The organism is Streptomyces katrae, from assembly GCF_000717655.1.
GTDB lineage: Bacteria > Actinomycetota > Actinomycetes > Streptomycetales > Streptomycetaceae > Streptomyces > Streptomyces katrae_B.
In genome coordinates, this window is sequence record NZ_JNZY01000041.1 from 1 (window position 1) to 88,327 (window position 88,327).

Annotated in this window: 83 protein-coding genes, 1 tRNA gene and 6 pseudogenes; 55 read left to right on the forward strand and 35 right to left on the reverse strand. The window is 70.3% G+C overall.

From position 1 onward, the window contains the following. Positions 1-108: 108 nt before the first annotated feature. From IF09_RS0132630 to IF09_RS0132640, 3 genes are all read right to left on the reverse strand, one after another. A complete protein-coding gene (locus IF09_RS0132630) occupies positions 109-1,608 on the reverse strand; it encodes a UDP-N-acetylmuramoyl-L-alanyl-D-glutamate--2,6-diaminopimelate ligase (RefSeq protein ID WP_030301970.1) in 1,500 nt (499 codons plus the stop codon). Between the two features lie 244 nt (positions 1,609-1,852). Continuing rightward, positions 1,853-2,005: a hypothetical protein gene (locus IF09_RS46005; protein ID WP_158710118.1), complete on the reverse strand. Its 153-nt coding sequence runs from the start codon at positions 2,003-2,005 to the stop codon at positions 1,853-1,855. Between the two features lie 213 nt (positions 2,006-2,218). Next, positions 2,219-4,648, reverse strand: coding sequence for a molybdopterin oxidoreductase family protein (locus IF09_RS0132640; RefSeq protein WP_030301972.1), 2,430 nt, complete (start codon positions 4,646-4,648; stop codon positions 2,219-2,221). A 278-nt stretch (positions 4,649-4,926) separates the two neighbouring features. Between IF09_RS0132640 and IF09_RS47545 the strand changes: the two genes are divergently transcribed. The 3 genes and pseudogenes from IF09_RS47545 to IF09_RS0132650 all read left to right on the forward strand — a co-directional run bounded on the left by IF09_RS47545 (position 4,927) and on the right by IF09_RS0132650 (position 6,276). Beyond that, complete coding sequence (locus tag IF09_RS47545) at positions 4,927-5,337, forward strand: DUF5133 domain-containing protein (RefSeq protein ID WP_234321233.1); 411 nt, start codon at positions 4,927-4,929, stop codon at positions 5,335-5,337. Positions 5,338-5,374: 37 nt separating this feature from the next. After that, positions 5,375-5,619: pseudogene (locus IF09_RS47550) on the forward strand (aldehyde dehydrogenase); the annotation flags it as partial. Between the two features lie 297 nt (positions 5,620-5,916). Next, positions 5,917-6,276: a hypothetical protein gene (locus IF09_RS0132650; protein WP_234321234.1), complete on the forward strand. Its 360-nt coding sequence runs from the start codon at positions 5,917-5,919 to the stop codon at positions 6,274-6,276. Positions 6,277-6,402: 126 nt separating this feature from the next. On the opposite strand, the gene IF09_RS0132655 is transcribed toward IF09_RS0132650, so the two are convergent. From IF09_RS0132655 to IF09_RS0132675, 5 genes are all read right to left on the reverse strand, one after another. Then, entirely contained in the window at positions 6,403-8,109 is a 1,707-nt protein-coding gene (locus IF09_RS0132655) for a serine/threonine-protein kinase (RefSeq protein WP_051833282.1), read from the reverse strand. 345 nt (positions 8,110-8,454) lie between these two features. Further along, positions 8,455-9,144: an N-acetylmuramoyl-L-alanine amidase gene (locus tag IF09_RS0132660; RefSeq protein WP_037636654.1), complete on the reverse strand. Its 690-nt coding sequence runs from the start codon at positions 9,142-9,144 to the stop codon at positions 8,455-8,457. Positions 9,145-9,391: 247 nt separating this feature from the next. Next, positions 9,392-10,258 carry a xanthine dehydrogenase accessory protein XdhC gene (gene xdhC, locus IF09_RS0132665; RefSeq protein ID WP_051833284.1) on the reverse strand — a complete coding sequence of 289 codons (867 nt, stop codon included), beginning with the start codon at positions 10,256-10,258 and terminating at the stop codon, positions 9,392-9,394. A 1-nt stretch (position 10,259) separates the two neighbouring features. Continuing rightward, the gene (gene xdhB / locus IF09_RS0132670) at positions 10,260-12,659 is read right to left on the reverse strand and encodes a xanthine dehydrogenase molybdopterin binding subunit (protein WP_030301982.1); all 2,400 of its coding nucleotides are present in this window, start codon (positions 12,657-12,659) and stop codon (positions 10,260-10,262) included. Next, a complete protein-coding gene (locus IF09_RS0132675) occupies positions 12,656-14,131 on the reverse strand; it encodes a xanthine dehydrogenase small subunit (protein WP_030301984.1) in 1,476 nt (491 codons plus the stop codon). Before IF09_RS0132675 ends, xdhB begins: the two co-directional genes overlap by 4 nt. 526 nt (positions 14,132-14,657) lie before the next feature. Between IF09_RS0132675 and IF09_RS0132680 the strand changes: the two genes are divergently transcribed. From IF09_RS0132680 to IF09_RS0132690, 3 genes are all read left to right on the forward strand, one after another. Beyond that, positions 14,658-18,389 carry a S8 family peptidase gene (locus tag IF09_RS0132680; RefSeq protein WP_030301986.1) on the forward strand — a complete coding sequence of 1,244 codons (3,732 nt, stop codon included), beginning with the start codon at positions 14,658-14,660 and terminating at the stop codon, positions 18,387-18,389. Between the two features lie 137 nt (positions 18,390-18,526). Continuing rightward, positions 18,527-19,525: a helix-turn-helix domain-containing protein gene (locus IF09_RS0132685; protein ID WP_030301987.1), complete on the forward strand. Its 999-nt coding sequence runs from the start codon at positions 18,527-18,529 to the stop codon at positions 19,523-19,525. Between the two features lie 276 nt (positions 19,526-19,801). Beyond that, positions 19,802-22,282 (forward strand): SpoIIE family protein phosphatase, encoded by a 2,481-nt coding sequence (locus IF09_RS0132690; protein WP_051833286.1) that lies wholly within the window; start codon positions 19,802-19,804, stop codon positions 22,280-22,282. Between the two features lie 111 nt (positions 22,283-22,393). Here the strand turns inward: IF09_RS0132690 and IF09_RS0132695 are convergent, their stop codons facing one another. Together IF09_RS0132695 and IF09_RS0132700 are read right to left on the reverse strand one after the other, a co-directional pair. Further along, positions 22,394-23,143 (reverse strand): restriction endonuclease, encoded by a 750-nt coding sequence (locus IF09_RS0132695; protein ID WP_051833288.1) that lies wholly within the window; start codon positions 23,141-23,143, stop codon positions 22,394-22,396. A gap of 4 nt (positions 23,144-23,147) precedes the next feature. Then, the gene (locus tag IF09_RS0132700; protein WP_030301993.1) at positions 23,148-23,342 is read right to left on the reverse strand and encodes a hypothetical protein; all 195 of its coding nucleotides are present in this window, start codon (positions 23,340-23,342) and stop codon (positions 23,148-23,150) included. A gap of 183 nt (positions 23,343-23,525) precedes the next feature. Here IF09_RS0132700 and IF09_RS0132705 point away from each other — a divergent pair, with 183 nt between their 5' ends. Genes IF09_RS0132705 through IF09_RS0132715 form a run of 3 tightly spaced genes read left to right on the forward strand, consistent with a single transcriptional unit; the run spans position 23,526 to position 28,077 of the window. After that, a complete protein-coding gene (locus tag IF09_RS0132705) occupies positions 23,526-24,641 on the forward strand; it encodes a mechanosensitive ion channel family protein (protein WP_051833290.1) in 1,116 nt (371 codons plus the stop codon). Positions 24,642-24,694: 53 nt separating this feature from the next. Beyond that, positions 24,695-26,314, forward strand: a complete 1,620-nt coding sequence (locus IF09_RS0132710; RefSeq protein WP_051833291.1) for an FMN-binding glutamate synthase family protein — start codon at positions 24,695-24,697, stop codon at positions 26,312-26,314. Positions 26,315-26,349: 35 nt separating this feature from the next. Further along, the gene (locus IF09_RS0132715; RefSeq protein WP_030301998.1) at positions 26,350-28,077 is read left to right on the forward strand and encodes a thiamine pyrophosphate-dependent enzyme; all 1,728 of its coding nucleotides are present in this window, start codon (positions 26,350-26,352) and stop codon (positions 28,075-28,077) included. 67 nt (positions 28,078-28,144) lie between these two features. On the opposite strand, the gene IF09_RS0132720 is transcribed toward IF09_RS0132715, so the two are convergent. Next, the gene (locus IF09_RS0132720; protein WP_030302001.1) at positions 28,145-28,408 is read right to left on the reverse strand and encodes a hypothetical protein; all 264 of its coding nucleotides are present in this window, start codon (positions 28,406-28,408) and stop codon (positions 28,145-28,147) included. A gap of 437 nt (positions 28,409-28,845) precedes the next feature. Here IF09_RS0132720 and IF09_RS0132730 point away from each other — a divergent pair, with 437 nt between their 5' ends. The 4 genes from IF09_RS0132730 to IF09_RS0132745 all read left to right on the forward strand — a co-directional run bounded on the left by IF09_RS0132730 (position 28,846) and on the right by IF09_RS0132745 (position 33,761). After that, positions 28,846-29,427, forward strand: coding sequence for a ribosome-inactivating family protein (locus IF09_RS0132730; protein WP_234321235.1), 582 nt, complete (start codon positions 28,846-28,848; stop codon positions 29,425-29,427). A gap of 484 nt (positions 29,428-29,911) precedes the next feature. After that, positions 29,912-30,565: a 2Fe-2S iron-sulfur cluster-binding protein gene (locus IF09_RS0132735; RefSeq protein ID WP_030302006.1), complete on the forward strand. Its 654-nt coding sequence runs from the start codon at positions 29,912-29,914 to the stop codon at positions 30,563-30,565. Then, on the forward strand, positions 30,562-31,572 hold the full coding sequence (locus IF09_RS0132740) for an FAD binding domain-containing protein (RefSeq protein ID WP_030302008.1): 1,011 nt from the start codon (positions 30,562-30,564) through the stop codon (positions 31,570-31,572). Before IF09_RS0132735 ends, IF09_RS0132740 begins: the two co-directional genes overlap by 4 nt. Positions 31,573-31,601: 29 nt before the next feature. Then, positions 31,602-33,761 (forward strand): xanthine dehydrogenase family protein molybdopterin-binding subunit, encoded by a 2,160-nt coding sequence (locus tag IF09_RS0132745; RefSeq protein ID WP_051833293.1) that lies wholly within the window; start codon positions 31,602-31,604, stop codon positions 33,759-33,761. 70 nt (positions 33,762-33,831) lie between these two features. Here IF09_RS0132745 and IF09_RS0132750 read toward each other — a convergent pair whose 3' ends face one another. From IF09_RS0132750 to IF09_RS0132760, 3 genes are all read right to left on the reverse strand, one after another. After that, positions 33,832-34,290, reverse strand: a complete 459-nt coding sequence (locus IF09_RS0132750) for a hypothetical protein (protein ID WP_030302010.1) — start codon at positions 34,288-34,290, stop codon at positions 33,832-33,834. A gap of 92 nt (positions 34,291-34,382) precedes the next feature. Continuing rightward, positions 34,383-35,246, reverse strand: coding sequence for an alpha/beta fold hydrolase (locus tag IF09_RS0132755; protein WP_030302011.1), 864 nt, complete (start codon positions 35,244-35,246; stop codon positions 34,383-34,385). Positions 35,247-35,402: 156 nt separating this feature from the next. Then, a complete protein-coding gene (locus tag IF09_RS0132760; RefSeq protein ID WP_030302012.1) occupies positions 35,403-36,017 on the reverse strand; it encodes an O-methyltransferase in 615 nt (204 codons plus the stop codon). A 185-nt stretch (positions 36,018-36,202) separates the two neighbouring features. On the opposite strand from IF09_RS0132760, the gene IF09_RS0132765 reads away from it, so the two are divergent. Together IF09_RS0132765 and dmpI are read left to right on the forward strand one after the other, a co-directional pair. Then, positions 36,203-37,093, forward strand: a complete 891-nt coding sequence (locus IF09_RS0132765) for a LysR family transcriptional regulator (protein ID WP_051833295.1) — start codon at positions 36,203-36,205, stop codon at positions 37,091-37,093. A gap of 115 nt (positions 37,094-37,208) precedes the next feature. Next, positions 37,209-37,391, forward strand: a complete 183-nt coding sequence (gene dmpI / locus IF09_RS0132770) for a 4-oxalocrotonate tautomerase DmpI (RefSeq protein ID WP_030302014.1) — start codon at positions 37,209-37,211, stop codon at positions 37,389-37,391. Between the two features lie 200 nt (positions 37,392-37,591). On the opposite strand, the gene IF09_RS43770 is transcribed toward dmpI, so the two are convergent. Further along, positions 37,592-37,966, reverse strand: a complete 375-nt coding sequence (locus IF09_RS43770; protein WP_078613593.1) for an SMP-30/gluconolactonase/LRE family protein — start codon at positions 37,964-37,966, stop codon at positions 37,592-37,594. 137 nt (positions 37,967-38,103) lie between these two features. Here IF09_RS43770 and IF09_RS0132775 point away from each other — a divergent pair, with 137 nt between their 5' ends. Further along, the gene (locus IF09_RS0132775; protein ID WP_030302016.1) at positions 38,104-38,484 is read left to right on the forward strand and encodes a nuclear transport factor 2 family protein; all 381 of its coding nucleotides are present in this window, start codon (positions 38,104-38,106) and stop codon (positions 38,482-38,484) included. 331 nt (positions 38,485-38,815) lie between these two features. Here IF09_RS0132775 and IF09_RS0132780 read toward each other — a convergent pair whose 3' ends face one another. Continuing rightward, complete coding sequence (locus tag IF09_RS0132780) at positions 38,816-39,154, reverse strand: hypothetical protein (RefSeq protein WP_030302018.1); 339 nt, start codon at positions 39,152-39,154, stop codon at positions 38,816-38,818. A gap of 332 nt (positions 39,155-39,486) precedes the next feature. Here IF09_RS0132780 and IF09_RS0132785 point away from each other — a divergent pair, with 332 nt between their 5' ends. From IF09_RS0132785 to IF09_RS0132825, 9 genes and pseudogenes are all read left to right on the forward strand, one after another. Beyond that, complete coding sequence (locus tag IF09_RS0132785) at positions 39,487-39,792, forward strand: DUF6247 family protein (protein ID WP_030302020.1); 306 nt, start codon at positions 39,487-39,489, stop codon at positions 39,790-39,792. Beyond that, a complete protein-coding gene (locus IF09_RS0132790) occupies positions 39,789-40,049 on the forward strand; it encodes a hypothetical protein (protein WP_030302022.1) in 261 nt (86 codons plus the stop codon). Before IF09_RS0132785 ends, IF09_RS0132790 begins: the two co-directional genes overlap by 4 nt. A 513-nt stretch (positions 40,050-40,562) precedes the next feature. After that, positions 40,563-40,769: pseudogene (locus IF09_RS0132795) on the forward strand (AI-2E family transporter); the annotation flags it as partial. Positions 40,770-41,028: 259 nt separating this feature from the next. Then, complete coding sequence (locus IF09_RS47555; protein WP_030302026.1) at positions 41,029-41,349, forward strand: hypothetical protein; 321 nt, start codon at positions 41,029-41,031, stop codon at positions 41,347-41,349. Positions 41,350-41,422: 73 nt separating this feature from the next. Next, entirely contained in the window at positions 41,423-42,511 is a 1,089-nt protein-coding gene (locus IF09_RS0132805; RefSeq protein WP_078613594.1) for a serine hydrolase domain-containing protein, read from the forward strand. A 550-nt stretch (positions 42,512-43,061) separates the two neighbouring features. Further along, entirely contained in the window at positions 43,062-44,594 is a 1,533-nt protein-coding gene (locus IF09_RS0132810; RefSeq protein WP_037636660.1) for an APC family permease, read from the forward strand. 15 nt (positions 44,595-44,609) lie between these two features. After that, entirely contained in the window at positions 44,610-46,247 is a 1,638-nt protein-coding gene (locus IF09_RS0132815; RefSeq protein WP_030302031.1) for a flavin monoamine oxidase family protein, read from the forward strand. Positions 46,248-46,577: 330 nt separating this feature from the next. Continuing rightward, a complete protein-coding gene (locus IF09_RS0132820) occupies positions 46,578-46,808 on the forward strand; it encodes a DUF5133 domain-containing protein (RefSeq protein WP_030302032.1) in 231 nt (76 codons plus the stop codon). A 331-nt stretch (positions 46,809-47,139) separates the two neighbouring features. Further along, positions 47,140-48,420 (forward strand): peptide ligase PGM1-related protein, encoded by a 1,281-nt coding sequence (locus IF09_RS0132825; protein ID WP_030302034.1) that lies wholly within the window; start codon positions 47,140-47,142, stop codon positions 48,418-48,420. 92 nt (positions 48,421-48,512) lie between these two features. Here the strand turns inward: IF09_RS0132825 and IF09_RS0132830 are convergent, their stop codons facing one another. After that, positions 48,513-48,674 carry a hypothetical protein gene (locus IF09_RS0132830; RefSeq protein WP_030302035.1) on the reverse strand — a complete coding sequence of 54 codons (162 nt, stop codon included), beginning with the start codon at positions 48,672-48,674 and terminating at the stop codon, positions 48,513-48,515. 252 nt (positions 48,675-48,926) lie between these two features. On the opposite strand from IF09_RS0132830, the pseudogene IF09_RS48355 reads away from it, so the two are divergent. From IF09_RS48355 to IF09_RS0132840, 3 genes and pseudogenes are all read left to right on the forward strand, one after another. Then, a pseudogene (locus IF09_RS48355) lies at positions 48,927-49,145 on the forward strand (DUF3618 domain-containing protein); the annotation flags it as partial. A gap of 15 nt (positions 49,146-49,160) precedes the next feature. After that, positions 49,161-49,478, forward strand: a complete 318-nt coding sequence (locus IF09_RS43775; RefSeq protein ID WP_030302037.1) for a hypothetical protein — start codon at positions 49,161-49,163, stop codon at positions 49,476-49,478. A 353-nt stretch (positions 49,479-49,831) separates the two neighbouring features. Continuing rightward, complete coding sequence (locus IF09_RS0132840) at positions 49,832-51,298, forward strand: aminotransferase class I/II-fold pyridoxal phosphate-dependent enzyme (protein ID WP_030302038.1); 1,467 nt, start codon at positions 49,832-49,834, stop codon at positions 51,296-51,298. A gap of 214 nt (positions 51,299-51,512) precedes the next feature. Here IF09_RS0132840 and IF09_RS0132845 read toward each other — a convergent pair whose 3' ends face one another. From IF09_RS0132845 to IF09_RS0132860, 4 genes are all read right to left on the reverse strand, one after another. Next, the gene (locus IF09_RS0132845) at positions 51,513-52,706 is read right to left on the reverse strand and encodes an amidohydrolase (RefSeq protein ID WP_030302040.1); all 1,194 of its coding nucleotides are present in this window, start codon (positions 52,704-52,706) and stop codon (positions 51,513-51,515) included. Between the two features lie 210 nt (positions 52,707-52,916). Next, the gene (locus tag IF09_RS0132850) at positions 52,917-53,195 is read right to left on the reverse strand and encodes a GlsB/YeaQ/YmgE family stress response membrane protein (RefSeq protein WP_030302042.1); all 279 of its coding nucleotides are present in this window, start codon (positions 53,193-53,195) and stop codon (positions 52,917-52,919) included. 255 nt (positions 53,196-53,450) lie between these two features. Further along, positions 53,451-54,644, reverse strand: a complete 1,194-nt coding sequence (locus IF09_RS0132855) for a PP2C family protein-serine/threonine phosphatase (RefSeq protein WP_051833298.1) — start codon at positions 54,642-54,644, stop codon at positions 53,451-53,453. Beyond that, positions 54,641-56,248, reverse strand: a complete 1,608-nt coding sequence (locus IF09_RS0132860; RefSeq protein ID WP_030302045.1) for a sensor histidine kinase — start codon at positions 56,246-56,248, stop codon at positions 54,641-54,643. The genes IF09_RS0132855 and IF09_RS0132860 overlap by 4 nt, the downstream gene beginning before the upstream one ends. Positions 56,249-56,362: 114 nt before the next feature. Between IF09_RS0132860 and IF09_RS41025 the strand changes: the two genes are divergently transcribed. Next, the gene (locus tag IF09_RS41025; protein ID WP_030302047.1) at positions 56,363-57,136 is read left to right on the forward strand and encodes a response regulator; all 774 of its coding nucleotides are present in this window, start codon (positions 56,363-56,365) and stop codon (positions 57,134-57,136) included. 247 nt (positions 57,137-57,383) lie between these two features. On the opposite strand, the gene IF09_RS0132870 is transcribed toward IF09_RS41025, so the two are convergent. Continuing rightward, positions 57,384-57,797 (reverse strand): ATP-binding protein, encoded by a 414-nt coding sequence (locus tag IF09_RS0132870; protein WP_030302049.1) that lies wholly within the window; start codon positions 57,795-57,797, stop codon positions 57,384-57,386. Positions 57,798-58,083: 286 nt separating this feature from the next. Here IF09_RS0132870 and IF09_RS41030 point away from each other — a divergent pair, with 286 nt between their 5' ends. The 6 genes from IF09_RS41030 (at position 58,084) to IF09_RS0132910 (ending at position 62,903) form a co-directional block, all read left to right on the forward strand. After that, entirely contained in the window at positions 58,084-58,428 is a 345-nt protein-coding gene (locus IF09_RS41030; protein ID WP_051833301.1) for an STAS domain-containing protein, read from the forward strand. After that, positions 58,428-59,111: a response regulator gene (locus tag IF09_RS0132885; protein ID WP_051833302.1), complete on the forward strand. Its 684-nt coding sequence runs from the start codon at positions 58,428-58,430 to the stop codon at positions 59,109-59,111. Before IF09_RS41030 ends, IF09_RS0132885 begins: the two co-directional genes overlap by 1 nt. Next, positions 59,108-60,250 (forward strand): PAS domain-containing sensor histidine kinase, encoded by a 1,143-nt coding sequence (locus IF09_RS0132890; RefSeq protein WP_063607459.1) that lies wholly within the window; start codon positions 59,108-59,110, stop codon positions 60,248-60,250. The genes IF09_RS0132885 and IF09_RS0132890 overlap by 4 nt, the downstream gene beginning before the upstream one ends. Further along, on the forward strand, positions 60,247-60,681 hold the full coding sequence (locus IF09_RS0132895; RefSeq protein ID WP_051833304.1) for a response regulator: 435 nt from the start codon (positions 60,247-60,249) through the stop codon (positions 60,679-60,681). The genes IF09_RS0132890 and IF09_RS0132895 overlap by 4 nt, the downstream gene beginning before the upstream one ends. 1,124 nt (positions 60,682-61,805) lie before the next feature. Next, complete coding sequence (locus IF09_RS45135) at positions 61,806-62,210, forward strand: DUF5133 domain-containing protein (RefSeq protein WP_158710120.1); 405 nt, start codon at positions 61,806-61,808, stop codon at positions 62,208-62,210. A gap of 339 nt (positions 62,211-62,549) precedes the next feature. Continuing rightward, positions 62,550-62,903 (forward strand): hypothetical protein, encoded by a 354-nt coding sequence (locus tag IF09_RS0132910; RefSeq protein WP_030302056.1) that lies wholly within the window; start codon positions 62,550-62,552, stop codon positions 62,901-62,903. A 258-nt stretch (positions 62,904-63,161) separates the two neighbouring features. On the opposite strand, the gene IF09_RS0132915 is transcribed toward IF09_RS0132910, so the two are convergent. From IF09_RS0132915 to IF09_RS0132925, 3 genes are all read right to left on the reverse strand, one after another. Further along, a tRNA-Met gene (locus tag IF09_RS0132915) sits at positions 63,162-63,235 on the reverse strand. Positions 63,236-63,637: 402 nt separating this feature from the next. Then, positions 63,638-64,036 (reverse strand): STAS domain-containing protein, encoded by a 399-nt coding sequence (locus IF09_RS41040; RefSeq protein ID WP_051833307.1) that lies wholly within the window; start codon positions 64,034-64,036, stop codon positions 63,638-63,640. Positions 64,037-64,114: 78 nt separating this feature from the next. Beyond that, positions 64,115-64,783, reverse strand: coding sequence for a hypothetical protein (locus IF09_RS0132925; RefSeq protein ID WP_030302058.1), 669 nt, complete (start codon positions 64,781-64,783; stop codon positions 64,115-64,117). Positions 64,784-64,911: 128 nt separating this feature from the next. Between IF09_RS0132925 and IF09_RS0132930 the strand changes: the two genes are divergently transcribed. The 4 genes from IF09_RS0132930 (at position 64,912) to IF09_RS0132945 (ending at position 67,170) form a co-directional block, all read left to right on the forward strand. Continuing rightward, complete coding sequence (locus IF09_RS0132930; protein WP_030302059.1) at positions 64,912-65,346, forward strand: Hsp20/alpha crystallin family protein; 435 nt, start codon at positions 64,912-64,914, stop codon at positions 65,344-65,346. Between the two features lie 96 nt (positions 65,347-65,442). Next, the gene (locus IF09_RS0132935) at positions 65,443-65,838 is read left to right on the forward strand and encodes a DUF2267 domain-containing protein (protein WP_030302060.1); all 396 of its coding nucleotides are present in this window, start codon (positions 65,443-65,445) and stop codon (positions 65,836-65,838) included. Positions 65,839-65,896: 58 nt separating this feature from the next. Then, positions 65,897-66,337: a DUF2267 domain-containing protein gene (locus tag IF09_RS0132940; RefSeq protein WP_030302062.1), complete on the forward strand. Its 441-nt coding sequence runs from the start codon at positions 65,897-65,899 to the stop codon at positions 66,335-66,337. Between the two features lie 398 nt (positions 66,338-66,735). Further along, positions 66,736-67,170: an ester cyclase gene (locus IF09_RS0132945; protein ID WP_030302064.1), complete on the forward strand. Its 435-nt coding sequence runs from the start codon at positions 66,736-66,738 to the stop codon at positions 67,168-67,170. A gap of 222 nt (positions 67,171-67,392) precedes the next feature. Here IF09_RS0132945 and IF09_RS0132950 read toward each other — a convergent pair whose 3' ends face one another. Next, a complete protein-coding gene (locus tag IF09_RS0132950) occupies positions 67,393-67,998 on the reverse strand; it encodes a hypothetical protein (RefSeq protein WP_030302066.1) in 606 nt (201 codons plus the stop codon). A gap of 76 nt (positions 67,999-68,074) precedes the next feature. On the opposite strand from IF09_RS0132950, the gene IF09_RS0132955 reads away from it, so the two are divergent. Both IF09_RS0132955 and IF09_RS0132960 read left to right on the forward strand, forming a co-directional pair. Continuing rightward, positions 68,075-68,905, forward strand: a complete 831-nt coding sequence (locus IF09_RS0132955) for an alpha/beta fold hydrolase (protein ID WP_030302067.1) — start codon at positions 68,075-68,077, stop codon at positions 68,903-68,905. A 683-nt stretch (positions 68,906-69,588) separates the two neighbouring features. Then, a complete protein-coding gene (locus IF09_RS0132960; RefSeq protein ID WP_051833309.1) occupies positions 69,589-69,795 on the forward strand; it encodes a hypothetical protein in 207 nt (68 codons plus the stop codon). A 5-nt stretch (positions 69,796-69,800) separates the two neighbouring features. Here the strand turns inward: IF09_RS0132960 and IF09_RS46010 are convergent, their stop codons facing one another. Together IF09_RS46010 and IF09_RS0132970 are read right to left on the reverse strand one after the other, a co-directional pair. Continuing rightward, a complete protein-coding gene (locus IF09_RS46010; RefSeq protein ID WP_158710121.1) occupies positions 69,801-70,340 on the reverse strand; it encodes a heavy metal-binding domain-containing protein in 540 nt (179 codons plus the stop codon). Between the two features lie 642 nt (positions 70,341-70,982). Next, the gene (locus tag IF09_RS0132970) at positions 70,983-71,456 is read right to left on the reverse strand and encodes a hypothetical protein (RefSeq protein WP_418953090.1); all 474 of its coding nucleotides are present in this window, start codon (positions 71,454-71,456) and stop codon (positions 70,983-70,985) included. Between the two features lie 698 nt (positions 71,457-72,154). On the opposite strand from IF09_RS0132970, the gene IF09_RS0132975 reads away from it, so the two are divergent. From IF09_RS0132975 to IF09_RS0132990, 4 genes are all read left to right on the forward strand, one after another. After that, on the forward strand, positions 72,155-72,892 hold the full coding sequence (locus tag IF09_RS0132975; RefSeq protein WP_158710122.1) for a hypothetical protein: 738 nt from the start codon (positions 72,155-72,157) through the stop codon (positions 72,890-72,892). Positions 72,893-73,374: 482 nt separating this feature from the next. Then, entirely contained in the window at positions 73,375-74,058 is a 684-nt protein-coding gene (locus IF09_RS0132980) for a hypothetical protein (RefSeq protein WP_030302076.1), read from the forward strand. Positions 74,059-74,551: 493 nt separating this feature from the next. Beyond that, positions 74,552-74,755 carry a hypothetical protein gene (locus tag IF09_RS0132985; RefSeq protein ID WP_051833313.1) on the forward strand — a complete coding sequence of 68 codons (204 nt, stop codon included), beginning with the start codon at positions 74,552-74,554 and terminating at the stop codon, positions 74,753-74,755. 1,048 nt (positions 74,756-75,803) lie between these two features. Then, positions 75,804-76,433: an esterase/lipase family protein gene (locus tag IF09_RS0132990; protein ID WP_106975190.1), complete on the forward strand. Its 630-nt coding sequence runs from the start codon at positions 75,804-75,806 to the stop codon at positions 76,431-76,433. A 184-nt stretch (positions 76,434-76,617) separates the two neighbouring features. Here IF09_RS0132990 and IF09_RS0132995 read toward each other — a convergent pair whose 3' ends face one another. After that, entirely contained in the window at positions 76,618-76,812 is a 195-nt protein-coding gene (locus tag IF09_RS0132995) for a hypothetical protein (RefSeq protein WP_030302080.1), read from the reverse strand. Between the two features lie 199 nt (positions 76,813-77,011). Here IF09_RS0132995 and IF09_RS0133000 point away from each other — a divergent pair, with 199 nt between their 5' ends. Then, positions 77,012-77,287, forward strand: coding sequence for an isoamylase early set domain-containing protein (locus tag IF09_RS0133000; RefSeq protein WP_030302082.1), 276 nt, complete (start codon positions 77,012-77,014; stop codon positions 77,285-77,287). 380 nt (positions 77,288-77,667) lie between these two features. Next, the gene (locus IF09_RS0133005) at positions 77,668-77,844 is read left to right on the forward strand and encodes a hypothetical protein (protein ID WP_234321237.1); all 177 of its coding nucleotides are present in this window, start codon (positions 77,668-77,670) and stop codon (positions 77,842-77,844) included. 68 nt (positions 77,845-77,912) lie between these two features. On the opposite strand, the gene IF09_RS0133010 is transcribed toward IF09_RS0133005, so the two are convergent. From IF09_RS0133010 to IF09_RS42160, 3 genes and pseudogenes are all read right to left on the reverse strand, one after another. Next, positions 77,913-78,410 (reverse strand): GNAT family N-acetyltransferase, encoded by a 498-nt coding sequence (locus IF09_RS0133010; RefSeq protein ID WP_030302084.1) that lies wholly within the window; start codon positions 78,408-78,410, stop codon positions 77,913-77,915. A 240-nt stretch (positions 78,411-78,650) separates the two neighbouring features. Beyond that, positions 78,651-78,776 (reverse strand): annotated as a pseudogene (locus IF09_RS48360) (hypothetical protein); the annotation flags it as partial. A 176-nt stretch (positions 78,777-78,952) separates the two neighbouring features. After that, a complete protein-coding gene (locus IF09_RS42160) occupies positions 78,953-79,282 on the reverse strand; it encodes a hypothetical protein (RefSeq protein WP_051833317.1) in 330 nt (109 codons plus the stop codon). A gap of 1,374 nt (positions 79,283-80,656) precedes the next feature. Here IF09_RS42160 and IF09_RS0133020 point away from each other — a divergent pair. The 4 genes and pseudogenes from IF09_RS0133020 to IF09_RS47565 form a co-directional block, all read left to right on the forward strand. After that, positions 80,657-80,893: a hypothetical protein gene (locus IF09_RS0133020; protein WP_030302086.1), complete on the forward strand. Its 237-nt coding sequence runs from the start codon at positions 80,657-80,659 to the stop codon at positions 80,891-80,893. Continuing rightward, positions 80,883-81,140: a hypothetical protein gene (locus tag IF09_RS0133025; RefSeq protein WP_030302088.1), complete on the forward strand. Its 258-nt coding sequence runs from the start codon at positions 80,883-80,885 to the stop codon at positions 81,138-81,140. Before IF09_RS0133020 ends, IF09_RS0133025 begins: the two co-directional genes overlap by 11 nt. Before the next feature lie 11 nt (positions 81,141-81,151). Further along, positions 81,152-81,379, forward strand: a complete 228-nt coding sequence (locus IF09_RS0133030) for a hypothetical protein (protein WP_030302091.1) — start codon at positions 81,152-81,154, stop codon at positions 81,377-81,379. Positions 81,380-81,429: 50 nt separating this feature from the next. Further along, a pseudogene (locus tag IF09_RS47565) lies at positions 81,430-81,733 on the forward strand (transposase); the annotation flags it as partial. Between the two features lie 188 nt (positions 81,734-81,921). Here IF09_RS47565 and IF09_RS0133035 read toward each other — a convergent pair. Beyond that, positions 81,922-82,866 (reverse strand): LysR family transcriptional regulator, encoded by a 945-nt coding sequence (locus IF09_RS0133035; protein ID WP_030302093.1) that lies wholly within the window; start codon positions 82,864-82,866, stop codon positions 81,922-81,924. A gap of 119 nt (positions 82,867-82,985) precedes the next feature. On the opposite strand from IF09_RS0133035, the gene IF09_RS0133040 reads away from it, so the two are divergent. The 3 genes and pseudogenes from IF09_RS0133040 (at position 82,986) to IF09_RS0133055 (ending at position 85,490) form a co-directional block, all read left to right on the forward strand. Then, positions 82,986-83,798, forward strand: a complete 813-nt coding sequence (locus IF09_RS0133040) for an inositol monophosphatase family protein (protein WP_030302095.1) — start codon at positions 82,986-82,988, stop codon at positions 83,796-83,798. Positions 83,799-83,847: 49 nt separating this feature from the next. Beyond that, positions 83,848-84,483, forward strand: a pseudogene (locus IF09_RS0133045) (NADPH-dependent F420 reductase); the annotation flags it as partial. Positions 84,484-85,226: 743 nt separating this feature from the next. After that, a complete protein-coding gene (locus tag IF09_RS0133055; protein WP_030302101.1) occupies positions 85,227-85,490 on the forward strand; it encodes a GlsB/YeaQ/YmgE family stress response membrane protein in 264 nt (87 codons plus the stop codon). A 954-nt stretch (positions 85,491-86,444) separates the two neighbouring features. Here IF09_RS0133055 and IF09_RS0133060 read toward each other — a convergent pair. Continuing rightward, positions 86,445-87,278, reverse strand: coding sequence for an enoyl-CoA hydratase/isomerase family protein (locus IF09_RS0133060; protein WP_030302102.1), 834 nt, complete (start codon positions 87,276-87,278; stop codon positions 86,445-86,447). A gap of 121 nt (positions 87,279-87,399) precedes the next feature. Here IF09_RS0133060 and IF09_RS0133065 point away from each other — a divergent pair, with 121 nt between their 5' ends. Further along, the gene (locus tag IF09_RS0133065; RefSeq protein ID WP_030302104.1) at positions 87,400-87,789 is read left to right on the forward strand and encodes a winged helix-turn-helix transcriptional regulator; all 390 of its coding nucleotides are present in this window, start codon (positions 87,400-87,402) and stop codon (positions 87,787-87,789) included. 234 nt (positions 87,790-88,023) lie between these two features. Here IF09_RS0133065 and IF09_RS0133070 read toward each other — a convergent pair. Then, on the reverse strand, positions 88,024-88,327 hold a 304-nt coding region (locus tag IF09_RS0133070; protein ID WP_030302106.1), incomplete at its 5' end, for a hypothetical protein.

Consider the following 88,327-nt stretch of genomic DNA (forward strand, 5'->3'; position numbering starts at 1 on the left):
CGTCCACTTCCCACGGCTTCCGCCGAGCCACCCCACACCCCCAGATCAACGTCCTCAGGGACATCCAACCAGCCCGGAGATCATTTCGTTAGGGGTTGTTAAGGCCAGTCAGGAGGCGGGGTCGGCCCCGGCGAGGTCGCGTACGGTCGCCATGTCGCTGAAGGGAAGGAGTTCCTCGCCCACGATCTGGTGCGGTTCGCTGCCCTTTCCGGCGATCAGGACGATGTCGTCGGGCCGCGCGGCGGCGAGCGCCAGCCCGATGGCCCCGCGCCGGTCGGCGGAGCGTTCGTACGGGGTGCCGGTACCCGCGATGCCCGGGGCGATCTGGTCCAGGATCGCCTCGGGGTCCTCGGTGCGGGGATTGTCCGAGGTCAGGACGCAAAGGTCGGAGTGGGTTCCGGCGATCCGGCCCATCTCTGCCCGCTTGGTGGAGTCCCGGTCGCCGCCGCAGCCGAAGACGGTGATGACCCGGCCGCGTGCGAAGCCCCGGATGGCCGTGAGGACCTTGTCGAGGGAGTCGGGCGAGTGCGCGTAGTCCACGATCACCGACGTGCCGGCGGGGGTCACGAAGCGCTCGAACCGGCCCGGCACGGGCGGCATCTGCGCGAGGGCGGCGACCAGTCCGGCCAGGTCGTGCCCCAGGACCCGGCAGGCCGCCACGGCCGCCAGCGCATTGGACACGGAGAACCGCCCCGGGACCGGGACGGCCGCGGGGTACGCCCGGCCCGCATGGTGCAGGGTGAACCGAGTGCCGGAGGCGTCCGCGACCAGGTCCGCGCCGTGGAAGTCGGCCTCCGCGTCGAGTCCGTACGTGGTCACCGCGCCCGGCATCATCGCCCGGATCCCGGCTCCCACGGCGTCGTCCACGTTGACCACCGCGTGCCGGCAGAGCCCCTGGAACAACCGGAGTTTGGCGTCCGTGTAGCGGCCCATCGTGCCGTGGTCGTCCAGGTGGTCCTGGGTCAGGTTGGTGAAGACGCCGACGTCGACGAACGTGCGGTCCATCCGGTACGTCTGCAGCGCCATCGAGGTGGCCTCCAGCACCACGCTGCCCGTCGCCCGGTCGCGCATGCGGCCCAAGAGGTACTGGAGGTCGGGCGATTCCGGAGTGGTCAGCACCGAGGGCGGCATCGGGATCACCTCGTCGCCGATCCTGCTGCCCGCCGTTCCGATGACGCCCACGGAGGCGCCCTCGGAGATCCTCAGCAGCGACTCGACCATGTACGAGATGGAGGTCTTCCCGTTGGTCCCGGTGACCGCCACCACGTCCATGTGCCGTCCCGGCTCGCCGAAGTAGCGGGAGGAGGCGACGGCGGCGGCCTTGCGGGTGTCGGCCACTCTTACGAGGCACACCGCGGGCGGCAGCTCCCGCTGCGGGGGCGCGGCGGCGGCTCCCGCCGCGTCGACGAGCACGGCCACCGCCCCGCGCGCGAGCGCCGCGCCGATGGCGGCGGGACCGCCTCCGCGGTGGCCCGGTACGGCGATGAAGAGCGAGCCCGGCACGACCCGGTCGACGTCGAAGGTGGTGCCCGCGGTGATCCGCGTCGATGCGGCGTCACCCTGGATGACGTGGTGCTCGTGGCCGGTCAGTAGCCCGCTCAACTTCACGGTGGTCCCTTCGGGAGCGGCGGCGGCCCGGCGTGCGGCCCGCGCCTGGCGGCAGCCCGACGGATCGCCGGTACTGCGGTGGTGATGGGTGAGGGGCGAGGGGTCGCCCCGCGGGCGACGGGACCGGGAGGGTCGGGGCGCGGTGGTCCGGCCGGGAGGCCGGAGGTGGGGTGGGGCCGTCCCGGGAAGGGGTACGGGAGGGGCCCGGATGAGGTGGGGCGGCGGGGGACGGCGGCGGGAAGCGCTAGCCGTGGCCGTGCGGAGCACCGCGGCCGACCGTGGGGGCCTGGCCGTCGACGGCGGTCCGGGAGCTGACGCCCGTCCGGTCCGCACGGACCGCACGCGCGGCGGGAGCGGCCTGCGGCAGGCACTCCTCCGTGACGCGTGTGCGGTTCATGGGCCGAGTGTACGGGCGCCCGCGCACCCCGGGCGCCACGCCGGGGTGGGGAGCACCCGTTCGCCTGCCGCCTCGGCCCGGGGCGGCAGGCGTTCCGTCGATCAAATGAGCCCTTTGCCGGAAACCCTGGAAGCCAGGTCAGACCCTTCATGCGCCGATCGGGCGCAGCATCGAAGCGGTGGTGCGCGATGGGGAGAAGGCCGTGGCGGTGCCTCAGGGCGGCGGCACCCGGTGGCCGGGGGGAGCCGCCGGCGCCGAGGCAGTGGTCGTGGTGGGAGCCGGTGCGGGGCCGGAGAGGCGGGCGACGGACTTGAGGCAGGCGGCGCCGGCCTTGAACAAGGGCTGCTTGGAAGCCGGATCCCAGGTCGTGGGGGTGAGTTCGTTGGCCGCCCGGCGATGGCCGTCCGCCTCCGGAGCGTCCCAGTAGCCGTAATGGAACGGCAGGAAGACGACGCCTTCCCGGATGCCGGTGATGCGAGCCCTGGCCCGGACGGTCCCTCGCCGCGTGGACACCTCCGCAAGGTCCCCTTCGGTGATCCCGGCCGCCGCCGCGTCGGCCTGGGAGACTTCGATCCACATGTCGGGGGCCGCGGCGCGCAGTTCGGGTACGCGGCCGGTGCGGGTCCGGGTGTGGAACTGGTACAGCGTGCGGCCTGTGGTGAGCCACAGAGGGTAGTCGGCGTCGGGCTGTTCGGGTGGTGGGACGTAGGGGGCCGTGCGCAGGACCGCCTTGCCGTCGGGATTCAGGGCCCGGTAGACGTCCTCGTCGTACGGGGTGCCCGTGAGGAGGTCGCGGCCGTAGGTCTCGCAGTCTTCCGGTCTGCTGCGGAAGTCTCCTCGGGTGTAGAGGCGTTCGGTACCGTCGGGATGTCCGGCGTTGCAGGGCCATTGGATGCCGCCGCGTTCGCGCAGCAGGGCGTAGCTCAGGCCGCTGTAGTCGCAGGGACGACCACGGCTGCATTCCTTCCACGCCTCGAAGACCTCCTCGGGGCCGCGCCATGGGACGAGGGGTGCGTCCGAGGCGTCGCGCAGGTCCATGCGGCCCGCGAAGTCCAGGAAGACGTCGAGGTCGGGCCGGGCGTCGCCGGGTGGCTCGACCGCTTTGAGGGAGAGGTGCACGGTGCGGTCCGCGTTCGTGAAGGTGCCGGTCTTCTCACCCCAGCCGGCGGCCGGCAGCACCACGTCGGCGAGCGCGGTGGTCTCGGTCGGGAAGAGGTCCTGGACGATCAGGAAGAGGCGGTCCTGACCGAGGACGGAGCGGATGCGGTCGAGTTCGGGCAGCGAGACGGCCGGGTTGGTGCCGGAGACCCACAGCATGCGCAGGGAGCCTTCCTCGGCGAGGCGGACCATCTGCATGACGTGGGTGGGCGGGCCGTCGTGCGGGATGCGGTCGGGCGCGACGTTCCAGATCTTCGCCAGTTCCTCGACGTGCCGGGGGTTGGCCCAGTTCCTGAAGCCGGGCAGGTCGCCGTCCGCCCCGCATTCGCGGGTGTTCTGGGCGGTGGGCTGCCCGTTCATCTGCAGGACGCCGCAGCCGGGCCGTCCGAGCATGCCGCGGATCAGGTGCAGGTTGTTGACCTGGACGGCGGCCGCGGTGGCCTGGTGGGACTGGTAGAAGCCCTGCAGGACCGTGGAGAGCAGCCGTCCGGCCTGGCCGAGCAGGCGTGCGGCGGTACGGATCTGCTCGACGGGTATCCCGGTGGCTTCGGCGGCGGCCTCGGCCGGGAAGCCGGCCACCTGACGGGCGAGGTGGTCGAAACCGGTGACGTGCGCCTCGATGTACGCGGGGTCGGTCCAGCCGCCGGCGATCACCTCGTGCAGGAGACCGTTCATGAGGGCGAGATTGGTGCCGGGCCTCGGTTGGAGGTGGATGGTGGCGGCCTCGGACACCGGGCCCGGCCGGGGATCCACGCACAGCAGGACGGGCGGTTCGGGACCGGAGAGACGGTCCAGGATCCGGCTCCACAGCACGCCCTGGGTCTCGGCCATGTTGTGTCCGAAGAGGGCGATGGTGTCGGCGTGGTCGATGTCGCCGTACGAACCGGGTTGGCCGTCGCAGCCGAACGACTCCTTGAGGGCCTCGCCGGCGGTGGCTGTGCAGAGCCTGGTGTTCCCGTCGAGGTGCTTGGTGCCCAGACCGCCGCGGGCGATGACCGCCAGCGCGTAGTACTCCTCCAGGAACAGCTGGCCGCTTGTGTAGAAGCCGATCGAGGAGGGGCCGGGACCGTCGAGGAGCGCGCGGGTACGGTCGGTGATCCGTGCCATAGCGGTGTCCCAGTCGGTCTCCCGCTGGACGCCGTCCTCCCGGATCAGCGGCCGGGTCAGACGGTCCGGCGATGAGACGGCCTGCCAGCCGTAGAGGTCCTTGACGTCGAGACGGCCGCGGTTGACCCGGTCCCCGGCCACCCCGCGGACTCCGACGAGGCGGCCGTCCCTGACGGCGAGTTCCATGGCGTCGCCGTTCGAGTGGAGATTCGAGGCCGTGGGCACCCACCGGTCGACACGGGCATCGCCGTTGCCGTCGGTTCCTGCGGCGAGGTACGAGTCGATGCGTACGGGCCAGGGCTCGCCGGGACCGTAAGGGGTTCGGCTGCCCCACGGGTCGGTGATGCGGTCGGCAGTCGGCCGGGATTCCTTCGACATGGCCTGCGCCTGCCCCTTTCCGGCACGCCCATGCCGACAGGGGCGGGACGCAGGCGGGGTGCGTCCGTCCCGGTCATAAAGGGGCAGCACACCGTGCTTACAACCAGCAGAACCGTGGGAATACCTTCCATGCGTGCGTCTGTGCGCTCCTCTGCCTTGGATTGAAGGGGTCTCGTATGCCTCCGGTTGGAAGTCAGTCCCCGCCCCCGCCCCCCGCAGTCGACTCCTCCGGCGGCCCTCGTGTCGGTGATCCGACCGCGTGGGCGGTGGGGGTGCTGATGGCCGCGACGCCGTGCACGGCCCGTGACGCCCGGCGGATCCTCGAGGTCGCCGCTGACCTCGCCCGCACCACTCCCGACGCACTGGCGGCCGCCATGGTGGCCGGGGCCCTCGGCACCCCCGTTCCCGTGCACATCGAGCGGGCGGTGCGCCGCGCGATGGATGCGGGACGCAGCCCCGTGCCGAGTGAGGGGCGGGGGAGCGTGCTCACTCCGGCCCGGGCCAGGACCGAGGAGGTCCTGACGCGGCTGCGCGGCTGCCGGGCCCGCCTCGCTGCCGCGCCCGAAGACCCGGCGGCCCTGCGGGCCATGGACGACGCCGGCTACACCCTGTGCGTCCTCATGGGCAGAGCCACCGTGCACGAGGCCGTCCTGGCAGCGGAGGCGCGCCTGTTGTCGTCGGCCCCGTAGCGGCGACGGAGCGGCTCGCCCCGGGTTCACGAGCCATGAATGCGTCGGTTACCAGGCCCGCGACCCGCAGGGACAGGAGGACGCCCCCCTCACCATGAACGGTCTCATCGAGGCCGTCCGTTTCACCGGCAGGATCGGGGTCGTCGGGGCGTACATCCCCGAGGACCCCGGAGCCCTCGAGGTGCAGGGGGAACTCGCTGCCCAGGGCAAGATCCCGATCGACCGACCGGCAAGCTCTGGTCCACAGGACAGGTGGCCGGCACCGGTCAGGCCCCGGTCAAGGCCGGGGCCGCCCGCCCACAGAGGCGCGGCGGCGGCCGAGCCGGGTAAGCGTTCTGCTCTCTCCGCGCGCTTGCCTCGATGTGAGCTCCATATGGCCATCGACCCCCATTTGACATCCTTCGAACGGATGCCAGGGTGGTAGGTGCGGTCAATGTTGGGAGGCTCGGCATGGGATCCGGATCCGTTTTGTCGTGGCGTTCGGCAGCGCGGCAACTTCCGCTCAGGCTCACGGTCGGCACGTTCTTTCTGAACTCCGGGCTTTCGAAGCGCGGCGCGGACGAGGCCACCGCCGAGGGGATGCAACAGTTCGCTGCCGCCACGTACCCGTTCCTGGGCAAGCACGACGCCCAGAAGCTCGTCCGGCTGCTCTCCGCCGGCGAGCTCGCCATTGCCACCACGCTGCTCGTGCCGGTCATCCCTGCCGCCGTCGCCGGGCTCGCGCTGACCGCATTCTCCGTCGGCACCCTCGGGCTCTACCTGAAAACGCCAGGGATGCGGCAGGAAGGCAGCCTGCGCCCGACCGAGCAGGGAATCTCGCTGGCCAAGGACGTCTGGATGCTGGGCATCGGCGTCTCCCTCATCGCCGACGGCGTGAACGAACACCGGTCGGCGCACCCCGGACACGCCGGACCCCGCCGCTGCCGACGCGCCTCGTGACCCCCAACCCGTCCCGTCCACCACCACGTGATTTCACCCGTGGCATTTCACCCGTGGCCGGAAGCTGCCTGGCACGCCGCCGCCCTCGCGCGCCGTGGTGACCGGGCTCCTGACCGCGGCGGGAGGCTAACACGCGGGGGACGAGCCCTTCTGGCCGGTGAGGTCGCGGTTGTACAGCCACCCGGTGGTGTTCGTGCCGTCCACGCGCACGTACGTCCATTGGTTGCCGTACGAGTTGACGGCGTAGCAGTGGTACCAGAGCTTCGTGCCGTCCTTGACCAGGGCGCCGGCGGGGCAGTTCTGGTACGGCGCGGCCAGCAGGTGGTGGTCACCGGAAATGTAGCCGTAGGTGCCCGGCTTCGGGTCCTTGTGGGTCCAGCCGGCGCAGCCCGTCGGTACGGGGCCCGGGGCGGGCGAGGCCGACGTCGAGGGCTTCTTCGAGGCGGCGGCGGACGGCTTGGAGTGGGGCCCGGAGCTGGAGGGAGAGGGCCCCGGGGTGTCCGCGCCCGGCTGGCCGCCGGCCGCCGGGGAGTCGCTACCGGACGCGGGCGTCGGCGCCACCGCCCGCACGCCGCCGGCCTCGCCGCCCGTGGTCACGGCGTAGGTGACACCGCCGGCGGCGAGTACTGCGACGGCCGCCGCGGCGATCGCGAGACGGCTGCGGCGCCGCGCCCGGTCCGCGACCTCGGAGTTCTGGGTGGCGGTCGGCGGCTGGCCCGGCGGGGGGAATCCGCTGGGGGGAGCCGGGACATGGGGTTGCAGAAACGATACGGCGCCCACGCCGCCATCGCTCCCACCACCAACGACCGGCGGCGGCCCGAAGCCGACAGGCGGCCCCACGACGGACGGCGCCGTCGGGGTCGGCATCCCGGCGGCGGGGCCCGGCTGCGCGGGGTGCGCTCCGGCGGCGGGGCCCGGCTGCGCGGGCCGTGCTCCGGCCCCGCCCGCCGCCACCCGCTCCAGCATCGCGCGGGCCTGATCGGCGGTGGGCCGGCCCGCCGGATCCTTCGCCATCAGCGCCAGCAGCACCGGGGCGAGCGGCCCCGCCCGCCGGGGCTCGGGCAGCGGTTCGGCGACGATCGCGGCCAGAGTGGACCACACCGAGGTGCGGCGGAACGGAAAGACGCCCTCCACCGCCGCGTACAGGGTCATCCCGAGGGACCAGATGTCCGAGGCCGGGCCGGGCTCCCTGCCCTGCGCGCGCTCCGGCGGCAGGTAGTCGAGCGAGCCGACCAGCTGACCGCTGCGGGTCAGTTTCGCCATGGCCGCGTCGTCGGAGGCGTCCATGCTGGCGATGCCGAAGTCGGTGAGCACGACCCGGCCGCCCCGCTCGAGCAGCACGTTGCCCGGCTTCACGTCCCGGTGCAGGACGCCCGCCCGGTGCGCGGCGTCGAGCGCGTCCATCAGCTGGGCGCCGATCGCGGCGGCCTCGTACGGATCGAGCGCGCCGCGCTGCGCCACCACGTCGTCGAGCGAGGGTCCGTCGACGAGTTCCATGACGATGACCGGCAGACCCTGCTCTTGTGTCACGTCGTGGACGGTGACCACCCCGGTGTGCCGGATGCGCGCGGCTGCCTGCGCCTCGCGCTCCATCCGGGTGCGCAGGTCCGCCAGTTCGGCCTCGCTCGCGTCGGTGTAGGCCCGCAAGACCTTGACGGCGACCTCCCGGGCGAGCAGTTCGTCGACGGCCCGCGCGACGACCCCCATGCCGCCGCGGCCCACCACGGAGGTCACCCGGTAGCGCCCCCCGAGTACCTTGCCGACCAGGTCCCCGTCGTTCTCTCGCCCCTCTTGGCCCGCTGGCACCACATGCTCCGTTCCACGACCGGTCATCCGTCCCGATCGACGATCTGACGAGCCACAAGCGTAGATGCATGATCGGCGAGCAGGCCGCGCGGCCGGCGCCCGCGCCCCGGCTACGCCCGGGTTCGTGGGCAGATGCGTCTTCGCGTCTTCGCAGCCGGCGCTGCCGGGCCGTTCGGGCGGGGCGTAGAGGAGGTTCAGCGCGCCGGGCTCGAAGGCCTCGCGGGAGACCGGTTCGAGCGGGATCGAGGGCTCGCCCTCGTCAAAGGGGCGCACACCTTGCGCAGGACGATCAAGTGGCCCGAGCGGCGAGCACGTTGCGGCGGGGTCGCGTCGCCGGACGGTCGGCTTGGACCGTTGCCAACGCTGCGACGCCTACCGCGAGTACCTCACACGGACCGCGCCGAGTATCGCCCCCGTCTGGGCGGACCGGAGAGGGCCGGGGCATGCGTGGCCGCCCCAGTCCCGGCCGCCCATGCTGTGGATGCCGAACCCCTGGCCCAGCGGTGTGGAGGCGGGCTCGAGGGGCCACCCGTGCTGCACCATGCCCCAGGCGTAGATCCGGGCGAGAGCGTCCACCTGCTGCGCGGTGAGCGGCCGACTCGCGAATCCCGAGGTCTCCACCGAGAGCCACGACGGGTTCCCGGCGGCCTGCGCCCAGGCCCGGTCGTGCGCGGAGACGTACTGTTCGATCTCGCCGGACTGCGAGACCCAGAAATGTGAGGAACACTCCACTGCCGGGTCGCTGAAGCGATCGTGGAGCGAGTTCTCGCCCTCCTGCACATGCAGGACCAGCCCCCGCATCTCCCTGATCCCGCCCGGAGTGAAGTTCACCGCCAGCGGCTTGCGGGTGGCGTCCGGCATCCATGCCTGCCCCCGTTCGCGAGCCCTTTCGGCGGGTAACCCTGCCCCACCCTCGTCCTGCGTTTCCACTCGGCCGGGCGCGGGATCCCAGCCGACGTGGACGTCGACAACGACGCCGAGAGCGGTGGCGACGAGTCCGCCGCCGCAGGCCATGGCGGTGCGGCGCGACATCTGTCGCGGCTTGGGTTTGCGGTGGGTCACGCGAGCGGCTCCGTGCGAACAGGGCAGGGATCGGCGGTGCCGCCGCGGGGCCCGGGTGCGAACGCCGGTCGGGTCCGGTCCGGCAGGCCGGTTCGGCTCCCCGGCCCCGGCCCGCCGGGAACGGAGCATCGGTAGATCCATTGCTGGGCTGAACGTTTTCACCGGAATACTTGCCGACCATTGGTGTCGGAATGGGACCGGACGATGACCGTTTCGTGACGGCCCGGGTGTCCCGGTCCGTGCCGTCTCACGCGCCGCCGGCGACCGGAGCGTACGGCACCGCGGCAACGGGGTTCGGCACTGCCCGCCGGCTGTCCTGTTCGAAGGACCGGAGCAGGTCTGCCGCGACGCTCACCGCGATCGTGGCGGGTTCCTTGCCGGTGATGTCGGCGATGCCGATCGGGGTCTTGATCCGGTCGATGGTGGCGGCGTCGTGGCCGCCCTCGGTGGCCAGGCGTTGCCGGAACCGCGCCCATTTGGCGGACGAGCCGATCAATCCGATCGAGCCGAGACCGGCGGTGCGCAGGGCGGCGTCGCACAGCGCGGCGTCCTCGGCGTGATCGTGGGTCATGATCAGGACGTGGGTGCCGGGTGGTAGCTCCGTGAGCACCTCCTCCGGAAGCAGTGGGGTGTGGTGCACGTGGATCTGCGCCACCGCATCCGCGAGCACGCCGAGTCGTTCGTCGGTGAGCATGTCGGGGCGCGTGTCGATCAGGTGCAGGTCGAGGTGGTGGCGGGCCAGGATGCGTGCCAGTTCCAGTCCGACGTGCCCGACGCCGAAGACCGCCACCGCTTGGACCACCGGCAGCGGTTCGAGCAGTACGGTGACGGCTCCGCCGCAGCACTGCACGCCGTGCCGGCCGGTGACCTTGTCGTTGAGGGCGAATTCCATCAGCTCCGGCTCCGGAGCGGCCGTGCCGTTCAGCTCGCGCGCCCGATCGATGGCCACGGCCTCGATGTTGCCGCCGCCGATCGAACCCCAGGTCTCGGTCCGTCCCACGACGAGTTTGGCGCCGGCCCGGCGGGGGGCGTGGCCGCGCACGGTCGCGATGGTCACGAGCACGCCGGGTTCCCGGCGTGCCCGCAACCGCGCGACCGCGGCGACCCAGCTCATGTCAGGCATTGCTCAAAGCGCTTGCGTCGGCGGGGGCCTGGCTGTCGTCGGGGACGTGACCGTCGCGCCGCAGGCCCCCCTTGCGGGCTGCTTCGATCGCCCAGTACACCGCCTCCGGTGTCGCGGGGGAGGCGAGCTCCACGCTGACTCCGCAGGGCCCGAACTCCCCGGCCGCCTGCCGCAGGGCTTCCCGCACCGAGAAGGCCAGCATCAGCGGAGGCTCACCCACCGCCTTGGACCCGTACACCGCACCTTCCTCGGTGGCGTTCTCCAGCAGCCTGACGTTGAACTCCTCGGGCATCTCCGAGAAGCTCGGCAGCTTGTACGTGCTCGCGGCCTGGGTCAGCAGCCGACCGCGGTTCGGCCCGTCGCCGGCGTCCCACCGCAGGTCCTCGAGCGTGAGCCAGCCCGCGCCCTGAACGAAACCGCCCTCGACCTGACCGATGTCGATCATCGGGGAGAGGCTGTCGCCCACGTCGTGCACGATGTCCACCCGCCGGATCCGGTATGCGCCGGTGAACCCGTCCACCTCCACCTCGGTCGCGGCGGCGCCGTACGAGAAGTACTTGAACGGCGAGCCCTGGAACGTCTTCGCGTCCCAGTGCAGGCCCTCGGTCCGGTAGAAACCGGCCGCGGACAACTGGACCCGCTGGAGGTACGCGGTGCGCACCAGGTCGCCCCAGGCCAGTGCCTTGTCGTTGCCGAGGACGCGTGCGACGCCCTCGACGATGCGCACGTCCGAGGCGTTCGCACCCAGCTGGGTTCCGGCCACCTGCAGCAGCCGCCCGCGCAACTGCTCGCAGGCGTTCTTCACCGCCGCACCGTTGAGGTCCGCCCCGGAACTGGCGGCGGTTGCGGAGGTGTTGGGTACCTTGTCGGTACGCGTCGGGGCCAGCCGCACCTTGTGCAGCGGAATGCCCAGCGTGGTCGCGGCCACCTGCAGCATCTTGGTGTGCAGGCCCTGCCCCATCTCGGTGCCGCCGTGGTTGATCAGGACCGAGCCGTCCTTGTAGATCAGCACCAGCGCGCCGGCCTGGTTGAAGGCGGTGAGGTTGAACGAGATGCCGAACTTGATCCCGGTGATCGCGAGCGCCCGCTTGGTGTGCGGGTGCGCGGCGTTGAAGGCCGCGATCTCGCTCTTGCGATCGGCGATGCCGGCGTCGTTGCGGACCTGCTGCCAGACGGTGGAGATCCGTTCGGGGTGGAGGACCGGCTGTCCGTACGGCGTCGATTGACCCTGCCGGTAGAAGTTGCGTTCGCGCAACTCCATCGGATCCAGGCCGAGCAGCGGCGCGCACCGGCCCATGATGTCCTCGATCACCAGCATGCCCTGCGGTCCGCCGAAGCCGCGGAAGGCGGTGTTGGAGACCTTGTTGGTCTTGGCGATGCGACCGGCGACGCGCGCGTGGGGAATCCAGTAGGTGTTGTCGATGTGGCACAGCGCGCGGGCCACCACGGGCTCGGACAGGTCCAGGCTCCAGCCGCCGTCCGCTGTCAAGGTGGCGTCCAGGGCCTGGATGCGGCCCTCGGCGTCGAAGCCGATCTTCCACGTCGCGTGGAAGCCGTGGCGCTTGCCGGACATGGTCAGATCCTGGGTCCGGTTGAGCCGCACCCGAACCGGCCGACCGGTCAGCCTGGCGCCGAGCGCGGCGACGGCCGCGAAGCCGTGCGGCTGCATCTCCTTGCCGCCGAAGCCGCCACCCATCCGCAGGCACTGCACGGTCACCTCGTGGCTGTGCAGGCCGAGCACGTGCGCGACGATCTCCTGCGTCTCCGAGGGATGCTGGGTGCTGCTCTGGACGAACATCTGCCCGCCCTCGTCGACGTGCGCCAGCGCCGCGTGGGTCTCGAGATAGAAGTGTTCCTGATCGGAGAACTGGAATTCACCGGTGAACACGTGCGCGGAGTCGTCGAAGCCGGCGTCGACGTCGCCGGTCAGCATCAAGGGCCGGGCGCCGTGAAAACTGTTCGCCGCGATCGCTTCCTGCAACGTGATCACGGAGGGCAGTTCTTCGAGTTCCACCTCGACGGCCGCCGCACCGAGCCGGCCCGCCTCCAGGGTCTCGGCGAGCACCCAAGCGACGGCGTGGCCGTGGAACATGACCTCGTCGGGGAACAGCGGCTCGTCGTGCTTCATACCGGCGTCATTGACGCCGGGAACGTCGGCACCGGTCAGCACGCGGACCACACCGGGCACGGCGAGCGCGGGTTCGGTGCGCAGCGCGGTGATCCTGCCATGGGCCTTCATGACCTGGACCGGGTAGGCGTGCAGTACGTCCTTGGTGCGGTGGACCAGGTCGTCGGTGTAGAGCGCGGTACCGGTGACGTGCAGGTCGGCGCTCTCGTGGGGCATGGAAACGCCGACGACGGGCATTTCGGGTCGCTCGGACAAATGGCTCATGACGACACCGCCTCGGTGGTTTGCGCGTACAGCTTCAGCAGGCTCTGGCCGAGCATCGCGGAGCGGTATCCGGCGCTGGCGCGGTGATCGTCCATGGGCGTGCCCTGGGCCTGCAGCACCCGGGACGCGGCCTCGACGGTCTCCGCCGCCCACGGCTTGCCCTCCAGGGCCGCCTCGGTGGCGAGGGCGCGGATCGGGGTGGCGGCCACGCCACCCAGGCCGATGCGTGCCTTGCGCACGATCCCGTCCTCGATGTCGAGTGCGAAAGCGACCGCCACGCTGGAGATGTCGTCGAAGCGCCGTTTGGCGATCTTGTGGAAGGCCGCGACGGGCGACAGCGGCAGCGGGACGCGCACGGCGCGGATCAGCTCGCCGGGACGGCGCACGCTCTGCCGGTAGCCGGTGAAGTAGTCGGAGAGGGGGACCTCGCGCTCTCCGTCGGCATCGGCGAGTACGACCGATGCCTCCAGCGCGAGCAGTACCGGCGGGCTGTCACCGATGGGGGACCCGGTGCCCAGGTTGCCGCCTAGGGTCGCACTGTTGCGGATGAGCCGGGATGCGAACTGCGGGAACAGCTCTGCCAGCAGCGGCACGCTGCCGTCGAGGCGGCGTTCGATCTCCGTGAGCGTCTGCGCCGCCCCGATCTCGATGTGGTCGGATTCGACCCGCATCTCCCGCAGTTCGGGCAGACGGTCGACCGCGACCACACAATTCGCCCGGCGGGAACGGATGTTCACCTCCACACCCCAGTCGGTGCTTCCGGCGACGACCACCGCGTCGGTCCGCTCGCGCAGTAGCTGCAGCGCATCGGCCAGGGTGCTCGGCCGCAGGAACGCGCTCTCGCCCCGCGTGTATTCGGTGCAGACCGGCTCGGGAGGGGACTGCTCGCGACGCTGCGCCAGGGGGTCGTCCTCGGTGGGCGTACCGACGGCGAACGCGGCATCGCGAATCGGGCGGTAGCCGGTGCAGCGGCACAGGTTTCCGCTCAGCGCGTGCAGATCGAAACCGTTCGGACCGTGCTCGGTGCCGGTGCCGGTGCCGGTGCCGTCGGCCGAGTCCGCGTGCGCGCAGCGGTCGGGTCGGTAGTACTCGGAGGCCATGCTGCAGATGAATCCCGGGGTGCAGTAACCACATTGGGAACCGCCGCGGACGGCCATCTCCTCCTGCACAGGGTGCAACGCGGCCGGCATACCGGAGTCGCCGGCGGTGGCGAGACCTTCGGAGGTGATGACCTCCTGACCGTCGAGCGCCGCGACCGGGACCAGGCAGGCGTTGACCGCCACCCAGTCAGTGGGCTTGTTCACCCCGGGGCGGGCCACCAGGACTGAACAGGCGCCGCATTCGCCCTCGGCGCATCCCTCCTTCGTGCCGGTGAGGCCACGCTCGCGCAGGAAATCGAGCACTGTGGTGTGGGGTGCAGCCGGTGAAATCGGTGTTTCTTTCCCGTTGACCGTGATCCGCGCCGCTACCACGGCGCACTCGCATTTCGGCGCGCGGTCGATGTGACTGTCCAAGTCGCCATTTCAGGAGCTTTCTCTTCCGGTGGTCGCAGCTCGACAACCCCGAGCGCGACGAATCGGCACGCAACGACGTGCCGTGGATGGTGACAGAGAGGGAGGTGCCGGGGCCGCAATCAGGCACGCCGGGAAGGGGGCTGCTCAGCAGCCGTGTGCTACACGACCAGGAGCCCAGGCGATCTGGTGTGCGAGGCGAAGCAGTTCGGAGACGGTCGACATCCGGCTTCGCCTCCTTCCAGTAGCAGCTCGCGAGTCGGTGCGGTCGAAGTTACGTTGCCGCATGTTCATCGGTCAAGCGGATGTGGGTCGATTCCATGAAGAGAGGCCACTTCGTGTGGCGGATATTCGTACGCGAAACCAGTCGGACTTTGCGGCTTTCCACCACGATCGCGCGGTTCACGGCTGACAAGCATTCGCCATGGCGAGGACTTGCCGCCGTGACGCCTTCCCGACGGCAGTCACGGGTCGGTAGACCCGTGGCATGTACTCCCCCTCTCACACTTCCGCCTTCCGGCGCAGGCGCCGGCAGCTGATCTCGGCCGCCATCGCAGTGCCGCTGCTGGCGTCGGGGCTTGCGGTCCTGCAGGCGCCCGCACAAGCCGCTCCGAACAAGCCCACCGTTCCCGCCAAGTCCTCGGCGACCCACAAGGTCACCCTGGTCACCGGCGACGTCGTCACGGTCACCACCATGGCCGACGGCAAGCAGACCGCCGACGTCGACCGGCCCGACAGTGCCGTCGGCGGCGTGAAGGTCCAGCAGATCAAGGGAGACCTGTTCGTCATCCCGGACGAGGCGGCGCCGCTGCTGGGCACGGACAAGCTGGACCGACGGTTGTTCAACGTGACCGACCTGATCGAGATGGGCTACGACGACGCGAAGTCGGCCTCGGTGCCGCTGATCGCGGCGTACACCCAGCCGAATTCCCGCGCGGCCTCCGACCCGACGGCCCCCCGGGGCAGCAAGCTGACCCGCCAGCTCAAGAGCATCCGCGGTGCCGCGCTCACAACCGAGAAGCGGCAGGCCCGCACCTTCTGGAACGACGTCGCGCCGCAAGGCAGCACGGCGTTGGGTGCGGGCATGGCGAAGCTGTGGCTCGACGGTCGCGTGAAGGCGGACCTGAAGGAGAGCGTGCCGCTGATCGGCGCGCCCGAGGCCTGGGCGGCCGGGTACACCGGCAAAGGCGTCAAGGTCGCGGTGCTCGACACCGGTATCGATGTCAACCACCCCGACTTCGTCGGCCTGATCGACGGCACGGCGAGCTTCGTGCCGGGTGAGGCCGTCACCGACGTCAACGGGCACGGCTCGCATGTCGCCGGCACGATCGTCGGTTCGGGCGCCGCCTCCGGGGGCGAAAACAAGGGCGTCGCCCCCGGCGCCGACCTGTTCGTCGGCAAGGTGCTCGGCGGTGCGGAGGGATCCGGCCAGGACTCCTGGGTCATGGCCGGCATGCAGTGGGCCGCAGAGTCCGGTGCGGACGTCGTCAACATGAGCCTCGGTGACTCCTACCCGACGGACGGTAGCGACCCGATGTCGCAGACGGTGGACGCGCTGTCCGCGCAGTACGGCACGCTGTTCGTCATAGCCGCCGGCAACTCCGGCCCGGAGAGCATCTCCGCCCCCGGTGCCGCCGCCTCGGCGCTGACCGTGGCCGCCACGGACAAGCAGGACCGGCTCGCGTCGTTCTCCAGCACCGGCCCGCTGGCCTACTCCGGCGGCATGAAACCGGACATCGCAGCGCCCGGCGTGGACATCACGGCGGCCCGTTCACAGGAGATGACCGGCGGTGGCGAGGGCCTCTACCGCACCCTCAGCGGTACCTCGATGGCCACGCCGCACGTGGTCGGCGCGGCGGCGGTCCTGGCCCAGCAACACCCCGACTGGACCGGCGCGCAGCTCAAGGAACACCTGATGAGCACCGCGAAGGGCCTTGACGGCGCATACTCGCCGTATGAGGTCGGCAGCGGCCGTCTCGACGTGGCCGCTGCCGTGCGCACCCCGGTCCGCGGCACCGGATCCCTGTTCTTCGGCAACCACACATGGCCGCACGAGCCGAGCGACACTGCCGTCACCAAGGACCTGACCTTCACCAACACCGGTTCCGCCCCCGTCACGCTGAACCTCGCGCCGCCCGGCGGCGGCCCGTTCACGCTGGGAGCCACGAGGGTGACCGTCCCGGCGGGCGGCACCGCCGCCGTCCCGGTGACCGCTGACCCGAAAGCCGCCCCGGCCGGCCGGCACACCGGCTACGTGACGGCCACCGACGCCGCCACCGGGCGGCCGGTGACCCGCACGTCCGTGGCGTTGCTCAAGGAGGAGGAGCGCTACGACCTGAACATCAAGTTGGTCGGCCGTGACGGCAAGCCCGCCGCCGGCTGGGTCACGGTCAACCTGGCCGGCGACTTCTGGCCCTGGTCCCTCTACGTCGACGGCTCGACCACCATGCGCATGGCACCCGGCACGTACACCGCCGCGGGGTACCTCGACGTGGCGGGCGAGAAGCCGGATCGCTCGGGCCTGGCCGTGCTGGTCGACCCGGAGACCGTGCTCAAGGACCGTTCCGCCGACGTGGTGCTGGACGCGGGGAAGGCTCGTCTGCTGCAGACGGAGGCGCCGGAGCGCACTGAGGACCGACAGCGCAAGGTCGACTTCAACGTCCACTACAAGGGCCTCGACCCGTTCGCGGACTACCGCAGCGCGTACGTGCTGCCGCCGACGTACGACGACGTCTACGTCGCGCCGACGGAGCCGATGCAGCAGGGCGAGTTCATGCTGACCACCCGGTGGCGCAAGGGCGCGCCGCAGCTCGGCCTGAGCACGCCGGGCGGCCGGTTCCGGTTCGAGGCACTGGTGCAGGCGGGCAGCGCCCTGGGCACCGCCACGGACACGCTGGACGTCGTCTACGCGGGCAACGGCGCGGCAGCTGCATACAAGAAGGTCAAGGCCAAGGGCAAGGTCGTCGTCATCGACCGCAGCGACGGGGTCTCGCCCCAAGAGCGCACCGAGGCCGCGGTCGCGGCCGGTGCGAAGGCGCTGATCGTGGTCAACGACGGTGTCGGTGCTCTGATGGAGTACGTCGGCGAATCGGCCATCCCGGTCGCCTCCGTGCACCGTGACGAGGGCAACGTCCTCATCGCGACGGCCAAGGCCGGCATCCACAAGCTGACCGCCGAGCAGACCGAGTACACGCCGTTCGTCTACGACCTCACCCGGGAATACCCCGGCCAGGTGCCGGACCGGGCCCTGGTCTACAAGCCGACCAAGGGCGACCTCGCGCGGATCGACGCCCGCTACTACTCGGCGACGGACGGCCGGTCGGCGGAGGGCTACCGGTCCGACTTCACCCTCAGCCCGTCGGTCAACTTCCCCGAGCGCGAGTGGCACCCGGGCACCCGCACCGAGTGGGTGAGCCCAGGCCAGGTCTGGAGGGAGTTCCACGCGCAGGGCGTCGACACGGCCCTGCCGTGGGTGATGGTGTCGGGGGACAACACGTACGCCAAGGGCAGTACCACCCGGCTGGACTGGTTCGCACCGGCGACCCGGCCCGCCCAGAGCGAGTCCTTCGGCGTCTACAACTCCCGCTGGCAGAACCACATGACCTGGAACGTGCAGGCGTGGGCTTCAGCCAGCGACAACATGCGGCTGGGCGGTTTCCTGCAGTGGGGTGAGACGCCGACCCACCTGCAGGTCTTCCAGGGCGACAGGCTGATCCACGACAACCCGTCCAGTACGGACATGCAGTGGGTGGAGGTGCCGGCGGGCAACCTTCCCTACCGCGCCGTCCTCGACGCAGAGCGGCCCGGTGACCTCTTCCGGCTGTCGACGCGCACCCACACCGAGTGGACGTTCATGTCCGACACCGTCGACTCGGAATTCTTCGAGCCGTTCCCGGTACTGAACCTGGACTACGAGCTGGAGTCGGACCTGCGCGGCGACGTCAAGGCCGACGCAACCCGGCAGATCGCGCTCGAGCCGGTGTCGATGGGCCTCGGCACCGTGCCGGGCACCGTCACCACCGTGAAGCTGGACGTCTCGTACGACGACGGCGCCACCTGGCAGAAGGTGACCGTGGCCAAGGGCGCCGGCGGCCGCTGGACGGGTTCGTTCAGGACGCCCAAGAAGCCCGGTGGCTTCATCTCGGTCCGCGCGAGCGCCCAGACGGACAGCGGCTTCAGCGTCAAGAACGAGATCATCCGGGCGTACGGCCTGCGATGAACCGCCCTGTGGGGCCCCGGGGCGGCGACTCCCCGGGGCCCACCCTCTCGCACCCGTTCCCACCAGGGACTATTCAGGGTCTGCCGCCATGGCGCATACTCTCCCCGCTGCGGCAAGCGGAAGAGAGTCGGTCGCCGATGCTGGATGTTCTGGGCCTCGAACCCGACGACGAGCTCGTCTACCGGGCGCTGCTCGGACGGCCGAACTCCACCGCGATCCTGCTGTCCGACCAGCTCGTCCTGCCGCATGCCCACGTCGACAAGGCCTTGTCCCGTCTGGTCGGGTGGGGACTGGTGACGAGGTCGGCGGACGAACGGTTCACCGCCGCGCCGCCGGCCATGGCGCTCGGCGCTCTCATCAGCCAGCGCCGGGACGGGCTGCGTATGGCCGAGCATGCCCTGGTGACCTTCGCCGAGGAGCACCGAGCGGCGATGACCGGGAACAGCATCAACGACCTGATCGAGGTCGTCACGGGCGTCGACGCCATCCGCCATCGCTTCCTCCAGGTGCAGCAGGCAGCCCGGACGCAGGTCCGATCCTTCATCACCGCACCGTTCGTCGCCCTGCCGCCCGACGAGAACACGGCCGAACCCGTGGCCCTCGGCCGCGGTGTGCAGTTCCGGGCGGTACTCGACCGGGCCGTGCTGGCAGAACCGGGCATCATCGACGACGCGATCGATTCACTGGGCAAGGGTGTGCGGCTCCGTGTTGCCGACCGGCTGCCGATGAAACTCGTGCTGGCCGACGCCGACCTCGGCCTCGTCCCCCTCGCGGTCACACCGGACGGGGAGCCCGGCGCCGTGCTGCTGCACCGCAGCGGCCTGCTGGACGCGCTGGACGCCCTGTTCGAGACGGTATGGCGCACCGCCCACCCGCTCGCACTGTCGGCCACGCGCGGAGAATCCGAAGCCACCGTCGAAGTCGGCCCGCACGGCCCGACCGAGCTCGACCGCAGGATCCTCGCGCTGCTCCTGGCCGGCCTGACGGACCTGACGGCCGCGGCACAACTCGGTCTGTCACCGCGCACGCTGCACCGGCGCCTGCGTCATCTCATGGACATGGCCGGAGTCCGGAGCCGGATGCAGCTCGGTGCCCACGCGGTCCGAAACGGCTGGGCGGAGCCCCCGCAAACGTGACCGGCACACGAGGGCATGGCCCGACGGGCGCACCGGCGAACCTCGCGGGAGCCGTCCAGGCCGACGCGGTCGCCGTCCCCCACCGGCCCCTGGCGGCTCGGGCTCGCCGAAAGTGGGGGCAGCCGGTGGACGACGCTCTGCCGACGTACGGCTGCGCGGCGATACTGAAGGTGAGCCGACTGCTCAATCCCTGATCTCTGATCACTCTGGGTAGTCGCCGCGGCAATCCGCTGTGCGGTCCGTTCGGCAGGTCGAGCAGGTCGGAGGGTGGCAGCGATGGACGCACCGGCGCCGGGATCGGGTGAGGTGCCCGAGGACCCGTTCGCGCTGCACAACTCTGCCTCGGCGGTTCTGGACGCCCACGGCAGGGTCGTCGGCTGGAGCGAGCGCGCACAGGAGCACCTCGGCTACCCGCCCGACGAGGTCCTGGGCCGCGCGGCCCTGGAATTTCTGTTCGACTCTCGTGACCGTGAGGCGGTGCGGGAGGCGGCGGCGGCGTGCGAGCGCGACCGGGGCTGGTCCGGCCTTCTGCCCGTCCTGCACCGCAGCGGGCGACGGGTGGAGCTGGGCTGCCGCGCCCGCGCGGTCATCCGCGCGGGCGCGGCCCGCGAGTGGTTCCTCGTGGTCGCCCCGGCGGAGGAGGTGCTCCAGTGGGAGACTGATCGGTCGGTCCTGGACGGCCTGTTCCGGCGCTCCCCGATCGGTCTGTCCGTCCACGCCCCCGATCTGAGCATCCTGCGTATCAACCGGGCGCTGGCCCGGTTCACGCATCTTTCCGCGGCGGACATCCGGAGCCGACGCATCGGCGACTTCCTCATCGGTCCGGACGTGGAGACCCTCGAAACCCGCCTGCGACGGGTGCTGGAAACGGGCGCCCCCCTGATCTTCACCGAGCAGCCCTGTCACCTGAGGAGAGACCCCGACCACGAGCGGGTGGTCTCGGTGTCGGCGTTTCGGATGGAGGACCCCTCCGGCGGGATCCTCGGAGTCACCCAACTGGTGGAGGACGTCACCGACCGCTACCGGGCCCGGCGGCGGCTCGCCCTGCTCAACCGGGCGAGCGCCCGCATCGGGACCACACTGGATCTCGCCCAGACCACCCGGGAGCTGGCCGAGGTCGCCGTCCCCGACCTCGCGGACGCCGTCTCGGTGGATCTGCTGGACTCGGTCGCCCGGGGCGACGAGACCGCCGAGGAGGCGAGCGGGCCGGTCCGCAGAATGGCCGTCCAGTCGGTCGTGGCAGAGGCGCTGCGGGTGATGTACTCCGCCGGAGAGGTCTTCCGCTTCGACCCTCGTACTCCGCAGGCCAGGTGCCTCGCCAAGCAGCAGCCCATCCTCGAACCAGTGCTCCAGAGCAGCCCGGGCTGGTACTTCCAGGATCCAGAGCGCACACAGCGCGCCTTCGACCTGGAGGCTCACTCACTGATCGTCGTACCGCTGACGGCCCGCGGTCGGCTCCTCGGCCTGCTCAGCCTCTGGCGCGCCGAGCGGCCCGAGCCGTTCGAGGAGGACGACCTCACGCTCGCAGAGGAATTCGCCGCGCGGGCCGCCCTGTGCATCGACAACGCCCGCCGCTACACCCAGCAACATCAGGCCGCGTTGACATTGCAGCGCAGCCTGCTGCCGCAGGAGTTGCCCGACTACAGCGCGGTCGAGGTCGCGCACCTCTATCTGCCGGCCGATCCCGCCACCGGCGTGGGCGGCGACTGGTTCGATGTCATCCCGCTTTCCGGAGCGCGCGTCGCCCTCGTCGTCGGCGATGTCGTCGGCCATGGTCTGCACGCCGCGGCCACCATGGGCCGCCTGCGTACGGCCGTGCACACCCTGGCCAGCCTCGACTACGCTCCGGACGAGGTCCTCTCCCACCTGGACGACCTGGTCAACCGCCTGGCAGATGAGCAGGAGCCTGCCGACGGACGCTCGCGGGGCCAGCAGATCGTCGGCGCGACGTGCCTCTACGCGGTCTACGATCCCACCTCCCGGCGCTGCACCCTGGCCCGGGCGGGCCACCTGCCCCCCGCCGTGGTGACCTCCGACGGCACGGTGAGCCTGCCCGACCTTCCCGAGGGACCGCCCCTGGGTCTGGGCGGACTTCCGTTCGAGTCCGCCGAATTGGAACTCGACGAGGGAAGTCTGCTGGCGCTGTACACGGACGGCCTGGTCGAGACCCGTGGCCTCGACCTCGACGAGGGCCTCGAGCGGCTGCGAGAAGCCCTCTCCCGCCCCGGCCGCTCGCTGGAGGAGACCTGCACGGACGTGCAGAACGCCCTGCTGCCGGATCACCCACCGGATGACGTCGCACTGCTCCTCGCCCGCACCCGCGTCCTGGCGCCGGAGCAGGTCGCCTCCTGGGAACTGCCCGCAGAGCCGACCGCCGCCGCCCGGGCACGGCACCTGACGGAGACCACACTGACCGGGTGGGGACTGGGGGAGCTGGCCTTCACCGCCGAACTGGTCGTCAGCGAACTGGTCACCAACGCCTACCGGTACGGCGGCGGCACGCCGGTGACCCTGCGGCTCATCCGCGACCGCAGCCTGATCTGCGAGGTCTCCGACAGCAGCAGCACCGCTCCGCACCTACGACGGGCGCGCACCACTGATGAAGGCGGGCGCGGCCTCTTCCTGGTGGCCCAGCTCACCGAACGATGGGGCACCCGCTACTCCCGGGACGGCAAGACAGTCTGGACGGAGTTCCCCCTTGCCACAACAGCGGAGGGGCACTCCGCGGCTGTGGCGAACCTTGCACTCAACGGGTGACACCAGGCGAGTCACAGGCAGGTGGCCTGCGTCGACAGAGGAGTCCGACCCGGGCCCCACATCCCCCCGACCGGCCTCCCCCCAGCGTCCGGCGTCCTTGCCGGCCGCCGCTCAGCGGCCGGCCCGGACGCCGTCGGTGGAGCCGTCGGGCCGGACAGTGTCCGATTCCCAGGGCGGCGGCCGTACGCCCGGCTCGGTCCAGGCCGCCAGAGCCTCTCCGTCGACACAGACGATGCCGCACGTGGCGGCGTACTCGAGGGCAGGCGCGGTGAAGTAACCGGTGGTGACGATGATCGCGACATCGGCGTCGTGGACGGCGAAGCACGTCCCGCCGAAACGCTGCAGGTCCTGCGAGCCGACCCGGTTGTCCTCGGCGTAGTGCTTGCACTGCACGATGACCCGCAGCCCGTCCGGGGTCGTGGCGATCACGTCGGCGCCCAGGTCACCCGCGCCGCCCACCACTTCCACCGGCGTGCAGCCGTCGCGTACGCAGAGAGCGGCGATGGTGTGCTCGAAGCCGTCGGCATCGGCCGCGGCATGGTCCAGCGCGTCGGCTCCCACATCCGGCAGATCCGTCGCGGGCCGCACGCCCGTCGCGGAGCGCACGCCCGGGTCGGGCGGTGCCGTGCGGCGACGCCTGACAGGGGACACGCTCCATCCGGCGAACGCCACGCCGAGCAGCAGCGCCACCGCCGCGGCCACCGGCAGGACCGGCATCCGCGTCCCGGCCGCCGAGGCGGCCTTGACGAAGACGGCCAGTCCGCCCACGGCCGTACCGGCGAGTCCCACGGCGAGCACCAGATCGCGCCCGAGCGCCGTGCCGCGCCGCGGGGCCCCGCTCCCGTCTTCCCTCGATTCCATGGGCTCAGCGCCTACGGCCCCAGCCCCGGCCCCGTCCGCGGGCCGCCCAGCCGTGGCCGATTCCGGCGACGTGGAGCGCGAGCGCGGCGAGACCGATCAGCATGAAGTTGGTGGAGCTGAACACTTCGTTCGTGCTGATGGTGGCGGCGTTGATCAGGAACGCGATGACGAACAGCACTGCGGCGGTGATGCCGAGCATGTCCATGCCCCCTTCGGTCGGTGACGGCCGTTTTCCCCGTGAGCGCCGGATCATGACTGGCCGGCTCCAGCCGGATTTCGCTGTGCCGCAGAGAAACGGAAGGGAACCCACACCTCCTGTGTCAGCTCCCTCCCAGTGGGCAGGGGCGTGGACGTCCATGTCACCTACATCCGTTGAGGAGATATGAACAGCGCTCTTCGTGTGCTGACCGTCCTGGGCGGCTCGATCCTGCTCGCCCTCGCGGCCGGTTGGGTGGTCGACCTGCTGCTGCGCCGAGCCGACGCACGCCACCCCGAGACACCCCTGTGGAACCTGCTGCGCCGGAGCCGGCGCGCCCTGCTGATCGTGCTGCTCGCCGCTCTGCTCAGGGGCGCCTACCGGCAGATCGCGTGGCCGCCGCTGCACGACCACGCCGCCGCCGTGGGCCGGGTGCTCTCCCTCACCCTGATCGGCGCGGGGGCCTGGCTGCTGGTGGCCGTGGCCTCCGCCATCGTCGAGTCGGGGTACGCCCGCTACGCCACCGCCACCCGCGACCCGGCCCGACTGCGCCGCGTCCGCACCCAGGTGACCCTGATCATGCGGGTGGTGACGGTCCTCGTGGCCGTCATCGCGGTCGCCGCGATGCTCGTCACCTTCCCGAGCTTCCGCGCGCTCGGCACCTCCGTGCTGGCCTCCGCCGGAATCATCGGAATCGTGGCCGGCGTCGCCGCCCAGTCCACCCTCGGGAACCTCTTCGCGGGCTTCCAGATCGCCTTCGGCGACATGGTGCGCATCGGCGACACGGTCGTCGTCGCAGGCGAGTGGGGGGTGGTCGAGGACATCACCCTCACCTTCCTCGCCGTACGGACCTGGGACGAACGCCGCATCACCATGCCCGTCTCGTACTTCACCACCCGCCCCTTCGAGAACTGGTCACGCGGTGGCATCCAGATGACCGGCACCGTCTTCCTCCACTGCGACCACCGCGCACCCGTGGACCTCATGCGCGACAAGGCCGAGGAGATCCTCCACAACTGCAAGGAGTGGGACGGCCGCGGCTGGGACCTCGCCGTCACCGAGACGACGCCCTCCACCATCGTGGTGCGGGTCATCGTCACGGCCAAGGACCCCGACGACCTGTGGACGGCGCGCTGCGCCGTGCGGGAGCAACTGGTCGCCTGGCTGGCGGAGAAGCACCCGGATGCCCTGCCGCGCATCGTGCTGGACCCGGCACCGGCACCGGTACCCGGACATGCATCAGGACAGGCCCCCGCGCCGGACGCCGCCGGAGCAACTGGATCCGCGCCCGCCCGGCCGTAGGCGGCGGGGTGAGCCGCGCCTCCCACGCGCCCGCGACCCCGACACCCCCGGGAATGCTTGGCGCGCGGTCGTCGGGACACAAGCGGGGTGTGCTGAAGACACTTGCCCTGATCCTGCCCGGCGCCGCAGCGGCACTCGCCGCGGTCGCCGCCCTCCTCCTCTCGCCCTGGTGGTGGGCCGTGGCCGGCCCCTCGCTGCTGCTCGTCCTGGTGGCCTCGTACGACCTCCTGCAACGCCGGCATTCCGTCCTGCGGAACTACCCCCTGCTCGGGCACCTCCGGTTCGCCCTGGAGGCGCTGCGGCCGGAGATACAGCAGTACTTCATCGAGCGGAACGTCGACGGCAGCCCCTTCGACCGCGACACCCGCAGCATCGTCTACGAGCGGGCCAAGGGCACCGACGCGGAGGAGCCGTTCGGCACGGAGCTCGATCTCCACCGGCCCGGGAGCGAATACCTCACCCCGTCCATGGCCCCGCACCCGGTGCCGGCCGAACCGCCCCGGGTCCGGGTCGGCGGGCCCGACTGCACCGAGCCGTACGACATGTCCCTGCTCAACGTCTCGGCGATGAGCTTCGGCTCCCTGTCCGCCAACGCCGTCCTCGCCCTCAACACGGGGGCGAAGCTGGGCGGCTTCGCCCACGACACCGGCGAAGGCGGAGTGTCCGAGTACCACCTGCGCCCCGGCGGGGACCTCGTGTGGGAGATCGGCACCGGGTACTTCGGGTGCCGTACCGACGACGGCGGCTTCGACGAGCGGCAGTTCGCCGACAAGGCCGCACACCCGCAGGTCAAGTGCGTGTCGCTGAAGATCAGCCAGGGCGCCAAGCCGGGCATCGGCGGCGTCCTGCCCGGTGCCAAGGTGAACGCGGAGATCGCGCAGGTGCGCGGAGTGCCGCAGGGGGAGACCGTCGTCTCGCCGCCGTTCCACCGCGTGTACTCCACCCCGCGCGAGCTGGTGCGCTTCCTAGCCCGCATGCGGGAGCTCGCCGGCGGCAAGCCCGTGGGGTTCAAGCTGTGCGTCGGCTCGCGCCGTGAGTTCCTCGCCGTGTGCAAGGCCATGCGGGAGGCGGACGTCACCCCCGACTTCATCGTCGTCGACGGGGCGGAGGGCGGCACGGGCGCGGCGCCCCTGGAGTTCGCCGACCATGTGGGCCTGCCGCTGGGCGACGGCCTGATGACCGTCCACAACGCCCTCGTCGGCTCCGGGCTGCGCGACCGCATCCGGATCGGAGCCTCCGGAAAGGTCGCCACCGGCAGCGACCTCGTCAAACGCATGGTCCAAGGCGCCGACTACACCAACTCGGCCCGCGCCATGATGTTCGCGATCGGTTGCATCCAGGCCCAGCGCTGCCACACCAACACCTGCCCCGTCGGGGTCGCCACCCAGGACGAGCGGCGCGCCCGGGCCCTGGACGTCGGTGACAAGGCGCAGCGCGTACGGCGCTACCAGGAAGCGACCGTCAAGAGCGCGCTGCAGATCATGGCGGCCATGGGCGTCGACGACGCGCGCGGACTGCGCCCCCACATGCTGCTCCAGCGGGTGGACCCGCACACCGTCCGCTCGTACGCCGAACTCCACGCCTGGCTCGCCCCCGGAGAACTGCTCGCATCGCCGCCCGAAAGCTGGGCAGCCGACTGGAAGGCGGCCGACCCCGGCCGCTTCACCCGCTGAACCGGCCGCTGAACCGGCAAACGAAGGGCAGTCCCGTGGCACGCACCGTCGCCCACGTCATCGTCGACGCACTCGAGGAACTCGGCGTCCGGCACGTCTTCGGCGTCGTCGGAGACGCGTTGAACCCGCTGACCGAAGCGATCCGCACATCCGTCGGCCTGAACTGGGTCGGCTGCCGGCACGAGGAGGCCGCGGCCTTCGCCGCCTCGGCGCAGTCCCAGCTCTCGGGGACCCTCGGGGTGTGCATGGGCACGGTGGGACCCGGATCCGTGCACTTGCTCAACGGCCTCTACGACGCCGCCAAGAGCCGCACGCCCGTCCTGGCCATCTGCGGCCAGGTCCCCCTCGCCGAGATCGGCAGCGACTACTTCCAGGAGGTCGACAACGACCTGCTCTTCCGCGACGTCGCCGTCCACCGGGCCACCGTCACCTCCCCGGACCAGATGCCGCGCCTGCTCGAATCGGCCGTACGCGCCGCCGTGACCCGGGGCGGAGTGGCCGTCCTGACCGTCCCCGGCGACCTGGGCGATCAGGAGCTGAGCGACGACAGGCCCACGCGCTTCGCCCTCGACCGCGCCGTCACCCGGCCCGACGACCCGGCCCTCGCCCGGGCCGGCGAGCTGCTGAACGCCGCGTCCCGGGTGACCCTGCTCGTCGGCCAGGGCGCCCGCGAGGCCCGCACCGAGGTCCTGCGGACCGCCGAGCTGCTCGCGGCGCCCATGGTGCTCACGTTGAAGGCGAAGGAGGGCTTCGAGGACGACAACGCTTTCCAGGTGGGCCAGACCGGCCTCATCGGCAACCCCGCCGCCGCCCATGCGCTCGACAGCGGGGACGTCCTCTTCATGCTGGGGACCGACTTCCCCTACCGGGAGTGGTACCCGAAGGACGTCAAGGTGATCCAGATCGACTCCCGCGAGGACCACCTGGGACGGCGCACCCCCGTGGACGTGGGCCTGGCCGGTGATGTCGGAGCCACGCTGCGGGCGCTGCTGCCGCTGTTGAAGCCGGTCCCGGACCGTGCACACCTCGACGACGCCCGGGAGCGTTTCCTCCGGTGGCAGGAGGGACAGCAGCGGCTGGCCGACCCCACGCACGAGCACCGCTGGACCGGGAAGCTACGGGCCGCCCTGGACAACCGCGATCACGCCGTCCGCCCCGAGGCGCTGGCCGCGGCGGTGGACGCCTACGCAGACGCCGACGCCGTCTTCACCTCCGACACCGGCATGGCCACCGTCTGGCTCTCCCGCTTCGTCACCATGCACGGCGACCGCCGCCTCATCGGCTCGTACAACCTCGGCTCGATGGCCAACGCCATGCCCCAGGCCCTCGGTGCCCAGCTGTGGGCGCCCGACCGGCAGATCGTCGCGCTCTGCGGGGACGGCGGGCTGAGCATGCTGCTCGGCGACCTCATGACCATCAAGACGTACCGGCTGCCGGTGAAGCTCGTCGTCTTCGACAACCGCCGCCTGGGCATGGTCAAGCTGGAACAGGAGCAGGCGGGCCTGCCCGAATTCGGCACGGAACTCGACAACCCCGATTTCGCCGCGGTTGCCGCGGCACTCGGCCTGACGGGGATCCGGGTCACCGACCCGGCCGAGCTCCACGAGGGCGTACGCCGGGCCTTCGAGACGCCGGGGCCGGTCCTGCTGGACGTGCTCACCAACCCGGAGGAAGTGGCCGTGCCCGGCAAACCGACCCTGGCCCAGGGCTGGGGTTTCGCCGTGGCCAAGGCCAAGGAGCTCCTGCCGGGCCGCGAGGGCTGACGGCCACCGTAGGAGGGCGACGGTGTCCATCACGCCGTGCGCCGCATCGCTCACCTGCACCACCTCGTCAGTCGTCGCGTTCCTCGGTTCCGGCCACGTAGGCGACGAGCGCGCCGGCGAGCACGGCCCAGGCCGCTGCGACTGGTCCCGCCGTGGCCCAGGCGAGGAGGCCGAGCAGCAGGGCGGTGAGGGCGCCGGTGGCGAGGGCTCGTGGCCGGGTGAGGAACCTCCAGTGCTTGCGTCCGCTGCCGGGCCGGCGGATTTCGGCGACTGCCGTCCTGATGACGAGGGCAGCCACCACTATGGCGATGCTGAGCAGGGTGATCGCCATGGCGTCTCCGATGCGGTCAGTTGTGCTGTGTGGCGGCTTGTTCTGCCTCGTCGGGTTGGTGGCTGTCGGGGATGCCATCGGCGTCCGCATCGACCACCCTATGTATCCCCTGATCGCGACCGGGCACCTGACGCGGGCCACGGGCGGCGAGACCTGGTGACCGCCCCGGTCCCCCGGAGCGGCCATCAAGCCGCTTCCTGTCCGGCACGGGGGCCGACCACCGGAATCACGCGCTCAATTCTTAGCATCACAGGCCAAGTATTTCCCCGGCCGCCACCAGGACGACTACAAAGGACGGAACCGATCCGAACCCTGCGATGGGGACGACGTCGAAGGTGGTGGATGCGTATGCGTGAATACGGCAGGATCGAACCGATCGCGGTCAGATTACTTCGGGGAAGGTCGATGTCCGGCGGCCTCCCCTGATGTGGGCGGCCATGCTGAAACCCGTGTCATTTTCCCCGGCGTACGCATCGGCGGACGAGTATCGGCTCCTGACGTCGACCATCCGGTCGAGGGCGGAGGATGCGCAGGGATTCTTCGGCGGGGCCTCGCGAGGGCCGGGGGAAATGGCTTACCTGCCCCTGCGTGTTCAGCTGCGAGGTTTGTCCCTCGAGCTCTACATCGAGCTCCGCCTGCACAACACGGGCATGCGCATCGTCGGGTTCCGCAACACTTTCGAGAATGGGCAGGTCCCGCCGGAAGCGTGCGTCCGCCACGTCAGGGACTCCATTTCGCCACCGGGGATCCGCCGAACCGAAGCCCTGCCGTTCGGTGGAGACCGATCCGACCTGGAGACGGCCGCCGCCGTGCGGCGTTTGGGGATCTTCCTGGGGCGCCGGCCCCTGGGCGACGCGGTGATCCGGCTGCACCGGAACCGCGATCCGAAGTGCACGGCACATGGAATGCTCGTGCTCTCGGAAATGATCTGTGAGGCCGCCAGATTCCCGGCTCTGGCCGATGCGATGTCGCGAATCTGGCTGACCGGTGGACGGCTGTCGGCCGCGGCATCCGCCTGAAGTTCCTTGCCTGGGCGCCCATCCACAGGCGGGCACCGAAGAAAGGAGCAAGCCCCCCGCCAGGAGCTCGTTTCAGTCCCGTACGATCCGCGATTCCGGTCCTGAGGGCCCGCATAACGGGATCGGATGCTTTCCTGTAGAACCTTTCATCGCCATGTCCGCAGACGGGAGACACCTTATAGACGGACCCATCATGAGTGCCTGACACAGGCGCTTTGACTCGTTGAAGCAGGCGGCCGCCCCTGGGGATGAAAAGGGGCGGCCACTTGCCGTTCCCGGCGGCGATTCCGGTTCATGCCCGCACCGTCGTCGTGCATCCGATTCGCACCACGACGGCGCGTCCCGCCGCTCTGTGCCGTGACACCCGATCGTGGGCCGTACGGGGGAGGTCGGCGGGGGCGTGCGGCGCGCTCGGGCGTGCGAGGGGCCAGGCTGGGCACTCGAAGGGATATTCCTCCTCAAACAGACGTCAAGGGAGCTCGTTGTGGCTCACGCAACCGACCCGCCCGCCCACCGGCCTGCCCCCGATGGCGGCCCCGGACCGGCGCCGCGCACGCCGGACGACCCGTCCGCCGGGGCCCCCCGCTCCCGGGTGACCCTCCGCGTCAACGGTGTCCACCACGACCTCGACCTGGACCACCGGGTCACGCTGCTCGACGCCCTGCGCGAGCACCTGGACCTGACCGGTGCCAAGAAGGCCTGCGACCACGGGCAGTGCGGTGCCTGCACCGTCCTGGTCGACGGCCGGCGCGCCAACAGCTGCCTGCTCCTCGCCGTGGCCCTCGACGGCTGTGAGATCACCACCGTCGAGGGCCTGGCCGGCCCCGACGGCGCCCTCCACCCCCTCCAGCGCGCCTTCATGGAGCACGACGCCTTCCAGTGCGGCTACTGCACCCCCGGCCAGCTCTGCTCCGCGGTCGGCGCGCTCCGGGAAGCCGCCGCCGGCCACCCCTCGCACGTCACCGCCGCCGCGATCGTGGCGGCCTCCGGCCCCGCCGTGCTGACCGCCGAGGAGATCAGGGAGCGGCTCAGCGGGAACCTCTGCCGCTGCGGCGCCTACCCCGCGATCGTCCGAGCCGTCGCCGAGGCGGGAGCCGAAGCCGCGGCCACCGGGACCGGTGCGGAGGTGACCGCGTGAGGCCCTTCGCCTACGTACGCGCCACCAGCCTCCAGGAGGCGGCCGACGCCTACGCCGCCCACCCCGGCTCCCGCTATCTCGGCGGCGGCACCAACCTCGTGGACCTGATGAAACTGGGCGTCGAGACCCCCAGCGCCCTCATCGACGTCTCCCGCCTCCCGCTGGGGGAGATCAGCGAACTCCCCGACGGCGGCTTGCGCGTGGGCGCCACGGTCCGCAACAGCGACCTGGCCGCCGACCCGCTGGTGCGCACCCGCTACCCGCTCCTCAGCCGGGCGCTGCTCTCCGGTGCCTCCGGCCAGCTGCGCAACGTCGCCACCACCGGCGGAAACCTGCTCCAGCGCACCCGCTGCGGCTACTTCCAGGACCTCTCCAAACCCTGCAACAAGCGCGAACCCGGCAGCGGCTGCGGGGCCCGCGACGGCCTCCACCGCGACCACGCGGTACTCGGACACTCCGAGCACTGCATCGCGACCCACCCCTCCGACATGGCCGTGGCCCTCGCCGCGCTGGACGCCGAAGTCGAGCTGTACGGCGAGGCGGGAGCCACCCGTACCGTCGCGGCCGCCGAGTTCCACCGGCTGCCCGCGGACCGGCCCGATCAGGACACCGTCGTCCGCCCCGGGGAGATCATCACGGCGGTGATCCTGCCCGCCGGCGCGCCGGGCGCCGTCTCCCTCTACCGCAAGGCCCGCGAACGCGCCTCGTACGCCTTCGCCCTTGCTTCGGTCGCCGTCGTCCTCGACCTCGACGACGGCCGCGTACGCCGGGTCGCCCTCGCCTTCGGCGGCCTCGCCCACCGGCCCTGGCGTGCGACCACCGCCGAGGCCCGGCTGGCCGGCGCCGTACCGCACCCCGACGCCGTCCGCGCGGCCGTCGACGCCGAACTCGCCCGGGCGAGGCCCCTGCGCGACAACGCGTACAAGATCCCGCTCGCCCGCAACCTCGCCTGCGACGCCATCGCCGAGCTGGCCGGCACGCACCCCGGTTCCCCCGCCACGCCGTAGCGGCGCCACCGACCAGGAACAGGACCACGATGAGCCCGACCTCCGCCACCCTCGCATCCACCGCCACCGCCACCTCCGCCGCCGCTCTGGGCACCTCCGTCCCGCGGCGCGAAGGCCGGGAGAAGGTGACCGGCGCCGCCCGCTACGCCGCCGAACAGCACCTGCCCCTGCGGGCCTACGCCTGGCCGGTGCCCGCGACCGTTGCCCGCGGCCGGATCACCGCCGTCGACACCGCCGACGCCCTGGCCCTGCCCGGCGTACTGAGCGTCCTCACCCCCTACGACGCCCCCCGCCTGGGCCCCTCCGACGATCCCACCCTGCAAGTCCTGCAGGACCTGCGGGTGCCGCACCGCGGCTGGTACGTGGCGCTGGCCGTCGCCGACAGTCTCGAGGGGGCGCGGGCCGCCGCCGACGCCGTACAGGTCACCTACGAGGCGGAGCCGCACGACGTCACCCTGCGCGAAGGGCACCCGGGCCTGTACACCCCCGACGAGGTCAACGGCGGCTACCCCGCGCACCGCGAACAGGGCGACCCCGACGCGGCGTTCGCCGCCGCGCCCGTACGCGTCGACGTCCGCTACTCGGTTCCGCCGCTGCACAACCACGCCATGGAACCGCACGCCGCCACCGCCGACTGGGACGCCGAACGCGGCCACCTCACCGTGTACGACTCCTGCCAGGGCACCACGGTGGTGCGCAGCGTCCTGGCCGGGCTGTTCGCGCTACCGGAGGACCAGATCACCGTCCTGGCCGAGCACGTCGGCGGCGGATTCGGCTCCAAGGGCACACCGCGCCCCCACGTCGTCCTCGCCGTGATGGCCAGCCGGCACTGCGGACGCCCCGTCACGCTGTCCCTGCCCCGACAGCACATGGCCGCCACCGTCGGACACCGCGCGCCCACCCTGCACCACCTCCGGCTCGGCGCCCGCTCCGACGGCACCCTCACCGCCCTCACCCACGAGGTCACCACGCACACCTCGCAAGTGCGCGAGTTCGTCGAACAGGCCGCCGTGCCCGCCCGGGTGATGTACGCCGTCCAGGACAGCCGCACCACCCACCGCGTCGCTGCACTCGACGTGCCCACGCCCTCCTGGATGCGGGCCCCCGGCGAAACCCCCGGCATGTACGCCCTGGAGTCGGCGATGGACGAGCTGGCCGACGCTCTCGGCATGGACCCCGTCGAGCTGCGTGTGCGCAACGACCCCGCCACCGAGCCCGACAGCGGCCGCCCGTTCAGCAGCCGCCACCTCGTGGAGTGCCTGCGCGAGGGCGCACGCCGGTTCGGCTGGGCCGGCCGCCGGCCGCCCCGCAGCGAGGGGCCGCTCCTCATCGGCACCGGTGTGGCAGCCGCCACCTACCCCGTGTACATCGCCCCTTCGGGAGCCCGGGCCCACGCCCGCCCCGACGGGAGCTACCTGGTCGAGGTCAACGCCACCGACATCGGCACCGGCGCCCGTACGGTCCTGGCCCAGATCGCCGCCGACGCCCTGCACGTCCCGCTCGACGCCGTCTCGCTGGCCATCGGCAACAGCTCGCTGCCGCCCGGCCCCGTCGCCGGCGGCTCCACCGGAACGGCGTCCTGGGGCTGGGCGGTGCACGACGCGTGCACCGCGTTGACCGACCGGATGGCCCGGCACCACGAGCCGATGCCCGCCGCCGGGCTTTCCGCGTCCGCCGACACCACCCAGTCCGCGAAGCAGAAGTCACCGTACGCACGCCACTCGTTCGGCGCACACTTCGCCGAGGTCCAGGCCGACACCGTCACGGGCGAGGTCCGCGTCCGCAGGCTGCTCGGCGTCTTCGCCGCCGGCCACATCCTCAACCCGCGGACCGCCCGCTCCCAGCTGATCGGGGGGATGGTGATGGGGCTGGGCATGGCGCTGACCGAGCACAGCGAGCTCGACCCGGCGTTCGGTGACTTCGCGGAACGGGACCTGGCCGCCTACCACGTGCCGGCCAACGCCGACGTCCCCGCCATCGAGGCACACTGGATCGACGAGCACGACAAGCACCTCAACCCGATGGGCAGCAAGGGCATCGGGGAGATCGGCATCGTCGGCACCGCCGCCGCGATCGGCAACGCCGTGTGTCAAGCCACCGGCCGGCGGCTGCGGGAACTGCCCTTGACCCCCGACCGGGTCCTGGCCGCCCTCCACACCGCGCCGGAGGCTGCGGACCGCGCCGGATGACAGCCGGACGCGCCCCGGCCGTGGCCGACCGGTCCCGCATGCGCGCGCCCCCCGGCCGCAGAGCGTACGCTCAGCGCTTCACGTCCTCGTCGGTGAGGAAGTAGACGTGACGCCGTTCAGCGGGCGCCAGCGGGCCGAGATGGAGCAGGCCGGGGTCGTCCTGGACCTGTTGCCAGAATTCCGCTTCGGTCGATGCGGTCCCGAGGACCATCCACGGCGCGCCGTACTCCGTCCTCGCCGCCCATACCCCGAGCTGACGGCGACCCGGGCCGAAGAGGTCCTCCCCGACCGGTTCCTCCTGCATCTCAGCGACCAGGTTCGACGTGTGCCGGTGTGGACACCGGGTCTGCAAGCGCCGCTGCTCCCACCAGGTGCACAGATGTTCCGTCGCCGAGTCGGCGACGTCGTCGGCGGCATCCAACGCCCCTTGATCGGCGTTCGGTGCAGCGGGCCGGACCACGCGCACCAGCAGTTCGTGCCCGCACGGCTGGTAGCTGAAGAGCCTGAAGATCTTGATTTGGGCGCCCACGGGACCATTGTGCCCTCACACGGCAGCCACGCTCCCGGCCGCCTGGGGCACCACCACGGGCAGCGTGATCGCCCCCACTCGTGATCTCGAGGTCAGCTTCCGGGGGCGTGGGCCTCGCCGTTGATGTCGCTGATCAGCCAGGCGAGCATCGCGGGGGTGGCGTCGAAGTGGCCGCCGTGCCCGGCATCGGCTTGTCTGATCAGCGTCGCGGTCGGCATGCGTGCGGCGAGCCACTCGCCGTGCGCAGGGGGCACCAGGGTGTCGAGGCCACCGTGCCAGATCCGTGTCGGGACCGTGATGTCCGCCGGGTTGAAGCCCCATGCGGTGCCGAAGATGGCGGTGACGTCGTCCACCCAGCCGTCCAGCCCCGGCCGGACCGCTTCGGCGAACGCCGCGCCCATCATCGCGCTGATCTCCGGTCGGGAGAGGACCGCCTGTTCGATCTCAGGCAGCGGCGGGAAACCGGCCGTTCCGAGATTCGCCAGGTGTTCCGTGACGGCTTCCCTTCCGGTCAACGCCACGGCGGCGCTGTGACGGTTTCCCTCGCTCATGCCGGCGGTCCAGTCCAGCCCGGCAGCGTCACGTGGCGCCGGGCTCGCCAGCGCCCCCAGCCGTGTCACCCGTTCGGGATGCCGGGCGGCGAAAGCCATGGCGTGCGGGCCGCCCCCGGACACTCCGAACACCGCGAAGCGGTCCAGGCCGAGTGCGGCGGTGACGGCCGCGACGTCAGCGGCGGCATCGATGACCCGACGCCCCGGCTTCGGTGTGGAGCCGCCGAACCCGGGCCGGTCATAGGTGATCAGCCGGACGCCGAACTCGTGGAACAGGGAATCGTCCGGGTATCGGGCCAGTCGGCTCATCGGGCTGCCGTGCAGGTAGACGACCGGTATCCCGGTGGGGTCGCCCCATTCCTCCACTGCCAACGTCCGACGGTCGTCGGTGATCAACTCGCGCATGCGGCAAACCTAGCCCCGGTACTGATCGACGGCCAAAGCTTTTCATCCACAGCGCAACATCGCCGTACTGCCCTATGTGCGGGCGATGTTGCGGGTCCATCGATGCCCCAGACCTGCCTTCGCGGCGAGTCGAGAGAGCCCCGCGTCTCAACGACGTCAGTCTGTTCCTCCGTGGCGTGGAGTGATCCGGGCGTGGGATGACCGCACGGCCATCAGGAGTCCGCTCGCCCAGGCCATGCGGACGGAGTGAAAGTCCTCGCGCTCTTCCAGGTCGGTCAGCAGGCGCTGGACCGCAGCTCCGTGGCCCGCGGGCCAACCGGGCTGCGGGGAGAGGTCGTCAATCAGATAGGTGCCGCCGGAGGCCACGAGTTCCAGAGTCCGTTCCAGGTGCGTGAACTTGCCGGGCCAGGTGTCCGCGAACACCAGGTCGAACGGTTCCCCGTCGTAGGTCTGCAGCCATTCAGCGCCGTCTCCGGCCACGAAGGTCACCCGTGGATCAGAACGCAACTGCTCCCGGGCGACCTCCTGCACGACCTCGTCCAGTTCGACGGTGACCAGGGACGAGGCGCTGTCCATCCCGCTGAGGAGCCAAGCGGTGCCCTCGCCCACGCCCGTGCCGAGTTCGAGGATGCGGCCGCCAGGACGGGCGGCTGCGAGGAGGGCCAGCAGGCTGCCGGTGCGCTCTTCGCAGGACATGTCGAAGCCCGCTTCGCGCGCCGCGGCACGCAGGGCCGGCAGTGAGTCCGGGAACGTGCTCGGCGTGTCGTCCACGCGTGGATCATGCAGCCGCCGCCCTTCCCGCGCAACGCCTTTTGCCTCCCCCCATGGCGTCCTCGGCGTCCTCGGTCATTTCCCTGTGGCTGCTGTGGTCACGAAGCCCTTGGCGTCGTCCCTGTCCGCGACCGCCTCCGTGCTCTGCCGGATGGTCGTCTGACCTCGACGGTTACAGTCGGCAGATGGAACTGCGGCAGCTGAGCTACTTCGTTACCGTGGCCGAGGAACTGCACTTCGGCCGGGCCGCCGACCGGCTGCACATCGTGCAGTCGGCGGTCAGCCAGCAAGTGCAGCGGCTGGAAAGGGAGCTGGGGGCCGATCTCTTCGACCGCTCGCCACGCCACGTTCGACTCACCGGCGCGGGGGAGCGGCTGTTGCCCGAGGCGCGGGCGGTGCTCGCCGCCGCCGATCGGGCCAGGGCCGCCGTCCGGGAAGGGGCAGGCCTGCGCCTGGGCACCAGCACCGGCCTCGGTGAATACCTGGACCGGGTGCTCGGTGACCTGGCCGTCCTCGCCCCCGAGACCGTGGTCCAGCTGGTTTCGGCCCCGGCCCACGACCGCCTGGAGCAGGTTGCGGACGGCCGCCTTGACGCCGCGTTCCTACGTTCCCTGGAGCCCGCACCGGGTGTGCGGATCCTGCCCCTGTGGAAAGACCCCCTGGTAGCGGCCCTCCCGGCGGCGCATCCACTCGCCCGCGAGACGGAACTGGCCCTCTCCGATCTGGCTGGCCTGCGGCTCTGCATCACCGCCCGCCGCAACAACCCGGCCCTCGTCGACCTGGTCGTCGGATCCTGCCACGCAGCCGGCTTCGAGCCGATGCCCGGACCGGTCAGCGGCTCGCTGCAGGACACCCTCGCCACCATCGGTGCCGGCCCCGTACCGATGTGGACCGTGGTGTACGCGGCCCACGCACGCGTGCTGCTCAGCCCCCGGGTCGCCTTCCGCCCGTTCCGTGCCCCCGGCCTGGCCCTGCCCATCGGCCTGGCCGTCCGGCGCGAGAGCCCGCCCGCTGCTCTCGAGGCGCTCCTGAAGGTGCTCACACCCCTCCCGACCAGCAGCGATCACGAGAGCTGATCGTTGCGGTCGCGGTCTGCTCCTTGGTCGGGCCGCACGGATCCGATGGACTGGGGTCATGCCGGTGAGTGACCCGGAAAGGCCGGGAAGCCGCCGCTGGCAAGGGAGTTCGGTCATGCCCATCGTCACCGTTCAGCAGGGTCCCCGCGATGTCGAGCTGAAGCGCGAGCTCGTCAAGCGGGTCACGGACGCCTTCGTCGACGCGTACAAGATCCCGGCCGAGACCGTCCAGGTGTGGATCCACGAGGTCCCGGCGGACAGCTGGGGCGCGGCGGGCACGCTCGTCGCCGACAAGTAGGACCGCAGTACGGGGTCTCCGGAGATCCGGCGGACACCCGGCCAACAGGCCGCCGCCGACAGCGGCGCCCTGCCTCACCGGTGAAGCCGGGTCTGGTATCTCCGGGCTAGCGAGGGGCAAGGCGCAGCCCTGAGGTGAACGGTGGCGCGCCGGGACGACCGGCAGCCGTGCAGGGTGCTGCCGCCGGTCGATGGCGTCGGTCATGTCGCCAACGACGTAGCGGACGGTTTGCTCGGGCATCGCGACCGGGGCGGGCCGAGCAGCCGTCGAGCCACGGGCGGCGGCCCGGGCCCGTCGGGTGGCTGCCCGTGCCCGCCATGACCACCGAGTAGAGGCCGGTCTCGGGGGTGATGAAGAGGCGTTGCGCTCGGGCCGCCCTCCGGGTCGGCCTTGGCGAAGACTTCGCCGTCCGTGAGGCGGCCGCCGGCCGCGTGCACGTCGAATACGCGGATGGCGCCGCCCCGGGTGTGGGAGACGAACAACTGCCGCTCGTCGGGGGAGAAGACGAGTCCGTTGGGGACGGAGAAGCAGCGGTCGTCGAGGCAGGTGTACAGCTCGGGGCGCTCGGTGGCCATGGCGCCAACGGCCCCAACGGCCGGCGTCGCGCCCCTTCCCTGCGTTTCGGGGTGCTCCGCCTGCGGTGGGCTGGTGCAGCGGTACGGTGGAGTGGAGCCGCGAGGGTCGACGTCCGCAGTTGCACTACGGTCACGTCATGAGCGACTCAGAGAAGAACAAGTCCAGCGCCATGGCGTTCTACGACCTGATGTTCAACCAGTGCCGCCCCGCCGAGGCCATCGACCGGTACGCCGGCGACACGTACATCCAGCACAACCCGCACGTAGCCGACGGTAAGCAGGCGTTCATCGACTACTTCGAACGCATGGCCGCCGAATACCCGGGCAAGCACGTCGAGTTCAAGCGCGCCGTTGCCGAAGGCGACCACGTCGTCCTGCACTGCCATCAGACCTGGCCCGACGAGGAGTACGCAGGCATCGACATCTTCCGCTTCGACCGGGACGGCAGGATCGTAGAGCACTGGGACGTACTGCAGGTCGTCCCACCCACCTCCCGGAACGACAACACCATGTTCTGAGGCCGGCTCCTCTCCCGTCGCACATCCTCCAGCCACGCGGGCGGTAAGGCCGTCGCGTACCGAGGTCGCTCATCGCGGTACCTCCCAAGGGTCAACCCGGAATGTCGTACGGGGCCCACCCAGGACCGCTTGCCGGAGGGGGGGTCCCGTCGCCCAGTACGCGGCGGCCGCAGCGTTCGGGGGAAGACGGCCGCGAAGCGGCGGGGCCTGGCGCGGCCGCCGGGCCCGCCGCATCGGCGGCCAGGGGCGACCGGCGACCGGCTGGGGCGGGGGGTGCCGCATCGGCCGGGGCTTGCCCTGTGGACGGGGGCGTGGCGGCACATGGACGCTGTCACATCCCGGGCATGTCGTAGCCGGGGTCTGGATGCTGACGGGGGGTCCACCACTCGGTGAGACCCCACCCCCCGAGCGCGAGCGCGGCCAAGGCCGCGACGGCCGCAGCCCACGGAGGCACCCGCCTGATGGCCAAGGCCCAGGAGAGGAGCGGCAACAGCGCTCCGCCGAGCAGGATGAGCGGCAGGTCGACGAAGACCACGTTCAGATCGCGGGCGTGGCCCTCGAATCCCCCGTCGATACTGAACGCAGCCCGCGGTGCCCAGACAGCCAGCCCGGCCGCTGCACCGAGGCCGGCGAGGAAGTATCCGGCCCGACGCTCGCCCCTTGGCTCCATGCCGGCCCGACGTGGTGTGTTATCCCTCATGCCCTCTGGACGTGGAAGCCCGACGCACGGTTGCAGGGGCCGGCCGGCGCCTACGTGCCGTCGTGGGCCGGTGAACGTTGGTTGATCCAGCCGTAGAAGGCGAAGCCCCTCCGACTGGTTCGATGCCAGGACGAAGTGCCGAAGTGCCGACAGCTGGCAGCCGGAGCGAACCGGCTCCCCGCCTCCCGGCCGGCACCCTTGGCCACACCGACTTCACTGCGACGGCGGCAACGGGTACAACGAACGGGGCCGCTGGGCCCTTGACTTCGCTAGGGTGTCGAAGAGGATCGTTGGAGGACGCCATGAGTGCCCAGCCCGAGTACGCGCCCGCCCCGCTGCCCGTGCCGGCCCCGGCCGCCGCGGCCCAGTTGCGGGAGCAGCTGCGTGTCGACCGCCGCGCCGCGCAATGGGTGCCGGCCTTCGAGCGTGACTGGGCCAAGGCCCTGGAAGACTCCCGTCACACTTACTCACTTACCCCGTTGCACGACGTCATCCGTACCTGGCAGCTGCGCGTCGCCTCGGCCCCGGCCGTGGACGCGTACGTCGACTCCGGTCGCGACGAGACCGACTTCGTCGCCCTCGAGGACGTCCTCGGGACCCGCCGGTGACCAGTACGCCCTGGACGGTGCGAATATCCCCGCACGCGGCGAAGGCGCTCACCGGCCTTCCCGAGCCCGCGACGGAGATGATCCGTGATGTCCTTGACCTCGCCACCCGCTCCCCCTGGGGCTGGCCGCAGTGGAATACCGGTGATCCCGAGGGCGAAGACATACGGGCCGCCTCCATCGGACAAGTGTCCGTCGTCTACGTCATCAACCAGCTCACACGGCACTTGTCCGTCCTGGACATCGTCTGGCTCGGCTGACCGTCGGTCCAGAGACGGCCTGGGGAAGGCGCAGCAGCACGGTCCACTGCTGCACCGGCTGCCCGCTGCGGCCCACTTGGCGTCCCGCGAGGCGCTTGGGCAGGAGCTGCGCGCGCACGGACGGAAGGCGAAGCGGGATGGGGGGCCGTGCTCACGATCAGGCGCCGGGGTGCCACTGGGCAGGGCGCAGGCCAGCCTGGAAGGAATCCTCTTACGCGAACGACCCGGAGGGACTCCGCGGTGAACCGACTTCGACTGCCCGGCCTGCCCGGATGGCTCGGGCGTGTGCAGAAGCGTGCCGCAGGGCTCCGCGGGCGTCGAGCGCGGCTCCAGGCCCAGCGGGACGCTGAGGATGCCGCAGAGCGGGAGGACTCGGTTCCTCCGGAGATGCGACCCGGTGACGGTGCCGGCGCGCGGAACCCCGCGGCGGCAGGTGCCCTGGGGGGCGGGTGGCCGCCGAGCCGGTTGGCGGTTCCTGGTGCTCGCCGCCACCGTCTGGGTACTGATGCGGGTTACCCGCTGGCCGTGGTCTTGGCCGTTGCCACGGGCGGCACCGTCGCCGGAATCGACGGGGCCGTCGTGGCGGTCCCGCTCGTCGCGGTGGGCAACACGGTGGTCGGATACCTCCGCGCCCGCCCCGGCGCGAGCGCGACGGACGCGGCACCGGTTGCTCCGGCCCGGGAGCAGCCGGCGAACGCGGAGGACGACACGGACCGGTGAGCACCGGTACGGCCGGTGTCCGGGTTGGCGCCTCACCGACCCTCGCCGTCTCCCTAAAGTCCCGCCTCTGGAACACATCCGGCGGCGGCCGGAGACAGCAGCGACACCCGGCCGAGCGGACGCGAGTGCCGGTGGCCGCCTCCCGCGTCCCTGTGCGCGTCTTCGGACCAGCCGGTAGCGTTGATTGCGTGCGTTCCGCCCACACCGCCACGGCATCGACCGGTGGGGCAGCCGTTGATCGGCAGAGGAACGGGATCACATGGCAGAGCACAGCTTCCCTCCCGGGGCGCCGGTTGCAGGGGCCGCTCTGGTCCTGGTGGACCTCGGCCCGGCGCCGGCGGGCCCCGCGCCACGGCATACGGATACCACCGGGCTTGGCACGGCCGCCGCGTCACGCTTCGTGCCGGGTCCCTACGTGCTGGTCGCCAAGGCGATCCCACCCGTCGACGTCCCGGCTGCGATCGAGGAACTCGGCCGCGGACGTCCGGAGCGCTTCGTCCGCGCCCGCGCCGCCGGCTCGGTGCAGGTCATCGGCCAGCCCGCCCACGGTCTGACGAATTCGGTGATCACTCCGAAGTGACCTCAAGCCCCGAAGTTCGACATCGTTCCCTGAGCCTCCACCCCAGAGGAAGAAGGTGGTGTCCGTGAATCGGATGGCGTCGTTGTGCACCGCCGGGGGCGCCATGGTGTTGGTCGTACTGACCGCTGTCGCAAGCCCCCGGGCGTACGCGACCGGCGATGACCGCGAGAAGCGCAGCGCAGATGTACTCCAGGAGCTGGTGCCTTCTCCTGACGGCCCGGGCTGTGCGGCAGCTGTCGGCACACGGGGAAGCGTGGTCTGGGAGGCGGGGAGAGGGAAAGCCGATCTGACCTCAGGGCGCGCCATCACCTCGAAGACGGTCTTCGACATGGCATCCAACTCGAAGCAATTCACCGCGGACGCCGTCCTTCTGTTGGCCGGGCGACACCGACTCGCCCTGAACGGCCCCCTGTCGGACTTCCTCGACAACCCGCCCGCATGGACGCGGAACGTCACGGTGGGCGACCTGATGCGTCACACCACTGGTATCACCGACTACCAGGATCTGCTGGAGGCCAAGGGCATCAAGCTGACGGATCCGGCCGGCCAGAAGGAAGCGATCGCGGCCATCCTCGCCTCACAGCCGGAAGATCCGCCAGGCAAGCGTTTCTCCTACTCCAACTCCAACTACGTCCTCCTGGCACATGTCGTCGAGAGGGTCACCGGCAAGCCGTTCCCGGCCTTCCTCCAACAGGAATTCTTCACGCCCCTGCACCTGCGCATGACTTTGTCCCCTGCGGTGGACGTTCCCGGCAAGGCGAAGTCGTACGACGAGAAGGACGGCTCCTTCACCTCCAATTCATCCCCCTGGAGACAGTACGGAGACGGATCCGTCCAGACCACCCCTGGAGAGTTCGTCCGCTGGGCCGACAATTACCGCACTGGTCGCATCGGTGGCACGGAACTGCTCGCCGGGGTGACGCAGGGAGCGGTGAGTGTGGGCGACGTCCTGCGCCCGCGCGGCATCGAAGAAGGGCGCTACGGGGCCGGAATCCTGCTTCTCCCCGACAACAGCCTGGTGCATCGCGGCGACTGGGAGGGGTTTCACAGCACCTTCAAGGTCAGCCCGGACCGGAACACTGCCGTCACCGTCGTGTGCAACGTGGATTCACCCGATAACTTCCGTGCGGCCAACCAACTGCTGGACATCTGGACCAAATGACGCGTCGGGGCCGTCCTGCCCTCCTACGGCTCCGGAGCAGCGTCGTCCCTGGCGGACAGGGGAGACGAGCGCCGGCGGCGCTCAGCCCCGAGGCGACGAGACAGGGGACGCCCCATCCGCCCGGGCGAGCCACAGCGCCGGCACACCGCCGGCGCACAGATCCAGGTGGCACTGCCGGTCCAGCCTTCCCGGCTCGGTCCCCGGAGCGAAGCCGGGGAGGGCCGGTGATACGGCTCCGCGCGCGGGCGCGGGGCCGTATCTCAAGTTGTGCGTCTCGTACGTGGACCAAGTCATCCCGGCGCTGAAGAGGACGGCCACCCTCCACTCGGCGAACTGACGACGCAAGGGCGGCGGCCCGTGAGACCACACCGCTGCGAGGGAGAGCCGTTCGGCCGCGACACCGACGTCCCGGGGGGGCACGAGGATCGCCCCATGCCCGTCCCACTCGACAACTCGTCGTATCTGCATGGCAATTAAAGGGCCGCCTGTCGATTGTGGCATACGTCACGCGGGGTGAGAGTGAGCGCCCTCACGACAGGAACGAGGATCTATGAGCACGGATACCGGCACGGGCGGCGACGCACCCCAGGTGCAACGGCTCAAAGCCAATTCGGTGGGCCTGGTGGGCGTCGTCTTCATGGCCGTGGCCACCGCCGCCCCCATCACCGCGATGACCGGGAACCTCCCCATCGCCGTGGGCTTCGGCAATGGGACCGGCGCCCCCGCCGGCTACCTCTTCGCGACCGCGGTGCTGACCGTCTTCGCCGTCGGCTACGTCGCCATGGCCAAGCGGATCACCGCGGCCGGCGCCTTCTACGGGTACATCTCACACGGCCTCGGCCGGATCGCCGGCATGGCCTCCGGCATGCTCGCGGTCCTCGCCTATATCGTCTTCGAGGCCTCGATCGTCGGTGTCTTCTCCTACTTCGCCAAGACCACCGTCCACGACCAACTCGGCATCGACCTGCCCTGGATCGTCTACGCAGCCGCCATGCTGGCGGCCACCGCCATCCTCGCGCATTTCGACATCAACCTCACTGCCAAGGCGCTGGGGGTGATGCTCGTCGCCGAGATCGCCGTCCTGTTCGCCGTCGCAACCGCCGTTCTGGTCGCGGGCGGCGGCCCGGACGCGATCCCTCTCGAGCCCGTGAACCCGAAGAACGCCTTCACCGGCACCTCCGCCGGACTCGGGCTCTTCTTCGCGTTCTGGTCCTGGGTCGGCTTCGAATCCACCGCCATGTACGGGGAGGAGTCCCGCGACCCGAAGCGGGTCATCCCCAAGGCCACCCTGATCTCGGTCATCGGCGTCGGCCTCTTCTACATCTACGTCTCCTGGATGACCATCGCCGGTAACGGCCTGGCCGAGTCGGTGGAGCTCTCCGCCTCCGCGAGCCCGCTCGACCTGTTCTTCGCGCCCACCCGGACCTTCATCGGCGGATGGGCCGTGGACGCCTTCCAATGGCTGCTGCTCACCGGCTCCTTCGCCTGCGGCATGGCCTTCCACCAGTGCGCCGCCCGCTACCTCTACGCCATCGGCCGCGAGGGCTTCCTGCACCCGGGCCTGGGCCGTACGCACGTCAAGCACGGGTCCCCGTACGTCTCCTCCATGATGCAGACAGCCATTGCCACTGGCCTGGTCGCACTGTTCTGGCTGACCGGACAGGACCCGTACATCCACCTGTACACGCTGCTCGCGATCCTCGGCACGATGGCGATCCTCATCGTCCAGACCCTGTGCTCATTCGCCGTGATCGGCTACTTCCGCAAGAACCACCCCGAGGACCGGCACTGGTTCCGCACCTTCACGGCTCCGCTGGCCGGCGGCATCGCCATGGCCGCCGTGGTCGTCCTGCTGCTGGTCAACATGCGGACGGCGGCCGGGCTGGCCGCCGACTCGTTCTTCTTCACGCTGATCCCTTGGATCGTCGGGGCCGTCTTCTTCGGCGGCCTCGGACTCGGCCTGTGGCTCAAGTACAAGGCCCCCGAGCGCTACGCGATCATCGGCCGCGTCGTCCTGGAGGACGCGGCCGAACGCACCGACGAGCTCACCGGCACCCCCACCCCCTCCGCCGCGAACATCTGACGAGGAGCCACGAACATGGCCCGTACGCCACTGATGCACGAGCTCCGTCGGCTCGCCGCCGAACACGCCGCCGCCCGCCGGCTCGGCCTGCCCGTCGCCGAGGTTCGCGGCTCCACCCGCCGCCAGCTCCTCGGCCGGGCCGCCGTCCTCGGGCTCGGCGCCGCCGTCGCCTCGGCGGCGGGAGCCTCCGCGAGCGCCCGTGCTGTGGCGGCCCCGCCCGAGAAGAAGCCCGTCACACCCGCCCGCGTGGCCGTGGTGGGCGCCGGGATCTCGGGGCTGACCGCTGCCCTCACCCTCAAGGACGCGGGCGTCGCCTGCACGCTCTACGAAGCCGATCCGAGCCGTGTCGGAGGCCGGATGTGGAGCCAGCGCTCCCTGTGGGCGTACGGGCAGACCTCCGAGATCGGCGGCGAGCTGATCGACACCAGCCACAAGAAGATCCTGGAACTGTGCCGCCGCTTCAACCTGCCCGTCGAGGACTTCCTCGGCGGCGGGCCGAACGGCGCCGAGGAAATCCTCCGGTTCAACGGGGTCTACTATGCGCGCACCCAGGCCGACGAGGACTTCAAGGCCGTCTACCAAGCGCTGCACCGGGACCTCCAGGCGGCTGGCGAAGTCTCTTGGAACTCTTCGACCCCGGCGGGGACCGCGCTCGACAACATGACCCTGTACGAGTGGATCGAGACCCGGATCCCGGGCGGGCACGGCTCACAGCTGGGCCGCTTCATCGATGTGGCGTACAACGTCGAGTACGGGGCCGACACCGACCAGCAGTCGGCGTTGGCGCTCGTCCTGCTGATGGGCTACCAGCCCAACCCGGGCAACTTCAACGTCTGGGGCCTGTCCAACGAGCGCTACCACATCACTGGCGGCAACGACCAGCTGCCGAACGCCATGGCCCAGGCCCTGCCCGCCGGATCGCTCGTCATGGGCCGCGAGCTGGTCGCCGTACGCGTCTCCGCCGACGGCACCCAGACGCTGACCTTCAACGACGCGGGCGCCACCCGCACGGTCGTGGCCGATCACACCGTCCTGTGCCTGCCGCTGCCGATCCTCCAGCAGATCGACATCACCGCGGCCGGCTTCGACCCGTTGATGAAGAACTTGCTGCGCGACGCCCGCATGGGCCACTGCACCAAGCTCAACATGCAGTTCACCAGTCGCCCTTGGCGCGGCACCGGCCCCTGGCCAGGAGTCTCCGCGGGCGACTGTTTCACCGACAGCGATGTCCAGCAGACCTGGGACACCACCAGGGTCCAGCCGGGCAACGGGGGCATCCTCCTCCAGTACGGTGGCGGAAGCCTGGCCGGCTCGCTCACCCCCGGCAGCCCCTTCGCCACCGATTCCGACCCCTACGTACGCGCCCTCGCGGGCCGGATGCTCACCGGGATCGACTCCTTCTTCCCCGGCACCAAGGCGGCCTGGACCGGTCGGGCACAGCTGTCTGCCTGGCACCGCAACCCGTACTCGCTCGGCGCGTACTCGTTCTGGCCGACCGGCTACCTGCACAAGTACGCCAAGTACGAGGGCACCGCGCAGGGCCGGATCCACATCGGCGGCGAGCACTGCAGCTACGACTTCCAGGGCTTCATGGAAGGCGGGGCGACCGAGGGGGAGCGGGCGGCCAAGGAAGTGATCGCCGCCCTGACCTGACCTGCTGTCACCCGGCAGACCGGCAGGGACGGGCGGTACGGGCGGTACGGGCGGTACGGGCGGCCTCGGTCTGGGCAGGTCCTGCGGTGAGCACTGGTGTGGCTGGGGCCGGGCAGTCGCGAGACCGCCGAAACTCGCCGAGACCGCCCACAGCCACCTGGCCGCCCTCACCCTGCCGACCTCATCCCGCGGCCGCGCCCGAGCAGGGAGGCTCGAGCGTCTCGACCCTCGTGAGGGGCCGGAGGGGGAGCAGACTGTGGCGGGGTTCAACGGTGATCGGCAGGGTAGGCGACGGCCACCTGATGGATCCGCTGGCGAAAGGCAACCCCCATGTTGATGGCTCACCCGGCCGTGCTCCCCGGCCTCGTCGACCGCTATTGGGCGCTGTCCGTACTCGATGCCGCGGAAGGCGACTCGCCCGTGCGCAAGGAGATCGAGGCCGTCGAGCGCGCCCTGTGCGTGGCCACCGGTACGACGGACGTGCACGCCGCCCTGATCGCGGCCCGCCACCATTTGCCGGGCACGGGCACCCTCGATGACTCAGTGCTCGCCTCCGGCTGACTGCGTTCAGCCGTGAGCCGGTGCTACGGGCCGTCACGAAGACGGAGGCAGGACGGGATGCGGGGATCCTCGGGCACACCCCAGTCTGAGGGCGGACGGTTTGGCGTGGACCGGCTCCGGACGGCGCCGCCCAGGCCGTGGGCGCCCGCTTGAGGTCACCCGCTCGGCTGCGAAGGCGTGCCGATGCCGTCGGTGCGACAGAGGCTGAAGCCATGTCCGCCGATCTGATCACGGCTGCCCGCTCCTACGCCCGGCCGCACCTGGTAGGGGCTGAGCGGGGTGATCCCAGGCTGACCGGAAACGGCCGTGCGGCGACCATAGGAGCGGAGCGGTGACTGAGACGGGCCCGATCGTTGTTTTCGCGAACTTCCTCTCGGACTTGGCGGTGGATCTCAACGAGGGGCAGATCCTGATGCAGTGGGCCCAGCAGGCGCCGCGGAAGGCATGGCTGCTCCGACCGGGGGACGTACTGGTCACTCCCGTGCCCCTGAGCCGGGAGTTCTTGCGTTACGTGTACGGCCTGACAGGGGTTTCCCAGGAAACGGTGGCGGTCGTCGAGGTGCCCCCTGCCGGCGCCGTCCCGCTGGCGCGGGCGGTGCGCGAGGCCGGACTCGTCGAGCACGTCCGGGCACTCGCCGGAGACCGGGGTGCGGCGTTGCTGCCGACGGCCTTGGACGCGTCGGCGATCGAGTTCGCCCGGGAGGTCGGCCTCGCGGTCCACCCGTATCCCACCGTCGAGGCCGCCGAGGCCGCACTGAAGATGACCATGCTGCTCAACACGAAGACCGGATTCCGCGAAACGGCCGGGCAACTGGGCATGCGGCTGCCGACGGGACGGGTGTGCCGACGCCTGGAGACCGAAGGCGTGGCCCGCGAGCTCCTGCGGGACCACGAGCGCGTAGTGGTGAAGCCCGATCGCTCGGCGGGAGGGCACGGGATGCGCTTCGTGTCCCGTGACGACCTGAGCAGCGGGGCGGTCCTGGCGCTCGAGACCGTCGGCGGACCCGAGGGCATGTGGGTGGTGGAGGAGTGCCTCGAGGTGGCCGCATCGGTCAGCATCCAGCTGGAGGCCACCACCTCCGGGGTACACGCGCTTTTCAGCGGAGCGATGCGTACAGCTCAGGGCTCCTTCACGGGGTACGCTTCCCCGCTGCCGCCGTCCTTCGCACATGTGGCCGACGAGTTGGAGGAGTGGGGGGCGGCCCTGGGGCGCTACCTGGCCGAGCACGGCTACGCGGGTCCTTTCGGACTCGACGCGCTGGTGGACGCGGGCGGCGCCGCGTACGCGAGTGAAAGCAACATCCGCCGTACCGCCACCACCACACCGCACACCATGGTCACCCGGTTGACCGCGGGATCGGCCAACCCGGTCCCGGCATGGTCGGTGTCGAAGGGCCGGACGCGGAGCCCCATGGGCTTCGAAGGAGCCCTTGCCCGGTTGCGCGCATCCCGCCTTGCGTTCGATCCGGAGCGTGGCGAGGGCGTGGTCCTCTACGCGGACGCGCCGCCCGACGGCCACTCCTGGCGGTACGCGGTGATCGCCAGGAGCGCTGGATCCGTGGAGGAACACGAAGCCGCGTTGGCTGAGGCCTTCCAGTTCGAGGGTGGTTGAACGTCATCGCGCGGGAACGCGATCAGGCCGGGACGACCGCCGAAGGGAGCGCCGCCGCCATGCAGTGTCAGAACTGCGCTGTCGTCGTACGGCTACCAGCGATACCAGCGGCCGCTACCGCCCTTCGGCCGGGCGACGAAACCGATCAGCCACAGGATCAGGACCGCGATAGCCACCCACCAGAGAATCTTCACCGCGAAACCCGCGCCGAAGAGGATCAGGACGAGGAGCAGAACGAGAAGCAGGGGAACCATGGTTATCAACCTCCGAAGCCTCACCTGCCCGACGGCAACACGGACATGTATTCGATCAGGTGATCCTCCATGGAGCGGCGGATTGGATGGTGGACTGCGGCGAGGACACCATCGATCGCCGTCCGCAGGGCCGCCTCGGCCGGGGCCTCCGCCGGGGCGGGTGTTGGGGCGACGACGGGGTAAGCGCGTCACGACCACGGCATAAGCGCCTCAAGGAGGAGGGTCCCATGGCGGCTCGCTTCGAGGTCCGGCATCAGCCCGCCACGACTCTCAGCCAGCCGACCCGGGCGGAGAAGACCCGGAAGGGCAAGCGCTGCGGCAAGGGCGGCGGTTCCCGACCCGCCCCCGGCACTCCCTCCTCCGAGACCCCTACCCCGCAGAGTCGCGCGAGAGGTCGACCGGACCCGCGACGAACTCGGCCAGACCGTCGGGGCTCTGGCCGCCAAGGCCGACATCAAGGCCCGAACCGAGGAGAAGACCGCCATCATGAAGCAGCAAACCGCAGAGAAGGCCGCCCTGGTCGCCGACCAGATTCGTGAGAAGGCGGGGCGGGCCGCACAGTTGGTGCGGGACAAAACGCCCGACCCCGTCCTGGACAAGACGGCCAAGGCCGCAGCGCAGGTGCGGGACAGCGCGACCCGCGCCGGCCAGTATGCGGCGGACAAGGCCACCGAGCCGCTGCTGGAAAAGGCCGGCCAAGCCGCGACGGTCGCGCGCGTCAACCGCACGCCGCTCCTCGTCGTCGCGGGCGCTGTGATCGTCGCGCTCGTGCTGGTGCGCCGTAGCCGTGGGCGTCGCCGATGAAGGCCTGCACGGTCCCTGTGAGCCGGTCGGCCTCCTCGGCGCCGCGAGCGGCCTGAGCGCGGACGCCGTGTGAACAGGGTGGGAAGACACACCAGACGCCACGGCCTGGGACCGCACCGCATGCGCGTCCTCCGGGGCCCGCACGGTCACCCGTTGCTCCTTTGCCTTCCGGGAGCCTGACCGCGCCTGACCGACACGGCACCGAGCGCGATGGAGGCGCTCCGGCTTCGTGCACACACCGTTGCACGGCCGGCCCCGGTGCGGGGCCGGCCGCGCGGCGTGGGGCGGCGGCGGGCGAAGCCCTTCGCGGCGGCGGGCTGTTTTCACTGGCTGCGGCCGGGCAGGCGAGGAGCATGAACCAGTCGAAGGCACCGATCCTCGAGGCATTGACCGCCTACCACGCCAGCGGGCAGACACCGTTCACGCCTCCGGGTCACAAGCAGGGCAGGGGTACTGACCCCCGCGTACGCGCCGTGCTCGGTGACGCGGTGTTCCGCTCCGACGTGCTGGCCACCAGCGGGCTGGACGACCGTACGTCCTCCCACGCCGTGGTGGAGGCGGCACAGGCCCTGATGGCTGAGGCGGTCGGCGCCGACCATGCCTTCTTCTCCACCTGTGGCAGCTCCCTGTCGGTGAAGTCGGCGATGTTGTCCGTAGCCGGCCCGCACGAGAAACTGCTGGTGGGGCGGGACGCCCACAAGTCCGTCGTCTCGGGCCTGATCCTCTCGGGCATCCGCCCCGTGTGGGTCGACCCGGAGTGGGACGCCGAACGCCACCTCGCCCACCCGCCGTCCGCCGCGGCCTTCGAGGCGGCCTTCGCCGAGCATCCCGACGCTCGCGGAGCACTGGTGACCACGCCGACCCCCTACGGCACCTGCTCGGACCTCGCCGCCATCGCCGAGGTCTGCCACAAGCGGGGCCGTCCCCTGATCGTCGACGAGGCATGGGGCGCCCACCTGCCCTTCCACCCCGATCTGCCGACCTGGGCCATGGACGCCGGCGCCGACGTCTGCGTCACCTCCGTCCACAAAATGGGGTCCGGCCTGGAACAGAGTTCCGTCTTCCACCTCCAGGGCGATCTGATCAAACCCGAGGTGCTCAAGAGCCGCGAGGACCTGCTCGGCACCACCAGCCCCTCCGTCCTCATGTACGCAGCCCTGGACGGCTGGCGCCGGCAGATGGTCGAACAGGGAAGGGTCCTCTACGACGACGCACTCGCCCTGGCCGAGCAGGTCCGTACCCGCATCTCCCGCATCGACGGCATGCGGGTGCACGGCCGCGAGGACTTCTGCGGGCCCGGCAAGGCAGCGGACATCGACCTCCTGCAGATCGTCATCGACATCAGCGCGTGGGAGGTCACCGGCTACAGGGCCGCTGACTGGCTGCGGGAGAACCACCGGATCAACCTCCACATCGGCGACCATCGCCGCATCAGCGCGCAGTTCACCCACGCCGACGACGACAGCACCGCCGAGACCCTGCTGACGGCCCTGACCGACCTGGCCGCGCACGCCGGCGAACTGCGCACGGGACAGCCCGTTCATGTCCCGCCGCCGTCCCGGCTGAGGCTGGAACAGGCGGTCCTGCCGCGCGATGCCTTCTTCGGTGCGACCGAGCAGGTGCCATGGGAGAAGGCGGACGGACGGATCGCCTCCGAGATGCTGACCCCCTACCCTCCGGGCATACCGGCGGCGCTGCCTGGCGAACGCCTCACGAAGGACGTACTGCACTACCTGCGCTCCGGAGCCGAGGCGGGCATGGTCGTCCCGGACGCGGTCGACACGAACGTCGACAGCGTGCGGGTGCTTCGCGAGGCCTGACACCGGCGGCGACGACGAGCGAGGGCGACGGACGGATGCGACGACCGCGACCTGTACTCGGTACGACCGTGAGGTGGCAGAAATGGCCAGTCCGCGAGGACTCACGCCGACGACCGCAAGGGTCACCGGCACGAGCGTGGGGCGCAGAGGACCGCACCGAACCGGTGGCGCAGGCCCTGAGCCAGGCCGGGTACCACCGCGACGGGCTCGGGGGTCAGAGCCCTGCGGCCGCCTTCTCGCGCAGCCGGGCCCATGCCCGGGCGGACAGCGCGGCGTCGGTGAGGACGTCGGCTGCCGTGCAGGCCAGAGCCTCGGCGGCCGCCAGCATCACGGTGCGGCCCTGATCCGAGCCGGCCGCTCGTGCGAACGCGGGGGTGTGATCGGATTCCTCACCGCCGAGGATCGCGACGAACGGATGGATCGAGGGGACCCGACGGCTCACGTCGCCGATATCGGAGGAACCCAGGAACACCCCGCCGGCAGGCTGGGTGAGCTGGATGCCGGAGCGCGCGATGTGTTCGCTGAAGCGGTCCGAGAGGACGTCGTTGTCCCGGAAGTGGGCATAGCCATGGCCCAGGCGGGTCACCTCCACCGTGGTGCCGGTCGAGACCGCCACGCCCTCGGACCACTTGCCGAAGTCGGCCACCAGGGCGTCGAGTGCCGTGCTCGTAGCCGCGCGCAGTCCGAACAGACCCTCGGCGTACGCCGGTACGACGTTGGTCACGCGGCCGCCATCGGTGACGATCCCCTGCAGGTGCGAGCCGGACGGCAGGCGCCTGCTGACCACTGCCGCCGTGTTGAACAACTGGATGAGGGCGGCCAGCGCGTCGATCCCGCGGGTGGGATCGCCCGTAGGGTGCGCCGCCTGGCCGTAGAAGCTCACCCGCACCTGCGTCTGTGCCGTCAGCGGTGCCCACGACCAGTCGTGAACGCCCGGATGGAACATCAGCGCCGCATCCACACCGTCGAACACGCCGGCTTCGGCCAGGGGGACCTTGCCGCCGCCTCGCTCCTCCGCCGGCGTCCCGACGGCCAGCACCGTGCCCTGGGTCTCGTCCAGGACGCTGTGCAGTGCCAGCGCGGCTCCCAGACCGGCCGCCGCGATCAGATTGTGCCCGCAGGCGTGTCCCAGCTCAGGCAGCGCGTCGTACTCCAGCAGCAGGGCCACACAGCGCCCCGGCCCGTTCCCGGCCCGGGCCAGGAACGCCGTGTCCAGTCCGGCAACTCCTTGCTCGATCTCGAAGCCGGCCTGCTGGAGCCTGCCGGTGAGTAGTCGGGCCGCGCGGTGCTCTTCGTAGGCGAGTTCGGGATCGCCGTGCAGAGTCCGGCTGACCTCCCACAGATCGTCCGCTCGTCGGCCGCATTCATGCCGCAGGCGTCCGTACATGCCCTCGGAAGGACCGTCCATGCCTCCTCCTCGCAGCTCCGTCGGCGCTCATGTCCATTTCTCCGCCGGTCAGGCGCTGGCCCGGCCGGCGCGGGCGCTCTGGCGCGTCACCTCCCGACCAGCAGCCCGGCGTCGGCTGACCGACCTCGCCGTCGACACCCTGGCGCCAGGCCCCGGCCCGCCGCGACGTCACTCTTCGCGGCGGGCCACGGAACGCGGGGCGCGTGGGGGTCAGGCGTGGCGGTGCGAGCGCCGATTGCCGATGGCGACGCGGTAGACGGCCAGGAGGATGACGGAGCCGACGATGGCGGCGATCCAGGTGGAGAGGTCGAAGAAGCCGTCGATGGAGTCGACGCCGAAGATGACCTTGCCGAGCCATCCGCCGAGCAGGCCGCCGGCGATGCCGATGAGTACGGTGATGATGATGCCGCCCGGGTCCTTGCCCGGCATCAGAGCCTTCGCGATGAGGCCGGCGAACAGCCCGATGAGGATCCAAGCGATGATGCCCATGATGCGTCTCCTACCTCTGTATAAAGCCGATGTCAGTTCCTCGTCTGCGCCACCGGGCGGCGTTCAAACGTCTGGATCCGTTATCCAGGTGCCCTGCTTCGGCTACCGGCCCGCGGCGAGGTGTGGCGGTCGGGCGCCCAGGGGCGCGCTGCGGGTGCGGGGAGTTCTCCGGACACCGGACCCGTGCCCGGGAGCTGCGGCTGCACACCCGGGCTAAGGGCTGTCCCGCAATCCCCGGCGGGTGCACGACGCCGGCTACGCCGCCTCGCCGCGTTGTCGGAACGCCCGAATACGCCCAGTATGCGGACGCTCGTTGAGCGCTCTGGTCTGGCGGATGAGGCTGTCCAGGTGTGCCGCGGGGTCCGCGGACGGTGTGGTGTTGATCAGAGGAAGGAGCCCCTCGATGCCGAGCCGGCCGCCGGCGTCACCGTTGTGCCCTTCGGTGAGGCCGTCGGTGTAGAGGGTGAGCGCTCCCGTGTCCGGGAGGGGGATGACCGTGGCGGGCCAGTCGCGGTGGCCGGGGATTATGCCGAGCGCGATGCCGTGCTCGGCGGGCACCTCCAGGGTCTCCTCCGCGGTGGTGAGCAGGGGTTCGTGGTGGCCCGCCAGGTAGAGGGTGGCAGTGGCGGCCTTCTGGTCGAGGGTGAGGAGCGTGCAAGTGGCGAACAGGGGCTGGGTTCCGCGCTCCGCCACCAGCAGCCGTTCCATGAGGTGCAGCAACTCGGTGCCGTGGTGCCCGGCCAGGACGAGCGAGCGCCAGGCGATGCGCAGGCAGACGCCGAGGGCTGCGGCGTCCGGACCGTGTCCGCTGACGTCACCGACGACGGCGTGCAGCAGTCCTCCGTCACCCTCGACGACGTCGAGGAAGTCGCCTCCGAGCAGGGCCTGTTCGGCGCCGGGCAGGTAGCGGGTGGTCACCGTGACGGTGGAGGTGTCGAGGAGGGGCCGGGGCAGCAGTCCCCGTTCCAGACGGACGTTCTCCTCCGCGCGCAGCCGGGCCGACTGGGCTTCGGCCGCCACGCGCTCGGTGTGGCTCCGGTAGACGGCGTAACGGACCGTGCGGCGCAGCAGGTCGGCTTCTACCTTGCCCTTGACCAGATAGTCCTGGGCCCCGGCGGCCATCGCCTCGGAGCCCGCCTGCTTCTCGGACAGGCCGGTCAGGACGATCACCGCGGTGTGCGGGGCCATGGCGCGGACGTCGGCGACCGCATCGGTGCCCGATACGTCGGGCAGATGCAGGTCGAGGAGGATGCAGTCGACGGCGCGGACCGCGAGTTCTGAGCGGGCTTCGGCCAGCGAGGTGCTCGTGGTGAGCTCGAAGCGGAGCTCGGTGTCGTGGAGGAGCTCTTCGACCAGCACGGCATCGGCGACGTCGTCCTCTATGAGGAGGATGCGGTAGACCGGTTCGCTCGCGGCGATGTCGCCGAGCGTCGTGAGGGCCGCGGTCACGGCGCCGGCTCCACGTCGGCCCGAGACGCCTCCGCGATGAACGACGGGGCGGGGGCGCGCGGCGGTTCGGGGGCGAGGGTGAACACGATGCGGGTACCGTCCCGGTACTCGGGGTCCACGGAGATGGTGCCGCCGTGGAACTCGACGATCTTCTTGCACATCGCCAGGCCGATCCCGCTTCCGGGATAGACATCCTTGGTGTGGAGCCGCTGGAAGATCACGAAGACCTTCTCGGCGTACTCGGCGGCGATGCCGATGCCGTCGTCGGTCACGGTGAACCGCCACAGCTCCCCGACACGGGCGGCGGCCACGTGAATGTTCGGCGCTCGGCCTGGGCGGTGGAACTTGATCGCGTTGCCGATGAGGTTCTGCCAGAGCATGCCCATCTGGGTGGGGTCGGCGACCAGGGTCGGCAGCGGGTCGTGGGTGATGGTCGCCCCGGCCTCTTCGATGCCGACGCTGAGGGAGGACGCGGTCCGTTCCATCACCGTTTCGAGGTCTACCTTCTCGGGGTCGTGGTGCACGCGGCCCACCCGGGAGAAGTCGAGCAGGTCGTTGATGAGGGTCTGCATGCGGTTGGCGCCGTCGACCGCGAACTCGATGTACTGGTCGGCTCGGGCGTCGAGCTGCCCTCCGTAGCGGCGCTGGAGCAGCTGCGTGAAGCTGGACACCTTGCGCAGCGGCTCCTGCAGGTCGTGGGAGGCGACGTAGGCGAATTGCTCCAGCTCGGCGTTGGAGCGCTGGAGGTCGGTGGTCTGCGCGTCGAGGTGTCGTCGAGCCTCCTCGCTGAAGGCGAGCTCCCTGACCAGGCGTCGGCGCATGAAGTCGATCTCACCGCTCAGCCGCCGCAGGTCCGCGGGGCCCGTAGGGGTGATGGGGTGGTCGAAGTCGCCGCCGGCGATGGCGCGCGCATCAGTGCCGAGCCGCTCCAGGGGCGTGGTGATGCCGCGGCGCAGGGCTTCGAAGACCAGGCCCGCGAGAAGGGCGATGACCGCAGCGATCGTCCCGAAGAGCCAGTTGCGCAGCCTCATCATGGCCATGAGATCGTCCCTGGCCCGGATCCGCTCCGCGAGCAGCCGTTCTTGCTGGGCGGTCAGGGCCGCGCGGACCTCGTCGAAGGAGGTCTTGCCCTCCGCCGAGCGTTCCGCGGCCAGCGCCGAGGGCACGCCAGGGGGAGCGGCGGCGATCGGCCGGGCGATCCTCTCCTGCCAGGCTTGCGCGGCGTCCCGCACCGTCCCCAGGTCCCTCATGCCCGCGGCGTCGCCGCGAAGCAGTTCCGAGAGCCGGGCGCTTTCCGTTTCCTGCTGGACGACGCCTTGTCGGTAGGGGCCGAGGAACTCCGGAGTCCCGGTGAGCCCGTAGCCTCGTATGCCGGTCTCCTGGTTCAGCAGGGCCGATTCCAGGCGCATCGCGGTGGACAGCGCAGGGGACTTCACGTCCACGAGGTCCTCACTGAGCGACGTCGTGCGCCCCAGCATCCACGCCCCCGTCACCCCGAGCAGGGTTAGCACGGCCAGCGACCCGGCCACCCCAACCCGCAGCCATCGCCGGGTCGTCCACGTGGAAAGCCCCCGCGCCTGCGGAGGCCCCGCGTTGCCGGTCATCGGTGAATCCCCCTCCGTGAGACGTTCGCCTCGAAAGAGTGCGCAGCGCACACTGTAGAGGGCATCGGACAACGATTGTTGTCGTCATCCGGTTCGGGGCCTAAGGTGCGGTCCATGCCAGGCAAGAACTTCGTTTTGCGGACCACACCGCCGGAGACAGCCGCCGTCGCGGATGCAGCTGTCTCCGACCTCGCACGGCGCTTGGCCCTCCATCTGCAAAAGGACCTTGCGGACCCGGCGGTTGACGGCCGGGCCCGCGCCCTGGCCCGACTGCACGTGCTTGAGCAACTCCAGCAGGCAGCCGGACGGCTCCAGCGGGACGCGGCCATGGACGCTGCCCGCGCGGGTGCCGGATACCCCCAGATCGGCCGCGCATGCGGCATGACCCGTCAGGGCGCCCGGCGCCGCTGGCCGGGACTCTTCAACCACACCGACGACGCACCCACGGAGCATCCGATGATGACCGGCCCCGACCGCCCTTTCGATGTTCTGCTCGTGGAGGACGACGCCGCCGACGCCATGCTCATCGAGGAGGCCCTCTCCGAGCGCGGTGCCCGCAACCTGGTCCAGGTCACCGACGGACTCGCCGCCCTCGAACACCTCCGCGCACCGGGTGCCGTGCGCCCCGACCTCATCGTGCTGGACCTGAACATGCCCCGGATGAACGGCCGTGATCTGCTCCGGGTCCTGAAGGGCGACGAGACGCTACAGACCATCCCCGTAGTCGTCCTGACCACCTCCTCCGCGCCCGATGACGTCGCCGACGCGTACAGCAGCCACGCCAACGCCTACGTGACCAAGCCGGTCAACCTGGAGGAGTTCGAGCGGGCGGTCCAGAGCATCGACTCCTTCTACCTGGACACCGCCACTCACCCGCCCCGTGCGTGACATCCCCTGGTAGCGGGACTCCGGCTCACAGGTGAACAGGTTCCGCGCCCGCCGGCATGCTCAGCGCCCGCTGGTGCAGCGGATCGCCCGGCGGGCGCGGAACGGGTGCGCTCGCTTCACCGCGGGGCGATCCATGCCCAGCCGGAAGCCGAGCGGTGGTCGGCCGGACGGGCGACCACCGCGCTCAGTCCCAGGCGTGGCCGCCACCCTGCCTGACCGGCATTGCGGTCCATCACAGGGCCTGGGACTACCAGTTCAGCTCCGCGTGGACGGCCTTGCCGTCGCCGTCGTGGCGGGGGACGACGCGCACCCGGCGTGCGAGGGCCTGGACGATGCCCCACCCGCGTCCGCCGGTGCGGTCGGGAGTCCGGGAGTGCGGGGGGCGTGAGCTCGTGTCCCGCACGGTGATCCCGATGCCGCCAGGAACCAGGCCGAGTTCCAGGGCGAAGGGGCCGGGAGCATGGCGGACGGCATTGGTCACCAGTTCGGAGACGACCAGCAGGACGTCATCGTGAAAGGTGCTGCGCGCGGGCGGGGAGTGGTGGCGAAGGAAGGCGGCGGCGGCTTCCCGTGCTTCGGCGATGCAGCCGGGCGCGCCGTCGAAGTCGAGGCACTCCTCCGCATGACGGGCGTCGTGCGAAATGGCCGACGGGAGCTCCATCCCCACGCCCCTTCCACTGAGTGCCTACGGCTCGGGTACCCACCGCTGCCTGGGAGCCCGAAGCGCTGTCGGGGGCCTGTCCCTTGGCGATTCCCCCACAGCAGGGTACCCAGCCCGATTGAAATGTTCACGGGTTCGCGCCCCCTGCCGCCGCGCGCCTTCGAGCTGAATCAGGCCACGCGATGGTGAACCGTCAGGAGAACGGTTCTTTTCTAGTGCAGATTCACTATTCTTGGCTGGTGCCCATTACCCAGGATGGGGGCTGCCGCATGAGAGAAGACGCAACGTGACCGGCCCGGTGTTCCAGGTCAGCACTGCAATCGACGCCAACGTGGCCGGCCTGCGGCTCGTCGGCGCGCTGGACCTGGACGGTACCGCGCAGTTGCTCGCCGCCGTCGCCGACTGCTTCGCGCGGCGGCCTGACCGTATCGTGCTCGACCTGTGGGGCCTGCGCTTCTGTGACTGTGCGGGGCTCAACGTGCTGCTTGAGGCCAAGGCCACAGCGGATAAGATCGGCACCGAGCTGCGCGTGGAGGGCGCCCGCACGCAGGTCGCCCGACTGTTCGCTCTCACTGGCGTCGACGAGCTGTTCGCCAGCGGCGTGCCGCGTCTACCACGGAGGACCCTGTGATGCCTTCGACACCGCGGACCACGGCGGATACCGTGCCGTGCACCGTCGGGGGACGCATCACCATCCTGCTCGTCGAAGACCACGACATGGTGGCCGAGGCGATCCGGCTCGCCCTGGACCGCACCGACGACCTGGAGGTGGTCGGCCGTAGCCTGTGCGTGAAGGACGCGCTGGCCGATGCGGCCCGGCTGCGTCCCGCCGTGGTGGTGCTGGACCGGCGACTGCCCGACGGCGACGGCATCGCCGCCATCACCGCGCTCAAGGCCGCCGCACCCGGCACCCGGGTGCTGGTGCTGACCGGCGAAGGGACCCCGGCGGTGGCCGCCCACGTCGCCGAGGCCGGTGGCTCGGGACTCATCCTCAAGGTCGGCAACCTACGCGAGCTGCAGGACGGCGTACGCCTGGTGGCGGCGGGTGAAGTGGCCTTCAGCAAGGGACTGCTCAGCGGAGCGCTGGACCGGCTGGCCGGCCGGACCGTCGGCTTGGGCGCGACCCTCACCCCGCGCGAGCGCGAGACGCTCTGCCTGCTCGGCGACGGCCTGGGCACACCCGAGATCGGTCAGCGGCTGGGCGTCGCCCTCAACACCGCCAGGAACCACGTCCAGCGGGTCCTGGAGAAGCTCGGCGCCCGCTCCCAACTGGAGGCGGTCGCCGTGGCACGCCGTGAGGGCATTCTCCGATGACCGGTGACGGCCGCGCCGAACGAAGCGGCGCCCTCGCTCCGACCGAGACGGCGTTCACCCTGCTGGTCACGAGCGTCCTCGACTACGGCATCTTCATGCTCGACCCCGAAGGCCACGTATCCAGCTGGAACGCCGGCGCGGAGCGGATCAAGGGTTTCCGTGCCGCAGACATCATCGGCAAACACTTCTCGGTCTTCTACCCGCCCGAGGACATCGCTGCCCGCAAGCCCCACAAGGAGCTTGAAACGGCCATCGCCGACGGCCGGCTGGAGGACGAGGGCTGGCGCATCCGCAAGGACGGCTCCCGCTTCTGGGCCAACGTGGTGATCACCCCTCTCTTCGACGAGTCCGGGGAGCTGCGCGGCTTCGGCAAGGTCACGCGGGACATGACCGAGCGCCGCGCCGCCGAGCAGGCGCTCACCGAACGCCGCCGCCTGTTCACCCACCTCGTCCATGCGCAGGAGTTGGAACGCCGTCGCATCGCCTGGGACGTGCACGACGACTCCATCCAGGCCATGGTCGCCGTCGGCATGCGCCTCCAGCTCCTCGCCGACCAGGCCGGCGAGCCCTACGCGCGTGAACTCTCCCTGCTGGACGCGTCGGTGCGCGAGGCGGTGAGCCGCCTGCGCAACCTCACCTTCCGGCTCCAGCCGCCCGGCATCGACCGGCACGGCTTGATCGAGTCGCTCTCCCAGCACCTCAACGACGTGGTGGCCGGAAGCTGGGGTCTTGAGCCGACCCTGGAACACGATCTGGAAAAGGAACCGGCCCCCGAGACCGCGATCACCATCTTCCGTATCGTGCAGGAGGCGCTGCTGAACGTACGCAAACATGCCCGAGCGCGAACCGTACGGGTCAGCGTCACCACCGAGAACCAGGGCCTGAAGGTCCAAGTGGCCGACGACGGCACCGGCCACGCGGCGGGCGCCCACAGGCTGCAGGAGCATTTCGGGCTGATGGAGATGCGGGAGCGGGCCGAGACCGCCGGGGGCTGGTGGACACTGCGCAGCGAGCCCGGTACCGGCACGACCGTGGAGTTCTGGGTGCCCGACCTGCCGACGGGCGAGCTGGACGAAGCGCTGCCCGGTGCACCCGTCAGGAGCTTCGACTCCCTGATCGCCCCCCAGGGGCCGTCATGATCCCGCCGGCCACGCCCGGCGGCCCATTGCGGGTGCTGCTCTGCGACGACAACGACATGCTGCGCGCGGCGCTGGCAGAGGTCGTCGGGGCCCAGCCCGACCTCGCCCTGGCCGGCAGCGCGGCCAACGCCGACGAGGCGATCCGACTCGCCACCGCCCAAAGGCCGCACGTCGTGGTGCTCGACGTGCGCTTCCCCGGCGGCGGCCCGTACACCGCCGAACAGATCCTCCGCGCCGTCCCCGGCGTCCGCATCCTGGCGTTCTCCGCCTACGGTGACCAGGGCCCGCGCACCGAGATGGCTGCGGTCGGCGTCGCGGGATACCTCGTCAAGGGCATCACCAACGCCCGGCTGCTGGCCGAGATCCGGGCCCTGGGAGCCGAAGCCCTCAAAGACACTCACTCCGCGGCCGAAGGGGGAGCCGGCGCATGACGGCGGTGACGGCGGGCTGCGGGGAGGGCGGGTTGTGCTGACGCGGACACCCCGCCCGGGTGTGCGAGCGACGGGGCGTCCGCGTGGGAGCAGAGCGTCATTTGCGCAAGTCGTCGAAGAACCTCGGGGACATCCTCGGCAGCCCACTCACGCAGGGCGGCTTCCGGCTCGACGCTGAATGAGGGCGGCCGAGGTCAGCGCCTGCCTCGAAGGCGCCTGAACATTCCGCGGGCTTGTTCGCGCTTGCGCGGGTCGGAAGCCGCACGCCGCACCGAAGCGATCGTCCGCTGACCCTGCGGGCTGCGACTGAACTGCTTGATCTTTGCGAATAGTCCGGACATAAGCCCTCCCGGTGTGGCCCAGCGTGACGCTACGTCGTGTGCCCCGGGGCTCTTTCTCCAAACTGCGCGGTGCCCGCCCCGCACGGCAGACGGCCCGGCCGCATCCCTGAACGGAAGGGCGGAGCGGGCGCCCCGGGAAACCGGCCATGGTGACGCATCGGCAGGTCACGGATGTGGACGGCGCCCTCCGCTGCAGCAGGGGGTTGGCCCGGCCGGTCACGGACGGGGCCGCGTCCGCAGGCGCTGAATGCCCCCGGGCGCCGCCGGCACCCCCCAGTGCCCTGCCTTCGTCCGGGGGATCGCATCGGCGCGCACTGGCTCGCCTCGGGCTGGGGGCCTCGGGGGTACCCGGGTGAGTACCGGTACCGGTACCCCGTTCTGGGACGGCCCTTGATCACCCATGTCTCCGGCATGCGCCGATTTGGTATAGATGTCCTGTCTTTCATGTATTTCTTGACGTGCGTAGGTCGTGGGCTGAAGATGCTGGTGGGAAGCAGTGGCCGGCCCCAGAACGTGTGGGAGGCAATGATGACCGCGGCCTTGAACGGCAGCCGGCCGCCGCGCCTTGCTGGTCACCGCCGCCGGCCGTCCCGTCGAGCGCCTCCTCCACCTCACCGCCACGCGCTCCCTGTTCACCTGACCGTGTCCGGCGGAAAGCAAGTGATCTCCATGACCGCGTCCATCCCTCTCACGGGGCCCGAATCCAGTCGCCGTCACACCCCTGCAACCCCCGGCTCCGCAGTGCGCGACTACCAGGCAGTCCCGTGGGCGGTGGGCACGCTGATGGCGACGACCCCGGCCACGGCCCACGGGGCCGAGTGCATCCTGTCCACCGCGGCCGCCCAGGCCGGCCTGCCCGAGGCCGTCCTGGCCGCCGCGATGCGTGAAGCCCTCCGCGGCGCACCGGTACCCGCTCGCGCCGAGCGGGCCCTGCGCGAGGCCGCCCAGGCCGCCCGCATCCAGACCACCGGATTCCCGGCCTCCGGCCCCTACCTGCTCCCGCTGCGGACAGACGCCGAGAAGACTCTGGGTCGCTTCTTCGAAGCCCGCCTGCGTCTGACCGCAGCCCCCGCCGACCCGGACGCCCGCCGCGCCTTCGAGGACGTCCTGTTCACCCTGTGCGTCCTCATGGGGCGGCCCTCAGCCCCCCAGGCGCTGCACGAGGCCATTCAGTACACCGAGAGCTGACGCCGCGATCCCAAGGTTGCCGGCAGGGGCGCCGCCCGGCACCGAACAGGAGAGGCGGGCGGTCGTTCATGAACGCCCGGATTCAGGACCCGCGCCCGAAGCTGCTTCCCGATGAGGGGGCGGCCGTGGACGAGCACGGCCGACCGCCGGAGTCCCGCGCGGGACCGCTGAATGAGGTGACCGGAGACGGGAAGGCGCAGGGCGGGTGCCGCACCACCGCGCTACGAGCCGAGGAGGGTTGTCACGCTCGTGGTTCCAGCCCCGAGCGGGAACGAACATGTCGTCCGCGCGCTCTCGGCACCTGCAACGGCTGGGCGTGCGTGATGAAAGGGGTCTGCTGTGACCGAGTTCGACATCTGGGGCTACCGTCCGGGCACGGGCTACCAGCCCGGCGCCGACATCGTCGGCTACAAGGTCGAGGCCACGGACGGCAGCATCGGCAAGATCAGCAAGCATTCCGAGGAGGTCGGCTCCTCCTACGTCGTCGTGGACACCGGGGTATGGATCTTCGGCAAGCACGTGCTGCTGCCCGCCGGGACGATCAAGATGATCGACATGATGGAGGAAAAGGTCTACGTCGACCGGACCAAGGACCAGATCAAGGACGCGCCCGAGTTCGACGAATCCAAGCACGGCGGCGAACCGTCCTACCTGGAGCAGTTCGCCCGCTACTACAACCAACCGCACATGTAGCACGGGCACGCGTGGCGCGGGGTCCCGCGCCGTGCGCGCGGTGCACTGGCGGGGTCACGGCTCCGCCGGTGTGCCGTGGCCGGTGACGGATGCACGCCGTCCGCGGACCAGTGCCCCGGCTCGGCCGTCGCCGCCAGCCCGGGCGAACATGTCGTCGGCGGCCCGGCCAACTACCCGGGCCTGTTGCCTGTACCCGCAGCGTCCCAGTACGGCGGAAGGGCCCGGATCTTGTTAAGGATCCGGGCCCTTCCGGTGTAGTAGCGGGGACAGGATTTGAACCTGCGACCTCTGGGTTATGAGCCCAGCGAGCTACCGAGCTGCTCCACCCCGCGTCGGTGAACACCATCCTACGGCACCGCCCGGCCGCCGTTCGACCGGCTTTCGCGCGCGGTAGTCGGGCCCGCTGACCGGCCTGGCGAGGAGTCGTGCATTCCTGCTCCCCAAGTCAGTGTGGTCATCGCGGCCCGGGACACCGCCGGCACGTCCGGCGCCCAGCTGGGTGCGCTGGCTGGTCAGAGCTTTGACGGCCGGTGCGAGGCGATCGCCGTGGACAGCGGCTCGCGCCACGCCACCGTCGAGCTGGCGGAAGGTGACCAAGTAGTCGTGGCGGCCGCGCGGCGGACCGCGCCGACGCCCCGTACACAGGCGTCGCATCGGGTGGCTTGCTCGGGCCGGGGGACCGACCCGCAAGCCGTACGCCGATGCCGATCGCTGTCCGCGCACCACCAGCCCGTCTATCGGGGGAGTCCGTCCGAGCATCCCCTCGGAGGGTGGACGCTTGCCGGCGGGTCCTGATCAAGGGGGAAGAGGGGTAGGGCTCCTGTCAGCTCAAGGAGGCGCTGGAGCTGGGAGTTGGGGGCGGCGAGGCGGATCACGGTGCCGGTCTCCTGCGCTGCCCGTCGCGCTGTGAGGAGTGCGTTGAGTCCCGACGAGTCGCAGAACGTGAGGAGGCTGCAGTCGACCGCCACGGGCCTGGTGGGGGAGGCGTGGGTGAGTGCTTCGGTGAGGGCGAGCTGCAGGGCGGGTGCTGTCTCGATGTCGATCTCGCCGGTGGGCCGGACCGTGACCGTGCGGTCCTGGACCTCTACGGCGACGCCGCTGCCGCCGGCCTCCCGGGGCGGGTGTTCACCCATGGTGGATCACTCCTTGGATCTACGAGCGGGGCCGCTTCGGGCGCCCGTGGGCCAGTCGGTGGTTTTCGGGGTTACGAGTCACGTGCTGCGCTGGTCGTGGGTGTCCTGCCGGAGCCGGTCGGTGTGCCGGGTCAAGGCATCGATCCGTTCGGCGAGCTCGGCGTCCTCGGGCCGCAGATGAGTCCGGGTGTCGGTCAGCGGTCGGACGAGGCGGGCCGCGTCATTGTCGGCGAGGGCCACGTTCAGGTCGTCGACGGCACCCTGGGCGCTGGCGGGAAGGCCGGTGAGGGCAGTGATCTGGCCTGCGAGCCGGCGCAGGTCGGCCGCGTTGTCGCGGGCCCAGGCGGTCACGGTGCGGTCGGCTGCGCGCATGTCGCGGGTGGCCTGGACGCGTTCCTCGCCGGTGGTTCCGGCGGTGCCGGGGCGCAGGCGCAGATATCGGCGTTCGGCGGCCTGGCGGCTGGCGACCCCGAGGGGGCCGGCGAGGTCGGCCCAGCTCGCGCCCTGGCCGCGCGCGGTTTCGATCAGGCCGCTCTCCCAGCCCGCGAGCTGTTCGCGGACCTCACGCAGCATCAGCAGGGCGGCAAGGGCCGGGTGCGGGCCCGAGGCTGGTACGGACGCCGCTTGGGCCGTCGGTGTACTTCCGGGGCCTTTCTGCGCGCTTCTTACAGCCTGGTCGATGGTCTCCAGCGCCGCGGCGGCGGCCAGAAAGGAGACCTGTGGGGTCGGTGGGGTGGTTTCCTTCACAGCGCTTCTCCGACTCTGTCATCCTTCAGATGACTCCTTACTTGTCATCGTTTCGATGACATGCTACAACAGGAGCACGTTGAAGCGCATTGGCAGTTTCTGCCTGAACCAACTGGAGGTGTTTCGCGATGTTGATGCGCACCGACCCGTTCCGCGAGATGGACCGCATCGTCCAGCAGCTTTCCGGCACGTCGGGCACCTGGTCGAAGCCGTCCGTGATGCCGATGGACGCCTACCGTCAGGGCGACGTGTACGTGATCGCCTTCGACCTCCCCGGAGTGAGCACCGAGGCGATCGACATCGACGTCGAGCGGAACATGCTGACCGTGAAGGCCGAGCGCAGGCCCGCGGAGAAGTCCGACGGCGTGCAGATGGAGCTGTCCGAGCGGCCCCTCGGTGTCTTCTCCCGCCAGATCATGCTGGCTGACACCCTGGACACCGACCGCATCGAAGCCGACTACGACGCCGGTGTCCTGACCCTGCGGATCCCGATCGCCGAGCGCGCCAAGCCCCGCAAGATCTCCATCGGCGGCGAGTCCGGCCGCAAGCAGATCTCCGGCTGAACAGCCCGGCACCAGCGGCGGAGGACGGGGAATGATCCCCCTCCCGCACCCCGTCCTCCACTCGCCCCTTCCCCCCCCGCCCTCGGAGGTGACGTGATGTCGATGCGCCGGGAGGCGTTCCTGGACCACGTCCAGGAACGCGGCGAGTATCAGACTCGGGAAGAAGCCGAACGGGCGGCCCGCGTCGTCCTGGCCCTCCTGGGCGCGCACCTGGTCGGCACCGTGCGGGCCGAGCTCGCTGCCCGGCTCCCAGAAACGTACGCCCTGATCCTCCTGAACCCGCTCCAGGCCGCCGAACCGCTCTCCCCCGAACGCTACGTCCGCGCGACCGCGGCCTGGATCGAAGGCGCCACCGAGAAGACGGCCCTGTGGGACATCGGCGCGGTCCTGTCCACCGTGGCCGCCGCAGCGGGCGACGCCCTCATGCGCGAGGTCCTGCTCCAGCTACCGCCCGGCTACGACCTCCTCTTCGGCCGCCCCCAGCCCACCTGACCGCCCGCCGTCACCGGCAGGAAACCGAACCCTCGAAGAGAAAGGCAACCGCAGCACCATGTACGACCAGCCTCGAGCGAACCCGTCCCGCGCGGCCATGACGTTCGACCAGATGCTGGAACGCGTGCGCTACGAAGGCGCCTACCCCACCCGCGAACGCGCCGCAGAAGCCGTCCACAACGTCCTCGCAGCACTCGGGCGCCAGCTCACCGGAGACGAACGCGTCGACCTCGCACAGTGCCTGCCCATCGAGGCCGCCCTGACCCTCACCGCCCAGATCCCCGACACCGAACAGCTCACCGGCTGGGGCTTCGTCAAAGACCTGGCCGCCCGCACCGGCGGCACACCGGCCACCACCCGCTGGGACACCGGCGCCGTCCTCGCCACCGTCACACGCCTGGCCGGCCCCGACCTCCTCGCCCGGATCCTCCACCAGCTCCCGGGCGGTTACGCCCTTCTCTTCGGGCAGGCAGAACTACGACAGCCCCAGCCCGCCTGATTCCGTCCCGGCGACACCGGCATGCCCAGCCGCCTCCGCGAAGCCCGGGCCCCCGGGGGCTCCGGCTTCGGGGAAGCCCCGGATGCCGACGGGCCGGGGGTGTGGTTCGGGACCCGCCGACCAGGGTGCCTGCATGCTCGCACCGTAACTGCGTGGCTGCGGACAGCACTGGGAGCCTGCAAGCCCACCGTCGTACTCGAGAGCGGCCCTCCTGCTGACCCGCTGGTACCGGATCAGGCACGGTTTGCCCCCTCTGGTGCTGCGTCACTTGCACCACTGCTTCTGAGTGAAGGTCCATCGTGGCCCGGCGTGCCGAGGATGTGGCCGGGGGAGCCGACGGGTGACCATTCGGTTCGTGTGTGCCGTTCCGGCGATGCGAATGAGTGCAGAGGGGTCCCGTGTCCACTGAGGAGAACAAGAGACTGGTTCGCCGCTTCTACCGGGAGATCGACGAGGGCAACGTGGATGCCATGGACGAGCTCGTGGCCGAGGACTACCTGGACCACTCGCCTCCGCCGTTTCCAGGGTTCGCACCCGGTCGCGAGGGACTCAAGCAGGTGTTCCGTCTGTTCTGGGAGGCGACACCCGGAACCCATGAGATCGAAGACCAGATCGCGGAGGGAGACAAGGTCGTGACCCGGCTGACGGCCCGGGGGGTGCACGAGAGGGACCTCCCGGGTATCCCTGCCACCGGCAGGACGATCACGATGACCGGGACGGTGGTCCACCGCATCGAGAACGGCAAGCTCGCCGAAAAGTGGTCGGACAAGGACGTCCTCGGCTTCCTTCAGCAGCTCGGCGTCATGCCGACGCCCGGCGGGGCATCGGGATGAGGCAGGCCGGCCCGGCCAGCCGGCACCGACGACGCCGGCACCGCACCACCGTCTCCCCGACCCGCACGTCGCGAACCACCCTGACCTGGTCCTGAGCTGCCGGCTGCTGATCCGAAAGGGCGCGGGCCGCCGATCCCGGACCGGTGCCCCCACCTTGGTCACGGCCGCCGAGTATCTGCCCGACGGCCTGCTCCTCGGCGGGGGAGTCCGCCCGGCGGGGTGCTATTCGGCGGCCCGGAGCCGGTCGCGCTGGAGCCGGTGGGCGAGGGCGCGGCGTACCGAAGCAGGTGCGGTGGGGGCGGTCGGGGCCGGCGAGGGGACGTCCAGTGCGCGGCTGATCTCGTCGTACGCGTCGCGGTAGCTGCCGGGCAAGTCCGCCCGGTGCAGCAGGAGGTCCTCTTCGAGGAGGCGTCGCAGTTCGTCGACAAGCCGCGGGGTGAAGCGCTTCCTGCCCCGGGCGATGGCGTTGACGTGGCGGGTACAGCGGGCGGTGTCGTGGAAGTTCTCGGAGATCTCCTCCGCGAGGCCCCATAGCCGCCCCTCCAGCCACGGGGTGTCGTGCTGGTCGAGGGAGAGCCTCATCGGGGGGAGCGGATCGGCCGAGCGGTACTTCGCCACCTGCTTGGAGACGGCGGGCTGGCTCATGTCGGTGAGCCGGGCGATCTTCTCCTGAGTCCATCCCAGGCCGACGAGCACCTTGATCATTTCAGCGCGCAGCTGTCTCATCTCCTCGCCCGCCCGGATGACCTCGTTCATCTCGGCGAGCATCCGCCCGGCCTGTTCCTCGGTCAGCGCCGTGGGGTTCTGTACGTCCTCTTCGCCTGCCATGGCTCGGTTATACACCCTGAACGCCACCGAGATAACCGGGTTGTATAACTCGGTTATCAATGGCAGGGTGCGCACCATGCCCACCTTCCACACCCCTGACGGCACCCTGCTCGGCTATCGAGTACTCGGAGACGGCGACCCAGTCGTGTGCATCCCCGGCGGCCCTGCCGACTCGCGCTACCTCGGCGACCTCGGCGGCCTGTCAGCGCACCGCCAGCTGATCGTCCTGGACCTGCGCGGCACCGGCCGGTCCGCGATACCTGCGGACGCCGCGTCCTACCGCTGCGACCGCCTGGTCGACGACGTCGAGGCCCTGCGCGACCACCTGGGACTCCCGCGAATGGACCTGCTCGCCCACTCCGCCGGCACGAACATCGCGACGCAGTACGCGGCCCGCCACCCGCAGCACCTCGGCAAGCTCGCACTCGTCGGCCCCAGCACCCGCGCCATCGGTATCGAGATCACCGGGGAGATGCGGCGCGAACTCGCACGGCTACGGAAGGACGAGCCGTGGTTCCCAGCGGCATACACCGCCCTGGAGGCCCTCACCACCGGTGCGGGCGGCGACCCGGAGGCGATCGCGCCCTTCTTCCACGGCCGTTGGGACCCCGCGGCCCAGCAGCACCACACGGCCAGCCGACCCGAAAACCAGGAAGCCGTCGCCCTCTTCGGAACCGAGGGCGCCTTCAGCCCGAAAGCCACTCGCGCGGCACTCGCCACCTGCCGGGCACCCACCCTGCTGCTCGCCGGGGAGTTCGACGTGAACAGCCCTCCGGAGTCGGCGGCCGAGTTCGCGGGCCTCTTCCCTCATGCCGAACTCGTCGTACAGCCAGGGGCGGGCCACTACCCCTGGCTCGACGACGGCAACGGGTTCGTGGCGGTGATAGCCCGGTTTCTGCGGCGATGACTCGCCATGCCCCAGCGCACCCAGCGTCGCGCCATTCCTTACGGGTGACCTTGCGCTGCAAGCCGCCGCACGGGTGACCTTGCGCTGCAAGCCGCCGCGTGGTGCGGCTCCGGTGTCTCATGAGCCCCCCCACGGGGTCTCGGGGTCTCGCTCGGGGCGCCGGCCAGGATCGTGGCCATCGCGCCCACCGCCGCAGAGTACGCGCATCCGAGGCCCGCAGCGTGATGGCCCTTTCCGGCCGGGGCACGCGGTGGCGGACGTCCAAGTTGCGTGTCCTGGGCAGGACTGCCCCGTGCTTGCTGGTTCGGCATGTTGTCGAAGACACGCTGGTTGGACGGCGACCGGCGAGGTGACGCCGGGACGTGGACAGGCATCCGCATGGGTAGGCGTCGATGAGGCATCCCGCCTTGTCCACGTCCACCGCTTACTGCGGTCAGTTGCTGCTCGAACAGCCGGCTGGCAACACCCGCACGGAGCTTTCCCGAGGCTCGACACCGGGCTGATGGCGCTGTTGAACACGCGAGACGCCCTCGGCCGACAGCGGTTGACTCATACCGCCGGAAACGCGAAAGGGCGCGAAGCGTGCTCGCGGGGCGCACCCGATTGGTCACCCACATGATGCGCAATGTCACTGTGCGTGTCAGCGTGGGAGGGAGCCTTCTGCGGATAGAGGAGTCGTCGTCATGGGCGGTAAGCAGGACAAGCGCCAGGAGCCGGGCAAGAGCCGTGAGGAGCAAGAGCGTATGCCCCCTGTGGGGCAGGATCCCGTCCACCCCGGTACCCGCGAGGAGCGCTCCGGCAAGATGAGCCCCGAGGAGATGGCGCAGCGCCGCCTGGAGGAGATGCGCCGTGAGCGCGGCGATGACGAAATGCGCGAAGACGAGTTCTGACCCCATCAGATCGGTCTTTGCGCCCCCGTACGCAGGACCCGGCCGGGCCCGTAGTCACCATCACCCCGGCCGGGTTCTGTCATGGGGCGGGGCCAACGGGCCAACGGGCCGACGCGGTCGTCGGCCGCCGCTGCCGCACGCTGGGCATGCATCACGAGCCAGTCCTTGTCCACCGGCACGGTCCTGCGAGGGGGTTGCCCCCCGTTCCCGGCGGTCCAGGGGGTCAGACGGGAGGTGCGCCAGTCGTCGTGCCGGGTCTCGAGGCAGATGCCGAAGGCGAGTCCGGTGGGGACCCATCGGGCGTGTATGAGCTTGGCGAAGTCCTGGCCGCTCAGGTGCGACGTGAAGGGCAGGCGCGGTCGGATGCGCGAGCGGGCCCTGACCGCGGTGCCGAGCGCAGTGAACTCCAGCCCCCCTGCCGGGAAATCGCCGACCCGCAGCTCCACCCCGACGATCCCGTCGCCGCCGAGGGCGCGGCCCTCGGCCACGGCGCGGGCCAGCGCCAGCCTGCGGGCCGCGTACATCGTCCTCACCAACTGTGACAAGGACGACGCCCCCATCGCGGACGGCCCCTTCGAGCCGCCTGCGACCGACCACGCGCCCGGGCAGCCCCAGACGCCGGTGTACCCGATGTTGAAGACGGCCGTGCCGAATACCTGCCCGACCGGCTCGAACCCGACACCCTTGATCGCAGCGAACTCCTCGGACGACAGCGCCGAGTCCCAGGTATTGCCGACTCGGGGCCTTGCCGTCCCGCCGGCAACGGCCCCCGCCAGACCGGCATCTCGTCGGTGTGCACTCCTGTGCCATCGCCCTCTCGGCTCACCGCGCGGATCGCGTCGCCATTCGCAGCGTATGCCATCGGAGGGATCAGCGAAACGGTGATCGCGGCTCCAACGGCCCTTCCTGAAATGGCGCTTGGGCACGAATCCGTAGCCGCCAGGCGTGCTGGTGGACGGGGACGGCCTCCTGCAGCCCTGCCCCTCGTGATCAGTCAGTCCGCCGACCCTCATCGGCGACGCCACCGTGCCATTCCTGCACCGGATGAATGCGACCCGCCCATGCAGAACGCGCAGGCGCTGCCGCCGGGCGGAAGCCGGCGAACCCATCTGGTCACAGCACTGGCGACGAAAGGCCCGTTCGCCGTGTGGTTCCACCATGGCCCATGATCGTGCCCGGTACGGGCCCTATCCGTACGGGTTGAGTGCCCAGAAGCGGACGGTGTCGCTGCGTCGGTCGAACCACAGTTTGGTGGAGTAGCCGCTGCCGTCACGGTCGAGCTCGTGGGACCGGACCCACTGCGGGTTCTCCGGCCCCTCGCCCTTGAGCGGCTTCTCGAACCATGAGGAGAAGCCATCGGTCGGCCCCTCGGAGACGAAGGCGTGGGCCGCTGTCAGCTCGGCAAGTCTCCCCGGTGTCAGCCGGGCGAAGCCCGAGATCACCAGTTCCGGCGACGGTATGCCGCGGTCGTCGCTGTCCCGGCTGCTCACCCACTTGGCGTCACTGAGCGGGCTCAGCAGCGGGAACGCCCGCTCCAGCGGTGCGGTGTCGGTGTGCCAGTCCCGCTTGGTCCCGTTCGCCACCTGATGCAGGGCCCACCCGGCGGGTAGGACCGCCAGTCCCGCCCCGATCCCGAGCACCTTCCGTCGCTCCAACGCCATCCCCCTCATGCCTGACTTCGAGGGCACCCTATCTGGCTTGTGCACCTCACCGGACGACCTGTTGATCACCACCGAATACGTGCCCCAAGAGGCTGCGCGTCTTGCGGGCGGCGTGGGCCCGCTCCGGTGGCTCGCTCGATAGGCCACGCGGCCCTGCCCGTGACGTCGAGTACGTCGAGCGCCTGCTCGGGGACTCCGTACAGCTCCGGCGCCCCGCCCTCAGCACCTGGGCGACAGGGCGGATGCCGGGCGCGCCAGCTGACCGCGACCATCCCGGACGTGGTCATCACCGGGACGCAAAGCGTCCGTTCATCCACTCGTGGGACGCCTCGGCCGTCCAGACCGCCCGCAGGGCAGCCGGGTGTCTCGTACAGGGGGCGCAAGGGGCTATCGGGGGAAAGTGGGTATTTCGGGGCATTGTATTGTCCCGGTCTCACGGAATCGTAAACTCCGAATTGGCGGATTCTTTGATTCCGTGTCTTTGGCGGTCCGCGGGGTCGTCTTAACTCAGATGATCCTCAAATGATTTGAGATTGATTGACGTGCTGTGGCGCTCTCGGGCACTGTTTGTGAGGCGCGACCGTGGGGATCGAAAAGGCGGGCGCGTGGGGGGCAAGGGTCTTGGGGTACGCGTTTGTGCATCTCTCCCTTTCCTGCCCGAATTAATCGAGTGGAAAGATAAGAGGAGAGAAACCAGCATGCGCTCCGTTATCAGAAAAGGCCTCACTACCACTGCCGGCGTCGCTCTTGCCGGAATAGTCCTGGCGATGCTGCCCGGCTCGGCTCAGGCCGACGACGGCCTGGCCTCGCAGGCCTCGCGGGTCGCCAAGTACCAGGCCTACCTCGCGATGAAGGTGGCTCAGGGGGACGAGCAGGCCAAGGAGACCGCGCAGGGATTCTCGGCCCTTTCGAGCACCCAGAAGACCCGGTTCCTTGACCTGCTCGAGGACCGCTCCCTGATGAAGCAGCTCTTCGAGGCGGCCGAGTCCCCGGCTGCGGCGGGTGTCACGCGGTCGGTGCTGGCGGGCGGCGATGTCGTGGTCGAGCGAGAGTCCGCCGGTGGCGGCGATGATGCCTCCCCCCACTCCAGCGCCGCGCTGAGGGCGGCCGGCTACCGCGACATGTGGGCCTCGTACTCGTACACCGACAAGTTCATGGGCGTGAAGGTCTCCCGGGTCTCGGTGCGAACCAACTACCAGGTCAAGGGCAAGGACACCACGAAGGTGTACCCGGGCAGTGCCTCCCACTACCTCTTCGTGCCGGGGTGCGACTTCTCCCACAGCCCTGTGAAGGAGTGGATCTCCTCGCCGCCGGCCGACAACGCCCAGAGCGAGACGATTTGGACCGCGTCGTGCTGGGGCAGCGCCTGGGACGAGCGGGAACGTGTCTGGGGTGACTACCGGGGCTTCGTCGGCGGTTACCTGAAGGACGAGTAGATCCGACCCTGGGCCGCGCGGGCAGGGAACGCTTCCACGAGCCCGCCCGCAAGCCCCAGCCGGTCGTTTGTGAATATCCCTGCCTCTCGATAGAGGTGGGGACATTCGCGTGAAGGCGGGTTGTGTGCCGTAACCCAGAGGTGCGTTTGACAGGAGTGTGTTCGTGACACCTCGTCAGCCGTGAATTCGCCCGGGCGCGGGGGAGTCACCGCCGCAAGAGCTCCGCGCGGACTGGACATGTGAGGCGCGCAGGTCAGGGTGCTGCGCCAGGTGATGCGTGGGTGGCGGGATCGCAGGTGGGGCAGGGCGCCCCGAGGGACGCGGTGCCCGGGCCGTTGGTGGGCATGTGACGAGCAAACCGAAGGATCCCGTGGCCAGAGCCGCTTACCTCGGGCCCCACCTCCGAGCCCAGGAGCTGGGCGGTCGGCCATACGGAGTAACGAAACAGACGACGGGCCGCGCCCTGCGGGCAGAGTAGGGGAATGGAAGACCCCGAGACGAGGCCGGTGGGATCTCATAGCAGACAACGGTTCGAGCTCGTGCACAAGTGGTCGGCTACGGCGGCAGCTGTCGTCGCCCTCGTTATTTCGCTCTACAATTTCGCCGAGTTGCACCGTCAGCCGAGCATCGAAATGACGCTACCTCATCTATTTCGTCTCGAAAAGCTCGGCAATGGGGTGCGGTTCTATGTGCGGCCGACCGTGTCCACCAGGTTCAAGAGCGAGGATGTCGAAGTAATCACTGAAGCGCGCTTGCAGCTCACTCCGACCGATTTCAATTCGATTTCCAAGCGGCCGGTCTTCTATTGGAGGGAGAGCGTTGAGTGGTATTACGACCCCGATTCGGACACCGTCAATAACCACTGGAGCGGTGATCCTGCCCCGTTTATCGTAAGCCAGGACAAGCCTCAACAGCCGTCCTTCGAGTTCCGGGCCAGCGACTGGATGTATCAGGCGGGCCGGTATGAAGGCTCCCTTGTATTGCTTCGTTCAGGGGATCGCGCTCCAATGACCAAGAGGTTTTGCCTGATTATTTCTGAGGCGGCTGTCAATGAACTGAAAAATCCGCAGCCGCCGGACCAGACGATCCGCTTCTTCCGCAACGACCTGCCCAAGTTCGCCTCGGCCGGCAGCGAGGCAGGCTGCTACCGGAGGGACATGGATTAGAGACCGCTTCTGAGCAGATAGGGGTCCATTGATCGGTTTGTCGCACGCTTCCTCTGGTCAGCGGGGAATGCGGCGGCGCTCCAGCTCCTATGCCTTATCGCGTAGTCCCCGCAATCCAGGCTCCGCCTTCCGCCGGGGCGGACATCCCTGTGACGGCGGAAACTGTACGTCTTCGAGCGGGCCGTCCGGAGAGCCCGGCCGGCAGAATTCGCGTGCCACAAGGGCCCTCGTGGGGCCTCCGGTTGAGCCCCGGGGCTACTCGATGTCGAGTGGCTGGCGTCAGTCGCCGTTCACGGTGAGGCTGACGGGCGGGGCGGGGATCGCGTCCTTCCTCGGCACTGAAGGGACGGCCGCCCCTACGACGCTGCCATACCGGGAGGGGTGTCATCCGTGTGCCTCGCATCGCGGTCGACGTGATGCAGACCGTCGCCGTGCGTGTCAGCGTGACCAGAGAGAGGAATCCGCACCCCACGCCCCAAGAGGAGTCGCCGTCATGCACGGTTCGCAGGACAAGCGTCAGGAGTCGGGCAAGGGCCGCGAGGCGCAGGAACACCATCGCCGCCCCGGAGACCCTGCGCAGCCCCAGCCGGGCAAGCACTCTCGCGACAAGGGACAGAAGCCCGGCCAGGAGGAGACCTCGCGCCGCCGCGAGGACGACCTGCTGCGCGAAGAGGACCTGCACGATGAGGGACTCTGAGCGCACCACTCCGTCTCGATGACGACGATACCCGCTACACCATGGGCCGGGCCGCCGAGATGCTCGGATGCCGGGTTCCGCGGAGTCGGCCCCGTAGTCCCAGCTCGGACGCGGGAACAAGTAGCCCGCCGGGAGCTCTGAACCCGCTGCATCGGCCGGACGGACTGCGAGGTCCCCGACGGTGTGGGTGAAGGGCAGAGGCGAACGAGTAGGCGTGCAACGGCCGTCGTTGCTCGGGGCTGGGACAGGGTCCGCATCACAGCCTTGAGACGGCCGTGAGACAGGAGCCCTGTGTCTTTCGCCGGCCGGCGGGCGGCCGATATGCCGTTCTACGGGATGCCATTGACCATCTCACACCGCACGGCGGTGTCTCCGTCGCCTGCTTCGCCGTCGCAGTCGTCCGTCTGCGGTCCGCCGTCGAGGTGGTCGTCACCGGGGACCGCCCGGAGCGTGTCGTCCCGTTGCCGCCCTTGAGCCGGTCCTTCCCGCCCGCTGCGCCGGCGGTCTCCGTGGCGTCGAAGTTGGTGTGGTCTCCGAAGAGCGTGTCGTCGCCCCCGGGGCCGTCGACAGATCGCGGCCGGCGGTCGTGACGCTGGCGTCGACCACGGCGCTGTCGCCGCCGAGGACTTCGTCCGCGCTGCCGCCGCCGATCCGGTCGGCACCGGCTCCGGTGGCGCTCCCGCCTGCAGGGACAATGATGTTGTGGTCCCCGATTGCGCCGAAACCGCCGTCCGGACCGAGGCCGATCCGGTCGTCCTCACCGCTGCGCTTTGCGTCCCGGGCGGCCTCGCTGTCGCCCACGACGAATTTCACCCCGGGGCCACCGAGGAGGACGTCGGCACCTGTCGAGGGCGGGGCGTCAGGATCCGCGGGCGGTGCCCCCGACGTACCCGGTACCCGGCGAGGTGTCACGTTTCTGCGGTGAAGCACTGCCCCCGGGCGGGTGAGCGAACCGACTAACCCTGGTGGTTTCAAGCGCCGGGCACGCTACAAACCTCACGTGATCAGGAACCTGTTGCGGAGCTTGCCTGCGCTCCCCCTCGTACTCATGCCTCTCCTTCCCGCTCCCGCTTCCGCCGCCGACCGGCAAGGCGACCTCCCCGATCCCGTCGTCTTCGTCCACGGCTGGAACTCCGACGGCTCCACGTGGAACACCATGGCCGGCCACTTCCGGGCCGACGGCTGGCCAACCACCCACCTCGACCAGTGGACCTACAACGCCACACAGTCCAACGCCACGACCGCCGCCCAGCTCGCAGATGAGATCGACCGTGTCCTGGACATCACCGGCGCGACCAAGGTCGACGTCATCACCCACTCGATGGGCGCCCTGCCTTCCCGCTACTACCTCAAGAACCTCGGCGGAACTTCCAAGGTCGACGCGTGGGTCTCCCTGGCAGGACCCAACCACGGCACCGAAACCGCATACTGGTGCGGCGGCGCCCCCTGCATCGAGATGCGGCCGGGATCCGACTTCCTCAGCGCCCTCAACTCTGGTGACGAAACCCCCGGCTCCCCCCGCTACGCCACATGGGGCTCGCCATGCGACATCGTCATCAACCCTAAGAGCAGCGTTGCCGTCTCCGGCGCCGTCAACAGCACGACCGGCTGCCTCAGCCACAGCCAGCTGCAGGCCAGCCGGGTGGTGTACGGGGAGGTCAAGACGCACGTTCGCTAGGTCAGGCTTTGCGGCATGCGGCATGCGGCATGCGGCATGCGGCGCTGCGGCCTCCGGGCCGCGCCAGTCGGGTTCATCCCCCTGGCCGGGGCACCGTCCGGGCCTGCCTGCAGGGCGTGACAGAGCCCGGCCGGGGTGCCTCGGGGCGCCCGGCCGGGCTCTGCGTGCGTGGGGTGCCGTGCTGTCAGAAGTCCTCGTCGCGCAGGTCGCGCTCCTCGCGCAGCGGGTCGTCCTCACGGCGCTTGATCTCATCGGGGCTCTTGCCGCGGGACGGGGCACCGGGCTCAGGATGGACCGGGTCCTGGCCGGGCCTGTGCGGACGCTGCTGCTCCTCGCGGCCCTTGCCCGGCTCTTGGCGCTTGTCCTGCATACCGCCCATGACGGCGACTCCTTGCTGCGTGGGGTACGGATTCCTGCCGCTCACGCTGACACGAAGCAGCATGTTTCGCACCATTTCGGATCCGGATCGTGGCGGGAGGGTGATGCGTGGCCGGGAGCGGATGCGTCGGAATGCGGGCCGCGGGTCCGGTGCGCAGGATGGGCGTACCCCATCCGCCCTTCCGTCAGGAGCAGATCCCATGCTGGAGCGCATGCTGCGCAAGGACCGCACCGAGGTCACCTTCATCCTTCCCGCCGACACCCCGCCCGGACCGGTCAGCGTGGTGGGCGACTTCAACGACTGGCAGCCCGGCGTCCACACCCTGCGCCCGCGCAAGGACGGGAAGCGGGCTGTCACGGTCGAGCTGCCACCCGCCAGTGCGCACTCCTTCCGGTACCTGGCCGCGGGCGACTACTGGTTCAACGACGAGAGCGCCGGTGACCAGGACGGCACCAACAGCCGTCTGCACACGTGAGACTCCAGTTGCAGATCGCCATGCCACGAGCGCACACGCGAGAACACCCGCACCCACAGTCCCTTGCGGCAGTACGCGGCCAACGGCCGTCGGATCGCTTGGAAATCCTTGAATGGGCCACCTTCTCACGGGAAATGTCCGTCGATGACGGCTCCCCGGACCAAGGGAGTGGCCTGGGGATCCTCTGAAGCAGCAGCCGCAGCCATGTGGTCATCGGCGGCCCGGTGGCCTGGGCGGCGACGGCAGGGGCCTTGACCGTGGCGGAGTGGTGGATGTGCCCCGGTTCGGGGGCGGGACCGGCTGCGGCTGCCGGTTGAGTATTCGTCAGGGCGTCGGATCACCGGGCGGCGCCCCCGGAGCCAAACCGCATCCACGCCCGCGTGTGGACCACCAATGGCTGGAGCGCCAAGACCAAGGTCGAGGACGTCGCCAAGTTCAGGACCTACCGGGACCAGGCGTACCCCCAACGGCACTTCCCGGCGGGCACGCGGCTGTGCGCGGAAGGCTTCCGCGGGGGCTCCAGCGTGGGGCTGGCCTGCATCACCATCACTGAATGACCCGCCCTCACACCGGCGCGACCAGGGTCTTGCTCGATGTTCCACCGACTCGAAGAGGCGGGCTCCCCTTATCCCCGCATGCCGAATGAGATCCATACGTCGGGCGGCAGGTCGGGCCGACCCGGAACGGGCCTGCGATCCTCCGTCCATCCGTCAGCTGCGATCTCGGCCGCGACGCGGCGCCAGAAGGGCGCTGCGGCCACGTTGGCGTCCTGGAAGGCGACTTCCCACGGGCCCGGATGCTTGGCGACCACCTCTTGAACGGCACGTATGCCGATCCCGGATCTCCGGGCCCCGCGTACCACGAAGAAGCTATTGAGCACGCGCGTGTGGCCGACCAGACCGCGGACGAGAGCGAGTCCGACGGGGTGTTCGCCGCTCATCAGCAGGTACGGCGCCCAATCGGTGTCGTCGAAGGCTGCCTGGAGCCATTCGCTTCGGAACGTCCCGTCCGGGTTGGGAAGCAGGTCACTGAACTCGGACAGGTCATGGCGGAACATCAGCCAAAGACGTTCCAGCACGGAACGGTCGGCTTCGTTCGCGAGGCGCACGGATACGTCAGACATGAAACTCCTTTACGGGACGACGAACAACGGGCCGCACCACATGCCGAATCTGTGGTCATGCGGCGGCACGAAAAATGACACCCACGCGGGCAGGCACACCGGCGGGAAGGACAAGGCGGGCCAGGGCACAAAAAAGCCTCTCGGCCGGATACGCATCCGGGCCCGAAAGGCTGAAGACGTGATCTTAGCAGGCGCCTCAGTGAGACCGGCTGGCAGGACACCGCCGATCGACGGCGCGGACTACCTGCTGCGGAACCGGCCTCGGACGAGGACGGTCCAGGCTGTGCCTCCGGGCTGGTGGTCGGGCTTGGCCGCCCCTGCCGCGAGGAGGACCTGCTCGGCTGCTTCGACGTCGTCGTAGGAGAGGTCGAGGTGGAAGACGAGCCCCGTCGTCTACGAGCTGGTGCCGTAGTCCCACGCTCGGCACAGCCAGGAGCTGCGGATCAGGCGAGGCGGGAGCCGAGACGGCAGCGCATCTCGCCGCGGCCCGGCGGATGTCTCGGGCTGCTCGGCATCGTCACCTTGGCCGGATGCGGGCATGTTCAGAGTGCGTTGAACGACCAGAAGACGCCGACTTCGTCCGTGCTCACTGCGATCAGGCCGAGGTCCATCAGGTAGCCGGTGAAGGCGCGGCCACCGGCGAGTTCCTCGGCCAGGAAGTCCGGGGAGTCTGAGGTCAGGGCCAGGTCGGAGGAGGTACGGAAGACGGCGTTGGGACCGAACCGGCTGAGCACCGTGCGGGCGACGGCCAGTACCTCGTCCCGGTTCGCCCGAGACCAGATGGGGGAGGGCTCGAAGAACCACTCCTGGGCCAGCGAGGCGAGCAGCTCGCCGGCGGCGCGGGGCGTGACCGGGTGGGTCCAGGCGTGCACCTCCTCGGCCGTGAGCGGCAGGAACGGGTAGGAGGGGTGGCCGTTGTCGCGCAGTTCCTTGCCGGTCTGCGAGTCCCGTACCCGCCAGCCCCGGGGTCAGCGACCGCCCGGTGCATGAAGGCCAGGACGTCTTGTGCCCAGTCCTCGTGCAGCCGTGGCCCGGTCATCGCGAAGGTGTAGACGTCTTCGAGGAGCCGCGCCAACGCGACGTCCCAGGCGACGCCTTGGCAAGAAGCCTGCGCGCCGGTTCGCCCGGCCTCAGCCACCGCCCTGAAAGCACCACAGCACGAAGGCCACCGCGTACAACGTGAAGATCGCCAGGTCCGGTGATGCCCCGGCGTCGCAGCCAGGTGCGATCGCCTTCGAGCCGTAGCCCTTGTCGCCGATGACGTGGGCGGGCCTGGTCCGTGGCCGGCCTGGTCCGCGCGCGGGGCACCCGTATGGCGCCCATCACCGGCGTTGAACCGGGCCAGTTGTTGGTGTTCCCGCCGGTCAGGACGAATGCCAGCGGCCTCCCGCGCTCCATCGCGGGCCCAGGTCTTCACCCCCGCCGGCACCGACGGCTGGGTCCCCGCTCCAGACCCAGCTCGGCTCCCTGGCAATGCAGTTGCCTTGACGACCGAGCCGCTGATTCCCGGGAGCTGGAGCGTCTCTCCCCGGGGGAGGGGGACTGCGGCTCCAGCGCAGCTCGTGCTCCCCTCGTACAGAGGGCGGACCAAGCAGAAGACGAGACACCACCGAAGCGGTCATCGGCGCCGGCACCGGCGGCACCCTGACCCGCCCGCAACTCCTGCTTCTCGGCCGCCACGATCGGGCCGGCCGGCTGCGTGCGGTCGGCCGCACCGTGCCGCTGGGGTACTCCCGGCGCCGACACCGGAAGCCGCCCGGCAGGTCGCCGAGCACCTCACCGCGGCCGCAACCGGGCACCCGTGGGAGGGCCGTGCGCTTCTCGGTGACCTGGGGGAGCCTTGACGTCCCCCCCCCGTCCACCCCGGCCTGGTCGCCGAGGCCAGCGCGGACCGGCCCGTCGACGACTGCGGCGTCTACCCCCCCCGCTGCACTTCCAGCGGCTGCGCTTGGGCGTGGGCGCGGCGGCCGTTCCCAGCTGCTGCCGGCTGATCACCGGTCCGCAGGGGTGCAGGGGCCCACTCACCCGCCCGCGCTGCGCGACGGCGGCGCGTCCGCCGAGACGGTCGCCACCGGACTCGGGACCGTCCGCTCCAAGGCCCTGGTTCTGCTCCTGACCGCGCAGGACAGGCGGCGGCACCCGGCAACGGCCTTGTCGGCTCTCGGTCACGCCGGTGCGGATTCCGGCCCGCGGGGGCGGGCGATACCGTGGTGACACCACGCCAGATGACAGCCCAGGAGTCCCGGATGAGCGAACAGCCGGCCACCGCGCCCGTGCTCGAACGCCTGCCCCTTGACGAGCGCGCTGCCGCGTCCGTCGTCGCGTTCGCGGCCGAGCAGCGGGGGAAGGTCGATGTCCTCGCCTCGGTGGTGGAGGGCATCGCCGCGTACGGCTACCCGTCTCCGGAGACCGGCGAGTTGTGGGCGACCGCCCGCGATGCCCACCTCGATCGCTTCATCGACGAGCAGCCCCGTGTCGCCTGAGCCCTCCGCGCGCCGCTCGCGCGTCGTCATGGTCGAACCCGCCCTGACCCAGCTCACGAAGCTCACTGCGAACGAGACGCACCGCCTGGACCGCGCGATCGTCGCCCTCAGCGTCAACCCGGGGCTCGGCACCGAAGTCCCCGGCACCCTCCTGCGCGACTACGCAGACGAAATCGACGGGGTCCGGGTCGTCTACTACGTGACAGCCCTGCAGACGATCACGATCGTGGCGTATGTCGAAGCCTGAACAGACCCGTCGTGATCGACCTCGGCCGCGTCATCCAGGCCGACATTGCCAGCGTCTACCGGGCCGCTGACCACATCCGTACCTGGCGCATCCGACCCTCCTTCTCAGCCGGGACACGTTCCGGCTTCGTCGCTTCGTCATGCCGTGACGCCCGCCGGCCCGTGGCCTACCCCGGAGAAACCGCGCAGTTCACCATCCTGCCCGTTCGCAGCACGCTGCCCCCTGCCTGCCCCGGCTAGGCATACCTGGTCACGGAGAGCTGGGACGCCTACCACTTCAAGACGACTACGGTGACCGCGAAGTCCTCGCGGCAACCATCAGCGTGGCTACCACGGGCGCGGCACCTGGAGGCGGCTGCCGCCGGTCTCCGGGCCGTCGGGGCCGACCGCACACCGACGATTCACCGAGTGGACCGCCGCCCGGGTCTGGGCCAACTCCCCCGACCGAGTCAGCCTCGACGTACTGGGATCGCGCGGTGATCTGGACTGGTCGTGCGCGATTGACTCCGTGAACATGTGGGCCCTCAAAGGAGGGAGCTGACAGCTCCGAATCCTGTCGACCGGGGTAAGAAGGGGCCGGAGATCCAATTGATCAATGGCCTCTTAGTGCGGCTCAGCAACCCGTACGAGCGCTTACCGTCCTGCGCGACGCCCCCACCCGGTTGGCGTGGGCGCCGGACCGTAGCCGGACCGCGCCCTCGGCCCGGCTCCCATCGGCAGGGTAGGTGGTGTTCGCGAGAACGGTAGTTGGCTGCCGCGGGCGTTTCCCCGGGGGTATGCGTTTACTGCCGGGGCTGGTTGGTGAGGGGCTGTGGAGTGGCGGTCGGTGGTGTGAAAAGTGCCTGGACGGTTTCGGTGGCCAGGTCTCGTAGCCAGGTGTGGGCGCGGTCGTTGTCGTAGCGCTGATGCCACAACAGGTACAGGGGGACGTCGGGCAGCGGCAGGGGCAAGGGCAGTGTGGCCAGGCCGAGTTGTTCCCGGGCCGTGCGGGTGACGGCGTCGGGGAGGGTGACGACGAGGTCGGTCTCGAGGGCGAGTTGTAGTGCGAAGGCGGCGGTGGGCCCAGCGGCGGCGACGCGTCGTTCGAGGCCGTGTGTGGTCAGGGCGTCGTCGATCGGGTCGCGCAGACTGCCGCGTCGCGAGACGGCGAGGTGTTCGGCGCCTGCGTAGCGCTCGAGGCTCAGCCGGCCTTCGGTGAGCGGGTGGCCCGGTCGGACGGCGACGACGAGCCGGTCCCTGCCGACGAGCCGGTGGCGGATGTCGGGGAGCGGCGGAGTGCTGGAGCTCGATTCGAGGTCGACCTCACCCCGGCGCAGCTCCGTGTCGTCCGTTGCGGGTTCGGCGGACAGGCGCAGTCGGACGCCGGGGGCCTGGCGGTGGACGGCGGTGATCAAGGCGGTGCCGGAGGCTGCGGTCAGGGCGTCGTGCCAGCGCACGGTGAACACCCGCTCGAGTGCCGCCAGGTCGAGTTCCTGCTGCGCGGAAAGGAGTTGGTGGGCCTGCTGCACGAGGGTGTGGACCTGGGCGCGCATGGCCAGCGCCCGGGTGGTGGGGACCATGCTGCGGCCGGTGCGGACCAGGATCTGGTCACCGGTGGCCCTGCGGATGCGGCCCAGGGAGCGGCTCATCGCCGGAGCGGTGACGTGGAGGCGTGCTGCCGCGCCGGCAACACTGCCTTCTTCGAGCAGGGCGTCCAGGGCCGTGAGCAGGTTCAGATCCAGTTGCATGTCAGTAACTCTACAAGTGACAAGCATGCACTTGTTGTTAATGGCCGGGCAGCCTACTTTCGAAGTGCGGGGGCGAGACAACCGCCCCCGCTTCCACCGATTCCCCAAGGAGCCCCGCCATGAGCACAGCCATGCCTTTCAACGCCGGCACGACGCTGCTGTCCGACGTGACCGCCGCGGTGAAGGCCGCCGGCCTCACGCTGCGCGACCGCTACACCTCCCACGCCCGGGGCGTGAGCCTGGACGAGATCGTCGGCGAGATCCACGCCAACGACGACGCGGTACTGAATGTGCTGCGCGAACCCCTGTTGCAGGCCCGGCAAGGGTCACAGTGGGCCGAGGACGAGCTGGCCGGCGGCGCTCTCCCGCCGGGGGAATGGTGGGTCGTCGACCCCGCCGAGGGCAACATCAACCACGTCCACGGCATGGAGGACTGGGCCGTCACCGCCACTCTGGTCAGCGACAACCAGCCGGTACTCACCGTCGTCCACCTGCCGCTGACCGGCGACACCTACACCGCGGTCGCCGGCGGCGGTGCGCGCCTCAACGACCGGCCCCTGAAGGTGTCCGCCAAGACCGACCTGGGCGCCGCGCTCATCGGCACCGGCCAGGCCAAGCCCGGCGAGGACGAGCGCACCTTCCGGCGGATCGGTGACTCCGTCACCGCCATGCTCATCAACGGCCTCGTCGTGCGGGTGTCCGTTCCCGCCACGATGCAGCTCATCCACGTCGCCGCCGGACGCATGGACGCGTTCTGGCAGTTCTCCGACGTCCGCTCCGGCCTGGTCGCCGGCGCCCTGCTGGTCTCCGAGGCCGGAGGCACCGTTACCGACCTGGCGGGCGAACCCTGGAACACGGGCAGCCGCGACTTCCTGGCCGCCGCCCCCGGCATCCACGCCGCCGCCCTCAAGATCCTCTCGCCGATCGCCTGACCGGACGCCTCCGCTCTTCCCCACCCCATACCGCAAGGAGCATCACCGCATGACCACCATCGGCATCCTGGGCGCCGGCCGCGTCGGCACCAACCTCGCCGGCAAGCTCTCCGCAGCCGGACACCACGTCACCCTCGGCACCCGGAACCCCGAAGACACCACCGCCGGCACCGCCGGACTCGCCCCGCGGATCGCCTTCGCCGACCACCGCACCACCGCCCGCACCACGGACATCGTGATCAACGCGACGCCCGGCGACAGCGCCCTGGACCGCCTCGCCGACCTGCACGCCGAGCTCTCCGGAAAGATCCTCATCGACGTCTCCAACGCAACCCGCGACGACGGTGACGGCCTGCCCGGCGACCTGTGCTATCCCGGCAGCAGCCTCGCCGAGAAACTCCAGGCCGCGCTCCCCGACACCCATGTCGTCAAGACCCTCAACACCATGCTGTTCATGGTCATGACCGCTCCCGAAACCCTGGCAACCCCACCGACCGCCTATCTCTCGGGCGACGACGAACAGGCGAAGAAGACCGTCTCCGGTCTGCTCGGCGACCTGGGCTGGCAGCCCGAACGGATCGAGGACCTCGGCGACATCACCACAGCCCGCGCCACCGAGGCCATGATCCTGGTCGTGCCCCACATCCTGCGCCGGCACGGCTTCAAGCCCTTCGCCGTCTCCTTGACGGGGCCTTTGACGGCTCCGGAGGCAGGGCAGGGTGAGGCACCCGAGCTCCAAGAACAGGTCCACGCGGGGACCGGCCGGGTATTCGGCGGAACGATCGCGTCGATCACCTGCCGGTGATCACGCCACCGCCCACCCCGCTCGGGAGCCCGGTCCGGCAACAACGACTCGATCCGTGCCCACCGCACGTCAGCCAATGACACACATCAACCAAACGATCAGATGATCCCTGAGAAACGGCCTGGTCCGCACGGCTGCGCACCTTGGCCCGCCTGCCCCCTGCGTCACCGAGGGGCCGGCAGCGGACACCGTCGACGCCCTGCTGCGCCTCGTGCTGTCCCCACGACCTTGAGATCACCGAGAACGGGTCTCGCATGAATCGTTTGGGAGTCGCCGGTGAGGACATATGCGTAGCGTAAGGCGTTTAAGGGGACGATATGGGCACTGGTGAGAAAGCGAAGGCCGAGATAGAGCGGGTTGCGGGAAGGGCTGTGAAGAAAGCAGCCCATGCCATGGGCAAGGAGACTCTGGCCGCCAAGGGTGCCGCTCTGGAAGCCCGGGGCAATGCCCGGCGCGTCAAGGAGAAGGGCAAGGACGCGTTGAGTTGACCGCGTCGGCTCCGTGGTCGTTTGCCGAGTGGTTGAAGGTGTTGGTGCGGGTACGGCCTCGAAGGGTTGGATCCGCCTCAACAGCACGGAAGTAGAAGTGCGCCGCTCATTTACGCGACGAGACGGGAAGGAATCATGGGCATACTTGCTTGGATTCTTATCGGGCTGTTCGCGGGCATCATCGCGAAAATGCTGATGCCTGGGAAGGACCCTGGCGGCATCATCATCACCATATTGATAGGCATCGCGGGCGGCCTGCTCGGCGGGTGGCTCGGTAAGGTGATTTTCGGAGTTGACTCCATCGACGGCTTCTTCGAGATTTCGACGTGGATCGCCGCCATCGTCGGCTCCTTCATTCTCCTCGGCGTCTTCCGCCTCTTCAGCCGCGCTAGGCATTAGCAGGAAACGGCAACCGGACGCCGGTCCCTTTGATATGCGAAACGGCTTCCCTGCGTGAGCGGGCGAAGCCGTTTCCTTCGTTCACCGCACGCACGGCTCACGGTGACCTGAACTCGGTGAGGTCGTGCTGCGAGGGGTTGCTCCGAGCCCGGCGGACCCAAGCCAACCCGGCATTCGCGCCCTAGTGTGTCGCCGCGGTCCGTCCGTAACCCAGGCAGGACGCGCTTCATCCTGCGACGCAGCGCCCGCCGAGCGGCCCACACCGTCACTCGCAAACCCCATACCGTCAGTCGCAAGAGGATCCGCCCCACGACAGGTCGTCGCATCCACCGAACAAGCGCCCAACGACGTCTCCATTTATGTCCGTGCCACCCCAGGGTGCGCTTCACCATTGCCTCCCCGTAGCTACGGGCCGGTGTTCTCATCGTCGGCAAGAACAAATTCCGGATCAATGGAGAACCATCTGGAAGTCCCTGTGTGCCACCTACCCGGTTTCAAACACGGAGAACGCTGCAATTGGAGAAAACCGTCGAGGTGTACCCCCATGGCACTCGCGGACGCCGAGGCCACCAGGCCAAACAGTCTGCCGACGACCCCAGGGCGAACACGGCAGGGCCGTTGCCGCCCATCGTGGGACGGAAAGGGTCTGGTCCGAGGAGGCATCCCCTCACCGCGCGGGTGGCATGCCGGGTGGGCCATACGGTGCGGGCGTCGGTCACCATGACGGTGACGGGAGCCGCCGTGGCGTGCTGAGTGCCAGGTAGGCGGGGACGGTCGGCGACGCGCTTCTGTGTTGTGGGGTTCCTGGGCTGTGTGCGGGGCCGGCTGGTGGGGGAGGCTTTCGTGCCGGTGTCCCTGGGGGACGGGCCTGCTCGGCGCTGAGGTGAGCGAGCCGCATGCTGTCGCGGCCGACAGGGCAACGGCGAGTATGTGGCTGGCGCTCTCGTCCAGGTCCTATCCGGCCAGTCCGCGGAGCAGTCCCTCCAGATCGCGCTCGCCGTCGCGGGTCTGGGCGCCGTAGGCCAGTCCGCCGCGGATGACCTGCTCGGTTGCGGGGCGAATGATCTGGCCCGCCCAGGCGTCGTGCTCCCGCAGGAGACCCTCGGCCAGGTCATCGGGGACGATGGCGCGTTTGGCTGCCGCGATCACACCTTCGGGCAGGGCGGCGATGTTACGGGCGAGGCGGTCGACGATGTCGTCGAGCTCGCCAGCAGGGACGGCCCGGTTGACCCAGCCGTAGCGCTCTGCGGTTTCGGCGTCGTACAGGTCGGCACTCAGCACCACCTCCAGGGCGCGATTGCGGCCGACCCGACTGGCGAGGTACTGCGTGCCTCCTCCACCGGGGACGATGCCCATCAGAGCCTCAATTTGGCCGATCCCGGCGCGACCGATCGCCGCGAACGCCATGTCCGCTGCCGTGACGAACTCTGCCCCTCCGCCGCGCGCCATGCCGGCAAGCTTGACGATGGTCACCTGAGGCTGGTGCCGCAGTAGTTCCCCCAGTGCCTGGAAGACGTTGACGCCGTCTGGAAGGTCGGCCGCGAGGTCGTCGAAGGCGTCCGGCGTGTCGACGAGCGACATGTCGACGTGGGCTATGAAGAACTCCGGGTCGGCGCTGTCGAACACGATCACCCGGACGGAGTCATCGTCCCTCAGCGCGGTCAGCAGGTGCCGGAGCTCGGCCATCAGGGCGGCGTTCAGGACGTTGACGGGTGGATTGTCGAGGGTGACGCGGGCGATGCCGCTCTCGCGACTGACCCGCAGAGTCGCGTAGGCGTCGTGGTTCATGGGATATCCGATCGGTACCTGGTAGGCATCTAGGTTCCTGATGCATACTTACAGTGCGGTGGTGGGCGACCGGCGTCAATAACGCACTTTCGGCATCTCAAGGATCGCGAAGGATACCGGCATGGCCATTTCTGAAACCGGCGCTGGCGCTGACACCGGCATCGTCTACCGGTCCGATTGCCCCAGCCGCCCGATCCTCGACCAGATCGCCGACAAGTGGTCGATGATGGCGATGGCAGTCCTTGACAGGCCCCGTCGGTTCAACGAGATCAGGCGCCGTCTTGAGGGCGTGACCCAGCGGGTCTTGACCCAGACCCTGCGCCGCCTGGAACGCAACGGGATGGTCGTGCGCCGCGTGCTGCCAACCTCGCCGGTCGGGGTCGAGTACTCCCTCACCCCGCTCGGGGAATCCCTGCGGGAGCCGTTCGGCCGGTTGTACGACTGGACGGTCGACAACGCGGACGAAATCCGGGCGCACCAAAGGGAGTACGACCGACGTGTTCAGGGCTGAGACGGCGTGTCCGAGAACCCCGTCGTCCTGAGATGACTCGCTCGGGGCGCCATCTCAGTGTGCCCGGTCCCCGAATCTGCGGTCCCGAGGGTGGCATCTCACGCTGCGGCCGACGCTTCCCCCTCGGCCTCGAACCCGACGTCCAGGCGCGAGCCGATTGCGTCCGGCCGAACCGTCAGTTCCACGATGTGCGCCCCGGGCCGGACGGCAGCCCGCGGCTACGCCGGGGCGTGGCTAGATGCGGGGCAGCCAGCCGTCGGCGAAGTCGGAGCGCTCCCGTGCGCGTTGTGCTTTCTCCTCGAGGAGTCGGCGGAAGCCTGCCAGGGCGTAGCGTTCTCCGGTGGCTGCTCGGGGGCCTGGGATGCCGGCCACGGTGGCCATGCACTGCTGGGGCTGGGGTTGCCAGCCGGTGACCAGTACGCGTAGGCGCATGCGCTCGGCGCGCCGGTGCAGGTCCAGGAGGTGGAGCAGGCCGTCGACGTCCATGGCCGCCACTGCGTGCAGGTCCACCAGGAGATCGCGTTCGTCCATGGTCACG

Excerpts from the sequence above, each read along its gene's own strand:
- IF09_RS46005 (WP_158710118.1), bottom strand. The coding sequence starts at position 2,005 with ATGAACCGCACACGCGTCACGGAGGAGTGCCTGCCGCAGGCCGCTCCC.
- IF09_RS0132640 (WP_030301972.1), bottom strand. The coding sequence starts at position 4,648 with ATGTCGAAGGAATCCCGGCCGACTGCCGACCGCATCACCGACCCGTGG.
- IF09_RS47545 (WP_234321233.1), top strand. The coding sequence starts at position 4,927 with ATGGCCGCGACGCCGTGCACGGCCCGTGACGCCCGGCGGATCCTCGAG.
- IF09_RS0132650 (WP_234321234.1), top strand. The coding sequence starts at position 5,917 with ATGCAACAGTTCGCTGCCGCCACGTACCCGTTCCTGGGCAAGCACGAC.
- IF09_RS0132655 (WP_051833282.1), bottom strand. The coding sequence starts at position 8,109 with ATGACCGGTCGTGGAACGGAGCATGTGGTGCCAGCGGGCCAAGAGGGG.
- xdhC (WP_051833284.1), bottom strand. The coding sequence starts at position 10,258 with ATGAGCTGGGTCGCCGCGGTCGCGCGGTTGCGGGCACGCCGGGAACCC.
- xdhB (WP_030301982.1), bottom strand. The coding sequence starts at position 12,659 with ATGAGCCATTTGTCCGAGCGACCCGAAATGCCCGTCGTCGGCGTTTCC.
- IF09_RS0132680 (WP_030301986.1), top strand. The coding sequence starts at position 14,658 with ATGTACTCCCCCTCTCACACTTCCGCCTTCCGGCGCAGGCGCCGGCAG.
- IF09_RS0132685 (WP_030301987.1), top strand. The coding sequence starts at position 18,527 with ATGCTGGATGTTCTGGGCCTCGAACCCGACGACGAGCTCGTCTACCGG.
- IF09_RS0132690 (WP_051833286.1), top strand. The coding sequence starts at position 19,802 with ATGGACGCACCGGCGCCGGGATCGGGTGAGGTGCCCGAGGACCCGTTC.
- IF09_RS0132695 (WP_051833288.1), bottom strand. The coding sequence starts at position 23,143 with ATGGAATCGAGGGAAGACGGGAGCGGGGCCCCGCGGCGCGGCACGGCG.
- IF09_RS0132700 (WP_030301993.1), bottom strand. The coding sequence starts at position 23,342 with ATGCTCGGCATCACCGCCGCAGTGCTGTTCGTCATCGCGTTCCTGATC.
- IF09_RS0132705 (WP_051833290.1), top strand. The coding sequence starts at position 23,526 with ATGAACAGCGCTCTTCGTGTGCTGACCGTCCTGGGCGGCTCGATCCTG.
- IF09_RS0132710 (WP_051833291.1), top strand. The coding sequence starts at position 24,695 with ATGCTTGGCGCGCGGTCGTCGGGACACAAGCGGGGTGTGCTGAAGACA.
- IF09_RS0132720 (WP_030302001.1), bottom strand. The coding sequence starts at position 28,408 with ATGGCGATCACCCTGCTCAGCATCGCCATAGTGGTGGCTGCCCTCGTC.
- IF09_RS0132730 (WP_234321235.1), top strand. The coding sequence starts at position 28,846 with ATGCTGAAACCCGTGTCATTTTCCCCGGCGTACGCATCGGCGGACGAG.
- IF09_RS0132745 (WP_051833293.1), top strand. The coding sequence starts at position 31,602 with ATGAGCCCGACCTCCGCCACCCTCGCATCCACCGCCACCGCCACCTCC.
- IF09_RS0132755 (WP_030302011.1), bottom strand. The coding sequence starts at position 35,246 with ATGCGCGAGTTGATCACCGACGACCGTCGGACGTTGGCAGTGGAGGAA.
- IF09_RS0132765 (WP_051833295.1), top strand. The coding sequence starts at position 36,203 with ATGGAACTGCGGCAGCTGAGCTACTTCGTTACCGTGGCCGAGGAACTG.
- dmpI (WP_030302014.1), top strand. The coding sequence starts at position 37,209 with ATGCCCATCGTCACCGTTCAGCAGGGTCCCCGCGATGTCGAGCTGAAG.
- IF09_RS43770 (WP_078613593.1), bottom strand. The coding sequence starts at position 37,966 with ATGGCCACCGAGCGCCCCGAGCTGTACACCTGCCTCGACGACCGCTGC.
- IF09_RS0132775 (WP_030302016.1), top strand. The coding sequence starts at position 38,104 with ATGAGCGACTCAGAGAAGAACAAGTCCAGCGCCATGGCGTTCTACGAC.
- IF09_RS0132780 (WP_030302018.1), bottom strand. The coding sequence starts at position 39,154 with ATGGAGCCAAGGGGCGAGCGTCGGGCCGGATACTTCCTCGCCGGCCTC.
- IF09_RS0132785 (WP_030302020.1), top strand. The coding sequence starts at position 39,487 with ATGAGTGCCCAGCCCGAGTACGCGCCCGCCCCGCTGCCCGTGCCGGCC.
- IF09_RS47555 (WP_030302026.1), top strand. The coding sequence starts at position 41,029 with ATGGCAGAGCACAGCTTCCCTCCCGGGGCGCCGGTTGCAGGGGCCGCT.
- IF09_RS0132805 (WP_078613594.1), top strand. The coding sequence starts at position 41,423 with ATGGCGTCGTTGTGCACCGCCGGGGGCGCCATGGTGTTGGTCGTACTG.
- IF09_RS0132810 (WP_037636660.1), top strand. The coding sequence starts at position 43,062 with ATGAGCACGGATACCGGCACGGGCGGCGACGCACCCCAGGTGCAACGG.
- IF09_RS0132815 (WP_030302031.1), top strand. The coding sequence starts at position 44,610 with ATGGCCCGTACGCCACTGATGCACGAGCTCCGTCGGCTCGCCGCCGAA.
- IF09_RS0132820 (WP_030302032.1), top strand. The coding sequence starts at position 46,578 with ATGTTGATGGCTCACCCGGCCGTGCTCCCCGGCCTCGTCGACCGCTAT.
- IF09_RS0132830 (WP_030302035.1), bottom strand. The coding sequence starts at position 48,674 with ATGGTTCCCCTGCTTCTCGTTCTGCTCCTCGTCCTGATCCTCTTCGGC.
- IF09_RS43775 (WP_030302037.1), top strand. The coding sequence starts at position 49,161 with ATGAAGCAGCAAACCGCAGAGAAGGCCGCCCTGGTCGCCGACCAGATT.
- IF09_RS0132840 (WP_030302038.1), top strand. The coding sequence starts at position 49,832 with ATGAACCAGTCGAAGGCACCGATCCTCGAGGCATTGACCGCCTACCAC.
- IF09_RS0132845 (WP_030302040.1), bottom strand. The coding sequence starts at position 52,706 with ATGGACGGTCCTTCCGAGGGCATGTACGGACGCCTGCGGCATGAATGC.
- IF09_RS0132850 (WP_030302042.1), bottom strand. The coding sequence starts at position 53,195 with ATGGGCATCATCGCTTGGATCCTCATCGGGCTGTTCGCCGGCCTCATC.
- IF09_RS0132860 (WP_030302045.1), bottom strand. The coding sequence starts at position 56,248 with ATGACCGGCAACGCGGGGCCTCCGCAGGCGCGGGGGCTTTCCACGTGG.
- IF09_RS41025 (WP_030302047.1), top strand. The coding sequence starts at position 56,363 with ATGCCAGGCAAGAACTTCGTTTTGCGGACCACACCGCCGGAGACAGCC.
- IF09_RS0132870 (WP_030302049.1), bottom strand. The coding sequence starts at position 57,797 with ATGGAGCTCCCGTCGGCCATTTCGCACGACGCCCGTCATGCGGAGGAG.
- IF09_RS0132885 (WP_051833302.1), top strand. The coding sequence starts at position 58,428 with ATGCCTTCGACACCGCGGACCACGGCGGATACCGTGCCGTGCACCGTC.
- IF09_RS0132890 (WP_063607459.1), top strand. The coding sequence starts at position 59,108 with ATGACCGGTGACGGCCGCGCCGAACGAAGCGGCGCCCTCGCTCCGACC.
- IF09_RS0132895 (WP_051833304.1), top strand. The coding sequence starts at position 60,247 with ATGATCCCGCCGGCCACGCCCGGCGGCCCATTGCGGGTGCTGCTCTGC.
- IF09_RS45135 (WP_158710120.1), top strand. The coding sequence starts at position 61,806 with ATGGCGACGACCCCGGCCACGGCCCACGGGGCCGAGTGCATCCTGTCC.
- IF09_RS41040 (WP_051833307.1), bottom strand. The coding sequence starts at position 64,036 with ATGGGTGAACACCCGCCCCGGGAGGCCGGCGGCAGCGGCGTCGCCGTA.
- IF09_RS0132930 (WP_030302059.1), top strand. The coding sequence starts at position 64,912 with ATGTTGATGCGCACCGACCCGTTCCGCGAGATGGACCGCATCGTCCAG.
- IF09_RS0132935 (WP_030302060.1), top strand. The coding sequence starts at position 65,443 with ATGTCGATGCGCCGGGAGGCGTTCCTGGACCACGTCCAGGAACGCGGC.
- IF09_RS0132940 (WP_030302062.1), top strand. The coding sequence starts at position 65,897 with ATGTACGACCAGCCTCGAGCGAACCCGTCCCGCGCGGCCATGACGTTC.
- IF09_RS0132950 (WP_030302066.1), bottom strand. The coding sequence starts at position 67,998 with ATGGCAGGCGAAGAGGACGTACAGAACCCCACGGCGCTGACCGAGGAA.
- IF09_RS0132955 (WP_030302067.1), top strand. The coding sequence starts at position 68,075 with ATGCCCACCTTCCACACCCCTGACGGCACCCTGCTCGGCTATCGAGTA.
- IF09_RS0132960 (WP_051833309.1), top strand. The coding sequence starts at position 69,589 with ATGGGCGGTAAGCAGGACAAGCGCCAGGAGCCGGGCAAGAGCCGTGAG.
- IF09_RS0132970 (WP_418953090.1), bottom strand. The coding sequence starts at position 71,456 with ATGGCGTTGGAGCGACGGAAGGTGCTCGGGATCGGGGCGGGACTGGCG.
- IF09_RS0132975 (WP_158710122.1), top strand. The coding sequence starts at position 72,155 with ATGCGCTCCGTTATCAGAAAAGGCCTCACTACCACTGCCGGCGTCGCT.
- IF09_RS0132980 (WP_030302076.1), top strand. The coding sequence starts at position 73,375 with ATGGAAGACCCCGAGACGAGGCCGGTGGGATCTCATAGCAGACAACGG.
- IF09_RS0132985 (WP_051833313.1), top strand. The coding sequence starts at position 74,552 with ATGCACGGTTCGCAGGACAAGCGTCAGGAGTCGGGCAAGGGCCGCGAG.
- IF09_RS0132990 (WP_106975190.1), top strand. The coding sequence starts at position 75,804 with ATGCCTCTCCTTCCCGCTCCCGCTTCCGCCGCCGACCGGCAAGGCGAC.
- IF09_RS0132995 (WP_030302080.1), bottom strand. The coding sequence starts at position 76,812 with ATGGGCGGTATGCAGGACAAGCGCCAAGAGCCGGGCAAGGGCCGCGAG.
- IF09_RS0133000 (WP_030302082.1), top strand. The coding sequence starts at position 77,012 with ATGCTGGAGCGCATGCTGCGCAAGGACCGCACCGAGGTCACCTTCATC.
- IF09_RS0133010 (WP_030302084.1), bottom strand. The coding sequence starts at position 78,410 with ATGTCTGACGTATCCGTGCGCCTCGCGAACGAAGCCGACCGTTCCGTG.
- IF09_RS0133020 (WP_030302086.1), top strand. The coding sequence starts at position 80,657 with ATGAGCGAACAGCCGGCCACCGCGCCCGTGCTCGAACGCCTGCCCCTT.
- IF09_RS0133035 (WP_030302093.1), bottom strand. The coding sequence starts at position 82,866 with ATGCAACTGGATCTGAACCTGCTCACGGCCCTGGACGCCCTGCTCGAA.
- IF09_RS0133040 (WP_030302095.1), top strand. The coding sequence starts at position 82,986 with ATGAGCACAGCCATGCCTTTCAACGCCGGCACGACGCTGCTGTCCGAC.
- IF09_RS0133055 (WP_030302101.1), top strand. The coding sequence starts at position 85,227 with ATGGGCATACTTGCTTGGATTCTTATCGGGCTGTTCGCGGGCATCATC.
- IF09_RS0133060 (WP_030302102.1), bottom strand. The coding sequence starts at position 87,278 with ATGAACCACGACGCCTACGCGACTCTGCGGGTCAGTCGCGAGAGCGGC.
- IF09_RS0133065 (WP_030302104.1), top strand. The coding sequence starts at position 87,400 with ATGGCCATTTCTGAAACCGGCGCTGGCGCTGACACCGGCATCGTCTAC.